93 protein-coding genes, 4 tRNA genes, 2 pseudogenes and 1 riboswitch (1 of these 100 only partly in view) are annotated in these 114,318 nt (G+C 72.9%); of the genes and pseudogenes, 69 read left to right on the top strand and 30 right to left on the bottom strand.

The window, feature by feature from the left end:
- On the top strand, positions 1–1,275 hold the 3' portion of the coding sequence (locus tag ACWCYO_RS10620; RefSeq protein WP_449783975.1) for a tetratricopeptide repeat protein. 669 nt of this gene lie to the left of the window's left edge; 1,275 of the gene's 1,944 nt are visible here — the last part of the coding sequence; the start codon falls outside the window, past its left edge; the stop codon is at positions 1,273–1,275.
- A 16-nt stretch (positions 1,276–1,291) separates the two neighbouring features.
- On the opposite strand, the gene ACWCYO_RS10615 is transcribed toward ACWCYO_RS10620, so the two are convergent.
- The gene (locus ACWCYO_RS10615) at positions 1,292–1,483 is read right to left on the bottom strand and encodes a DUF6011 domain-containing protein (RefSeq protein WP_449783974.1); all 192 of its coding nucleotides are present in this window, start codon (positions 1,481–1,483) and stop codon (positions 1,292–1,294) included.
- A 70-nt stretch (positions 1,484–1,553) separates the two neighbouring features.
- Here ACWCYO_RS10615 and ACWCYO_RS10610 point away from each other — a divergent pair, with 70 nt between their 5' ends.
- Positions 1,554–2,321: a TetR/AcrR family transcriptional regulator gene (locus ACWCYO_RS10610; protein ID WP_270144710.1), complete on the top strand. Its 768-nt coding sequence runs from the start codon at positions 1,554–1,556 to the stop codon at positions 2,319–2,321.
- On the opposite strand, the gene ACWCYO_RS10605 is transcribed toward ACWCYO_RS10610, so the two are convergent.
- Entirely contained in the window at positions 2,318–2,704 is a 387-nt protein-coding gene (locus tag ACWCYO_RS10605) for a winged helix-turn-helix transcriptional regulator (RefSeq protein ID WP_270144707.1), read from the bottom strand. The genes ACWCYO_RS10610 and ACWCYO_RS10605 overlap by 4 nt on opposite strands.
- 96 nt (positions 2,705–2,800) lie before the next feature.
- Between ACWCYO_RS10605 and ACWCYO_RS10600 the strand changes: the two genes are divergently transcribed.
- Together ACWCYO_RS10600 and rarD are read left to right on the top strand one after the other, a co-directional pair.
- The gene (locus ACWCYO_RS10600) at positions 2,801–3,667 is read left to right on the top strand and encodes an SDR family oxidoreductase (RefSeq protein WP_449783992.1); all 867 of its coding nucleotides are present in this window, start codon (positions 2,801–2,803) and stop codon (positions 3,665–3,667) included.
- A gap of 193 nt (positions 3,668–3,860) precedes the next feature.
- A complete protein-coding gene (gene rarD, locus ACWCYO_RS10595; protein WP_449783973.1) occupies positions 3,861–4,832 on the top strand; it encodes an EamA family transporter RarD in 972 nt (323 codons plus the stop codon).
- Here rarD and ACWCYO_RS10590 read toward each other — a convergent pair.
- The 3 genes from ACWCYO_RS10590 to ACWCYO_RS10580 are packed head-to-tail and all read right to left on the bottom strand — an operon-like array spanning position 4,822 to position 8,047.
- The gene (locus ACWCYO_RS10590) at positions 4,822–5,697 is read right to left on the bottom strand and encodes an ABC transporter permease (RefSeq protein ID WP_270144704.1); all 876 of its coding nucleotides are present in this window, start codon (positions 5,695–5,697) and stop codon (positions 4,822–4,824) included. The genes rarD and ACWCYO_RS10590 overlap by 11 nt on opposite strands.
- Positions 5,684–6,772, bottom strand: a complete 1,089-nt coding sequence (locus ACWCYO_RS10585; RefSeq protein ID WP_449783972.1) for an ABC transporter ATP-binding protein — start codon at positions 6,770–6,772, stop codon at positions 5,684–5,686. Before ACWCYO_RS10585 ends, ACWCYO_RS10590 begins: the two co-directional genes overlap by 14 nt.
- A 3-nt stretch (positions 6,773–6,775) precedes the next feature.
- Complete coding sequence (locus ACWCYO_RS10580) at positions 6,776–8,047, bottom strand: LolA family protein (protein ID WP_449783971.1); 1,272 nt, start codon at positions 8,045–8,047, stop codon at positions 6,776–6,778.
- A 181-nt stretch (positions 8,048–8,228) separates the two neighbouring features.
- Between ACWCYO_RS10580 and ACWCYO_RS10575 the strand changes: the two genes are divergently transcribed.
- Positions 8,229–10,832, top strand: coding sequence for a bifunctional FO biosynthesis protein CofGH (locus tag ACWCYO_RS10575; protein ID WP_449783970.1), 2,604 nt, complete (start codon positions 8,229–8,231; stop codon positions 10,830–10,832).
- A 208-nt stretch (positions 10,833–11,040) separates the two neighbouring features.
- Positions 11,041–12,156 carry an ADP-ribosylglycohydrolase family protein gene (locus ACWCYO_RS10570; RefSeq protein WP_270144696.1) on the top strand — a complete coding sequence of 372 codons (1,116 nt, stop codon included), beginning with the start codon at positions 11,041–11,043 and terminating at the stop codon, positions 12,154–12,156.
- A 181-nt stretch (positions 12,157–12,337) separates the two neighbouring features.
- Here the strand turns inward: ACWCYO_RS10570 and ACWCYO_RS10565 are convergent, their stop codons facing one another.
- The 3 genes from ACWCYO_RS10565 to ACWCYO_RS10555 all read right to left on the bottom strand — a co-directional run bounded on the left by ACWCYO_RS10565 (position 12,338) and on the right by ACWCYO_RS10555 (position 14,646).
- Complete coding sequence (locus tag ACWCYO_RS10565; RefSeq protein ID WP_270144694.1) at positions 12,338–12,547, bottom strand: DUF397 domain-containing protein; 210 nt, start codon at positions 12,545–12,547, stop codon at positions 12,338–12,340.
- Complete coding sequence (locus ACWCYO_RS10560) at positions 12,544–13,407, bottom strand: helix-turn-helix domain-containing protein (protein ID WP_270144693.1); 864 nt, start codon at positions 13,405–13,407, stop codon at positions 12,544–12,546. The genes ACWCYO_RS10565 and ACWCYO_RS10560 overlap by 4 nt, the downstream gene beginning before the upstream one ends.
- Before the next feature lie 498 nt (positions 13,408–13,905).
- Positions 13,906–14,646 (bottom strand): GOLPH3/VPS74 family protein, encoded by a 741-nt coding sequence (locus ACWCYO_RS10555; protein ID WP_449783969.1) that lies wholly within the window; start codon positions 14,644–14,646, stop codon positions 13,906–13,908.
- 514 nt (positions 14,647–15,160) lie between these two features.
- Between ACWCYO_RS10555 and ACWCYO_RS10550 the strand changes: the two genes are divergently transcribed.
- Both ACWCYO_RS10550 and ACWCYO_RS10545 read left to right on the top strand, forming a co-directional pair.
- Entirely contained in the window at positions 15,161–17,317 is a 2,157-nt protein-coding gene (locus ACWCYO_RS10550) for a D-alanyl-D-alanine carboxypeptidase (protein WP_449783968.1), read from the top strand.
- A 131-nt stretch (positions 17,318–17,448) separates the two neighbouring features.
- Positions 17,449–17,521 (top strand) — tRNA-Arg (locus tag ACWCYO_RS10545).
- A gap of 245 nt (positions 17,522–17,766) precedes the next feature.
- Here ACWCYO_RS10545 and ACWCYO_RS10540 read toward each other — a convergent pair.
- Entirely contained in the window at positions 17,767–18,636 is an 870-nt protein-coding gene (locus ACWCYO_RS10540; protein WP_449783967.1) for a phosphatase PAP2 family protein, read from the bottom strand.
- 455 nt (positions 18,637–19,091) lie between these two features.
- Here ACWCYO_RS10540 and ACWCYO_RS10535 point away from each other — a divergent pair, with 455 nt between their 5' ends.
- Both ACWCYO_RS10535 and ACWCYO_RS10530 read left to right on the top strand, forming a co-directional pair.
- Positions 19,092–20,063 (top strand): sigma-70 family RNA polymerase sigma factor, encoded by a 972-nt coding sequence (locus ACWCYO_RS10535; protein ID WP_030286482.1) that lies wholly within the window; start codon positions 19,092–19,094, stop codon positions 20,061–20,063.
- A 135-nt stretch (positions 20,064–20,198) separates the two neighbouring features.
- Positions 20,199–20,417, top strand: coding sequence for a hypothetical protein (locus ACWCYO_RS10530; protein ID WP_449783966.1), 219 nt, complete (start codon positions 20,199–20,201; stop codon positions 20,415–20,417).
- Positions 20,418–20,478: 61 nt separating this feature from the next.
- On the opposite strand, the gene mscL is transcribed toward ACWCYO_RS10530, so the two are convergent.
- The 5 genes from mscL to ACWCYO_RS10505 all read right to left on the bottom strand — a co-directional run bounded on the left by mscL (position 20,479) and on the right by ACWCYO_RS10505 (position 25,123).
- Positions 20,479–20,895: a large conductance mechanosensitive channel protein MscL gene (gene mscL, locus ACWCYO_RS10525; RefSeq protein WP_270144682.1), complete on the bottom strand. Its 417-nt coding sequence runs from the start codon at positions 20,893–20,895 to the stop codon at positions 20,479–20,481.
- Between the two features lie 30 nt (positions 20,896–20,925).
- Positions 20,926–21,198 carry a hypothetical protein gene (locus tag ACWCYO_RS10520; protein ID WP_270144680.1) on the bottom strand — a complete coding sequence of 91 codons (273 nt, stop codon included), beginning with the start codon at positions 21,196–21,198 and terminating at the stop codon, positions 20,926–20,928.
- A 305-nt stretch (positions 21,199–21,503) separates the two neighbouring features.
- Positions 21,504–21,824, bottom strand: a complete 321-nt coding sequence (locus tag ACWCYO_RS10515; RefSeq protein WP_270144678.1) for an FmdB family zinc ribbon protein — start codon at positions 21,822–21,824, stop codon at positions 21,504–21,506.
- Positions 21,825–21,949: 125 nt separating this feature from the next.
- Positions 21,950–23,347 (bottom strand): MFS transporter, encoded by a 1,398-nt coding sequence (locus ACWCYO_RS10510; protein ID WP_449783965.1) that lies wholly within the window; start codon positions 23,345–23,347, stop codon positions 21,950–21,952.
- Between the two features lie 291 nt (positions 23,348–23,638).
- Positions 23,639–25,123, bottom strand: coding sequence for a potassium/proton antiporter (locus ACWCYO_RS10505; protein ID WP_449783964.1), 1,485 nt, complete (start codon positions 25,121–25,123; stop codon positions 23,639–23,641).
- A gap of 272 nt (positions 25,124–25,395) precedes the next feature.
- On the opposite strand from ACWCYO_RS10505, the gene ACWCYO_RS10500 reads away from it, so the two are divergent.
- Entirely contained in the window at positions 25,396–28,116 is a 2,721-nt protein-coding gene (locus ACWCYO_RS10500) for a penicillin acylase family protein (RefSeq protein ID WP_270144675.1), read from the top strand.
- 61 nt (positions 28,117–28,177) lie between these two features.
- Here ACWCYO_RS10500 and ACWCYO_RS10495 read toward each other — a convergent pair whose 3' ends face one another.
- Positions 28,178–28,753, bottom strand: a complete 576-nt coding sequence (locus tag ACWCYO_RS10495; RefSeq protein WP_270144673.1) for a 5-formyltetrahydrofolate cyclo-ligase — start codon at positions 28,751–28,753, stop codon at positions 28,178–28,180.
- Positions 28,754–28,814: 61 nt separating this feature from the next.
- Between ACWCYO_RS10495 and ACWCYO_RS10490 the strand changes: the two genes are divergently transcribed.
- The 10 genes from ACWCYO_RS10490 to ACWCYO_RS10445 all read left to right on the top strand — a co-directional run bounded on the left by ACWCYO_RS10490 (position 28,815) and on the right by ACWCYO_RS10445 (position 38,480).
- Positions 28,815–29,723, top strand: coding sequence for a GGDEF domain-containing protein (locus ACWCYO_RS10490; RefSeq protein ID WP_449783963.1), 909 nt, complete (start codon positions 28,815–28,817; stop codon positions 29,721–29,723).
- A gap of 53 nt (positions 29,724–29,776) precedes the next feature.
- Entirely contained in the window at positions 29,777–30,697 is a 921-nt protein-coding gene (galU, locus tag ACWCYO_RS10485; protein ID WP_449783962.1) for a UTP--glucose-1-phosphate uridylyltransferase GalU, read from the top strand.
- A 26-nt stretch (positions 30,698–30,723) separates the two neighbouring features.
- Positions 30,724–32,085 carry a molybdotransferase-like divisome protein Glp gene (gene glp / locus ACWCYO_RS10480; RefSeq protein ID WP_270144668.1) on the top strand — a complete coding sequence of 454 codons (1,362 nt, stop codon included), beginning with the start codon at positions 30,724–30,726 and terminating at the stop codon, positions 32,083–32,085.
- A 222-nt stretch (positions 32,086–32,307) separates the two neighbouring features.
- Positions 32,308–32,748, top strand: a complete 441-nt coding sequence (gene moaC / locus ACWCYO_RS10475) for a cyclic pyranopterin monophosphate synthase MoaC (RefSeq protein ID WP_449783991.1) — start codon at positions 32,308–32,310, stop codon at positions 32,746–32,748.
- Positions 32,749–32,821: 73 nt separating this feature from the next.
- On the top strand, positions 32,822–33,325 hold the full coding sequence (locus ACWCYO_RS10470; protein ID WP_270144665.1) for a MogA/MoaB family molybdenum cofactor biosynthesis protein: 504 nt from the start codon (positions 32,822–32,824) through the stop codon (positions 33,323–33,325).
- The gene (locus ACWCYO_RS10465) at positions 33,322–33,948 is read left to right on the top strand and encodes a GNAT family N-acetyltransferase (RefSeq protein WP_270151045.1); all 627 of its coding nucleotides are present in this window, start codon (positions 33,322–33,324) and stop codon (positions 33,946–33,948) included. The genes ACWCYO_RS10470 and ACWCYO_RS10465 overlap by 4 nt, the downstream gene beginning before the upstream one ends.
- A gap of 150 nt (positions 33,949–34,098) precedes the next feature.
- Entirely contained in the window at positions 34,099–35,103 is a 1,005-nt protein-coding gene (sepX, locus tag ACWCYO_RS10460) for a divisome protein SepX/GlpR (protein WP_449783961.1), read from the top strand.
- 71 nt (positions 35,104–35,174) lie between these two features.
- Positions 35,175–35,248 (top strand) — tRNA-Ala (locus ACWCYO_RS10455).
- Positions 35,249–35,610: 362 nt separating this feature from the next.
- Positions 35,611–36,834 carry a glycosyltransferase 87 family protein gene (locus ACWCYO_RS10450; RefSeq protein ID WP_449783960.1) on the top strand — a complete coding sequence of 408 codons (1,224 nt, stop codon included), beginning with the start codon at positions 35,611–35,613 and terminating at the stop codon, positions 36,832–36,834.
- Positions 36,835–36,860: 26 nt separating this feature from the next.
- Positions 36,861–38,480, top strand: a complete 1,620-nt coding sequence (locus ACWCYO_RS10445) for a DUF2079 domain-containing protein (protein WP_449783959.1) — start codon at positions 36,861–36,863, stop codon at positions 38,478–38,480.
- Positions 38,481–38,560: 80 nt separating this feature from the next.
- Here ACWCYO_RS10445 and ACWCYO_RS10440 read toward each other — a convergent pair whose 3' ends face one another.
- Both ACWCYO_RS10440 and ACWCYO_RS10435 read right to left on the bottom strand, forming a co-directional pair.
- Positions 38,561–39,427, bottom strand: a complete 867-nt coding sequence (locus ACWCYO_RS10440) for a peptidase (protein WP_449783958.1) — start codon at positions 39,425–39,427, stop codon at positions 38,561–38,563.
- 2 nt (positions 39,428–39,429) lie between these two features.
- Positions 39,430–40,752: a VWA domain-containing protein gene (locus ACWCYO_RS10435; RefSeq protein ID WP_270144655.1), complete on the bottom strand. Its 1,323-nt coding sequence runs from the start codon at positions 40,750–40,752 to the stop codon at positions 39,430–39,432.
- A 174-nt stretch (positions 40,753–40,926) separates the two neighbouring features.
- On the opposite strand from ACWCYO_RS10435, the gene ACWCYO_RS10430 reads away from it, so the two are divergent.
- The 6 genes from ACWCYO_RS10430 to ACWCYO_RS10405 all read left to right on the top strand — a co-directional run bounded on the left by ACWCYO_RS10430 (position 40,927) and on the right by ACWCYO_RS10405 (position 48,773).
- Positions 40,927–41,775 carry an ABC transporter ATP-binding protein gene (locus tag ACWCYO_RS10430; RefSeq protein ID WP_270151043.1) on the top strand — a complete coding sequence of 283 codons (849 nt, stop codon included), beginning with the start codon at positions 40,927–40,929 and terminating at the stop codon, positions 41,773–41,775.
- Positions 41,772–42,455 carry an ABC transporter gene (locus ACWCYO_RS10425; RefSeq protein ID WP_270144654.1) on the top strand — a complete coding sequence of 228 codons (684 nt, stop codon included), beginning with the start codon at positions 41,772–41,774 and terminating at the stop codon, positions 42,453–42,455. The genes ACWCYO_RS10430 and ACWCYO_RS10425 overlap by 4 nt, the downstream gene beginning before the upstream one ends.
- Positions 42,456–42,630: 175 nt before the next feature.
- A complete protein-coding gene (locus ACWCYO_RS10420; protein WP_270144653.1) occupies positions 42,631–43,992 on the top strand; it encodes an FtsW/RodA/SpoVE family cell cycle protein in 1,362 nt (453 codons plus the stop codon).
- Positions 43,992–45,500, top strand: coding sequence for a penicillin-binding transpeptidase domain-containing protein (locus tag ACWCYO_RS10415; protein ID WP_449783957.1), 1,509 nt, complete (start codon positions 43,992–43,994; stop codon positions 45,498–45,500). Before ACWCYO_RS10420 ends, ACWCYO_RS10415 begins: the two co-directional genes overlap by 1 nt.
- Before the next feature lie 157 nt (positions 45,501–45,657).
- Positions 45,658–47,235, top strand: a complete 1,578-nt coding sequence (locus tag ACWCYO_RS10410; protein ID WP_405000658.1) for an amino acid permease — start codon at positions 45,658–45,660, stop codon at positions 47,233–47,235.
- 128 nt (positions 47,236–47,363) lie between these two features.
- Positions 47,364–48,773 (top strand): glycosyltransferase 87 family protein, encoded by a 1,410-nt coding sequence (locus ACWCYO_RS10405; protein ID WP_270144647.1) that lies wholly within the window; start codon positions 47,364–47,366, stop codon positions 48,771–48,773.
- A 78-nt stretch (positions 48,774–48,851) separates the two neighbouring features.
- Here ACWCYO_RS10405 and ACWCYO_RS10400 read toward each other — a convergent pair whose 3' ends face one another.
- Positions 48,852–50,609 (bottom strand): penicillin-binding transpeptidase domain-containing protein, encoded by a 1,758-nt coding sequence (locus tag ACWCYO_RS10400; protein ID WP_270144646.1) that lies wholly within the window; start codon positions 50,607–50,609, stop codon positions 48,852–48,854.
- Between the two features lie 208 nt (positions 50,610–50,817).
- Complete coding sequence (locus ACWCYO_RS10395; protein WP_449783956.1) at positions 50,818–52,596, bottom strand: dolichyl-phosphate-mannose--protein mannosyltransferase; 1,779 nt, start codon at positions 52,594–52,596, stop codon at positions 50,818–50,820.
- A 106-nt stretch (positions 52,597–52,702) separates the two neighbouring features.
- On the opposite strand from ACWCYO_RS10395, the gene rsmI reads away from it, so the two are divergent.
- The 8 genes from rsmI (at position 52,703) to ACWCYO_RS10355 (ending at position 61,060) form a co-directional block, all read left to right on the top strand.
- On the top strand, positions 52,703–53,572 hold the full coding sequence (gene rsmI, locus ACWCYO_RS10390; protein WP_270144642.1) for a 16S rRNA (cytidine(1402)-2'-O)-methyltransferase: 870 nt from the start codon (positions 52,703–52,705) through the stop codon (positions 53,570–53,572).
- A gap of 235 nt (positions 53,573–53,807) precedes the next feature.
- Positions 53,808–54,233: a hypothetical protein gene (locus tag ACWCYO_RS10385; RefSeq protein WP_405000657.1), complete on the top strand. Its 426-nt coding sequence runs from the start codon at positions 53,808–53,810 to the stop codon at positions 54,231–54,233.
- Between the two features lie 120 nt (positions 54,234–54,353).
- Positions 54,354–55,973: a methionine--tRNA ligase gene (metG, locus tag ACWCYO_RS10380; RefSeq protein WP_449783955.1), complete on the top strand. Its 1,620-nt coding sequence runs from the start codon at positions 54,354–54,356 to the stop codon at positions 55,971–55,973.
- Positions 55,973–56,851, top strand: coding sequence for a TatD family hydrolase (locus tag ACWCYO_RS10375; protein ID WP_449783954.1), 879 nt, complete (start codon positions 55,973–55,975; stop codon positions 56,849–56,851). Before metG ends, ACWCYO_RS10375 begins: the two co-directional genes overlap by 1 nt.
- Positions 56,852–56,855: 4 nt before the next feature.
- A complete protein-coding gene (locus ACWCYO_RS10370; protein ID WP_449783990.1) occupies positions 56,856–57,311 on the top strand; it encodes a Uma2 family endonuclease in 456 nt (151 codons plus the stop codon).
- A 28-nt stretch (positions 57,312–57,339) separates the two neighbouring features.
- On the top strand, positions 57,340–58,218 hold the full coding sequence (gene rsmA, locus ACWCYO_RS10365) for a 16S rRNA (adenine(1518)-N(6)/adenine(1519)-N(6))-dimethyltransferase RsmA (protein WP_270144636.1): 879 nt from the start codon (positions 57,340–57,342) through the stop codon (positions 58,216–58,218).
- Complete coding sequence (locus tag ACWCYO_RS10360; RefSeq protein ID WP_449783953.1) at positions 58,215–59,129, top strand: 4-(cytidine 5'-diphospho)-2-C-methyl-D-erythritol kinase; 915 nt, start codon at positions 58,215–58,217, stop codon at positions 59,127–59,129. Before rsmA ends, ACWCYO_RS10360 begins: the two co-directional genes overlap by 4 nt.
- Before the next feature lie 113 nt (positions 59,130–59,242).
- Positions 59,243–61,060 (top strand): ABC-F family ATP-binding cassette domain-containing protein, encoded by a 1,818-nt coding sequence (locus tag ACWCYO_RS10355; protein WP_270144632.1) that lies wholly within the window; start codon positions 59,243–59,245, stop codon positions 61,058–61,060.
- Between the two features lie 61 nt (positions 61,061–61,121).
- On the opposite strand, the gene ACWCYO_RS10350 is transcribed toward ACWCYO_RS10355, so the two are convergent.
- Complete coding sequence (locus ACWCYO_RS10350) at positions 61,122–63,002, bottom strand: FUSC family protein (protein ID WP_449783952.1); 1,881 nt, start codon at positions 63,000–63,002, stop codon at positions 61,122–61,124.
- 315 nt (positions 63,003–63,317) lie between these two features.
- Here ACWCYO_RS10350 and ACWCYO_RS10345 point away from each other — a divergent pair, with 315 nt between their 5' ends.
- From ACWCYO_RS10345 to ACWCYO_RS10330, 4 genes are all read left to right on the top strand, one after another.
- The gene (locus ACWCYO_RS10345; protein ID WP_270144626.1) at positions 63,318–63,887 is read left to right on the top strand and encodes a hypothetical protein; all 570 of its coding nucleotides are present in this window, start codon (positions 63,318–63,320) and stop codon (positions 63,885–63,887) included.
- A gap of 42 nt (positions 63,888–63,929) precedes the next feature.
- A complete protein-coding gene (locus ACWCYO_RS10340) occupies positions 63,930–65,570 on the top strand; it encodes a WXG100 family type VII secretion target (protein ID WP_449783951.1) in 1,641 nt (546 codons plus the stop codon).
- Between the two features lie 253 nt (positions 65,571–65,823).
- Positions 65,824–67,020 (top strand): S8 family serine peptidase, encoded by a 1,197-nt coding sequence (locus ACWCYO_RS10335; RefSeq protein ID WP_449783950.1) that lies wholly within the window; start codon positions 65,824–65,826, stop codon positions 67,018–67,020.
- A gap of 579 nt (positions 67,021–67,599) precedes the next feature.
- On the top strand, positions 67,600–68,934 hold the full coding sequence (locus tag ACWCYO_RS10330; protein ID WP_270144622.1) for an MFS transporter: 1,335 nt from the start codon (positions 67,600–67,602) through the stop codon (positions 68,932–68,934).
- 21 nt (positions 68,935–68,955) lie between these two features.
- Here the strand turns inward: ACWCYO_RS10330 and ACWCYO_RS10325 are convergent, their stop codons facing one another.
- The gene (locus ACWCYO_RS10325) at positions 68,956–69,552 is read right to left on the bottom strand and encodes a flavodoxin family protein (protein ID WP_270144621.1); all 597 of its coding nucleotides are present in this window, start codon (positions 69,550–69,552) and stop codon (positions 68,956–68,958) included.
- Positions 69,553–69,681: 129 nt separating this feature from the next.
- On the opposite strand from ACWCYO_RS10325, the gene ACWCYO_RS10320 reads away from it, so the two are divergent.
- The 7 genes from ACWCYO_RS10320 (at position 69,682) to ACWCYO_RS10290 (ending at position 74,471) form a co-directional block, all read left to right on the top strand.
- A complete protein-coding gene (locus tag ACWCYO_RS10320; RefSeq protein WP_270144620.1) occupies positions 69,682–70,104 on the top strand; it encodes a winged helix-turn-helix transcriptional regulator in 423 nt (140 codons plus the stop codon).
- 134 nt (positions 70,105–70,238) lie between these two features.
- Positions 70,239–70,314 (top strand) — tRNA-Thr (locus tag ACWCYO_RS10315).
- Between the two features lie 209 nt (positions 70,315–70,523).
- A complete protein-coding gene (locus ACWCYO_RS10310) occupies positions 70,524–71,192 on the top strand; it encodes a LuxR C-terminal-related transcriptional regulator (protein WP_449783949.1) in 669 nt (222 codons plus the stop codon).
- A gap of 234 nt (positions 71,193–71,426) precedes the next feature.
- Positions 71,427–72,389: a UDP-glucose 4-epimerase GalE gene (gene galE / locus ACWCYO_RS10305; protein WP_270144616.1), complete on the top strand. Its 963-nt coding sequence runs from the start codon at positions 71,427–71,429 to the stop codon at positions 72,387–72,389.
- Positions 72,390–72,569: 180 nt separating this feature from the next.
- A complete protein-coding gene (locus ACWCYO_RS10300) occupies positions 72,570–72,863 on the top strand; it encodes a hypothetical protein (RefSeq protein ID WP_449783948.1) in 294 nt (97 codons plus the stop codon).
- Positions 72,835–73,341 (top strand): zinc ribbon domain-containing protein, encoded by a 507-nt coding sequence (locus tag ACWCYO_RS10295; protein ID WP_449783989.1) that lies wholly within the window; start codon positions 72,835–72,837, stop codon positions 73,339–73,341. Before ACWCYO_RS10300 ends, ACWCYO_RS10295 begins: the two co-directional genes overlap by 29 nt.
- A gap of 176 nt (positions 73,342–73,517) precedes the next feature.
- Complete coding sequence (locus ACWCYO_RS10290; RefSeq protein ID WP_270144614.1) at positions 73,518–74,471, top strand: LuxR C-terminal-related transcriptional regulator; 954 nt, start codon at positions 73,518–73,520, stop codon at positions 74,469–74,471.
- 42 nt (positions 74,472–74,513) lie between these two features.
- Here the strand turns inward: ACWCYO_RS10290 and ACWCYO_RS10285 are convergent, their stop codons facing one another.
- Positions 74,514–75,011, bottom strand: a complete 498-nt coding sequence (locus ACWCYO_RS10285) for a MarR family winged helix-turn-helix transcriptional regulator (protein ID WP_270144612.1) — start codon at positions 75,009–75,011, stop codon at positions 74,514–74,516.
- 110 nt (positions 75,012–75,121) lie between these two features.
- Here ACWCYO_RS10285 and ACWCYO_RS10280 point away from each other — a divergent pair, with 110 nt between their 5' ends.
- Positions 75,122–75,913 carry a methyltransferase domain-containing protein gene (locus ACWCYO_RS10280; RefSeq protein WP_449783947.1) on the top strand — a complete coding sequence of 264 codons (792 nt, stop codon included), beginning with the start codon at positions 75,122–75,124 and terminating at the stop codon, positions 75,911–75,913.
- 43 nt (positions 75,914–75,956) lie between these two features.
- Here ACWCYO_RS10280 and ACWCYO_RS10275 read toward each other — a convergent pair whose 3' ends face one another.
- Positions 75,957–76,559: a TetR/AcrR family transcriptional regulator gene (locus ACWCYO_RS10275; RefSeq protein WP_270151038.1), complete on the bottom strand. Its 603-nt coding sequence runs from the start codon at positions 76,557–76,559 to the stop codon at positions 75,957–75,959.
- 248 nt (positions 76,560–76,807) lie between these two features.
- Positions 76,808–77,788, bottom strand: coding sequence for an acyl-CoA desaturase (locus ACWCYO_RS10270; protein ID WP_270144609.1), 981 nt, complete (start codon positions 77,786–77,788; stop codon positions 76,808–76,810).
- A gap of 884 nt (positions 77,789–78,672) precedes the next feature.
- Between ACWCYO_RS10270 and ACWCYO_RS10265 the strand changes: the two genes are divergently transcribed.
- From ACWCYO_RS10265 to ACWCYO_RS10230, 8 genes are all read left to right on the top strand, one after another.
- A tRNA-Gln gene (locus ACWCYO_RS10265) sits at positions 78,673–78,745 on the top strand.
- Positions 78,746–78,887: 142 nt separating this feature from the next.
- Positions 78,888–80,342 carry a bifunctional UDP-N-acetylglucosamine diphosphorylase/glucosamine-1-phosphate N-acetyltransferase GlmU gene (glmU, locus tag ACWCYO_RS10260; RefSeq protein WP_270144607.1) on the top strand — a complete coding sequence of 485 codons (1,455 nt, stop codon included), beginning with the start codon at positions 78,888–78,890 and terminating at the stop codon, positions 80,340–80,342.
- 200 nt (positions 80,343–80,542) lie between these two features.
- Positions 80,543–81,520 (top strand): ribose-phosphate diphosphokinase, encoded by a 978-nt coding sequence (locus tag ACWCYO_RS10255; RefSeq protein ID WP_270144605.1) that lies wholly within the window; start codon positions 80,543–80,545, stop codon positions 81,518–81,520.
- Positions 81,521–81,883: 363 nt separating this feature from the next.
- Complete coding sequence (locus ACWCYO_RS10250; protein WP_270144603.1) at positions 81,884–82,474, top strand: 50S ribosomal protein L25/general stress protein Ctc; 591 nt, start codon at positions 81,884–81,886, stop codon at positions 82,472–82,474.
- A gap of 146 nt (positions 82,475–82,620) precedes the next feature.
- Entirely contained in the window at positions 82,621–83,199 is a 579-nt protein-coding gene (pth, locus tag ACWCYO_RS10245) for an aminoacyl-tRNA hydrolase (RefSeq protein WP_270144602.1), read from the top strand.
- Between the two features lie 139 nt (positions 83,200–83,338).
- Positions 83,339–83,662 (top strand): hypothetical protein, encoded by a 324-nt coding sequence (locus tag ACWCYO_RS10240; RefSeq protein ID WP_270144601.1) that lies wholly within the window; start codon positions 83,339–83,341, stop codon positions 83,660–83,662.
- A gap of 93 nt (positions 83,663–83,755) precedes the next feature.
- Entirely contained in the window at positions 83,756–84,277 is a 522-nt protein-coding gene (locus ACWCYO_RS10235) for a SigE family RNA polymerase sigma factor (RefSeq protein ID WP_270144600.1), read from the top strand.
- Positions 84,267–85,058 (top strand): hypothetical protein, encoded by a 792-nt coding sequence (locus tag ACWCYO_RS10230; protein ID WP_449783946.1) that lies wholly within the window; start codon positions 84,267–84,269, stop codon positions 85,056–85,058. Before ACWCYO_RS10235 ends, ACWCYO_RS10230 begins: the two co-directional genes overlap by 11 nt.
- Before the next feature lie 62 nt (positions 85,059–85,120).
- Here the strand turns inward: ACWCYO_RS10230 and ppc are convergent, their stop codons facing one another.
- A complete protein-coding gene (gene ppc, locus ACWCYO_RS10225; protein WP_270144596.1) occupies positions 85,121–87,916 on the bottom strand; it encodes a phosphoenolpyruvate carboxylase in 2,796 nt (931 codons plus the stop codon).
- Between the two features lie 258 nt (positions 87,917–88,174).
- On the opposite strand from ppc, the gene ACWCYO_RS10220 reads away from it, so the two are divergent.
- Entirely contained in the window at positions 88,175–89,443 is a 1,269-nt protein-coding gene (locus tag ACWCYO_RS10220) for a sensor histidine kinase (RefSeq protein ID WP_270144595.1), read from the top strand.
- A 3-nt stretch (positions 89,444–89,446) separates the two neighbouring features.
- Here the strand turns inward: ACWCYO_RS10220 and ACWCYO_RS10215 are convergent, their stop codons facing one another.
- Both ACWCYO_RS10215 and ACWCYO_RS10210 read right to left on the bottom strand, forming a co-directional pair.
- Entirely contained in the window at positions 89,447–90,013 is a 567-nt protein-coding gene (locus tag ACWCYO_RS10215; RefSeq protein WP_270151036.1) for an SUKH-3 domain-containing protein, read from the bottom strand.
- Positions 90,014–90,090: 77 nt separating this feature from the next.
- A complete protein-coding gene (locus ACWCYO_RS10210; RefSeq protein WP_270144594.1) occupies positions 90,091–90,552 on the bottom strand; it encodes a YwqJ-related putative deaminase in 462 nt (153 codons plus the stop codon).
- Between the two features lie 197 nt (positions 90,553–90,749).
- Between ACWCYO_RS10210 and ACWCYO_RS10205 the strand changes: the two genes are divergently transcribed.
- The 6 genes from ACWCYO_RS10205 to ACWCYO_RS10180 all read left to right on the top strand — a co-directional run bounded on the left by ACWCYO_RS10205 (position 90,750) and on the right by ACWCYO_RS10180 (position 102,385).
- Positions 90,750–91,499: a DegT/DnrJ/EryC1/StrS family aminotransferase gene (locus tag ACWCYO_RS10205; protein ID WP_449783945.1), complete on the top strand. Its 750-nt coding sequence runs from the start codon at positions 90,750–90,752 to the stop codon at positions 91,497–91,499.
- A 63-nt stretch (positions 91,500–91,562) separates the two neighbouring features.
- Entirely contained in the window at positions 91,563–92,564 is a 1,002-nt protein-coding gene (locus tag ACWCYO_RS10200; RefSeq protein WP_270144590.1) for an SMI1/KNR4 family protein, read from the top strand.
- A 63-nt stretch (positions 92,565–92,627) separates the two neighbouring features.
- Positions 92,628–95,330 carry an SUKH-4 family immunity protein gene (locus ACWCYO_RS10195; RefSeq protein ID WP_449783944.1) on the top strand — a complete coding sequence of 901 codons (2,703 nt, stop codon included), beginning with the start codon at positions 92,628–92,630 and terminating at the stop codon, positions 95,328–95,330.
- A gap of 265 nt (positions 95,331–95,595) precedes the next feature.
- Positions 95,596–96,936: a hypothetical protein gene (locus ACWCYO_RS10190; RefSeq protein ID WP_270144586.1), complete on the top strand. Its 1,341-nt coding sequence runs from the start codon at positions 95,596–95,598 to the stop codon at positions 96,934–96,936.
- 696 nt (positions 96,937–97,632) lie between these two features.
- Positions 97,633–101,265, top strand: coding sequence for a transcription-repair coupling factor (mfd, locus tag ACWCYO_RS10185; protein WP_270144584.1), 3,633 nt, complete (start codon positions 97,633–97,635; stop codon positions 101,263–101,265).
- 82 nt (positions 101,266–101,347) lie between these two features.
- Positions 101,348–102,385, top strand: coding sequence for a MazG family protein (locus ACWCYO_RS10180; RefSeq protein WP_270144583.1), 1,038 nt, complete (start codon positions 101,348–101,350; stop codon positions 102,383–102,385).
- 20 nt (positions 102,386–102,405) lie between these two features.
- On the opposite strand, the gene ACWCYO_RS10175 is transcribed toward ACWCYO_RS10180, so the two are convergent.
- Positions 102,406–102,831 (bottom strand): SDR family NAD(P)-dependent oxidoreductase, encoded by a 426-nt coding sequence (locus tag ACWCYO_RS10175; RefSeq protein ID WP_270144580.1) that lies wholly within the window; start codon positions 102,829–102,831, stop codon positions 102,406–102,408.
- Positions 102,832–103,122: 291 nt separating this feature from the next.
- Between ACWCYO_RS10175 and ACWCYO_RS10170 the strand changes: the two genes are divergently transcribed.
- The 7 genes and pseudogenes from ACWCYO_RS10170 (at position 103,123) to ACWCYO_RS10140 (ending at position 111,227) form a co-directional block, all read left to right on the top strand.
- Positions 103,123–104,439 (top strand): cytochrome P450 family protein, encoded by a 1,317-nt coding sequence (locus tag ACWCYO_RS10170; protein ID WP_270144578.1) that lies wholly within the window; start codon positions 103,123–103,125, stop codon positions 104,437–104,439.
- Positions 104,440–104,649: 210 nt separating this feature from the next.
- A riboswitch (cyclic di-AMP (ydaO/yuaA leader) is annotated at positions 104,650–104,817 on the top strand.
- Positions 104,818–104,822: 5 nt separating this feature from the next.
- Complete coding sequence (locus ACWCYO_RS10165) at positions 104,823–105,587, top strand: transglycosylase family protein (RefSeq protein WP_449783943.1); 765 nt, start codon at positions 104,823–104,825, stop codon at positions 105,585–105,587.
- Positions 105,588–105,836: 249 nt separating this feature from the next.
- Positions 105,837–107,123 (top strand): phosphopyruvate hydratase, encoded by a 1,287-nt coding sequence (eno, locus tag ACWCYO_RS10160; protein ID WP_270144575.1) that lies wholly within the window; start codon positions 105,837–105,839, stop codon positions 107,121–107,123.
- A gap of 223 nt (positions 107,124–107,346) precedes the next feature.
- A complete protein-coding gene (locus tag ACWCYO_RS10155) occupies positions 107,347–107,835 on the top strand; it encodes an FtsB family cell division protein (protein WP_270144573.1) in 489 nt (162 codons plus the stop codon).
- Positions 107,807–108,328: pseudogene (locus tag ACWCYO_RS10150) on the top strand (DUF501 domain-containing protein); the annotation flags it as partial. The gene ACWCYO_RS10155 and the pseudogene ACWCYO_RS10150, both read left to right, overlap by 29 nt.
- A 167-nt stretch (positions 108,329–108,495) precedes the next feature.
- On the top strand, positions 108,496–109,431 hold the full coding sequence (locus ACWCYO_RS10145; RefSeq protein WP_449783988.1) for a Ppx/GppA phosphatase family protein: 936 nt from the start codon (positions 108,496–108,498) through the stop codon (positions 109,429–109,431).
- 428 nt (positions 109,432–109,859) lie between these two features.
- Positions 109,860–111,227, top strand: coding sequence for an NAD(P)/FAD-dependent oxidoreductase (locus ACWCYO_RS10140; protein ID WP_270144571.1), 1,368 nt, complete (start codon positions 109,860–109,862; stop codon positions 111,225–111,227).
- A gap of 369 nt (positions 111,228–111,596) precedes the next feature.
- Here ACWCYO_RS10140 and ACWCYO_RS10135 read toward each other — a convergent pair whose 3' ends face one another.
- Together ACWCYO_RS10135 and ACWCYO_RS10130 are read right to left on the bottom strand one after the other, a co-directional pair.
- Positions 111,597–114,152: an ABC transporter permease gene (locus tag ACWCYO_RS10135; RefSeq protein ID WP_270144569.1), complete on the bottom strand. Its 2,556-nt coding sequence runs from the start codon at positions 114,150–114,152 to the stop codon at positions 111,597–111,599.
- A gap of 49 nt (positions 114,153–114,201) precedes the next feature.
- Positions 114,202–114,318, bottom strand: a pseudogene (locus ACWCYO_RS10130) (ABC transporter ATP-binding protein); the annotation flags it as partial.

Raw genomic sequence — 114,318 nt, 5'->3', positions numbered from 1 at the left:
CCCGAGGCGGCGCTCGCCGTCTGGGAGGCCGAACTGGCCCGGGTCGCGCCGGGCGAGGGCGACTCCAGCAGCTACCTCGCCGTGGACGTCGCCGAGCTGTACGGCTCCCTCGGCCGCCCCGCCGAGGGCCTGCCCTGGCTGGAGCGCGTCCTCGCCACCGAGCCCGACCACCCCAAGGCCGCCCCGGCCCTGCACGGGCTGCGCCACGCCGTCGACGGCGACGCCGCCCACCTGCTCGCCCTCGCCGACCACCACCGCGAGCACCCCGACCACGAGTACGCCCAGGACCTGCTGGAGCGGCTCAGCCACCGCGAGCCCTGGCTCGGCATGGTCGTCGGCGCCACCGAGGCGACCGTCAACGTCCTGCACCAGGTGCTCGGTTCGGACGGCACCAGCCGCGACACCGAGATCGACTGCACCGCCTCCGCCGTCGAGCCGCCCAGCTCGGTCCTGGTCGTCCACCTCGCGCTGCCGCGCGCCACGGTGTCCTACCGGTCCGTCGGCGAGCCCGACCCCCGGCTGCCGCTGACCGAGCCCACCACCCGGATCTGGTCCTGGGACGGCACCGACCCGCGCCCGGCCGTCGCCGCGCCCGCGCCCTCGAGCGCCGAACTCGTCCGCGCCACCGCCGAGATCGTCTGGCCGACCATCCCGGCCGCCTACGACCACGCCGTCCGGCTCGCCGGACTGCCGCTGGACGAACTGCTCGGCGTGCTCGTCCACCCGCCGCTGCCCCGCGAGGACGACCTCGGCCGGGCCATGCTCGCCCACCAGCCCGAGCTGTGGGTGCGCGCCGTCCAGGCCTTCGCCTGCCTCGGCATCGCCCACCACCGCACCGACCAGCCGTGGGAGGGTTCCGAGCGCCGCCGGGTGCTGCGCGACCTGCTGCTCGGGCCGGAGGACTGGGTGGTCGAGGCGGCCGGCTTCGCCCTGGTCGCGATCGGCTGGACGCACCCCACCGCCCGCGCCGACGTCGCCGAACTGCTGCGGCAACGGCTGCACTACAGCGCCCGGGCGAGCCGCAGCCGGGTGGTGACGATCCTCCGCTCGTACTGCGCCCTGGTGCTCGCCGCGCCGTGGACGGAGCCGGACGACCGCGAGCTCGCCCGGCACCTGCTGGACGAGGCGGACGCCCAGGACGCCGACGACGCCGACGACGCGCAGACCCCGGAGGAGGCAGAGGAGGCAGCTGAAGGGGCCGAGCCCGACGCACCCGAGCCAGGGCCGGAACGCCCCCGCCCCGGTCTGATCCGCCGCCTCTTCGGCCGCTCATAGGCCAGAAGCCCCGGACTTACACCCCCGGCAGCGCCTCCTGGTCCACGTCGAACCGCGCGACCCGCTCCGCCGGATCGCGGCACTCCGGCCCCAGCCGCAGCATCCGCGACTCCGGGTCGTGCAGCGGCCGGTGGCAGCGCCGGCAGGTGACCCGGGGGCGGAGGGTCTGGGTGGTGTCCGTACCGGGCAGTGGCTCAGTGCTGGTCATGGGGGAGACGGTAGCGGCCCCGCGCCCGTGAAAGGATCCCGCGAAAGGGCCGCGTGAAAGGATCCTGCGCATGGCCACGGACCGCAGCAGCGCCGGAGACCCGGCGCGCACCCTCGCCCTGCTCTGGGGGCTGACCGCCGAGGAGAAGCCCGGCCGGCGCGGCCCGAAGCAGGCCCGCTCGACCGGCGAGATCGCCGCCGCCGCGATCGCCCTGGCCGACGCCGAGGGCGTGGACGCCGTCACCATGCGACGGGTCGCCCAGGAGCTCGGGCTGTCCCCGATGGCGCTCTACACCTACGTGCCCGGCAAGGCCGAGCTGCTCGACCTGATGCTGGACACCGTCTACGCCACCATGCCCCGCAGCGCCCCGGCCGAGGAGACCTGGCGGGCCCGGGTCACCGCCGTCGCCGACGACAACCGGGCGCTGTTCCGCGCCCACCCGTGGGTCGCCGCCGTGTCCACCAGCCGCCCGCCGCTCGGCCCCGGCCTGATGGCCAAGTACGAGTACGAGCTGCGCGCCCTGGAGGGCACCGGCCTGCCCGACGTCGAGCTGGACGCCGCGCTGACCCACCTGCTGGGCTTCGTCCAGACCTGTGCCCGGATGGCCGCCGACGAGCGGGCCGCCGAGCAGGACAGCGCGCTGACCGACGCCCAGTGGTGGCAGGCCAACGCGGACCTGCTGGCCCGGGTCTTCGACCCCGAGCGCTACCCGGTCGCGGCCCGGGTCGGCGCCGCCGCCGGCCAGGCGCACGGCGGCGCGTACAGCCCGGACCACGCGTACGCCTTCGGCCTGGCCCGCGTCCTGGACGGGCTCGAAGCGCTGATCGGAGAGGGCTAACGCGCGTCGTACTCCTCGCGGGCCGCGAGCACCGAGGCCACCCGCTGCTCGGACCAGTGCGCGAGCGTCGCGACCAGCTCGGCCGCCTCCCGCCCGAGCGGGGTGAGGCTGTAGTCGACCCTGGGCGGGATCACCGGGTGCGCCTCGCGCAGCACGAAGCCGTCCCGCTCCAGCGTCTGCAGGGTCTGGGCGAGCATCTTCTCGCTGACCCCCGACACCCGTCGCCGCAGCTCGCTGAACCGGTGGCCGCGCTCGCGCAGCGCACCGAGGACGAGCACGCCCCACCGGCTGGTGACGTGCTCCAGCACGCCCCGGGACGGGCACATCCGGTCGAAGACGTTCGCCGGCGGGAGCTCGCTCGTGTGCACTTCGCTTACCTCCATACCAGTACCCTACTTTGAAGTGCGTACTTCCGAAAGGTTAGTGCCATTCCTAGGGTGAGTTTCGAGGTCAGAACCATCCAGGAGCAGGAGCACCCCATGTACGTCGTCACCGGAGCCACCGGCCAGCTCGGCCGCCTCGTCGTCGAAGGCCTGCTGGCCGAGGTCCCCGCGAGTGAGGTGGCGGTCGCCGTCCGCTCCGCCGAGAAGGCGGCCGACCTGGCCGCGCGCGGGGTCGACGTCCGGGTGGTCGACTACGACCGGCCGCAGACCCTGGACGGCGCCTTCGCGGCCGGTGACCGGGTGCTGCTGATCTCGGGCAGCGAGGTCGGCCGCCGCGTCCCCCAGCACCGGGCCGTGGTCGAGGCCGCCCGGGCGGCCGGGGTCGCCCTGCTCGCCTACACCAGCATCCTGGGGGCGGCGACCTTCCGGCTGGCCGACGAGCACAGGGCGACGGAGGAGCTGATCCTCGCCTCCGGCCTCCCGTACGCCTTCCTGCGCAACGGCTGGTACACCGAGAACTACCTCGGTGACGCGGCCGGCACGGTGGCGCGCGGCGTGGTGCTCGGCAGTGCCGGGGACGGCCGGGTGGCCACCGCCCCGCGCCGGGACTACGCGGACGCGGCGGTCGCCGTCCTGCTCGACGGGAACGACGGGAACGACGGGAACGAGCAGAACCGGGCCTACGAGCTGAGTGGCGATGTCGCGTGGAGCCTGCCCGAGCTGGCCGCCGAACTGGCGAAGGCCTCCGGCGAGCCGGTCGTGCACCGCGACGTCACCCCGGCCGAGCACCTGGACGTCCTGGTCGGCGCGGGCCTGCCGCAGGGCTTCGCCGAGGCCCTGGTCGACGTGGACGCGGGCATCGCGCGCGGCGAGCTGGCCGGCACTCCGGGTGACCTGGCCCGGCTGATCGGCCGCCCGACCGTCCCGCTGGCCGAGTCGGTCCGTAGCGCGCTGGGCGCGTGAACCGGGCGCGTGGAGCAGGTGCCCAAGGCAACCGTCCCACCAGCGGAAACACCATCGGAAGCAATGCCGGAAAGACCGGACATGTCCAGCATTCAAACAATGTCATGACCAAAATCCGGAAACGGAGATGACAGCCTGCCCTCCCGCCCGCTACCGTCGCCAGGACGACACGCGCGCGGGAGGGCACTCGGCCATGCCACAGACGAACCAGCGGGACAGCGGCCGAGGCCTCTGGTACGGGATGGCGGCCTACGGGATCTGGGGGCTGTTCCCCCTGTTCTGGCCGCTGCTGGAACCCGGCGCCGCCGACGACATCCTGGCCAACCGGATGGTCTGGTCCCTGGTCGCGGTGGTGCTGATGCTGGTCGCCCAGCGGCACTGGAGCTGGATACGCCCGCTGCTGCGCCAGCCCCGCCGGCTCGCCATGCTGGCCGGCGCGGCCACGGTGATCTCGGTCAACTGGGGCGTCTACATCTGGGCCGTCAACACCGGCCACGTGGTCGAGACCAGCCTCGGCTACTTCATCAACCCGCTGGTCACCATCGCCTTCGGCGTCCTGGTGCTCAAGGAGAAGCTGCGCGGCCCGCAGTGGACGGCAGTCGGCATCGGCGCCGCCGCCGTCGCGGTGCTGACCGCCGCCTACGGGCAGCTGCCCTGGATCGCGCTCACCCTGGCGCTCTCCTTCGCCACCTACGGCCTGCTGAAGAAGCAGGTCGGGCTGAGCGGGCTGGAGAGCCTGGCCGCCGAGAGCGCCTTCATGTTCCCCTTCGCCCTCGGCTACCTGGTCTACCTGGAGGTCAGCGGACGCGGCACCTTCGGGCACACGGTGGCCGGCTCGTACGGCTGGGGGCACTCCGGGCTGCTGATGCTCAGCGGGGTGATCACCGCGATCCCGCTGCTGTTCTTCGGCGCCGCCGCCGTCCGGGTGCCGCTGACGGTGATGGGCCTGCTGCAGTACCTGGCGCCGGTGTTCCAGTTCCTGATCGGCGTCGCGGTGTTCCACGAGTCGATGCCGCCGGCGCGCTGGGCCGGCTTCGCCCTGGTGTGGGCCGCGCTCGCGGTGCTCACCTGGGACGCCCTGCGCCAGGTGCGGGCCGACCGCGCCGGGCGGGCCGCGGCCGTGCCGCAGCCCGCCCCGGCACAGCGGGAGACCGTCACGCGCTGATGTCGCGGCTGGTGAACCGGGCCCAGGCCGCCGAGCCGAACACCGCGACGTAGGCGGCCTGCAGCCCGAGGTCCTTCCACACGCCGTCCCAGTACATCGGCTCGCGCAGCAGGTCCGAGAAGCTCATCCAGTAGTGGGTGAACAGGAACGGCCGGACGGCGTCCAGCTGCGGGAAGGCGTCCAGGATCTGCACCGTGATCACCAGCCCGACGGTCGCGGCCATCGCCGCGATGCCGCTGCCGGTGAGGGTGGAGACGAACAGCCCGATCGCCACCAGCCCGGCCAGCGAGACCGCGACCACCCCGGCCACCAGCACCGCCCGCAGCAGCGCGTCGGCGAAGCCGATGGTGTCCCCGGAGATCAGCGTGACCTCACCGAGCGGGAACAGGGTGGCGCCGGTCGCGAGCGCCGTCACCGCGACCGCGGCGGTCGCGGCCAGGCAGAACACCAGCCCGGCGGTGAACTTGGCCGCCAGCAGCCTGGTCCGCCCGGCCGGGGCGACCAGCAGGTAGCGCAGCGTCCCGGTGGCCGCCTCGCCCGCCACCGAGTCCCCGGCGACCACGCCGACCGTCATCGGCAGGAAGACGGGCAGGGCCACCGCCAGCGCGGTGAACACCAGGAACAGGCCGTTCTGGGTGGTCTGCGCGATGAAGCTCGGCGCCCCGCCGCCACCGCCGCGCGGACTGTCCGTGTTGAGCTTGACGATCACCCCGATCAGGATCGGCAGCGCCGCCAGGATGCCCAGCAGCACCTTGGTGCGCATCCGGCGGAAGGTCAGGTGCAGCTCGTTGCGGAACAGCGCCAGGAAGCCGGACGCGGTCTGCGGCCGACGGCCAGTCGCGAGCACCGTCTCAGCCTGCGACATCGAAGCCCTCCCCGGTCAGCGCCACGAAGGCGTCCTCCAACGTGCCCCGCTCCAGCCCGAACCCGTGCACCCGGACCCCGGCCTCGACCAGCGCCGCGCACAGCTTGGGCAGCGCCTCGTCGCCGCTCGCGCCCAGCTCGCCGTCCACCCGGCCCTCACCGGGCACCAGCGCGCCCACCTGGTGGGCCGCCAGCACCTCGGCGGCCTGCGCCACGTCCGGGGTGCGGACCACCAGCCGGCCCTGCGCCCGGGCGGCCAGCTCGGCGACGGTGCCCTGCACCACCAGCCGGCCCCGGGACATCACCGCCGCGTGGGTGCAGACCTGCTCGATCTCGTCCAGCAGGTGCGAGGAGAGGAAGACCGTGGTGCCCTCCGCCGCGACCTCCCGGACCAGCGCCCGGATCTCCCGCATGCCCTGCGGGTCCAGCCCGTTGGTCGGCTCGTCCAGCACCAGCAGCTCGCGCGGCTGCAGCAGCGCGGACGCCAGGCCCAGGCGCTGCTTCATGCCCAGCGAGTAGGCGCGGGCCTTCTTGCCCGCGGCGGCGCTCAGGCCGACCCGCTCCAGCGCGGCCTCGACCCGCTGCCGGCGGGTGCGCGGGTCGGCGGTCGGGTCGGCGGCGTCGAAGCGGACCAGGTTGTCCCGGCCGGACAGGAAGCCGTACAGCGCCGGGCCCTCGATCAGTGCGCCCACCCGGGGCAGCACGGTGGCGACGGACTGCGGCATGGGCTCGCCGAGCACGGTGGCCGCGCCGGAGGTGGGGGCGATCAGGCCCATCAGCATCCGGATGGTGGTGGTCTTGCCCGAGCCGTTGGGGCCCAGGAAGCCGAAGACCGAGCCGCGCGGCACGGTCAGGTCCAGGCCGTCGACGGCGAGCTGACCGCCGCGGAAGCGCTTGGTCAGGCCGCGGGTCCTGATCACGTCATCGGACCCGGAGGTACCGGACGTACTGGAGGCACCGGAGGCACGGGAAGCCGGGGAGACGGAAGGAGCGGAAGGAACGGGGGCCGGGCGCGACACGGCGCCCGGGCCCCCGGCCGACTCCGTAACGTCCCCCGTTACGGGAGTCTCGGTCATCCGTCAGTTCACCCCGGCGGCGTGCTGGAGGACCGGCAGGGTCACCGCGCCGGCGAAGACCCGGCCGTCGTCGGTGAGCAGGACGTTGACGACCTTGGTGCTGATCAGGGTGCCGCCGCCGACCGGCTTGCCGAGCGACTTCACCAGCGCCTGCGGGTTCATCGGCTGGCCGTGGCGCTTGCCCTGCTTGCCGTCGCCGTGCGAGCCCTGGGCGGGCGCCTCGACGCTGCTGGGCAGCTGGGTGGAGATCACCGCCGTCCAGCCCTCGCCGATCACGTTCACCCCGTCGTGGCCCTTGCCCTGTGCGCCCCGGTCGCCCTGCGTGCCCTGCTCACCCTGCTTGCCCTGGGCGTCGTGGCCGGCAGCCGCCTCGTCCGCCTTCTTCTCCGTCACCTTGGCCCCCTTGGGCGCCGTGAAGTCGAAGGTCTTGGCGGCCGGCTTGGCGAAGGACACGTCGGTGAAGTGGACGTCCAGCACGGTGGAGCCGTCGGTGGACTTCACCACCACCGCGAGCGGCACCCCGTTGTCGGCGGCCACCGCGATCCGCACCTCGGAGACGGTCGAGCCGGACTGGGTCGGCTTGACGCTCAGCTGGTAGGCCTTCTGCCCGGCCACGTTGGCCGTCCCGGCCACGGTGACGGAGGTGGTGCCGGCGCTGCCGGTGAGGAACCGCTTGGCGGCCTCCTGCGGGGTGGTCGGCACCCCGGTCAGCGGCGCCTTGGGGGCCTTGGCGTGCTCGGCCGCCGGACGCCCGGTCATGTGCAGCGCGGTGTTGGTCGAGCTGTCCCAGGCCCAGCTCTGGTCGCCGTTGCGGACCAGGGTGTAGCCCGCCATGTTCTCCAGCAGGTCCACCCGCTGACGGTCCGGGCCGTCGACCGCGACCCGCAGCGTCTGGTCGCCGCCGAGCAGACCGAGCAGCTTGGACTGCGGGTCCGCCGAGCCCTGACCCTGCTCGCCGCCGTGCCCGGCCGCCGCCCCGAGCCCGCCGGCCGCCGCGCCGAGCAGCTGGCTGGGCACCCCGAGGTCGGTGGAGACGGAGACCGTTCCGGACAGGGTCTGGGCGTCGGACCCGAGCGCCTTGGCCACCACCTGCTCGGCCGACAGCTGCGGCAGGTCCGGCGGCGAGTCGGCGGCCAGCGCCGGCACCAGCCCGACCCCGGCGGCGATCACCGCCGCCACCGCCACCGGCACCCCGGCCCGCACCAGGGTGCGCCGTCGAGAGCGGTACGGCACCGCGCCGTCCAACTGGTCCTCCACCGCCGTCTCATTGGTCATGGCGTACTCAACTCCTCCGTGTACACGTGCGATTGGCCCTGCTCCTCCATTAGAGGCCGGTACCGCCGCCACGTCATCGCCCTGCAGGGGCACTTCGAGGTGAACCTGATGGGTACGCCGACCCTGAGACGGCCTCAGGGTCGGGTCCTCCCCGGGTACCACCCTGGCGTAGGGTCGCGCCATGGACGGAACCGTCACGGACGCAAGCAACCCCCCGACCGCGAACGCGATGCGGCGCGCTCTGCGCCGCGCCCGGGACGGCGTCGCCCTCGACCTGACCGAGGCCGCCGTGCTGCTCCAGGCCAGCGGCGAGGACCTGCGCGACCTGTGCGCCAGTGCCGCCCGGGTGCGCGACGCCGGCCTGGAGGCGGCCGGCCGCCCCGGCGTCATCACCTACTCCAAGAGCGTCTTCATCCCGCTCACCCGGCTCTGCCGCGACAAGTGCCACTACTGCACCTTCGCCACCGTCCCCGGCAAGCTGCGCCGGGCCGGGCACGGGATGTTCATGTCCCCGGACGAGGTGCTGGAGGTGGCCCGGCGCGGGGCCGAACTCGGCTGCAAGGAAGCCCTGATCACGCTCGGCGACAAGCCCGAGGACCGCTGGCCCGAGGCCCGCGAGTGGCTGGACGCACACGGCTACGACGACACCATCGCCTACGTCCGGGCGATGTCCATCCGCATCCTGGAGGAGACCGGCCTGCTCCCGCACCTCAACCCCGGGGTGCTGAGCTGGACGGACTTCCAGCGGCTCAAGCCGGTCTCCGCCTCGATGGGCATGATGCTGGAGACGACCGCCACCCGGCTGTGGAGCGAGCCCGGCGGCCCGCACCACGGCTCCCCGGACAAGGAACCGGCCGTCCGGCTGCGGGTGCTGGAGGACGCCGGCCGCAGCTCCGTCCCGTTCACCAGCGGCCTGCTGATCGGCATCGGCGAGACCCACCAGGAGCGCGCCGAGTCGCTGTTCGCGCTGCGCAGGGTCTCCCGGGCCTACCACGGCGTCCAGGAGCTGATCCTGCAGAACTTCCGCGCCAAGCCGGACACGGCGATGCGCGGCATGCCCGACGCCGAACTCGACGAGCTGGTCGCCACGGTGGCGGTCGCGCGGCACCTGCTGGGCCCCACCGCCTGCCTCCAGGCGCCGCCGAACCTGGTGGACGGCGAGTACGAGCGGCTGATCGCGGCCGGCATCGACGACTGGGGCGGCGTCTCCCCGCTCACCCCGGACCACGTCAACCCCGAGCGTCCCTGGCCGCAGATCGAGCGGCTGGCCGAACGGTCCGCCGCGGCCGGCTTCGAACTGCGCGAGCGCCTGGCCGTCTACCCCGAGTACGTGCTGCGCGGCGAACCCTGGCTGGATCCGCGGGTGCTGCCGCACGTCCGCGCCCTGGCCGACCCTGCCACCGGCCTGGCGAACCCGGACGCCACCGTCCAGGGCCACCCCTGGCAGGAGCCCGAGGACCTGCCGGAGGCGTACGGCCGGACCGACCTGCACACCGCGATCGACACCGAGGGCCGCACCGGCGACCGCCGGGCGGACTTCGAGGACGTGTACGGCGACTGGGAGGTGCTGCGCGAGCAGGTGCTGGCCAAGGGCGCGCCCGAACGCCTCGCCGGGGACCTGCGGGAGGCCCTGGCGGTGGCCGCCGACGACCCGACCAGGCTCACCGACGACCAGGCGCTGGCGCTGTTCCACGCGGACGGCCCGGCCCTGGACGCCCTGTGCCGGATCGCCGACGCCGTCCGCCGCGACGCGGTCGGCGACGACGTCACCTACTGCGTCACCCGGAACATCAACTTCACCAACGTCTGCTACACCGGCTGCCGCTTCTGCGCCTTCGCCCAGCGCCGCACCGACGCCGACGCCTACACCCTCTCCCTGGAGCAGGTCGCCGAACGGGCCGCCCAGGCCTGGGAGGTGGGCGCCACCGAGGTGTGCATGCAGGGCGGCATCCACCCGGACCTGCCCGGCACCGCCTACTTCGACATCGCCCGGGCGGTGAAGGAGCGCGTCCCCGGCATCCACGTGCACGCCTTCTCCCCGATGGAGGTGGTCAACGGCGCGACCAGGACCGGCCTTTCGATCCGCGACTGGCTGCAGCGGGCCAAGGAGTCCGGTCTGGACACCATCCCGGGCACCGCCGCCGAGATCCTCGACGACGAGGTCCGCTGGGTGCTCACCAAGGGCAAGCTGCCGGCCGCCACCTGGGTCGAGGTGGTCACCACCGCGCACGAGCTGGGCATCCGCTCCTCGTCCACGATGATGTACGGGCACGTGGACACCCCCGCGCACTGGCTCGGCCACCTGCGGCTGCTCGCGGAGATCCAGCAGCGATCCCTTGAGAACGGCACGGGTGGTTTCACCGAGTTCGTCACCCTCCCGTTCGTCCACACCAACGCCCCGGTCTACCTGGCCGGCATCGCCCGCCCCGGCCCGACCGCCCGGGACAACCGCGCGGTGGTCGCCATGGCCCGGCTGCTGCTGCACCCGCACATCCCCAACATCCAGACCAGCTGGGTCAAGCTGGGCGCGGAGGGCGCGGCCGAGATGCTCCGCTCGGGCGCCAACGACCTCGGCGGCACGCTGATGGAGGAGACCATCTCGCGGATGGCCGGCTCGGCGTACGGCAGCTACAAGTCGGTGCGCGACCTCCAGGCGATCGCCGAGGCCGCGGGCCGACCGCACCGCCAGCGCACCACCCTCTACGGCGAGGTCCCGGCCGAGCGCCGGGCGGCGGCCCTGGCCTCGGACGGGCACCTGCCCGAGCTGCTGCCCGTCCTGGACTGAGGCCGGTCGCGGGACCCCGACCGTCGTCGCCTCGACGGCGGCCGGGGCGGGGACGGCGGCCGTCGTGGCGACCCCGGCTGGGGCGGGGAACCCAAGTCCGAGGGACGCCGTCGTTTCGCTCGCGCCTTCGAATACAGTGCCAGGGCGCGCGCCACGGCCGTGCGTCGCGCGGACCGGCCCCGACCCCGACGAAAGGCGCCCCGTCGTGATGCCACTGTGGTCACGCGCCCAGCAGCAGGACTTCCGCAGCCGGGTGCGCGGCTGCCTGCTCGGCGGTGCCATCGGTGACGCGCTCGGCGCCGGCGTCGAGTTCGAGCCGCTGGAGAAGATCCGGGCCCAGCACGGCCCGCAGGGCGTCACCGGCTACGTCCCCGCGTACGGCCGCACCGGCGCCGTCACCGACGACACCCAACTCAGCCTGTTCACGGTGGACGGCCTGATCCGCGCCCACATCCGGCGCGACACCGGCAGCTGGCACCCGCCCACCGACCTGCACCTGGCCTACCTGCGCTGGGCCGCCACCCAGCGCGACTGGGGCCCGGACGAGCGCCGCCCGGACCTCGGCTGGCTCGGCCGCGAGGAGTGGCTGTACGCCCAGCGCGCCCCCGGCCAGGGCTGCCTGACCGGCCTCTCCGGGCCGGACGGCGAGCGGCTCGGCACCCTGGAACGGCCCAAGAACCCGCACTCCAAGGCCAGCGGCACGGTGGTGCGGGCGGCGCCGTTCGGGCTGCTCACCACCTGGGAGCCGGGCCTGGTCTTCCAACTCGCGGTGGAGTGCTCGGTGCTCACCCACGGCCACCCCACGGGCTACCTCGCGGCGGGCGCGCTCGCGGTGATCGTCCAGTCCGTGGCGCGCGGCGGCACCCTGGAGGAGGGCGTCCACCTGGCGCTGGCCCTGCTCTCCGAGCGGCAGGCGCACGAGGAGACCACCGCCGCGCTGCGGGCCGCGCTGGACGCGGTGCGGGCGGGCGAGCCGTCCGCCGAGCGGGTCGAGGCGCTGGGGGAGGGCTGGGTCGCCGAGGAGGCGCTGGCCATCGCGGTCTACTGCGCGCTGGTCGCCCACGACGTGCGCTCGGGGCTGCTGCTGGCCGTCAACCACTCCGGGGACAGCGACTCCACCGGCGCGATCTGCGGCAACCTGCTCGGGGTGCTGCACGGCGACACGGCGCTGCCACCGGGTCTGGTGGCCGGACTGGAGGGGCGCGGCGCGATCCTCGAACTCGCCGATGACTTCGCGCTGGAGCTGATGCACGGCACCGAACTCCACGACCGGCACACCCCGGAAGGCGCCGACTGGGCCGCCCGCTATCCGGTGGCACACTGAACCGGCTCTCCCACTACGGCAGTTGCCCGTAGCGCCGACCGCCGCTCCGGGCGACGGATGCCGCTACGGGCAACTGGGCCGAGCACGGATCCGGTTCAGGCTGCAGGCCTCAGACCTCAGGCTGTAGAGACCGCAGATCTCAGGCCTCGGACGTCAGATCTGAGGCCTCGGACCTCAGGCCTCAGACCTCGCCGAAGGCCCCCGCCGCGACGGCCGCCGCGAACGCGTTCCAGGCCTCGGTGGAGAAGCGCAGCTGCGGGCCCGCCGGGTCCTTGGAGTCCCGTACGGCGACCGCTCCCGCGGCCGGTCCGGCGATCTCCACGCAGGCTCCCTGGCCTCCACTGTGACTGCTCTTGCGCCAACGGGTTCCGTGCTCGGCGGGGGTGATCATTCGTGGTATCCCTTTTCGATGTCGGCTATCAGCGACCGGCTCTCCGCGACACCGAGTGCGGCCGCTCTCAGGTAGTCGTAGAGACCGGTATAGCGGCGCACGTCCGCCTCCTTCTCCAGGTAGAGATCGCTCGTCACACCTTCGAAGTAGACAACCGTGGAATCGGCTGACTCCGGGAACTCCAGCAGGGAGAATGTCCCGGTCATACCGGGATGGGCGCCGTGCGAGAACGGGATCACCTGGATGGTGATGTTCGGGCGCAGGCTCAGCTCCAGCATCTGCTGCAGCTGGCGGGCCATGATCTCGCGGCTGCCCACCTCGCGGCGCAGCGCCGCCTCGTCTATGACGGTCCACAGGCTGCCGAGCTGGTTCTCGCCCTGGATGCGCTCCTGGCGCTTCATCCGCACCTGCACCCGGCGCTGCACCGCGTTCGCGTCGGTGTCCGGCTGGGTGCCCTCGACCACCGCCTGCGCGTACTGCTCGGTCTGCAGCAGACCGGGGACGAACGAGGACTCGTACGCGCGGATCGAGGAGGCCTCGGCCTCCAGGCCGATGTAGACGCTGTACGGAGTCGGCATGTCGTTGAAGTCGTGCCACCAGCCGCGCTGGCGGGACTCCTTGGCCATCTCCATCAGGCTGTTGCGCATCTGCTCGTCGGCCACGTTGTAGACGTCGCAGAGGTCGCGCACGTCGCGCTGGCTGATGCTGCGGCGGCCGTTCTCCAGTCGGCTGATCTTCGACTGGGAGACCATCAGACGGCCGGCCACCTCCTCCGCCGTCATCCCGAGGCCCTCGCGGAGCTTGCGCAGCTCCGAGCCGAGCCGTCGGCGGCGCACGGTGGGATTGATGTTCGCGGACACGTCGACCTCCGGCCGAACCTCTGGTGATCGTTGGAACGGCAGCCCTCGGAACACTTCGGACATTGGGACCAACCCCCCTGACTCGGAGCAGCATGTCACCTTGGGCCAGGTCGGCGCCGGGGAATCACAGCAGCGCAGTAGAACAGATCATCGGAAAAGCGCGTCCGTGAGACAGCGGAAGCTCCCAGGTGGTAATGCGGCTCGGTGACTCTGACCGGTAGTTGCGGTGGGCCTGCGGTGGGCCTCTCGACTGGCCTCCGGGAACGGCAGAGGGACGGTCGCCGGGCGACTTGCGTCGCGGGGCGACCGCCCCTCGGTGCTGCTGGTGGTGCCGGGATGGTGCGGTGGTGCCGGGACGGTGCCGGTGGTACCAGTGGTGCGGAGTTGTGCGGCAGGTGGTTCAGCGCCGTCGAGGGGCGTGAACGGTGCGGCGCGAGCTGCCGGGCTCGGTGCCCGCGCCGCCGTCGCCGTTGCCGGGCACGCCGTCGGCGGTCCGGATCAGCGGACCGCGACCCGCGGAGCGGCGACCCGCCCGCCCGAGGTCCGCCCCGCGGCGCGGGCGCCGGAGCGACCGGTACCGGCCCCGGAACCCTGGGAAGAACGGTTCTGCTGTGCCGGCAGGCCGTTCTGCACGTCCATCACGGCGTGCGCGACCATCCCGCCCAGCGGGTCGTACCGGATCAGGTCGCGCAGCCGCGACCGTGAGGACCGGCCCTCGTTGCCCGGGTACAGGTGCTTGCCCAGCCCCACCGAGTGGGCGAGGGCCGCGAGCGCGGCCGTCCGCGGGTCCGGCGGTACGCCGGTGCGGATCGCGGTGTCCAGCCGCTGCTTGATCGCGGCGTTGGTGCAGTCGTCGGACGCCTGGTACCGGGTCGTCGGCAGCACCCCGCACACCTGCCCCGGCACGGCCGTGACCATGCCGCAGCGTTCCAGGTGCGCCAGGTACGTCTGCCGCAGCCCCAGCCGGGGCCCGCCGATCCAGTGCGCCGCGCGGACCGGACTGCCGCGTCGGCGCAGCAGCTCCAGTGCGTGGTCGAGGGTCGGGTCGCCGGTCGGCCGTGCGAGCACGACGGCGATCCGGTCGCCCTCCGGTACGATCCGTCCGGCCAGGGACAGCTCGACGAGCTGCGCCCCGGCGAGTCCGAGGTCGAGGGTCTGCGGCTGCGCCGTGGTACCCGTGGTCGGGTCCAAAGCGAGCAGCAAGAGTTCCTCAGGAACAGTTCTGCGGCTCTTGCCCATCCAAGCCTCCCCGCGTGGATGAGAGACAGGGTGACGCCTCTCACACGGGCTTGTCGAGTACGCCTCCGAATCGTGACCTTGCGGTGAAGGCGCGGAACCGGCGACCTCGGGCCCGGCGTCTGACTCTCGAACAGACCGCGGTGCGGCCGTGCGACGGCAATCAGCGCCGGTCGGGCGGGGTGTGCGCGGCGGGATCGGCCGTCGGTGGCGGAGACTGTACAGGTACACGGGGCGGGGCGTCGGCTTCCCGAAATCGGGTCTACCGGTGCCCCGCCGGGCGTTGAGGAGGCTGGGATACGTGGGCGAGTCCCCCGACAGGGTGCTGAGGGACGGCGAGCGGGAGCAGGACCGCGAACGCGAACGGACCGGTACGCCGGCTGCCGGGGCGTCAGCCGGGGCCGGTTCCGCGAATGCGTCTGCGGAGACGTCGGCCGACGCCACGGCCGAGGTACCCGCCGACGCGCCGAAGGCAGGCGCCGAGGGCGGTTCGACCGTACAGCTCCGTGTCCAGGATGTGGACAGCCGGACGACGATGCTGCGGCTGCCGGTGGACAACAAGACCACTGCGCTGCGGCTGCCCGCGGAGCTGGTGAAGCCTGCGGGCGACGACAGTTCCGAGGATGCGGCGGGGGAGAAGGGGGAAGCGTCGAAGGCTGACGGGGCGAAGGGAGCTGCCGAGCGGCCGCCCGCCGCCGACCCGCGTCTCGCCATGCGGACGACTGCGGCGGTGGCGGAGAAGGCCGGCGCCGACGCCGACACGCCCGATGCCGACACCGACGCCGACGCCGCCGGGAAGGCCGACTCGCCGGAGCAGGACGCTCCCGCCGAAGCTGACTCCCCCTCGGACGCGGACTCGGACGCGGACTCGGACGCGGACTCGGACACCGATGCCGGCACCGACTCTCCCGCAGCCACCACCGCAACCGTCGCACTGACCAAGAACGGGCAGCCAGGTCAGCAGGCGGACGAACCGGGTCAGTCGGACCGGACCGAGAAGCTGGAGAAGCTCAAGCCGCTGCGCGCCGCCGCCCCCACCGCCGGGACGGTGCCCGAGCCCCCGGAGCCCACCCCGGCGCCCGAGCCGACCCCCGTCCCGGAGCCGGGGCCCGAGCCGCACCCGGAGCCCAGGCCCCTCCCCGAACCCGAGCCGACCCCGGGCCCCGCACCGCTGCCCGGCCCCGCCCCGAAGCCGACGCCGGGCCCCGGCCCCGCCCCGACGCCGCTGCCCGAGCCGGACCCGCGGCCGGTGCCGCCCGTCCCGCCGCTGCCCCGGCCCGAGCCGTTGCCCCGGCCCGAGCCGCTGCCCTCCCGGCAACCCGCTCCCCAGCCGCAGCCGCAGCCCGCTCCGCAGCCGCAGCCCGCTCCGCAGCCTCAGCCCTCGCCCTCGCCGGAGACCACGGCCGAGGCGATGGAGGTGCTGGCCACCCTCAACGCCCGCCCGGTCTCGCCGCTGCGGCGCGCGCTCAAGCGGATCACCATCTGGACGGTGTTCCTGGCCGTGGTGCTCGGCGCGGTGGTGGTGGCCCAGCTGCTGCGCCCGCTGCCGGACCCGAAGATGCGGATGACCACCGCGGGCAGCTTCAGCTTCTCCGGCGACCAGCTCGACCTCGCCTGGCCGGCCAAGGGCCAGTCCGCCGCCGAGGTGGTCGGCGTCGGCAGCCTCGGCAGCTCGGGCCAGGAGACGCCGGCCTCGATCGCCAGCGTCACCAAGGTGATGAACGCCTACCTGATCCTGCAGAAGTACCCGCTGAAGAAGGGCGAGAGCGGCCCGACGATCAAGGTCGACAAGCAGGCCGCGCAGGAGTCCGGCAACGCCGACGAGTCCCGGGTGACGCTCGTCGAGAACCAGGAGCTCACCGAGTACCAGGCGCTGGAACTGTTGATGCTGCCGTCCGCCAACAACGTGGCCCGGCTGCTCGCCCGCTTCCACTCCGGCTCCGAGGAGGCGTTCGTCAAGCTGATGAACGACACCGCGGCCAAGCTCGGCATGACCAACACCATCTACGCCGACCCGGCGGGATTCAACGCGGACACCAAGTCCACCGCGAAGGACCAGCTGAAGCTGGCCGAGCAGGTCATGAAGGACGACATCTTCCGGCAGATCGTCTCCACCCCGGACACCACGTTCAACAACGTGAAGATCTCCAACACCAACAACCTGATCAACCCGAAGACCGGCGTCATCGGGGTCAAGACCGGCTCCAGCACCCCGGCCGGCGGCTGCCTGATGTGGGCCGCCTACAAGGACATCGGCGGCGTGAAGCGGCTGATCCTCGGCGTCACCCTGGGCCAGCAGGCCACCTCGGCCAACCCGGGCGACGGCATCCTGCCCACCGTGCTCAAGGTCAGCGGCAAGCAGATCCAGGCCGCGCAGAACGGGCTCACCGGCCAGACCGTGGTGAAGAAGGGCGAAGTCGTCGGCACCGTGGACGACGGGCTCGGCGGCAAGGCCCCGGTCGTCGCGACCAAGGACCTCGTGGTGGCCGGCTTCCCGGGCGTCACCGGCACCATCACCCTTGACCCGACCGCGATCCACCACACCGAGAAGGCGGGCAAGGAGGTCGGCAACCTGACCGTCGGCGCGGGCGACAACAGGACGACGGTCCCGGTGGCCCTCCAGTCCGACCTCAACCCGCCGTCCATCCAGTCCCGCCTGCTGCGCCTCCTCTGACCCGCTTCTCCCCGGCTCCCCCGAGGGGGAGCCGGCCCATCCGGCTCCCCCTCGGCCGTTCCCCCGGTCCGCCACCCCCGGCCGACCCCTGATCCGGTACGCTGTGAACGGCCTGGTCACCAACCGGCCGCGCCTCAGTAGCTCAGGGGATAGAGCACGGCTCTCCTAAAGCCGGTGTCGCAGGTTCGATTCCTGTCTGGGGCACAACAGAACCGCAGCTCACAGGCCCTCCTCCCACCCGGGACGGAGGGCCTGCGGCATTCCCACCCGCGTTCGCACCCTCCCGTGCCGGTGCCGGTGCCGGTGCCGGTGCCACCCGGTGGGTTGCTCGCTGTGCAACCTCGGTACGAGTCCGCTCGTACCCGGACGGGCCTCAGCGTTCCGCGCCGGCAAGGGCGTTCGGTCGTGGTCGAGGCAGCTCGGGGCAGGTCGGGACAGGGCGGGCCGCGTCAGCGGACCGGCTCGTCCGGGCGGTCGGCGGGGCCGTCCAGCCCCGGCTCGTCCCACCCGACGCCGCTGAGCCGCGCGCCGTCCAACTCGGCGCCGTCCAGCGGATCGTCCGTCCGTGGCGCTCGGACGGGCGGGACGATGACCCGCTGGACCCGGGGCCTGGTGCGCGAGTTGACCCGCCGTACGTCACGGGCCAGTGCGCCCGGCCGCCAGAGTTCGATCGCGGCGGTCACCGCGCCCAGGACGACGCCGGCGGCCAGCCAGCCCGCGACCACGTCGCTGGGCCAGTGCACGCCCAGGGCGGTCCGGGTCCAGCCGATGGTCAGCACCGTGGCGGTGGCCACCGCGCAGGCGGCGGTGCGGCCGCGGCGGTCCACCCGGTACCAGAGCAGGCCGACCAGGACGGCGCAGGTGATCGCCGAGGCCATCGCGTGCCCGGAGGGGAAGGCCGGGCCGTCGGCGTGCGAGACCGGGTCGGAGAAGGCGGGCCGCTGCCGGTCGACGGCCAGCTTGAGCGCCCATTGAGCGCCCCAGCCGACCAGGGCCTGGGCGGCCACCCAACCGGCCAGCACCCGGGCGCCGATCAGCCAGAGCCAGGCGGCCGCGATGCCGAGGAGTGCACGCATGGTGACCGGGCCGCCGATGTCGGAGAGGGTCTGCACCGCGGCGGTCCAGATCCGGTGTTCCCGCGCGTAGTCGTGGAGTTCGCTGATCCAGTCCTGGTCGAACTGGTACAGGGGGTGCCAGTGGTCCATCACCAACGCCGCCAGGAGGCCGAACAGCGCGGCGCAGCCCAGCGCGAGCGACGCGTCCCGAAGGAGGCGGCGATGACGCACGGTGACGGAAGTCGTGCTGTTGGTCAGGTGCATGCCTGGTACCTTCCCAGCGCCCCGCGTCGATCGCGAACTGGGGTGATAGCGATTTGGCATCTTTTGTGCGGAGGACCTGCGCACGCCGGGTGCGGGCGCGGCCGGAGAGGTGGGTGGAAAGGCGGACGGAAAGGCGCTCGGAAAGGGGCGGCGCGGGAACGTCCGCGATCGTCCGCCTGTTCAACGAATGGGCGACGGTCGCGTGTGCGGTCGGTGAAGAAATGCTCCACGGGCGGTCGCGGGCGAACGCATGAAGTGTCCGAGTGGTCACTGAATGTTCGGAACCGGAGTGAAAACCGGCAGGATACTGCATCGCTGGGAAGAATCTGAGCGACTTGGGAATGTTGTCCGGAATCTCTTCGTTGGATTGTTACGTGTGAGCCCTTAGGGGCCCGCACTTCTTGCCCTCTCAGGCAGGCAGGCAGACCTCGGCAACACCAGCAAAGGGAGCAAGCATGGCCACCCGTGCCGTCGTTCGCGACAGGGCCGACCGGACTCGCGCGGCCCGCCCGACCAACCTCGAGGCCGACCGTGACCTGGTCGGTATGTACCTCGACGAGATCGCCAGGACGCCCCTGCTCGATGCCGCCGAGGAGGTCGAGCTCTCGCTGCGGATCGAGGCCGGCGTGTACGCCCAGCACATGCTGGACGAGGGCGAACTCCCCGACGGCGTCACGCGCGAGGAGCTGGAGGCGATAGCCGCCGACGCCGAGCGTGCCAAGGACGTCTTCATCCGCTCGAACCTCCGCCTGGTCGTGGCGGTCGCGCGCCGCTACCCGCGCAGCGGGCTGCCGCTGCTCGACCTGATCCAGGAGGGCAACGCCGGCCTGGTGCGCGCCGTCGAGAAGTTCGACTACGCCAAGGGTTTCAAGTTCTCCACCTACGCGACCTGGTGGATCCGACAGGCGATCACCCGCTCGATCGCCGACCAGTCCCGCACCATCCGGCTGCCCGTGCACCTGGTCGAGGAACTCGGCCGGATCCGCCGGGTGCAGCGGGAGAAGTCCAAGGAGCTGGGCCGCGAGGCGGAGCCGGCCGAGATCGCGGCCGAGCTGGACACCACCGAGGCCCGGATCAAGGACGTGCTGGACTGGGCGCGGGACCCGGTCAGCCTCAACATGTCGGTCGACGACGAGGGCGAGACCCAGTTCGGTGACCTGGTCGAGGACACCGGGGCGACGTCCCCCGAGGACGCCGTGATGGTGATGCTCCGCCGGGAGGAGCTGGACGACCTGATCGGGCGGCTGGACGACCGTACGGCCTCGATCATCCGCTCCCGCTACGGCATGGAGGACGGCCGCGAGCGCACCCTCACCGAGGTGGGCAAGCAGCACGGCCTCACCCGTGAGCGGATCCGGCAGATCGAGAAGCACGCCCTGGCCGAGCTGAAGAAGATCGCCGACCACGCGGGCTTCGAGGCCGCCTGACGGCCGACGGCCGAGGTCGACCACCCGGGCCCTGGTGCGGAGCGCTCCGCACCAGGGCCCGTGGCGCGTCGCGGGCCTCTTAGGCTGGAGGAACAGGTTGGACCGTGAGCAGGGGACCGGCAGGGAGTGGACAGGGTGAGCGAGCAGCCACAGGAACAGGGACAGGGGCAGGAGGAGCAGGACCGGCAGAAGGCGGCCAGGGCCAAGGCCCGCCTGGTCTTCCGCGACCCGCTGGACCAGCAGTCCCGGGACGACACCGACGCCGGCTGGGGCGATCGCCCCGGGACTGGGGAGAGCGGTGGGCGAGGGCTGGACTGGTACCTGAGCCAGCGCCCGCCGCACCACGGGGACTAGCGAAAACGGGGCTGGGGAGCGGGGGAACGGGACTGGGAACGGGGACCGGGGAACCGGGCGACTAGCGCGCCGTGACCAGCGCGTCGCGGATCTCGGTCAGCAGTTGGACCTCCTTGGCCTCGGCCTCGGCCGCCACCTCGGTGGCGCTCTTGCGCCTGGCCGCCATCCGGTTCATCGGGACGATCAGGACGAAGTAGACGACGGCCGCGGTGATCAGGAACTGCAGGGCGGCGCTGAGCACCGACCCCCACAGGATGAGGATTCCGGACGTGACCTCACCGGTGGCGCTCACCGTGCAGGGCCCCTTGAGGCAGGAACTGTAGGACGCCAGGTCCTTGGTCCCGAAGACGCCGACGATCGGATTGATCACGCCCTTGACGAAGGCGTTGACGATGTTGGTGAAGGCAGCGCCGATCACCACGGCGACGGCGAGTTCGACGACATTTCCACGCAGCAGGAATTCCTTGAAGCCCTTCATGCCGCCTCGAACGACGAAGTCGTTCCGGGGTTACGGGTGATCGTCCGGGGGCCCGGATTGACAACCCGTACGGCCCACCGCGCCGCCCGAGGGCGGCGGCAGCCCGGCCCGCGCGGGCCCGAACGCGAGCGCCGCGGCCACCGCGAGCAGCACCAGTGCGGGCACCCCGGCCCGCCGCCGGACGGCCTGGCGCCAGCGGTGCCACCCGCCGCACCCGCGCCGGATCGGCGGGAAGCTCGGCACCTCCCGCCGCGGCGGCACGGTGGGCGCGGGCAGTGGAACGGACAGGCTCGTGGTCGTCATCGGGGCACCTCCGGATCGGGTCGATCGACATGCGGTCGGTCACCGTGCGGTCGGCCACCGCCCGGTGACCCACACGATGCCCACCCGCGCCGCCGCCGGAAAGCCGGTTCCCACAGCCTGTGGATAAACCCGCCCCTGTGGACAACTTCGTACACTCACACGAGTGAGACCGGCCTCCGCTACTGACGAAGACCGCGCCGGGGCACGTGAGCGCACGCGAAAAGGCCCGTCGCCCCCGCGCGAAGCGGGGCCGACAGGCCTTCCCGTGAAGCTTCAGGAACTCCCGGGAGCCCCCGGGACCGAGGTCAGCTCGCGGCCGGAGCCGGGCTGCTGGACGAGCTGGTCGAGCTGGAGCTGCTGGAAGCGCTCGACGAGCCGGACGACCCCGAGGTCGACGACGACGTCGAGGAGCCGGCGGACGAGCCCGCGCCCACCGAGCTGCTGGAGGACGAGCGGCTGTCGGTCCGGTAGAAGCCCGAGCCCTTGAACACGACGCCCACGGCCGAGAAGACCTTGCGGAGCCGTCCCTGGCAGTCGGGGCACGTGGTCAGCGCCTCGTCGGTGAACTTCTGCACCGCCTCCAGGCCGCTGCCGCACTCGGTGCACTGGTACTGGTACGTGGGCACTTGTCTTCCTCCTGGCACTCTCGCCTGATGAGTGCTAACGATGGTCAATGATGCGGTATTCCGTTGGATCAGTCCAGCGAATCCGGTGTGAGATGAGCCGGTACGGGCCGCGTTCGACCGCTCGCTCAGCCCTTGGCCGCGCCGACCAGCTGCGCCGAGGCGGCGCGCTCGCCGGACCCGGTGCGCTCGCCGGATCCCGCCATCACGTGACCGGTCCGGTGCGGTGCGACCAGCAGGTGCCGCATCGACACCAGCGCGACCAGCCCCAGGCCGGCGCCGACCAGCGGCACCAGGAACCCGGCGGACGGCCCGTGGCCGTCGATCAGCCGCCCGGCCACCATCGAGCCGACGGCCAGGCCCAGGCCGATGGCGCCGGTCAGCCAGGTGAAGGCCTCGGTCTTGGCGCCGTCCTCGACCAGGGTCTCGACCAGGGTGTAGCCGCTGATCAGGGTCGGGGCGATGGCCAGACCGCAGAACAGCCCGGCGATCGACAGGGTGACCAGGTTGGGCATCGCCCAGAGCGTCGAGCAGCCCACCACCAGCAGGGCGTAGCTGATGACCATCCGGTGCTGGACGGCCCGACGCCAGGCGATGACGCCGTAGAGCACGCCGGCCACCATCGAGCCGCCGGCGAAGATCCCGTACACGGTGCCGGCGGCGCCGTGCTGGCCGACCGAGTCGGCGAAGGCGTTCACCGAGACCTGCATCCCGCCGAACACGGCCCCCACCCCGAGGATCACCCCGGCCAGCAGCCGGACGCCGGGCGAGGCCAGCGCGGAGGCGCGTCGCGCGCCGGGCCGCGGGGTGTTCCGGGCGGGCGCGGTGCCGCGCCGGGCGGCGAAGACCAGGCCGCCGACGAAGGTCAGTGCGGCCTCCGTGATCAGCGCGGTGGACGGACTGACCGAGGTGGCGATCTTGGCGGCCAGGATCGGACCGATCACGAAGGTGAACTCGTCCGTCACGGACTCGAAGGCGAACGCGGTGCTCACCTTGGCCGCCGAGGAGGCGGACGCGCCGTCGGCGCCGATCGTGGCGATCCAGCGGGCCCGGACCATCGCGCCGATCTGCGGAACGCTCGCGCCGGTCGGAACGGCGGCCAGGAACAGGCTCCAGGCCGGCGCGTGGCCGAGCGCCAGGGTGATCAGCAGGGCGACCGAGGCCGCGTGCACCGCGACGGTCGGGACGAGGACGGCGGCCTGCCCGTACCGGTCGGCGAGGCGCCCGGTCTGCGGGCCGATCAGGGCCTGCGCGACGGCGGCGATCGCGGTGACGGTGCCGGCGGTGCCGTACGAGCCGTGGGTGTCCTTGACGAGCAGCAGGATGCCCATGCTGAGCATCGCGTAGGGCAGCCGCGCGATGAAGGCGGGGGCGAGGAACGTCCAGGCGCCGGGCGTGCGCAGCAGCGCGCCGTACCCGACCTTGGCGGGCGTCTCGGCGGCGGTGTCCACAGTGCTGGCCGCGGTGTCCAGAGCGGTGTCCGGAGTGGAGTCCGCGGCGATCTCGACCGTTCGGCGGGCCGTCACGGTCGGTCCTTCCTGCTGCCTGGTAGCGCGGCAGGGCATGGGGTGGCCCCGACGGCGCCGAGAGTCGTCCTCTCGCGCGTCGACCGGGGTAGATACCGGGTCGGCCGGGCCTGGTGGGCCGGGGCCGGACCGCGGCCGCCGAGCGGTCGCGCCAACTCTGCGTCAGGCAGATGCTGGGGGTGGTCTAACGGTAGTTATACGGCGTAGTCGGACCAGCATACAGTTACGCGCGTAGATTCCGCCAGGCCACCTACCTCACGGCAGCACCCGTAGCCCCGGCACTCCCCGCCGTCACCGCCCCTTCAGCCACCCCGCCAGCTTGCCGCCCTTGTCCACGGCCCGCAGCCGCCGCTCCGCCGCCTCGCTCACCTCGTCCGTGGTGACCACCAACAGCTCGTCCCCGCCGCGCAGCATCGTCGCCTTGTCCGGCACGAAGGAGTTGCCCTCCCGCACGACCAGGGTGACCGCCGCCCCCTTGGGCAGCCGCAGCTCGCTGATCTCCACGCCGGACATCCGTGAGGCCGGGGAGAGCGAGACCGACAGCAGGTGCCCGTGCAGCTTCTCCAGCGGCGCGGACTCGATGCCGAGGTCCTGGCCCATCGCGCCCTCGCCGATCTTCAGCCGCCTGGCCATCCAGGGCAGCGTCGGGCCCTGGAGCAGGGTGAAGACGACGACCAGGATGAAGACGATGTTGAACACGTCCCCGGCCCTGTGCGCCCCGGAGACCACCGGGATGGTGGCCAGCACGATCGGCACCGCCCCGCGCAGCCCGGCCCAGCTCAGCAGCGCCTGCTCGCGGCCGGGCACCCGGAACGGGGTCAGTGTGAGGATCACGGACAGCGGCCGGGCCAGGAAGACCAGCACCGCGCCGATCACCAGCGCGGGCACCACGGCGCCGCCCATGCTCTCGGGCGCGGCGAGCAGCCCGAGCAGCACGAACATGCCGATCTGCCCGATCCAGGCCAGCCCGTCGGCGAAGCCGCGCACGGCCGGTCCGTGCGGCAGCTTGGAGTTCCCGAGGATCACCGCGCTGATGTAGACGGCGAGGAAACCGGAGCCGTGCAGCAGCGAACCGCCGGCGTAGGCGAGCACGGTCAGCGCCACCACGGCGATCGGGTACAGGCCCGAGGAGGGCAGCGCGACGTGCTTGATCGCGAACGCGCCGAGCTTGCCGACGGCCAGTCCGATCGCCGCCCCGATCGCCAGCTCGGCGACGATGGTGCCGAGCAGCACGTACCAGGTGTCCGGTTCGCCGGTGGAGGCGAAGGCGACGACCAGGATGACCACGGGCGCGTCGTTGAAGCCGGACTCGGCCTCCAGCAGGCCGGTGAGCCGGTGCGGCAGCGGGACCATCCGCAGCACCGAGAAGACGGCCGCGGCGTCGGTGGAGGAGACGATCGCGCCGAGCAGCAGCGAGGTCCGCCAGTCCAGGCCGACCAGCCAGTGCGCGCCGGCCGCGGTGACGAAGACGCTGATCCCGACGCCGACGGTGGCCAGCACGGTGGCCGCCGGCAGCGCCGGTCTGACCTCGCGCCAGTTGGTCTTGAGGCCGCCCTCGGCCAGGATCACCACGAGCGCCGCGTAGCCGAGCACCTGGGTCAGCTCGGCGTTGTTGAAGGTGACGCCGATCCCGTTCTGGCCCAGTGCCACGCCGATCCCGAGGTAGATCAGCAGACTGGGCAGGCCTGATCGGGTCGAGAACCGGACGGCGACCACCGCGAAGAGCAGGATCACGGAGGCTTCGAGCAGGAGCTGGTTCAGGTGGGCGACGTTCACGCAGTGGCACCTCGGGCAGGCATGGGCGGGCGGGGTGTCAGGTGGTGCTGGGGTGTTCCGTGTGTACAGGGAGGGTGCTGTCGAGCACCGGCCCGCTAAGAAGTCGTCAATGCTCCTGTTGCGGATCGTTACTCAGTCTAACATTTTGCCATGTCTTTAGTTTGGTCCCCCGTTCACAGCGCTCCGCCGACTCGGCCTAATGTGGTTCCCTGTCACGGCCCAAGGCCCTGGACACGCCCGCCCGCCCCGAAGTCAGGACCGCAAGGACCCAGATGCCCCGCTCGAAGAAGTTCCGGCGCGCCCGTCTGATCGTGATCGTGCTGGTCGTGCTGCTGGTGGCCGGCGTCGGCTACGGCGGCTACCGCGGGGTCACCGCGGTCCGTGCGTCCTTCCCGGAGGTGGACGGGACGGTCAAGGTGGCGGGCCTGAGCGCGCCGGTCGACGTCAAGCGCGACGCCAACGGCATCCCGCAGCTGTACGCGGACACCTCCGAGGACCTGTTCCGCGCCCAGGGCTACGTCCAGGCCCAGGACCGCTTCTGGGAGATGGACGTCCGACGGCACATCACCGCGGGCCGGCTGTCCGAGATGTTCGGCGACAGCCAGGTCGACACCGACTCCTTCATCCGCACCATGGGCTGGCACCAGGTGGCGGAGCAGGAGTTCAAGACCAAGCTGTCGCCGGAGACCAAGAAGTACCTGCAGGCCTACGCGGACGGCGTGAACGCCTGGCTGGCCGAGCACCCCGGCGGGGAGAAGGCCTCGCTGGAGTACGCCGTGCTCGGCGCCGTCAACAGCGGCTACAAGCCCGAGCAGTGGACCCCGGTGGACTCGGTGGCCTGGCTCAAGGCGATGGCCTGGAACCTCTCCGGGAACCTCCAGGAGGAGATCGACCGCTCGCTGCTCGCCCAGGACTTCGGCCCGGACAAGATCGCCGAGCTGTACCCGGACTACCCGTACTCCCGCAACGGCACGATCGTGAAGACCGGCACCGTCAGCGGCGACACCTACCGCCCCGCCGACGGCTCCACCCAGCCCGGTGCGACCTCCGGCGGCAACACCGCCCAGGGCGCCGCCACCACCAAGGCGCTGGTCCAGGGCCTCACCGACCGGATCGACGGGATGCCGCAGCTGCTCGGCCGCCCCGGCCAGGGCATCGGTTCCAACTCCTGGGTGGTCGCCGGCTCGCACACCACCACCGGCAAGCCGCTGCTGGCCAACGACCCGCACCTCGGCCCCGGCCTGCCCTCGGTCTGGTACCAGATGGGCCTGCACTGCCGGACCGCCTCGCCGGCCTGCCAGTTCGACGTCTCCGGCTTCACCTTCGCCGGCATGCCCGGCGTGGTGATCGGCCACAACAAGGACATCGCCTGGGGCTTCACCAACCTCGGCGCCGACGTCTCCGACCTCTACCTGGAGAAGGTGACCGGCCCGGACACCTACCAGGTGGACGGCAAGGACGTGAAGTTCGACCTCCGCAAGGAGACCATCAAGGTCGCCGGCGGCGAGGACCGCACCATCACCGTCCGCACCACCCAGACAGGCGCCCCGCTCATCTCCGACACGAGCACCGAGCAGCAGAACGTCGGCAAGTACGCCCCCAACGGCAGCTCCGCCCCCGACCGCGGCACCGGCGGCTACGGCGTCGCCCTGCAGTGGACGGCGCTCAGCCCCGGCAGGACCATGGACGCCGTGTTCGAGCTGGACCGGGCGAAGAACTGGGACGACTTCCGGAACGCCGCCAAGGACTTCGCCGTCCCCGCGCAGAACCTGATCTACGCCGACGCCAAGAACATCGGCTACCAGGCCCCCGGCGTCATCCCGGTGCGCGGCAAGGGCGACGGCTCCATGCCCGCCCCGGGCTGGGACTCCTCCTACCAGTGGAAGCCGGACCCGGTCCCCTTCACCGCCCTGCCGTACAGCTTCAACCCGGCCGTCGGCTACATCGTCACCGCCAACCAGGCCGTGGTCGACCCGAGCTACAAGTACAACCTGACCAAGGACTGGGAGTACGGCACCCGGGCCAAGGAGATCACCGACCAGATCGAGGGCCTGCTCAAGAACAACGGCAAGATCTCGCCGGACGACATGCAGACCCTCCAGCTGGACAACACCAGCACCATGGCCAAGACGCTGGTCCCGCTGCTGCTCAAGCAGCAGATCGACGACCCGTACGTGCGCCAGGCCCAGGACCTGCTGAAGGACTGGAACTTCCACCAGGACGCCGACTCGGCCGCCGCCGCCTACTACAACGGCGTCTGGCGCAACCTGCTCATCCTCGCCTTCGGCCAGAAGTTCCCGGCCGACATCCGGGCCAAGAACAACTGCCTGCTGGTGCGCCAGCAGGACGACCCGACCAAGCCGGACAGCTCCAGCAAGATCGTCACCGAGTGCGGCACCCGCGACCCGGGCAAGGCCCAGCCGGACGGCGGCGACCGCTGGACCGAGGTGGTGCGCGCCCAGCTCGACAAGCCCGACAGCTCGTGGTGGACGTACATCGACTCCCAGCACAAGGAGCAGAAGGGCCTGGACAACCTGCTCAAGGAGGCGATGAAGAACGCCCGGCAGGACCTGACCTCGCTGCTCGGCAAGGACATCTCCACCTGGAGCTGGGGCCGCCTGCACAAGCTGGAGCTGCGCGAGCAGACCCTCGGCACCGACAACTCCTCGATCGCCTCCGGCGCCGTCCACAAGCTGCTCAACCGCGGCCCCTACCGCCTCTCCGGCAGCTCGGCGGCGGTCGACGCGGCGGGCTGGAACGCGGCGGCCGGCTACCAGGTCGACTGGATCCCGTCGATGCGGATGGTGGTCGACCTGAACGACCTGGACTCCTCGCGCTGGATCAACGTCGGCGGCGAATCCGGTCACGCGTTCCACGCCAACTACAACGACCAGACCGACCTCTGGCTCAAGGGCAAGCTGCTGACCTGGGCGTTCACCCCGGACGCGGTCGAGAAGGCCACCAAGCACAAGCTGGTGCTCAGCAACGGCTGACGCCCGTACGGCACGCGGCGCGGCCCCGTTCCCCTCCCCGGGGAGCGGGGCCGCCGCCGTCTCAGCCGAGCGCCCGCACCCCCGAGGGCGTGACCGCCAGGTCCACCGGCAGGTCGTGCGGCTCGGCCGGCACCCGCTCCAGCAGCTCGTGCTCGTACAGCAGCACCGCCAGCACCGGCCGCACCCCCGCCCGCCCCAGCCGGGCCAGCACCCGGTCGTAGCTGCCGCCGCCCCGGCCCAGCCGCAGCCCGCCCCGGTCCACCGCCAGGCCCGGCAGCAGCACCACCGAGGCCCCCGTCACGGCCTCCGGCCCCAGCCGCGGCCCGACCGGCTCCAGCAGCCCGCGCCCGGCCGGGGCCAACGCCTCCGGCCCGGCGTACTCGGCCCAGTCCAGGTCGTTGTCCGGCAGCAGGACCGGCAGCAGCACCCGCACCCCGCTCTCGCGCAGCGCGTCCAGCAGCGGCCTGGTCCCGGGCTCCGCGCCCACCGAGACGTAGGCGGCCACCGTGGCGCCGGGCGCGGCCAGCTCCCAGGCGTGTCCGGCCAGCGCGCGGGCGGCCTCAGCGCGCCCCTCGGCGGTGAGCGCGCGGCGCCGCGTCAGCAGCCGTGTCCTCAGGTCGCTCTTCTCGTTGTGCACCGGATCCTCCACGTCCGAAAACCGTGACGCGCAGAGCCTGACACGCGAAAGGGCGCCCCGATTGTCCACCCCGTTGCTGGTCCAGGCCCTGGCCGCGCTGAGCGCCCCCGCGCTGGCCGGCGCCACCGTGCTCGGACTGCGCGTGCGCCGGGAGCGGACCGAGGCCGCCGAGGACCGGGAACGGCTGAACGGGCGGATCGCCGAACTGGAGGAGCGTTGCGCCGAACTGGAGCGCACCGCCTCCTGCGACTCGCTCACCGGCGTCTGGAACTACCGCCACCTGCAGCTCACCCTGGACCGGGAGATCGAACGGGCCCGCCGCGCCGAGCACACCGGCCAGGCCGACGGCCCGCGCCCGCTGGCCGTGCTGCTGCTGGAGATCGCCGGCTTCGACGCGGTCATCGCCGAGCACGGCCGCGCCCGCGGCAACGCGATACTGCGCGACCTCGCCCAGCGGCTCGCGATGGAGATCCGCCGCGCCGACACCCTGGGCCGCTACAGCGGCGAGGAGTTCCTGGTGGTGCTGCCGGACACCGGCTCCGAGGGCGCCGTGCAGGTCGCCGAGCGGCTGGTCTGGTCGGTCCGCCGGCACCTGCTGCTCGACTGGTCCTCCGGCACCCGGGCGCCCCGCCCGGTCGGGGGCAACGGCCTGACCGCCGCCGTCGGCATCGCCGTGCTGCCCGAGGACGGCACCCACGCGGCCGTCCTGCTGCGCTCCGCGGACGCCGCGCTGGCCGCGGCGCGGGCGGCCGGCGGCGACTGCTGGCGGATCGCACCGCGCCCCGGACAGCCCTCCGGCGGGCCCCGTGAGCAGCCCCCTTCCGCCCCGCAGCGGCCGTCGACTGCCGAACGTGACCGTTCGGGAAAGGCGGGTAGTCTGTCGGCCTGTACCGGACGGGACCCCCTGGCCCAACCGGTCACTGCCCATCCGCCTGCCACTGCGGCCGTGCCCCGAGACGTGCTGTCCTAGCCGTCCGAACGCGCTCGGCCCCGGGCGAAAACGTGCCTGAGTAAGGTAAACGCATGACGACGACCACCTCCCGAATTCCGGTAACCAAGGCCGTGGTACCCGCGGCCGGACTGGGCACCCGCTTCCTCCCGGCGACCAAGGCCACCCCGAAGGAGATGCTGCCCGTCGTCGACAAGCCGGCCATCCAGTACGTCGTCGAGGAGGCCTCCGCCGCCGGCCTGTCCGACATACTGATGGTCACCGGCCGTAACAAGCGCGCGCTGGAGGACCACTTCGACCGCGCCTACGAGCTGGAGGAGCTGCTCGTCCGCAAGGGCGACGAGGACCGCCTGCGCCGGGTCCGCGAGTCCGTCGAGCTGGCCAACATGCACTACGTCCGCCAGGGCGACCCGAAGGGCCTCGGCCACGCCGTCTCCGTCGCGGAGCAGCACGTCGCCGGCCAGCCCTTCGCCGTCCTGCTCGGCGACGACCTGATCGACCCGCGCGACCCGCTGCTCGCCCGCATGATCGAGGTGCAGCAGGAGCTCGGCGGCTCGGTCGTCGCCCTCATGGAGGTCGACCCCTCCCAGATCCACCTCTACGGCTGCGCCGCCGTCAAGGCGAACAGCTTCGGCGAGGACGTCTTCCAGGTGACCGACCTGGTCGAGAAGCCCGAGCCCGGAGAGGCCCCCTCCAACTACGCCGTCATCGGCCGCTACGTCCTCGACCCGCTGGTCTTCGACGTGCTGCGGGAGACCCCGCCCGGCCGCGGCGGCGAGATCCAGCTCACCGACGCCCTGCGCGAGCTGACCACCCGCGACGCCGAGGCCGGCGGCCAGGTGCACGGCGTGCTCTTCAAGGGCCGCCGCTACGACACCGGTGACCGCGCCGACTACCTGCGCGCTATCGTCCGACTGGCCGCCGAGCGCGAGGACCTCGGCCCGGAGTTCCGCTCCTGGCTGCGCGAGTTCGTCGGTTCCGAGCTGCAGGACTGACACACCACACAGAGAGCGAGCCGCCGATGACCGGGTCCACGGAGCACAGCACCACCCCCGCAGCCTGCTGCGACGGGTCCGCGGACCGGCCACCGGCGGCTCCTCGTTTCTGGACCGTGGACGAGCACCGCGCCGACGTGCTGGCCGCCGTCGGCCCACTGCCCGTGATCGAGCTCCAACTGCTCGACGCCCAGGGCTGCCGGCTGGAGGAGGACGTGGTCGCCGACGGCGACCTGCCGCCCTTCGACAACAGCTCGATGGACGGCTACGCGGTCCGCACCGCCGACACCGAGGGCGCCACCGACACCTACCCGTCGGTGCTCACCGTCGTCGGCGACATCGCCGCCGGCGCGGGCGAGCTGCCCAAGGTCGGCCCCGGCCAGGCCGCCCGGATCATGACCGGCGCACCCCTGCCGCCCGGCGCCCAGGCCGTCGCCCCGGTCGAGTGGACCGACGGCGGTACCGGCACCGGGCTGGCCGCCGCCGCGATGACCGCGCCGGTCGCGGACGAGGAGGTCCGGGTGCTGCGCCCGGTCGCCGAGGGCGCGCACATCCGCCGCCGCGGCAGCGACGTCGCGGCCGGCACCACCGTGCTGACGGCCGGCACCCGGCTCGGCCCCACCCAGCTCGGCCTGCTCGCCGCGGTCGGCCGGGCCACCGTGAAGGTCCGCCCGCGCCCCCGGGTGGTGGTGCTCTCCACCGGTAGCGAGCTGGTCCAGCCCGGCGAACCGGTCGGGCCCGGGCAGATCGCCGACTCCAACAGCTTCACCCTCACCGCGGCCGCCCAGGAGGCCGGCGCCATCGCCTACCGGGTCGGCGCCGTCCCCGACGACGCGGACCGGCTGCGCGCCGTCCTGGAGGACCAGCTCGGCCGGGCCGACCTGATCGTCACCAGCGGCGGGGTCAGCGTCGGCGCCTACGACGTGGTCAAGGAGGTCTTCGAGTCCTTCGGGGGCGGCGCCCGCGGCGGAGCCGCTAATGTCGAGTTCCGCAAGCTGCGGATGCAGCCCGGCAAGCCGCAGGGCTTCGGCCGGATCGGCGGCGCGGCCGGGGTGCCGCTGCTCGCCCTGCCCGGCAACCCGGTGAGCGCCTACATCTCCTTCGAGCTCTTCGTCCGCCCGGTCATCCGCACCATGCTGGGTGCGGCCGACGTCCACCGCCCGGTGGTGCGCGCGCTCTGCCCGTCCGCGCTGCGCTCCCCGGCCGGCCGCCGGCAGTTCCTGCGCGGCAGCTACTCGGCGGCGGACGGCACCGTGGAGCCGGTGGGCGGCGCCGACTCGCACCTGGTCGGGGCACTGGCCCGGGCGAACTGCCTGATCACCGTCCCCGAGGACACCACCGAGCTGCCGGCCGGCAGCGAGGTCGACGTGGTGCTGCTGGAGTCCTGACCGCGGTCCCCGCCCCGAGCCGAAGGGCGCGCCGGTGCCGAGAGGGAGAAGCGAGGGAGCGCCGACCGTCGGCGCCGGGTCGGGAGCGCCCGGAGGCGAGCGGGCGAGTGAGAGAGCGGTACCGTAGCGCGGTATTCGACCTGCGCGCCCCTGGAGTTACCCGTGACGACACCGAACCCCGGCGACCGCCTCACCCACGTCGACGAACAGGGCGCCGCCCGGATGGTCGACGTGTCCGAGAAGGCCACCACCGCGCGCACCGCCGTCGCCGCCGGGCGGGTCCGGGTCTCCCCGCGGGTGGTGGAACTGCTGCGGGGGGAGGGCGTGCCCAAGGGCGACGCCCTCGCGGTGGCCCGGATCGCCGGGATCATGGGCGCCAAGCGGACCCCGGACCTGATCCCGCTCTGCCACCCGATCGCGGTCTCCGGCGTCAAGGTCGACCTCGCCGTCGCGGACGACGCGGTCGAGATCACCGCCACTGTGAAGACCACCGACCGCACCGGCGTCGAGATGGAGGCGCTGACCTCGGTGACGGTCGCCGCGCTGACCGTGATCGACATGGTCAAGGCGGTGGACAAGGGCGCCGCCATCGAGTCCGTCCGGGTGCTCAGCAAGACCGGCGGCAAGAGCGGCGACTGGTTCGCGCCGGAGGTGGCGGAGTGAGTGAGCGAAGCGAGCTCACCGTCGAAAGGTGCGGGTTGCGCGAAGCGCCTGCCGAGCGAAGCGAGGTGGGCGCATGAGGGCGCTCGCCGTGACGGTCTCCAACCGGGCCTCGGCCGGGGTGTACGAGGACAAGGGCGGCCCGCTGCTGGTGGCCGGTCTGACCGCGATGGGCTTCACCGTCGACGGCCCCCGGGTCGTCCCGGACGGCGAGCCGGTCGAGGCGGCGCTGCGCGAGGCCGTCGCCGCCGGGTACGACGTGGTGCTGACCACCGGCGGCACCGGCATCTCGCCGATGGACCTCACCCCCGAGATGACCGCCCGGGTCATCGACCGGCAGGTCCCCGGCATCGCCGAGGCCGTCCGCGCGTACGGCCGTGACAAGGTGCCGACCGCGGCGCTCTCCCGCGGGCTCGCCGGGCTCGCCGGACGTACCCTGATCGTCAACCTGCCGGGTTCGACCGGCGGCGTCAGGGACGGTCTGGCCGTCCTGGAGCCGCTGCTCGCCCACGCCGTCGACCAGCTCGGCGGCGGGGACCACCCCCGGCCCGACGCACCAGCTTCCGGGAGAGCGCACTGAACGCCGGCTGGCCGGTAGAGCTCCAGGAGGGGGAGGTCGTGCTGCGCCCGATCCGGGCCCGCGACCAGCGCGAGTGGCAGGAGGTGAGCCGCCGCAACCGGGACTGGCTGCGCCGCTGGGAGGCCACCGTGCCGCCCGGCCCGGCGGGCCAGGCCGCCGGGCCCCGCCCGACCTACCGGCAGATGGTCCGCTTCCTGCGCGGCGAGGCCTCGGCCGGCCGGATGCTGCCCTTCGTGGTGCTCTACAAGGGCCAGCTGGTCGGCCAGTTGACCGTCGGTGGGATCACCTGGGGCTCGATGTGCTCGGCCAACGTCGGTTACTGGATCGACGAGGCGGTGGCCGGCCGGGGCATCATGCCGACGGCCGTGGCGCTTTCGGTGAACTACTGCTTCCACACCCTCGGTCTGCACCGGATCGAGGTCTGCATCCGTCCGGAGAACGGCCCCAGTCGACGGGTGGTGGAAAAGCTCGGCTTCCGCTCGGAGGGAATCCGCCCGCGCTATCTCCACATCGACGGGGACTGGCGGGACCACCTGGTCTACGCGCTGACCGCCGAGGAGGTCCCGGAGGGGATGCTGGAGCGCTGGCGGGCGCTCAGTTCCGGGCGAGAACTCGATAATTGAATATATGTTCGAATGAAATATCGATATCGCATCGGCGCGGTGGCGGACCGTCACAAATGCCGGCAAAATAGTCGGAGAACCAGCTTGATCACACGACACGCCGCGCCAAATTGCTGCCAGGCCTTCCCCGGCGCCCGTACGGTGTGAATCGTGAGCAGTAGCGGCCTTATCTACGCCGTCATCGTAGGGGCCTGGGCCGCCTATCTGGTGCCGATGTGGCTCCGCAGGCAGGACGAACTCAACGAGGCGCGCCCGACGGAACGCTTCAGCACCGCCATCCGCCTGCTGGCCGGGCGTTCGGCGCTGGAGCGGCGGGCGGCCCGGGCCCTGGGCGACGAACCGCGTGACGGCGAGCAGAGCAACGACGGTCCTCCCGAACGGGACGAGGCCGCCTCCGGCGACCCCGTCGCGCGGGAGCCCGAACCCCCGGTGGAGCGTCCGGCCGAACGGCCCGCCCCCGTGCGGGCGGGCGGAGCCGAGCGCCGGGCGCGGCTGCTGGCCCGCCGGCGCCGGATGGTCACCGCCCTCTTCCTCGCCTTCGCCCTCGGCGCGGTGGTCGCCGCGGTGGCCGGCCTGGCCTTCCTCTGGGTCCCGGCGGTCCCGGCGGTCCTCCTCACCCTCTACATCGGCCACCTGCGCAGGCTGGAGCGCCAGCGGTACGAGGTGAAGCTGGACCGGGCCCGGGCCGCCCAGGCGGCCGAGCGGCTGCGCCAGCGCGAGCGGCAGCGCACCGAGGCCCCGGCGGACGACCGGCCCACGGTCGAGGCGCCCGTCGCGGAGGAGCCGGACCAGGCCGCCCCCGCCGAGCACCGCTCCGGCCGCCGTCCGCACCTGCGGCTGGCCGCCGACGCGGGGGAGGCCACCGTCTCCGTGCCCTCCGCCTCGGCGGTGGCCGAGGCGACCGAGCACGAGGAGTGGGTCGACGGCATGCGCGAGCGCGGCGCGGCCGGCCCGGACTCCTGGGAGCCGGTGCCCGTCCCGCTGCCGACCTACGTCACCGCGCCGGTCGCCCCCCGGGTCTCCCGCGGCCTCGACCTGTCGGCCCCCGGCACCTGGACCGCCGGCCGCCCCGCCGAGTCCCGCAGCACCCCGCTGTTCGACCAGTACGCGGAGGCCCCGGTTCCGGAGTCCCGCCCGCGCGCGGCCAACGAATGACCGCCGTGACCACCCCCGACCCGGGGGTGGTCACGGACCCCCTCCGAAAGGTGCTAGAGTTTCTTCTCGTTGGGGCTGTGGCGCAGTCCGGTAGCGCACCTCGTTCGCATCGAGGGGGTCAGGGGTTCGAATCCCCTCAGCTCCACCCAACGGGCCGGTTCCGACCGGTTCAGCAAATCCCGCCGGGAGTCAACTCCCGGCGGGATTTCGCGTTTTGTGGCTCCCTGCGGGGGCGGGCAGTCGACTCGTGACGGAGCTCACGCACCTTTGACCAGGGGGAATCTGACGGACTTTGGGACTCGGGGCGTCTCAGAGGGGTCGGTTATGGTGGGTGGGCCCAGACGGTGACGAGGGAAACGATCTGGTCTATCTCAACGGGGTGCCATCGCGGTGCGCGAGTTCGGTCTGAAACGGTGGACGCGGCAGGCGGACCCGGAGGGCCCCGGCGGCGGCCCGGCAAACGGAAGACCGAATTCCTGGACCATCGCGGCGGCTTGCGTCGCCGTGGTGTCCTTGGCGGCGTTCGTCGTCCAGCGGCACCTGCACGGGGCGAACATGGTCGACATGCTCGTCTACCGGGCCGAGGGGCAGGCCGTCGTCAACGGGGACGACCTGTACGCGATGCGGCTGCCCGGCTGGGACCTGCCGGCCACCTACCCGCCGTTCGCCGCGATGCTGTTCGTGCCGAGCACCTGGTTCGACGTGAGCCCGCTGCGCGTCCTGGTGATGCTCGGCAACTACGCGCTGCTCGGCCTGGCCGTGCACCTGTCGCTCAAGCTGGCCGGCTGGCCGGCCCGGCGGTACCGCCCGGCCGCCACGATCCTCGCCACCGGCCTCGGTGTCTGGCTGGAGCCGGTGTACACCACCTTCCAGTACGGCCAGGTCAACCTCGCCATCCTCTGCCTGGTGCTGTGGGACCTGACCCGCTCGGACCGCGGCCGGTTCAAGGGCGTCGGCATCGGCCTGGCCACCGCGATCAAGATCACCCCGGGCCTGTTCACCGTCTACCTGTTCCTGACCGGCCGGATCCGGGCCGCCCTGGTCTCCATCGGCACCTTCCTGGCGGCCGGCCTGATCGGCTGGGTCGCGCTGCCGGACGGCTCGTACGGCTTCTGGACCAAGTACCTGTGGGACCCGAGCCGGGTCGGCGTGACCGTGCTGGTGGACAACCAGTCGCTGCGCGGGGCGGTCTGCCGGCTGCTCGACGTCAACGACCCCGGCGCGGTCGGGCTGATCGCCTCCGCGCTGGTCGCCACGCTCGGGCTCGGGGTGGCCGTGCTCGCCGGGCGCTCCGCCCGCGTGCTGCGCCGGGCCGACGCCTGGGGCGCCGTCTGCACCGCCCTCACCGCGCTGCTGGTCTCCCCGATCAGCTGGACCCACCACTGGGTCTGGTGCATCCCGCTGATCGCGCTGCTGGCCGCGGAGGCCCGGAGCACCGGCCGCCGGGTGCTGCTGGGCGTGACGCTGGTGGTGTTCCTCTCCCACGTGATGTGGACCGTGCCGCACCGCTGGGGCCGTGGGGTCGCCTGGTACTGGCAGCTGCCCGGCTCGATCTACCCGCCGCTGGGCATCGCCGTGCTGGTCGTCATCGGCCTGCGGCTGTACCGCGCCCGCCGGCAGGCGGTCGACGCCTCGGCCGGGGCCTGGGCACTGCTCGGCGCCAGGCTCGACCACGATGCCGACCGTGACCGCGATGCCGACCGAGATCACGCCCTGACCAATCGGGCCTGACGGACCAGAGACGGACCGGAGCCGACGTGACCACCCAGACCGCGACCCCGTCGTCGCCCCCGGCCGCCGTGCCCGCCGCCCGCAGGGCCGCGGCCGTCCTGGGCACGCCCGCCCGACGCACCGTGCTGCTCGGCGTGCTGTGCTTCGTGGTGATGTGCGCCATCGGCCTGCAGGGCTGGGCCTCCGTCTCGCTCGGCGGCTTCGACCTCGGCATCTTCGACCAGGGCGTGCGCGGGTACGCCCACTTCGGACTGCCGGTCTCGACGCTGAAGTACTACCACCACGAGTTCCCGCCCGGGTTCTCGCTGCTGGGTGACCACTTCTCCCCGGTGCTGGCGCTGCTCGCGCCGCTGTACTGGATCTGGGACGACCCGCGCTCGCTGATCATCGGGCAGGCGCTGCTGTTCGCGCTCGGGGTGCCGCTGATCCGCCGGATCGCCGCGCACTCCTTCGCCGCCGCCGAGCCGCGCACCGCCCGCCGGGCCGCCGACCTGGCCGGACTGGTCTACGCGCTCGGCTGGCCGCTGCTGGTCGCGTCCCGGGTCGGCTTCCACGAGGTCGCCTTCGCCGTCCCGCTGACCCTGCTGATGCTGGAGCGCGGCCAGGCCCGCCGCTACGGCACGGTGGTGCTCGCCGCGGTGCTGCTGTGCTGCACCAAGGAGGACCTGGGGCTGCTGGTCGGCGCGTACGGGCTGGTGCTGCTGCTGCGCACCCGCCGCACCGGGGACCGCGCCGGGCGGTTCACCGGGGTCGGGCTGCTGCTCGGCGGACCGATCGCCTCGGCGGTGGCGATCAAGTGGCTGATCCCGGCGATGGGCGGCGAGCCGGGCTACTACTGGAACTACAAGGCGCTCGGCGACGATGGCGGCGAGGCGCTGCGGAACCTGCTGCACGACCCGTTCCTGCTGGTGCAGACCGCCTTCGACCAGCCGCTGAAGCCGCTGCTGCTGCTCTGGCTGTTCGGCACGCTGTTCCTGCTGCCGCTGCGCTCGGCCACCGTGCTGTGCATGGTGCCGCTGCTGGCCGAGCGGATCCTCTCCAGCAACCCCAACCACTGGTCGATCGCCCGGCACTACGACTCGATGCTCTGGCCGGTCCTGCTGGCCGCCACGGTCGAGGTGCTGGGGCGGATGAGCGGCGTCGAACGGCCCGAGCGGACCCGTCGGCGGGCCCGGCTGCTGGGCCTGGGCACGGTCGGGGTGGCGCTGGTCGCGGCGGTGCCGATCGGGCTGCTGCAGCTGGCGGTGCCGTCCTCCTGGGAGCCCCGGGCGAGCGAGGCGGCGCTGGTCCGGGCGGCCGCGCTGATCCCGGACGGCGCCTCGGTGGAGGCGGACAACCAGATCGCGCCGCGGCTGACCGCCCGGACCGACGTGGTGCTGGTGGACGGGACGCCGCGCGGGCGCGAGTACGTGCTGACCCGGTCCGACAAGCGGTCCTTCCCGTTCAAGACGGACAAGGAGCAGGCCGACCGGATCCGGCTGCTGCTGGCGCACGGCTACCGGCAGCTCTGGGCCGAGGACGGCGTGGTGCTGCTGCACCGGGAGAGCACCGAGCCGGTGCCCGGCGAGCACGTGCCGGGGCCGGGCAGCAAGCCGGTCCAGGACGAGGTGCCGTCCGACGTGGGGCACAACCTGTTCAAGGGCTGACCCGGGGGCGAGGACCCGGGGCGGAGACGCCGGAGGGCCGGCCCGAAGGTGTCCGGCCGGCCCTCGCTCGTGCGGGGTTACTACGGGCGCTCGGCGTAGGAGCCGTGCTGGTGCGAGCCCTGGGGCGGGACGGCGCCGTAGTGGCCGGGGCGGCGCCCGCGCGGGTGCCGGGTCAGGTGGTAGCCGAGGACGCCGGCCAGGGCGGCCAGGAAGCCGCCGCCGATGGTCCAGTACCAGCGGCTGTTCCAGCCGGAGAACCAGCCGGTGTACCAGTGCTCCTTCTCCGCGACCGGGGCCGCGGCCTTGGCGGTGCCGGCACCTCCGCCGACCGGCGGGACCAGCGGGGCCTTGAGCGTGCCGCCCTCGGGCTGGGCGTTGTCGGCGTTGCCCTTGGCGGCGACGTGCAGCTGGGCGGTGGCGGCCAGGCCGAGGTCGGGCTGCGGGGCGTCGGTGACCGACAGCCGGACGTAGTAGGTGCCGGGCAGCGGGTCGCCGGACCACGGCTCGGCCCAGGTGCGGACCTCGCGCAGGGTGCAGTTCAGCGCCAGGATGGTGGCGCTCTGGTCGCCGGTGGCGTTCTGGGTGCCGGCGGTGCAGGCCTGGCGGCGGCGCAGCCCGTCGAAGACCTCGACGGTCCAGGTCTGCGGGCCGTGCCGGTCCGTCGAGGGGGCCAGGTTGACGGTCAGGTTGACCGTCGGGGTCTGGCCCTCGGAGGCGCCGAACGCCCAGTACAGGTAGTCACCGGTGGAGACGGAGACGTTGGCGTCCTGCCCGGGGGAGAGGTTGACCGCGGTCAGGAAGGAGGTGCCGGCCTTGGTGGCCGGGGCCGGAGTGCCGCTCGCGGTGGCCGAGGGGGACGGCGAGGCGGCGGAGGCGGCCGGGGCGCCCAGCGCGAGGGCGGGCAGCAGGGCGAGGGCGGCGAGGGCGCCGCGGATCGTCGTACGCATGGTCAGTTCTCCCGCCAGACGGCGATCCGCCAGCGTGCGATCCAGCCGGCGACCAGGCCGAAGACCAGGCCGGACAGGGTGAGGGTGAGCAGCAGGATCCAGCCGCGGCCGAGGCCCATCGCGGCGCCCTCGGGGGCGGGCGAGGCGGAGGCCAGGTCGACGGTCAGCTCCAGCGGCATGCCGGGGTCGGTGTGGACGCCGGGCTGCGGGGCCAGCGAGTTGCTGACGACCAGGCAGACGGTGGTGTCCGGCTTGTCCTTGGCCGAGCCGGTCGGGCTCGCGGTGACGTAGCCCTTGGAGTCGTCGGTGGACCAGCGCAGGCCGGTGGAGATCACGTCGGTGCGGGTGCTGCCGGCGTCGGTGCCGCGGACGAGCTCCTGGCCGGTGGCGCTGGTGGCCTGGAGCAGCACGCCGTAGTCCCGGGCCATCGCGCGGTCGAGGCCCACGCTGACCGAGGCGCGCAGCTCCTGACCGGACTTGACCGGGACCTTGTAGACGCGGTGCTCGGAGAACTTCTCCCGGTCGCTGTAGACGCCGGGGGTGAGCACCGGGGCGCTCTCGCACTTGTCGGTGCCGGTGGTCTTGACCGGGTTGATGGTGTAGGTGTCGTTGCTCTGGTCGACCAGCTGCTTCACCTTGTCGGTGAGCTGCTGGGGGGTGCGGACGTCGGTGAAGCTGCCGCCGGTGGCGTTGGCGATGCAGATCAGCTGCTGGGTGGTCTTGTCGTCGTGGGCCAGGCCGAGGGTGTCGACCACCAGGTGGATGCCCTGGGCGGCGAGTTCGCGGGCCACGTCGCACGGGTCGGGCGGGGCGCAGTCGTCCTCGCCGTCGGTGATCAGGACGATCCGGCGGGTCGCTTCGCCCTTGCCGAGGTCCTGGGCCGCGCCGCGCAGGGCCAGGCCGATCGGGGTCCAGCCGGTGGGGCGCAGGGTGGCGACCGCGGTCTTGGCCTCGACCTTGTTGGTCTTGCCGACCGGGAAGAGCTGCTTGGTGTCCTGGCAGCCGACGGTCTTGTCGTTGCCGGGGTAGGTGGCGCCGAGGGTACGGATGCCGAACTCGGTCTCCGTGGGCAGGGCGTCGATCACCTCGTTCAGCGAGTTCTGGGCCACCGAGATGCGGCTCTTGCCCTGGATGTCGGCGATGTTCATGGAGCCGCTGACGTCCAGGATCAGGTCGACCCTGGGGTTCTCCTTGGGCGCGGGGGAGGCGCCGGCTGAGGGTTCGTCGGCGTGGGCGGGCAGGCCGAGGAGCAGCGAGGCGCCCGTTATCGCCAGGGCGGCCAGCAGGCTGCCGAGCCTGGTCTTCGGTCGTCGTCCGGTATTCACCCGGCGATCCTAGGGATCATCAGTTCGTCAAGGCCAAACGGGACCGTACGGTGGACCCGCCTGCCCCGGCGTGAACTCCGGCGCGCGGGAGGACGATTGCCGACCGCCGTGTTCACGCCGGTCTTACCGGCGGTGGATAGCCTTCGTACGGTTCGGAGGGAGACGGACGTGCGGATGGAGCTGACCGCGGTCGGCAAGCGGTACGGGCGCGGCGGCCGGTGGATCCTGCGGGACGTCCAGCTGGCCGCAGGACCGGGGGAGTTGGTGCGGATCGCCGGGGCGAACGGGAGCGGCAAGTCGACCCTGCTGCGGCTGGTGGCCGGGATCGAGCGGCCGAGCACCGGCCGGGTGGTGCGGCCCGGGGCGGCGGCGTACGTGCCGGAGCGCTTCCCGCCGGCGCTGCCGTTCGACGCGGCCTCGTACCTGCTGCGGGTGGGTCGGGTGCACGGGCTGTCGGAGGCGGTGGCCCGGCGGCGCTCCGGGGAGTGGCTGGACCGGTTCGGCATCGCGGACCGGGCGGGCACCCCGCTGAGCCGGCTGTCCAAGGGCACCTGCCAGAAGGTCGCGGTGGCGCAGGCGCTGATCGCCGAGGCCCGGGTGCTGCTGCTGGACGAGGCCTGGACCGGGCTGGATCCCGGGGCCAGGGCGGTGCTGGACGAGGCGGCGGCCGAGCGGGCGGCGGCGGGCGGCACGGTGCTGTTCGTGGACCACGACCCGGCCCGGCTGGCGGGGCGGACCAGCGCCGCCTACCTGGTCGGCGCGGACGGCGGGCTGCGTCCGGCGCAGGAGCCGCCGGAGGCCGTGGACCCGGGCGGGCCGGTGATGGAGATCGAGGTGGACGTCCCGGACGGCGCCCCGCTGCCGGAGCGGCTGCCCGGCGCGCCGGAGGCGACCGCGCTGGGCGGGACGGCGGTGCGGCTGGCGGTGCCGGCCGCGCACTCGGACGCGCTGCTGCGGAGCCTGCTGCTCGGCCGCCCGGCCGTACGGGTGCTGGCGGTGCGTCGACGGGAGGAGGAGCGATGAGGCAGGTCGGGGCGCTGACCCGGTACCACCTGGAGCTGCTGGTGCGCTCGCACGGCTGGCTGCCGCCGTTCCTGGCGTTCGCGCTGCTGCTGGTGATCGGGGTGACGGCGGGGGACCCGCTGCTGGGCGGGCTCGGCTACGGCGCGGGGCTGCTGGTGCCGGTGAGCGCCTGGTACGTGCGCGGCGCGCTGACTGCCGAGCCGCCGGCCTCGCGGGCCTGCCTGGTCGCGGTGGCGGGCCCGGCACGGGTGCACCTGGGCGCGCTGCTGGCGGCGCTGACGGTGGGCCTGCTGCTGGCGGTGGGCGAGGTGGCGGTGCTGTGGTGGATCAGCGGGGCGGTGGCCAACCCGGGGGCGCAGCGGGATCCGGGGGTCGGCCCGGCGGTGCTGGCCGGGCTGACGACCTCGGTGGTGTGCGTGCTGCTGGGGGTGCTGGCCGGGGCGCTGGGCAACCGTCCGGTGCTGGTCCGCGGGCCGTACGGCATCCTGGCGACGCTGGGCCTGGCCGCGGCGGCGCTGGTGGTGCCCGTCTCGCCGGCCAACGCGGCGCTGGGCGGGGTGGTGACGGCGGCCCGGACCGGGCAGCTCGCCGTGCCCTGGGGCGAACTGCTGCTCGCCGTCGCCCTGTTCGTCGTGGGCGGGGCCGGGGTGGCGGCGCTGGCCGGGCGGCGGCCGGAGTGAGGGGCGTCGGGTCGTAGGCGGACGGGCCGCGAGCGCGGTGGCGCATTTGCGGACACACCGCAGCGAAGAGCCGATACAGCCGGATAACGCTCGTTAGGGTGACGAACCCGGGCATTGGCGCCCGGCCCGGCTAACCCCGCCTCCCCCAGGACGGTCCGTGGCGACACCCTCCGCCGTGACGAGATCCGCCGCCCGGCCGAACCGGCCGGTGTCGAGCGGGCGCACCACCGAGCTGGTGCTGGTGCTGGCCGCCGTCCTGACGGCCGTGTTCGGCTACGTCGAGGTGGGCGTCGACCTCGACGGCGAGGTGCCGGCCGAGGCCGCCCAGTACGGGGTCGCGCTCGGCGTGCTCGCGCTGGCGGCGCACGGCGTGGTCCGCTGGCGGGCCCGGTACGCGGACCCGCTGCTGCTGCCGATCGCGGTGCTGCTCAACGGGATCGGGCTGGTGGTGATCCACCGCCTCGACCGGGCCACCCCGGGCCGCGAGGCCGCCGCCGCCCAGCTGCTCTGGTCGAGTCTGGGCGTGGCGCTGTTCATCGCCGTGGTGCTGCTGGTGGGCGACCACCGGCGGCTGCGGCGCTACGCCTACCTCGGGGCGCTGGTGGCGCTGGTCCTGCTGGTGGTGCCGGTCCTCTTCCCGCCGGTGTACGGCTCCCGGATCTGGATCGTGGTCGGACCGCTGTCCTTCCAGCCCGGGGAGTTCGCCAAGCTCCTGCTGGCGGTCTTCTTCGCCGCCTACCTGGCGGTGCACCGGGACGCGCTGGCGCTCACCGGCCGCCGGGTCTGGCGCTGGCAGCTGCCGCGCGGGCGGGTGCTCGGACCGGTGCTGTTGATCTGGGCGGCCTTCGTCGGGGTGCTGGTGCTGGAGACCGACCTCGGGACGGCCCTGCTGTACTTCGGCCTGTTCGTGGTGATGCTCTACGTGGCCACCGCGCGCACCGGCTGGATCGCGATCGGGCTGGGCCTGGCGGCGGTCGGCGCGGTGACGGTGGGCTGGCTCTCGCCGCACGTGCACAGCCGGGTGGTGGACTGGCTGGACCCGCTGGGCTCGATCGCGGCGGGCAGGGGCGCCAACCAGATCGCCCAGTCGCTGTTCGCCTTCGCCTGGGGCGGGGAGCTGGGCACCGGACTCGGCAACGGGCACTCGGTGCTGATCGGCTTCGCCGCCAAGTCGGACTTCATCCTCGCCACCCTCGGCGAGGAACTCGGGCTGACCGGGCTGATCGCGGTGTTCCTGCTGTACGCGCTGCTGGTCTCGCGCGGCTTCCGGACCGGGATCGCGCTGCGCGACCCGTTCGGGCGGCTGCTGGCGATCGGGCTGGCGGCGATCGTCGGCCTGCAGGTGTTCGTGGTGGCGGGCGGGGTGCTCGCGCTGATCCCGCTGACCGGGATGACCATGCCGTTCATCGCCCAGGGGGGCTCCTCGGTGGTGACCAACTGGATCATCGTGGCGCTGCTGGTGCGGATGAGCGACGACGCCCGGCGGCCCGCGCCCGCGCCCGCTCCCCCGGTCGCGCCCGCGCCGGAGGTGCCGTGATGGCGGGCAGCCGGCCGCAGGGCAACGGCCCGCAGGGGCTGCCCGGGATCTCGGTCACCGGGCGCCGGGCGGCCACCTTCTGCCTGCTGCTGGTCGGGGCGCTGTGCGTGCAGGCCACCCGGGTGCAGGTCTTCGAGGCCGGGGACCTCGACCACAACAGCGCCAACCAGCGGCTCGTCGTCGAGCGGTACGCCCGGCCGCGCGGCGACATCCTGGTCGGCGCCCGGCCGGTCACCGGCTCCCGCCCCACCGGCGGCCGGTACGCCTACAAGCGCAGCTACACCGACGGCCCGACGTACGCCGCCGTCACCGGCTTCGCCTCCCAGACGTACGGCAACAGCCAGCTGGAGGGCACCGAGGACGACCTGCTGACCGGTACCGACGGCCGGCTGTCCGGCTGGTCCCTCTGGGACGCGGTCTCCCGCCGGCACGATCCCGGCGGGGACGTGTACACCACGATCGACCCGGCGGCCCAGCAGGCCGCGATGCGCGGGCTCGGCGACCAGAAGGGCGCGGTGGCCGCGATCGAGCCGGCCACCGGACGCATCCTGGCGCTGGCCAGCACCCCCTCGTACGACCCGGGCGACTTCGCCGGCTCCTCGGGCGCCGACCAGATGGCCTGGAACCGGCTGCGGACCGACAGCGACCAGCCGATGCTCAACCGGGCGCTGCGCCAGACCTATCCGCCGGGCTCGACCTTCAAGGTGGTCACCGCCGCCGCGGCGCTGGCCGCCGGGGTGGTCACCGACCCGGCCGCGCCGACCGGGGCGCCCTTCCCGTACGTGCTGCCCGGGACGACCACGCCGCTGGTCAACGACAGCGCGGACTGCGACCGGCCGGGGCTGTCGCTGGACGCCGCGATGACCGCCAGCTGCAACAGCGTGCTGGGCTACCTCGGGGTGCGGACCGGACTGTCGAAGGTGGTGGCGACGGCCGAGGGCTTCGGCTTCAACGACGCCAAGCTGGACGTGCCGGTGCGCCCGGCCCGGTCCAACGTGGACACCTCGATGGACCCGTCCCAGCTGGCGCTCTCCTCGATCGGGCAGTTCGACACCGCGGCCACCCCGCTGGTGATGGCGATGGTCGCGGCCGGGGTCGCCAACGACGGGACGGTGATGCGTCCACAGCTTGTGGACAAGCTGACCAGGAGCGACGGCGCCGAGGTGGAGCTGATGAAGCCGGCCGTCTACCGGCGGGCGCTGACCCCGGCGGTGGCCGGGCAGGTGCGGAAGCTGATGACCGACGTGGTGGAGAACGGCACCGGCGGCAACGCCCGGATCGCCGGGGCGGTGGTCGGCGGCAAGACCGGCACCGCCCAGCACGGCGTGGACAACAGCGGGACGCCGTACGCCTGGTTCATCTCCTGGGCCAAGCCGGCCGGCTCGGACGCGGTGCCGCCGGTCGCGGTGGCCGTGGTGGTTGCGGACAGTGACGCGACGGACGTCACCGGTGGCGCCCTGGCCGCCCCGATCGCCCGCTCGGTGATGCAGGCGGTGTTGGGCCGCTGAGGCCAATGAGGTGCGTTGACCTGGACGTTTAGCGCAACGACCGGAGATGCAACGGGTGCGAAGTGTCCGGTTTGTTATGTCTGCTGCGCCGTTTCGTACAATGCGCTGATCGGTATTGTTTGTTTGCGACACTGGTGTCTTCGCGGGGTACTGTCCCATGTTTGTTCGGTTGGTCCCCGATGACACCCCCAGTGCCTCGGGTGACCGGCCGCTAGGACACCCTCCCCCGCCTAGAAGGACCGTGGTTTTGGCCAGCAACACCCTCGGTGCGCGTCTGCTGCGACGCAAGCCCGTCTCGACCCTGATCGCGGAGAGTGAGGGCCACGGCCTTCCGGCCGGCGCACCCGAGGAGGGCGGACGCTCCGGCATCCACCTGCGTCGTTCGATCGGCCTCTGGCAGCTGTCCGCGATCGGCATCGGCGCCACCATCGGCACCGGCATCTTCTTCGTGCTCAGGGATGCCGTCCCGGCGGCCGGACCGGCCGTCATCCTGTCCTTCGTGATCGCCGCGGTCACCGCCGGACTCACCGCGCTCTGCTACGCCGAGATGGCCTCCGCGATCCCGGTCTCCGGCTCCTCGTACTCCTACGCCTACGCCACCCTCGGCGAGGGCGTCGCGTTCGGGGTCGGCATCTGCCTGCTGATGGAGTACGGCGTCTCCGCCTCGGCGATCGCGGTCAGCTGGGCCGAGTACCTGAACAAGTTCCTCGACCTGGCCTTCGGGTTCAAGATCCCCGAGCAGCTCTCCGGCGCCCCCGGCGACGGGCACTGGTTCAACCTGCCGGCGCTGCTGCTGGTCGCGATGGTCTGCTTCCTGCTGGTCCGCGGCGTCAGCGAGTCGGCGAAGGTCAACGCGGCCATGGTCGGGATCAAGATCCTCATCCTGGTGCTGTTCGTCGGCGTCGCGCTGACCGGCTTCCACTCCGGCAACCTGACCCCGTTCATGCCGCTCGGCATCGGCGGCGTGCAGACGGCCGCGTCCAGCATCTTCTTCTCCTTCATCGGCCTGGACGCCGTGTCCACCGCCGGTGAGGAGGTCAAGAACCCGCGCCGCACCCTGCCGCTGGCGATCATCATCTCGCTGGTCGTGGTGACCCTGATCTACATCCTGGTCGCGCTGGCCGGCATCGGCGCCCAGCCGTGGACGAAGTTCGACGGCCAGGAGGCCGGGCTCGCCCAGATCATGCAGGACATCACCGGCCAGGGCTGGCCCGCGATGATCTTCGCGGTCGGCGCCATCATCTCGATCTTCAGCGTCACCCTCGTGGTGATCTACGGCCAGACCCGCATCCTGTACTCGATGGGCCGCGACGGCATGCTGCCCAAGCGCTTCGCCCAGCTCTCCCCGCGCACCGGCACCCCGGTCTGGAACACCCTGGCGGTCGGTGTCGGCGTGGGCGCGCTGGCCGCGTTCATCCCGCTGGACGTCCTGGCCGACATCACCAGCCTCGGCACCCTGATCGCCTTCTCGGTGGTCTCGATCGGCGTGATCGTCCTGCGCCGCACCCAGCCCGACCTGCCGCGCGGCTTCAAGGTCCCCGGCTACCCGGTCGTCCCGCTGCTCAGCGTCGCCTTCTGCGTCTACCTGATCACCGGGCTGCACGCCGACACCTTCCGGGCCGGGGCGATCGCGCTCGTCGTCGCCGTGGCCGTCTACTTCGGCTACAGCATCAAGCACTCCCGGCTGGAGCGGGCCGCGCAGCAGGCCCTCCCGGTCGAGACCGAGGTCGGCTGACCGGGCCGTTACCCAATCGTGAAGGGCCGCCGCCAGGTACGACACCGGGCGGCCCTACGCGCGTAAACCCCCACCAACCGCCCGACGCGGTGGCGACAGGGCCCGGCCCGCACCCATAACCTTCCTCCATGGTGAGCACCCGCACGCCCGGCTACTCCCGCCCGCGCGGCCGCTTCACCGGCCGCGCCAGAACGCCGGCCCAGACCATCAGCGCCGAACCGCCGTCCAGACCGGGACGGCCACCGAGGGGCTCCTCGACCCGGCCGTTCCCCCGACAGCGTGTCGAGAGCACCTTTCCACCCACGCTCGATCGGTGGAATCCCACCCGGCTCGCCTCGCTGCGCTGGGTCCAGCTGCTCGGCTGCCTGATCGCGGCCGGCTGGGCCGCCGCCTTCCCGCTCGTCTCCGACCTGGCCAACCAGCGACTGTGGGGCCTCGTCGCGGCTCCCGCCTACGCGGTGGCGGGGTTGCTCTGCCTCACCCTGCCGCGCCGCTTCGCCGCCGAGGCCGCCGCCGTGGTCGCCCTGCTCGGAGCCGTGCTGGCACCGCTCGGACTGCTCGCCGTGACCGGCCGCCACCAGTCCGAGGTCATGGTCGTCGAACGCTCGGCCCACCTGCTGCTCACCACCGGTGACGTCTACCTCGCGCACCCGGTGGTGGTCACCGACTACAACCCGTACCTGCCGGCGATGTCCCTGTTCGGGCTGCCGCGCCAGCTGCTCGGCAACTCCACGGCCTTCGCCCGGGTCGCCGGGGACGCCCGGATCTGGTTCGCGCTCACCTTCGTCGTCTGCCTGCTGGCCGCCTGGCGGCTGCTGCGGCCCACCCGCGACCGGGCGCCGCTGCTGCCGCTGGCCGTCCTCACCGCCTCGCCGCTGATAGCGCTCGCCCTCGCGGTCGGCGGGGTGGACCTGCCGCTGATCGGGGTCTGCTGCCTGGCCATGGCGCTCGCCGAGCGGGACCGCACGGTCAGCGCCGGGCTGGTGCTCGCCCTCGCCTGCACCCTCAAGTGGACCGCCTGGCCCGCCCTGCCGGTGGCCGTCCTGCTGCTGTGGCGGCTGTACGGCCGCCGACCCGCCGCCCGCACCGCGCTGATCGGGATCGGGGTGAGCACCGTGGTGCTGCTGCCGTCCGTGCTGACCCAGCCGCAGGCGCTGCGCGACCAGGTGGTGCGCTTCCCGCTCGGGATGACCGCGATCCGCACCCCGGCCGGCAGCCCGCTGCCCGGCAAGGTGCTGGCCGGCTTCGGGCCCACCGGGCACTCCGTCTCGCTGGCACTGATGACCATGGCCCTGATCGGGGTGGCGATCTGGCTGCTGGCCCGGCCGCCGGTCTCCGCGATCGCCGCCGCCGACCTGCTGGCCGCCGGGCTGGCGATCGCCTTCACGCTCGCCCCGGCCGGGCGGTTCGGGTACCTGGCGCTGCCGGCCGTGCTGGTGATCTGGCCCCGGCTGGCGGCCCGGCGCTGGAGCAGCCGCCGCCCGGTGCCGCCGAGCCCGGCGCCGGACGCACCGGCGCCGGCCGTGCCGCGGGGCTGAGTCCGGTTCGTCGAAGGGCCTGCCGAACGCGCCGGAGCCCGCCCTGTCGTCCCGGCAGGGCGGGCTCCGTAGGTTCGGTCAGTGGCCGGCCTTGAGCAGCGAGGCGACGGCCGGGCCGGCCGCGTCCACGCCGTGGCCGCCGCCCTGGACCTCGGCGGCGACCGCGAGGTTGCCGCGGAAGGCGGTGAACCAGCTGTTGGTGGTGGACGCGCCCTGGACCTCGGCGGAGCCGGTCTTGGCGCCCGCGTTGTCGGTGATCCCGGCCATCACCTGGCTGGCCGTGCCGCCGACGGCGGTGGCGTTCATCATCGCGCGCAGCTTGGCGGCGACGTCCGGCGAGATCTGGCGGGCCGCCTGCTGCTGCGGCAGGCCGGCCACCAGGATCGGCTGCTTGAACGAGCCGCTCTGGACGGTCGCCGTGATCGAGGCCATCGCCAGCGGGTTCATCTGGACCTTGCCCTGGCCGATGTAGTTCATGGCCTGCTCGTCCTTGCTGCCCGGGTTCGCCGGGATCCTGCCGTCCGCGTTCGGCAGGCCGGTCTTCCACTCCAGGCCGATGCCGTACACGTCCTTGGCGGTGCCGGCGAGCGTCTCCGGCTTGAGGCTGGTCAGGCCCTGGTTGATGAAGGCCGTGTTGCAGGACGCCATGAAGTCCTGCTGGAGCGTGTTGTTCGGGAAGGCGCCCGGGAAGTCGTTCGGGATCGCCACCGGGTTGCTGCTCTTCTCCGGGCAGGCCACCGTGCTGTCCGGGTTGAGCCCGGCCTCCAGCAGGGCGGTCGAGGTGACGATCTTCATCGTCGAGCCGGGCGCGAGCAGGCCGGCGAAGGCCCGGTTCTGGCCGGTGGCCGGGGCGTTGGCGAAGGCCAGCACCTGGCCGGTGCTCGGCTCGATCGCGACGATGGAGCCGGACTTGCCGCCCAGGTCGGTCATCGCCTTCTCGGCGGCGGCCTGCAGGGTGTTGTCGATGGTCACCTTGAACGGCTTGCCGGGCTTCGGCTCGACGATGGTGAACAGCTTGTCCGGAGCGGTCTTGCCGGAGGGGTCGGTGATCACCACCGCGCTGCCCGCGTCCTGGTCCTTGTTCGGGTCCGGCGGCAGCAGCTTGCGGGCGTTGTCCTGCAGGGTGGCCATCAGCGCGGGGGTGAGCGAGGCGCCCTGCAGCGGCTTGCCGTTGCGGTCGACCACGGTGGACGGCGGGGCGAAGACCTGCTGGGTGGCGATCGTCTCGGCGCCGGACAGGTGCGGGTGGATCACCGAGGGCGTCCAGTGCACGGCCGGGGTGTTGTCGCTCATCTTCACGACGCTCAGGAAGCCGTTGTAGTCCCAGACCCGGCTGGTGCCCTCGAACTCGGCGCGGGCCTTGAAGCCCATCAGCACGCCGGTCGGCCCGGCGGTGGCGGACGGCGAGTCGCTCGCGCCGGGGGTGCCGGTCGCGGACGGAGTCGCCGAGGCGGCGCCGGTGGGCTTGGCCGGGGCGGGCGTGCCGGTGGCCGAGGCGAAGGCCTGCGGGGTGGCCGGGCCGGCCGGGGTGAGGGTCAGCGCGCTCGGCTTCACCTGGGTCTTGAAGGCGGTCAGCGCGGTGGTGGCGGTCGCCGGGTCGTCCGTCAGCGAGGCCGCCTTCGCGATGTCGCCGGAGGCCCAGGCGGCCAGGAAGTCCTTCGCACCGTTCGCCGCCTGGTCGGCCGAGGGCGGTTCGGCGACCACCGTGCGGGGCTTCTTGTCGCCGGACGACCCGGAGTCCGAGCCGCCCATCAGGCTGTACGCCCCGTAGCCGCCGCCCGCGAGGACGACGATGGACACGCCGGTGATGATGCCGATCTTCGCGCCACTGCGCATGGTGCAAATCCCCCAGGGGTATCGCGGCCGGGCGCAACCGGCCGGGGGCCGGAAACGCGGTACCCACCCACCCTAGGCAGGGCGGATGAGGACGCCGACGAAACGCCGGGGACTTGTGACGGATCTGGTACGTGTCGTGGACCGGGTGCGGACGATCAGGGGGAACGGTGTGGAGGCGAGCGGGCGAGTCACCGCCCCCGCGCCGGGCTCAGATCCAGGTGTTGAACCACATCCGGCTGCGCCAGTCCTCCAGCGGGATGGTCTGACCGGTGAACAGCGGGAAGAAGTACAGGAAGTTCCACATGATCAGCAGCACCAGCAGGCCGGCCGTCGCCGAGCCGATGATCCGGCGGTCCCGGGAGGCGTTGGCCGGCCCGATCAGCGCACCGATCAGCATCGTCACGGCGAGCACCAGGTACGGGACGAAGACCACCGCGTAGAACAGGAAGATCGTCCGCTGCTGGTACAGGAACCACGGCAGGTAGCCGGCGGCCAGGCCGCACAGCAGCGCGCCGGCCCGCCAGTCCCGGCGGAACGCCCAGCGCCACAGGCAGTAGACCAGCGCCAGCACGGCCGTCCACCACAACAGCGGGGTGCCGATGCCCAGCACCTCGCGGGCGCAGTCGGCGGCGGTGCAGCCGTCCTGGCCGAACTTGGGGGACTCGTAGTAGAAGGACACCGGGCGGCCCAGCACCAGCCAGGACCACGGGTTGGACTGGTAGGTGTGCGGGTCGCTCAGGTGGGTGTGGAACTCGTAGACGGTGGAGTGGTAGTGCCACAGGGCGCGCAGGCCCTCCGGTATCCACGGGTAGTCGGTGGAGCGACCGACCGCCCAGTCCCGGCCCCAGCCGCCCTGGCCGGGCGCGTTGCTGCTGGCGAACCAGCCCCACCAGGAAGTCAGGTAGACGGCCACCGAGACCACGACGATCGACACGAAGGCGGGCACCACGTCCCGGGCCAGCGCCGCCAGGTACGGGCGCGGGGCGCCGGCCAGCCGGCGGGCGCCGACGTCCCACAGCACGGTCAGCACGCCGAAGGCCGCCGCGACGTACAACCCGCTCCACTTGGTGGCGCAGGTCAGGCCGACGCACACGCCGGCCGCGATCCGGTACGGGCGCCAGCCCAGGTTGAGCCGCTGGGCCGACGCCGGGTCCGCCACCCCGCCCAGGCGCGCCGCCAGCCGGGCCCGGGTGCGGTCCCGGTCCAGCAGCAGGAAGCCGAAGGCGGCGAGCATCCAGAACATCACGATGAGGTCGAGCAGGGCGGACCGGCTGAGTACCAGGTGCAGGCCGTCCACCGAGAGCAGCAGGCCGGCCACGCAGCCCAGCAGGGTGGAGCGGAACATCCGGCGGGCGATCCGGGCCAGCATCAGCACCGACAGGGTGCCGAGCAGCGCCACCGCGAACCGCCAGCCGAAGGGGTTCATGCCGAACAGCTGCTCGCCCGCGCCGATGATCCACTTGCCGACCGGCGGGTGCACCACGTACGAGGCCATCGGCCGGTACGGGACGGCCGCGCCGGGCGTCATGATCGTGGTGTTGGCGTCCTCCGGCCAGTTGATCTCGTAGCCGCCCTGCCAGAGCGCGTAGGCGTCCTTGGCGTAGTACGTCTCGTCGAAGATGATCGCGTGCGGCCGGCCGAGGTCGGTGAACCGCAGCAGCCCGGCGAACACCGCCACCGCGATCGGGCCCAGCCAGCCGGACCAGCGGCACAGGAAGTACCAGAGGCCCTGCGGCAGCGAGATCCCCAGCCGCAGTAGCAGCCGGGACTGCGGCACGTCGGGCCTGGTCACCCCGGGGCCGTCCGGCATCGGCGGGACCAGCCGCTCGGTGAGCGTGCCGGTGGGCAGAGCGCGGTAGCCGTACCCGGCCAGGCGCTCCCGCCAGCCCACGGGGGACTCCGGTGAGCGGGGGGACGGCAGGCCGGCACCGCCCTGCGCGGAGTCGTCCGTACCAGTGGGCGTCTGCGCCGCCGTGTCGCCGTTCATCCGCCACATCGTAGGGGCGCTCCTCGTACGTGTGAGCGGTCCCTCGGAAGCTGCCCGAATCGTCACCAAAAGCCCCGGCGACCCCGTGGGTGAAAGGATGGGGCCCGTGACAGGAGTACTCGTTCTCGCAGGCACCCCCATCGGCGACGTCTCGGACGCCCCGCCCCGGCTGCTCACCGAGCTGGCCACGGCGGACGTCATCGCGGCCGAGGACACCCGGCGGCTGCGCCGGCTCACCCAGGCGCTCGGGGTGACCCCGGCCGGGCGGGTCGTCTCCTACTTCGAGGGCAACGAGGTCGGCCGCACCCCCGAGCTGGTCGAGGCGCTGCTCGGCGGTGCCCGGGTGCTGCTGGTCACGGACGCCGGGATGCCGTCGGTGTCCGACCCCGGCTACCGGCTGGTGGCGGCGGCCGTGGCGGCGGACGTCAAGGTCACCGCGGTGCCCGGGCCGTCCGCGGTGCTCACCGCGCTGGCGCTGTCCGGCCTGCCGGTCGACCGCTTCACCTTCGAGGGCTTCCTGCCGCGCAAGACCGGTGACCGGGCCCGGCAGCTGGCCTCGATCGCGGCCGAGCCGCGCACCATGGTCTTCTTCGAGGCGCCGCACCGGATCGCCGAGGCGCTCGCGGCGATGGCCGAGGCCTTCGGGCCGGAGCGGCCGGCCGCGGTGTGCCGGGAGCTGACCAAGACCTACGAGGAGGTCAAGCGCGGGCCGATCGGCGAGCTGGCGGCCTGGGCGGCGGAGGGCGTCAAGGGCGAGATCACCGTCGTGGTCGCGGGCGCGCCGCCGGCCGCGCCCCGGGAGCTGACCCCGGCCGAGCTGGCCCGGCTGGTGGCCGTCCGGGAGGAGGCCGGGGAGCGGCGCAAGGAGGCCATCGCGGCGGTCGCGGTCGAACTGTCCGTGCCCAAACGGGAGGTCTTCGACGCCGTCGTGGCGGCCAAGAGGGAGGCTTCGGAAGGGGCTCCGGAAAAGGGGTGAATTCCGGGGGTTGCGGGGTAGGCGGGGAGTCGTACCTTGGAGGGAAGGCCCCGGTAAACACCCGCTGAGCTGAAGTTTCGGTCGCGGCCGGCGGGCATCGGGAGGCCCTTCGTATAGGACTTCCCAACCCGCATCCAAGTCTTCACAAGAAGGGCGTCGGCCGGTGCGCTCCGGGCATTTCCTGGAATGGAAAGACCCAGCCGGGCGAGTGCTCGACGGGCAGTGGGAGAAGGCTATGAGTGAGATGATCGGTAGCCCCCGCAGTGGCAGCGCGCTGAGCGCCCCCGGCCTGTCGGGGCGGGCGCACATTCCCGTCGAGACCGTACGGGAGGCCTACTCCTTCGCCTGCCTGCGCTGCGGGTACGGCTGGGAGCAGGCGTACGACATCGAGCACCACGTCGCCAAGGACGGCCACATCGTGTTCGAGTACCACGCCAACGGTGTCCGGGTGCCGTCACCTCTGCTCAAGCCGACCTGCCCCGGATGCGGTGGACACACCGTCCGGATCATGCGCGAGGGCCGGGTGGCCGTCGCCGACCAGCCCTGGCAGCACGCTCCCGGCTACCCGGCGCACGCCGAGCCGGCCGGGGCGCCCCCGGTGTCCGGGCCCGAGAAGCCGCGCGGACGCTGGGCCCGGTTCTGGTCGCGGCTGCTGGGCTGACCGCCGGCCCGGGGAGCGCCCCCGGGGCCGCCCGCCGCGAGCAGTGCGGCGGGCGGCCCCGTCGCACCCCGCGGTAATGCGGTCGAGGGGTGTGTTCGCGCCCGACTAAGCTTTCCGACCATGGCGGCCACTGCAGACCACAGCACCACCGGGGCGAGCGCCCCGGCGTACTACGTTTCCACTCCGATCTACTACGTCAACGACCGTCCCCACCTGGGCCACGCGTACACCACCGTGGCGGGCGACGTCCTCACCCGCTGGCACCGCCAGCGCGGCGAGAAGGTGTGGTACCTGACCGGCACCGACGAGCACGGTCAGAAGATCATGCGGACCGCCGAGGCCAACGGCGTCAGCCCGCAGGAGTGGTGCGACAAGCTGGTCGAGGAGGCCTGGAAGCCGCTCTGGCGGCACCTGGAGATCGCCAACGACGACTTCATCCGCACCACCGAGGAGCGGCACACCGCCCGGGTGCAGGAGTTCGTCCAGGACCTGTACGACAAGGGCGAGATCTACAAGGGCGGCTACTCCGGCCCGTACTGCGTCGGCTGCGAGGAGTTCAAGCTCCCCGCCGAGCTGCTGGACGGCGCCACCGAGGACGAGAAGCTCTGCGCCGTGCACAAGCGGCCGGTCGAGTGGCTGGAGGAGGAGAACTACTTCTTCCGGCTCTCCGCCTACGCCGAGCGGCTGCTGGAGTTCTACGCCGCCAACCCCGACTTCATCCAGCCGGCCTCGGCCCGCAACGAGGTGCTGCGCTTCGTCGAGCAGGACCTCAAGGACCTCTCGATCTCCCGCTCCACCTTCAACTGGGGCGTCCCGCTGCCCTGGGACGAGAAGCACGTCCTCTACGTCTGGGTGGACGCGCTGCAGAACTACATCACCGCGGCCGGCTACGGCAGCGACCCGGAGCGCTTCGCCGAGCTGTGGCCGGCCTCCGTCCACCTGGTCGGCAAGGACATCCTGCGCTTCCACGCGGTGATCTGGCCGGCCATGCTGATGGCCGCGGGCCTGCCGCTGCCCAAGCGGGTCGTCGCCAACGGCTGGCTGATGGTCGGCGGCGAGAAGATGTCCAAGTCCAACCTGACCGGCATCGCGCCCACCGACCTCACCTCGCACTTCGGCGTGGACGCGTACCGCTACTACTTCCTGCGGGCGATCCCGTTCGGCACGGACGGCTCGTTCTCCTGGGAGGACTTCACCGCCCGGTACACCTCCGAGCTCGCCAACGACTTCGGCAACCTGGCCTCCCGGGTCGCCGCGATGGTCGGCAAGTACTTCGGCGGGGCACTGCCGGTCTCGGCCGCGCACGGTGACGCCGAGCAGGCCGTCGCGGACGGGCTGCGCACGGCCGTCGAGCTCGCCGACCGGAGGATCGGGGAGGAGCTGGACTTCGCCGGCGGCCTCGCGGCGATCTTCGAGTTCGTCAAGCAGGTCAACGGCTACCTCACCGAGCAGGAGCCGTGGAAGGTCGCCAAGGACGAGTCGGCCGAGGGGCAGGCCCGCCTGGCCACCATCCTCTACACCGCCGCCGAGGCGCTGCGCGGCACCGCCGTGCTGCTCAACCCGGTGATGCCGTCCACCGCCGAGAAGCTGTGGGCCTCGCTGGGCGCCGCCGAGGGCCTCGGCGCGCTCGCCGCGCAGCCCGTCGCCACCGCCGGTGACTGGGGCCGGCTGCCCGCCGGTGCCACCGTCACCAAGGGCGAGATCCTGTTCCCGCGCCTGGAAGAGAAGCCGGCCTCCTGATGCCCGCCAAGGACGACGACCGGTCGACCCCGCCGCCGCTGCCGGAACCCCTGGCCGTGGCGGTGGCCGACTCGCACACCCACCTCGACATGCAGGCCGGCACCCCGGCCGAGGGGCTCGCCCGGGCCGCCTCGGTCGGGGTCACCACGGTGGTCCAGGTGGGCTGCGACGTGCCCGGCTCGCGCTGGGCCGCCGAACTGGCGGCGCAGTACGAGCAGGTGCACGCGGCCGTCGCCCTGCACCCCAACGAGGCGCCGCGGATCTTCCTCGGCGACCCGGACGGGTGGTCCGGGCAGCAGCGTCCCGCGGGTGGTCAGGCGGCGCTGGACGCGGCGCTCGCCGAGATCGACGCGCTGGCCGCCCTGCCCCAGGTGCTCGCCGTCGGCGAGACCGGCCTGGACTACTTCCGCACCGGGCCGGAGGGCGTGGAGATCCAGAAGGAGTCGTTCCGCCGCCACATCGAGATGGCCAAGCGGCACGGCAAGGCGCTGGTCATCCACGACCGCGACGCCCACGAGGACGTCATCGCCGTCCTGCTGGCGGAGGGCGCCCCGGAGCGCACGGTCTTCCACTGCTACTCCGGCGACGCCGAGATGGCCAAGGTCTGCGCCGAGCAGGGCTGGTACCTCTCCTTCGCCGGCCCGGTCACCTTCAAGGCCAACCAGCCGCTGCGCGACGCCCTGCTCGCCACCCCGCTGGACCGGATCCTGGTCGAGACCGACGCCCCGTTCCTCACCCCGCACCCCTACCGGGGGCGGCCCAACGCGCCGTACCTGATCCCGGTCACGGTCCGCTCGATGGCGGCGACGCTGGGGCTGCACGAGGACGAGCTGTCCACGGCCATCGCCGAGAACACGGCCCGGGCCTTCGGGTACTGAGCAGATCGAACGGATTCCTGATTCCGAGGAAACGGTTCGGCACTTGTACTCGGCTCTCCGCGCCGCGCGGGTCTCGCCGTACGCGGCCAATGTCGAGCGCTGTGTGCTGCTGGACAAGGACAACACGACCAAGCCCGATGTTGTCGTGTTCGACAAGACCGGTCTTGACGCCTTCGAGCTGGAGTGCGTTCCGCCTGAGGCGGTGGCTCTCGCCGTCGAGGTCGTGTCGCACGGCACACGGGCCGCTGACCGCTTCCGCAAGCCCGGCCAGTACGCCGAGAAGGGCATCCCCTGCTACTGGCGGGTCGAGCGCGGCCTGGACGACCTCCCGGTCGTCCACGAGTTCCACCGGGACGAGGAGAAGGGCGTCTACCTGCCCGTCGCCCAGCACGAAGGCGTGCTCCGGACCTCGGTGCCGTACCCCGTGGAGATCGACCTCGCCCAGGTCGTCGAACTGTGAGCCCCTCCCGCGCCCGTATCCTTGGCGCGTGAGCACCACCGACCCCACCCCTGACAGCCACCTGCTGGGCGCCGCCGACATCCGGGAGCTGGCGGCCGCGTTCGGCGTGAAGCCGACCAAGCAGCGCGGGCAGAACTTCGTCATCGACGGCAACACCGTGCGGCGGATCGTCCGGGCCGCCGAGGTGACGGAGCAGGACGCGGTGGTGGAGGTCGGGCCGGGGCTCGGCTCGCTGACGCTGGCGCTGCTGGAGGTGGCGCGGCACGTCACGGCGGTCGAGATCGACCCGGTGCTCGCCCAGCACCTGCCGGACACCGTCGCGGCCCGGATGCCCGGCAAGGCGGACTCCTTCGACCTGGTGTTCAGCGACGCCATGGAGGTCACCGAGCTGCCCGGCCCGGCGCCCACCGCGCTGGTCGCCAACCTGCCGTACAACGTGGCCGTGCCCGTGCTGCTGCACATGCTGGCGACCTTCCCCAGCATCGAGCGGACCCTGGTGATGGTGCAGAGCGAGGTCGCCGACCGGCTCGCCGCCAAGCCCGGCAACAAGGTGTACGGCGTCCCGTCGGTCAAGGCCAACTGGTACGCCGACGTGAAGCGGGCCGGCGCCATCGGGCGCAACGTGTTCTGGCCCGCCCCCAACGTGGACTCCGGCCTGGTCTCGCTGATCCGCCGCGAGCCGCCGAAGACCACGGCCAGCCGCGAAGAGGTGTTCGCGGTGGTCGACGCCGCGTTCGCCCAGCGCCGCAAGACCCTGCGCGCCGCGCTGGCCGGCTGGGCCGGCTCCGCGGCCGGGGCCGAGCAGGCCCTCGCGGCCGCCGGCATCGACCACAAGCTGCGCGGCGAGATGCTGACGGTGGAACAGTTCGCCGCGATCGCCGAGCACAAGCCCAAGGACGCCGTGTGATCACCGTACGAGTGCCGGCCAAGGTCAACGTCCAGCTCGGGGTCGGCGGACTGCGCGCCGACGGGTTCCACGACCTGGCCAACGTCTTCTTCGCGGTCGCGCTGGGTGACGAGGTCACGGCGAGCGCGGGCGAGGGCGTGACGCTGTCCTGCTCCGGGCCCGACGCCGACGCCGTCCCGCTCGACGACAGCAACCTCGCCGCCCGCGCCGCCCGGCTGCTCGCCGCCCACCACGGGATCGCCGACCCGGGCGTGCACCTGCACATCGCCAAGGCCATCCCGGTGGCCGGCGGCATGGCCGGCGGCAGCGCCGACGGCGCCGCCGCGCTGGTCGCCTGCGACGCGCTGTGGAAGCTCGACACGCCCTTCGAGACGCTGCTGGAGCTGGCCGCCGAACTGGGCTCCGACGTGCCGTTCGCCCTGCTCGGCGGCGTCGCGCTGGGCCGCGGCCGGGGCGAGATCCTGGAACCGCTCACCGTCTCCGGCACCTTCCACTGGGTCTTCGCGGTCGCCGACGGCGGCCTGTCCACCCCCGCCGTGTTCCGCGAGTGCGACCGGCTCCGGGAGGACGCCGGCACCGGCTCCAGCGACGTTCAGGTGCCCACGCCCGACGCCGACCCGGCCCTGCTCGCCGCGCTCGCCGAGGGCGACGCCGTCGCCCTGGCCGCCGCGCTCGCCAACGACCTCCAGCCCGCCGCGCTCTCGCTGCGCCCCTCGCTGGCCGCCACCCTGCGGGCCGGCACCGAGGCCGGCGCGCTCGGCGCCCTGGTCTCCGGCTCCGGACCGACCTGCGCCTTCCTGGCCAAGGACGCCGAGGCGGCCGCCGCCGTCGCCGAGGCCCTGCTGGCCTCCGGCACCTGCCGGGCCGCGCACGCGACGTACGGGCCGGTGCCGGGGGCTTCGGTGATCTGAGGTCCGGCGTCCGGGCCACGGCTGGCCCATTAGGCTGGGGTGATCGGGGTGTCCCCGAGAGAGGGGCGGGCTGGGCCCGCCCCGCGACCGCCGAACCCAGGAGCGCAGCACACGTGGCCGTCAACCTCGCCACCATCGAGTCCGTCACGAAGGTCTACGGCACCCGCACCCTGCTGGACGCGGTGAGCCTGGGCGTGAGCGAGGGCGACCGGATCGGCGTCGTCGGCCGCAACGGCGACGGCAAGACCACCCTGATCCGGATGCTCGCCAAGCTGGAGGAGCCCGACGGCGGCCGGATCACCTGGAGCGGCGGCCTCGAACCGGCCGTCCTCACCCAGCACGACTCGCTCGACCCCAAGGCGACCATCCGGCACGAGGTCATCGCCGACCGCGCCGACCACGAGTGGCTCGGCGACGCCCGGATCCGCGACATCATCGAAGGCCTCTTCGGCGGCCTCGACCTGCCCGGCTTCGCCGACGGCCTGGACACCGTCATCGGCCCGCTCTCCGGTGGCGAGCGCCGCCGGATCGCCCTCGCCAAGCTGCTGCTCGGCTCCCCGGAGCTGATCATCCTCGACGAGCCCACCAACCACCTCGACGTCGAGGGCATCAACTGGCTCGCCCAGCACCTGCAGAAGCGCCGCTCCGCGCTGGTCTGCGTCACCCACGACCGCTGGTTCCTCGACCAGGTCTGCACCCGGATGTGGGACGTCCAGCACGGCTCGGTGCACGAGTACGAGGGCGGCTACTCCGACTACGTCTTCGCCCGCGCCGAGCGCTCCCGGATCGAGGCCGTCGAGGAGCAGAAGCGCCAGAACCTGGCCCGCAAGGAACTCGCCTGGCTGCGCCGCGGCGCCCCCGCCCGCACCTCCAAGCCGCGCTACCGGATCGAGGCGGCCAACGCCCTGATCGCGGACGTGCCGGAGCCCCGGGACAAGAGCGAGCTGATGAAGTTCGCCAACGCCCGGCTCGGCAGGACCGTCTTCGACCTGGAGAACGTCACCGTCAAGGCCGGCCCCAAGCTGCTGCTGGAGAACCTCACCTGGCAGCTCGGCCCCGGCGACCGGATCGGCCTGCTCGGCGTCAACGGCGCCGGCAAGACCTCGCTGCTGCGCGCCATGCGGGACGCGTACGCCTCCGAGGGCGACGTCCAGCCGGCCTCCGGCGTGATCAAGGTCGGCAAGACCGTGCGGCTGGCCTACCTGTCGCAGGAGGTCGCCGAACTGGACCCGGAGACCCGGGTGCTGCAGGCCGTCGAGCAGGTGCGCTCGCGGGTCGACCTCGGCAAGGGCCGGGAGATGAGCGCCGGGCAGCTGTGCGAGCAGTTCGGCTTCGGCAAGGACAAGCAGTGGACGCCGGTCGGCGACCTCTCCGGCGGCGAGCGGCGCCGGCTCCAGCTGCTGCGGCTGCTGATGGACGAGCCCAACGTGCTCTTCCTGGACGAGCCGACCAACGACCTGGACATCGAGACCCTCAACCAGCTGGAGGACCTGCTCGACGGCTGGCCCGGCTCGATGGTCGTCATCAGCCACGACCGGTTCTTCATCGAGCGGACCACGGACGTCGTCCACGCGCTGCTCGGCGACAAGAAGATGCGGATGCTGCCGGGCGGCGTGGACGAGTACCTGGAGCGGCGGGCGCGGATGGCCGCCGCGGCTGCTCCGGCCGTCACCGCTGCTGCTCCCGCCGTCGAGGCCGCCGCTGCTTCCGGGCTGTCCGGCGGGGACCTGCGGGCGGCGAAGAAGGAGATGCAGAAGCTCGAGCGGCAGATCGCCAAGCTGGACGAGAAGGAGTCCAAGCTGCACGCCCAACTCGCCGAGCACGCCGCCGACTTCTCCAAGGTCGCCGAACTGGACGGGCAGCTGCGCGCCGTTCGGGACGAGAAGGAGGAGCTGGAGATGAGCTGGCTGGAGCTGGCCGAGCAGGTCTGAGCTACGGCTCCTTCGGCTGAACTGCGGCTCCTTTGGCTGAACTACGGCTCCTGCGTCTGAACTACGGCCTCCTGAGCAGCACTTCGAGTTCGTCCGCCGCACGGCCCAGCGCACTGAGCGCCGGGTCGTGCGGCGTGCTCGGGCGGGCCGCCGTGCTGGTCGGGGGGCGGTGCTCCCGGGCCGCGGCGGTCAGTTCGTCCAGCGCCCGGCGGACCCGCTCGGTCTCGGCCGGATCCGGCACCCGGCCGCCGTACCGGATCTGCGCGGCGAACGCCGCCACCGCACCACCGAGCCGCTCCAGCGCGGCCGTCGCCGGCAGCCACTGCTCGGCCAGCCGGCCGGTCGGCGGCGGCTCGGCCAGCCCCTGCCGCACCTCGTGCCGGACGTCCGCCAGCGACCGGTAGGCCGTACGGCGCAGCCACACCTCGCCCGTCCTCCGGTGGTCGGTCACCGCGTCCAGGTAGGCGCGCAGCGCGGTCGTCGCGGCCACCAGCCGGGGCTCGATCCGGTGGCGCGGGCGCTCCGGCCACAACAGGTAGCCGAAGAGCAGCACGATCGCGCTCGCCAGTACGGTGTCCAGCACCCGGGGCCAGAACTCGGCCGCGCTGCTCTGCCCGCCCAGCTGGAGCAGGAGCAGCGCCATCGGCGTCATCACCAGGGTGTTCAGCCCGTAGTGCGCCGCCGTGGCGTACGGCAGCAGGGCGACGCAGCCGGCCGCCACCGCGGTCAGTGCCCACTGCTCGGTGGTCAGCGACACCAGCACCGCCGTCACCGCCACGCCCAGCACCGTGCCGACCGCGCGGCTCACCGCGCGCAGGAACACCGAACCGAGATCCGGCTTCAGCACGAAGGCGATCGTCATCGGCACCCAATAGCTTTTGCTCAGCGGGAAGTTGGCGGTCACCACCGAACCCGCCGCGATGCACAGCGCGACCCGCAGGCCGTACCGCGCCGACGGTCCGGACAGCAGCCCGCCCCTCAGCCGCCACGGATCCGGCGGGGGCGCGGGAGCCGTGCCGATCCGCGCGGGGCGCCCCGCCACGGCCTCGGCCGCGGCCCGCAGCGCCACGTCCAGCGCCTGGCGGGCCGGGGTGTCCGGCCGCCAGTCCGGCACCACCACCTCCTCGTCGTCGTCCTGCCGCACCGCCTCAGCCAGCCGCCCCGGCACCGCGGCCACCTCCGGCGGGACGGGCCGCCGGGCCCACAGCAGGCCGGTCGCCGCCTCGGTCGCGGCCAGGGCCGCCTCGAACATCGGGCGCAGGCCCGGGGGTTCCGCCCTCCGGTGGTTCGGGAACAGGTCCTGCAACTGGTTCAGCCGGGCCGTCAACACCCGGCGGGAATCCGCCCCCCGCGCGGTGCCCAGATCGGCGAGCGTACGGCCCAGCGCCTCGTACACGGTGGCCAGCGCCCGGCGGCGCGGATCGCCGTGCGCGGTGGCCGGCAGACCCAACAGCACCACGAACGCGGCACCCACCAGCATCATCGGCGCCGCCGCCCACCACGGCCGCGGCAACGGCATCCCACTGCCCAACGCGGCCGACACCAACAGCAGCATCCCCGCCGCCGACCCGCGCGGACCGGTCGCACTCAGCACACCGGACCCGAAGGCCGTCAGCGTCAGCCCCGCACCGAGCACGGCCGCACCCACGTGCGCGTGCTGCAACGCCGTACCGACCAGCATCCCCAGCGCCGACGCCACCACAGCCGACCCGATCCGGGCCACTCGCAACACGGCCGGTTCCACCCGGTCGTTCATCGTCGCGTGCATCGCCCCCAGCCCGGCGAACACCCCCAGATCCAACCGGTGCGCCCACAGCCCCACCACCAACGGCACCACCATCCCGACCGCGGCCCGCACCATCAACACCACCGGCACCGGCGGCCGCTCCGGCCGCACGGCACGGGCCCACCAGGGGGTCGGGATCTGCTCGTGTGCAGGCATGCCGTCACGTCCGTTCTGCGGCCTCGGGTCGCTGCTGTGCGACATTGCGCGGCAGATGGGGCGTACCGGGTCAGTCTACCCAGCGGGCCGGGCCAGGGCTGTACGTGTCAAGTTCGTACCGATCGAGCCCGGGCAGGCCAAGGTCCCTGCCGGTCCGACAGGGGCGGTGGCTACGATGACGGAGGCGGGGACCGCCCCCAGGGCGGGTGGTTCTCACCGACCAGGACGGTAAGACCCAGAAGTTGACGGTGTGTTGCGGCGGGAAGGGCCCGGGAGTCGCCGGGCGCCGGCCGTACGGGGGAGAGGTGGATTGCTGTGGGAGAGCCGACGACTACATCAGGCGCGGGGGCGACGCCGGCGGGGCCGACGGATCCGGCGGCGACGGTCGGGTCGACGCCCTATTCGCTCAGCACCCCGTGGGGTGGTTACGGGCCGCTGGTGAGCATGGGGCAGACGTACGGCGACGCCAACGCCCTGGTCACCGCCTTCGGCGGGCAGAACGTCCAGATCGAGATTCAGACACTCACTGCGTTCGCCACGAAGGTGGAGGCCTTGCTCGCCGCCATGGAGGGCTCGGAGGCTGCGCCGTACAAGCTCGAAGCGCAGAAGCTGACTCGGGAGAATTTCGTCAGCGGGAAGAACCCCGGGGCTTTCCCGGAGGCAGTGGACCTGAATTCCGCCTACAGCAAGGTTCACAGCCAGCTCGTCAAGCTCCACAAGGACTTCACGGCGCAGATCCAGGCGATGCAGAAAGCCGTGGTCCAGTCGGCGGGCTCCTACGGGACCAGTGACGAGAACGCGGCGGCCGCCCAGAACGCAGTGGCGAGCAGCGCAGGCGTCACGGGGCCGAGCGGATCGGCGCGGCGGGACAACGCGAACCTCTGACGGCGGCGCGGGAAAGGCTCACGGGGAGACGGGGAACAGGTCATGGCAGACGAATACAACGACATGCAGCACGCCGAGCTCAGGGCGCTGGTTGACGGCACCGCGCCTGACATGCTCTTGAAACGAGCCGGCAAGCTCCAGGACGCCGGTCGGGTTCTTACGGAACTCAGCACGGCTCTCCAGGCCCACCTCGGCACGGTCAACTGGGAGGGGCAGGCCGCTGAGAACTTCAAGACCTGGGTCGGGAACCTGTACAAGTCCGCGGCGATCATCGGTCAACACTCCACGACCGCCGGCGGGGCGATGACCCAGGCAGGTGAAGCGCTCAGTACGGCCAAGGTCGCGATGCCCCAGCTTCCCCAGTACGCGATGGACAAGGTCGCCGCTTACGAGAAGCAGACGGTTCCCCCGGATGTGGAATCGAAGATCTCAACAATGGGCCAGACGCCCGACGAGTACATGAAGGCGAAGCTCGGGGACGCTTGGGTTACCAAGAACGAGTACGACGGGTACAAGGCGACGATCCAGAAGGAGCAGCAGGAAGCCGCCAAGCAGGTGGGGAACCTGGCTCAGGCGTACAGCGCGGCGACGACGACGCTGAACGGGATTCCCACGGACGTGACGCTGCCGGGGACGCCTGGGGAGGAGAGCAACCAATATGAGTCCTCTGCGGCATCCAATGGCAGCACGGGCAGCTACGGCGGCACCAGCCGGAGCGCTCGTGTAAGTGGCGGCAGCATCGGCGGAGGCTACAGTTCGTCCGGCGGCACCTACGGCGGCGGCTCCGTGCCATCACGCGACCCGGGAACGCACTGGCAGGACCCGTCCATCCCGACCCACACCGGACCGGTTCCTCCGCACGGCGGCGGCCAGCTGCCCCCGCCGCCGCAGGACCCGGGCTCCACGATCCCGCCGTCCCACCCGTCGGACCCGGTGACCCGCCCGGGTACCGGCCTCGACAGCCTCCCGACCCTGCCGGACCAGACCGCCCCGGTCGGACCCGGTAGCGGTCCCGTGCTGCCGAGTGGCCCGGGCGGAACTCCTGGGTACCCCGGTGGTACCGATGGCCCTGGCGGTCTGCCCGGCCTGCCGGGCAGCGGGCCGATGGGCGGTTTCCCAAGCGGGACCGGCGGTGGCTCCGTCCCGACCAAGGGCATCGGCAGCGTCCCCGGCAAGGCCGGCGGCTCGGTGCCCCTCCGTACCGGTCCCTTCGGCGGCGGATCAGTCCCCGGCAAGACCGGCACCCCGGGCCTGCCCAGCGGAACGGTCTTCGGCCGCGAGGGCGCGGCGGGCGGCGGCCGGGTCGGAGGATCGCCCATGGGGGGCGGAATGGGCATGCACCCCGGGATGGGCGGCGGCCACGGTGTCGGCGGCGGCGGTGTCGGCGGCTCGCGCGGCCGAGGCCTGACCTCGACCCCCGGCGGAACGGTTGGCGGCCGCAAGGGCCCAGCTGCTGGCGGCGAGTTCACCCCAGGCGGTACGGGTCTGCGCAACCGTGCGGCCGCAGCGGGAGCCGCCGAGGGAGGTGCCCGGTCCGGGCAGAACGGCGTGATGGCTCCGGGCGCGGGCGGCGCCGGCGGCAAGAAGGACCGGGACCGCCGCAACCGCGCGGACTACCTCCATGAGGACGAGGAGACCTGGACCAGCGGTACGCCGCACAGCAACCCGGACGTGATTGAGTAGGACGGTAATGTCTGCCCGGTCACTGGGCTCACCCAGTGACCGGGCAGACCTGTTCGGGCCGTGCTTCCGGGTCGGCAGAAGGATTTGACGAGGAGTTGTGATGGGGCGGACGAGCGCACGGGGGCGCTGGAGGGCGGCTGCCGCAGTATTTCTGGCGGCGGGAGCCCTCGTCGGACCGGTTGCAGCACCGGCCGTCGCGGACGATACAGTTCGTGCACGGCAATGGCATCTGGATGCTATGCATGCTCCTGAGATGTGGAAGATTTCTACCGGGCAGGGGATCACTGTCGCGGTAATCGACGGGGGCTTCAGGCTGGACCACCCGGATCTGGTGGGACAGTTCCTGCCGGGTAAGGATTTCAGCGGAAGCCCTGGCGGCGTGGGGTCGTACGGCGACGGACACGGCACGGGGATTTCCAGCCTGATCGCTGGTACCGGGAAGGGTGTGGGGGGGACGGGCGCTGTCGGATTGGCACCCGGTGTCAAGATCTTGCCGCTTAAGATCAATAATGGATCTGTCGGATCCCTCGTTTCGGGGGATTTTCTGGATCAGGTCGGCCAGGCCGTTGACTATGCTGTGAGCCAGGGCGCGAAAGTGGTCAATATCTCGCAGGGCGTGACGGCGGTGACCACTTCTCCGGGGGACGTTGCCAAGCTGGATGGGATCCTCGCTGCTGCGCGTTCCAAGGGCGTACTGGTTGTGGCCAGTGTTGGAAATGAGGCGCAATCGGGGAATTTGCTGTCGTATCCAGGGGGTCTGCCCAACGTAGTGGGCGTCGGGGCCATCGGGCGTAATGAGGTCGTTACCGCTGAATCGGAAACGGGTCCTCATGTTGCCCTGGTTGCCCCGGGTGATGAAATCCTTGCAGCTTGCACCTCATCGACTGAGTACTGCAAGAGTCACGGGACATCGGATGCAGCCGCTCTGGTTTCTGCCTCTGCGGCACTGGTCTGGTCGGTCCATAAGGACTGGACGGCAAATCAAATTCTGCGGGTACTCATCAACACCGCAGGTAGGCCGAATGGCGGGACCAGCCGTACGGACAGCGCAGGCTGGGGCGCGGTTCGGCCGCGGATTGCGCTGACGGATCCGGGTGATCCCGGTCCGGCGGATGTGTCGCCGCTCCCGGCTGATGCGGCTACGCCTTCGGCTGTTCCGTCGCCGTCCGCGAGTGCGTCCGTTCCTGCATCGTCGGCGCCTAGCCCAGCTGGAGCGGCGTCCGGCGCGCCGACCGCGCAGCCGAAGGCTGATGCGTCGTCCGGGTCGGGTGGCAGCGCCATGCCGATCGTGGGGGGAGTGGTGGCTGGGCTGGTGGTGGTGGCCGGGGTGGTATTCGCGGTGTTGAGGCGGCGGAAGGCTGCTGCGCAGCCCTCGGCGGCTGCGCCGCTGGTGGCTCCGCCGGTGTACCAGCCGCCGGTGCCGCCGGAGGACAACCCGTACGCGAAGTAGTTCAGGTGTTGTTGGGCCGCTGGATGTGGGCTCGGCGGCTTGTGACTGTTGGGGTCGCGGGCGTGTGCGTGGTGGGGCGCGCGGCTGCGCCGGCGCTTGCTGGCGATTCGATCCGTCAGCACCAGTGGCACCTGGAAGCCGTGCACGCCCCGGCGATGTAGAAGACGTCCAAGGGGCCCGAGGATCGCCTTGACGGATCCCGGTGATCCAGGTCCGGCGGATGTGTCGCCGCTCCCGGCGGACGTGGCCGTACCGGTCCCGTCGTCCACGCTCCTGGCCTCGACGCCGGCCACGCCGCCTGCCGGTCCGTCGCCGACGGTCCTGCCGCCGCCGCCCACCACTGCGGCCACGGCGGATGTCGGGAGCGGGAAAAGCGGTCTCAGCTGGCCCGTGGCCATTGCGGTGATCGTGGCAGTCGTCCTGGTCGCGGGTGTGGCAGTGACGCTGCTGGTGCGGCGACTTGTCGTGGTCTTGCGGGGCGCGCGGGAGCGGTGAGGGCGGCGCGCGGGTTGGGAGGTGCGCCGAGGTCACTCGGGTGGGGGCTGGTGGGGGAGCCCGGGTGGTGGTGAGGGTGGTGGTATGGATGCGGAGGGTGCTTGGCGGGTTGGGCAGTTGCGGCGGGCGGCGGCTGCCGCGCTGATCGGGACGGCGATCGAGTTCTACGACTTCTTCCTGTACGGGACGGCGGCCGCGTTGGTGTTCGGGCCGGTGTTCTTTCCGGAACTGGGCGCGGTGGGGGCGCTGTTGGCGGCGTTCTCGGTGTACGCGGTGGCGTTCCTGGCCCGGCCGTTGGGGGCGGTGGTGTTCGGGCACTTCGGGGACCGGGTGGGCCGGAAGGCGACGCTGGTGGTGTCGTTGCTGTTGATGGGGCTGGCGACGGCGGCGGTGGGGTTGTTGCCGGGGTTCGCGGTGTGGGGGTGGTGGTCGCCGGTGCTGCTGGTGGTGTTGCGGGTGTGCCAGGGCGTCGGGTTGGGCGGGGAGTGGGGCGGGGCGGCGCTGTTGATCGCGGAGAACGCGCCGGCCGAGCGGCGCGGACGGTACGGGGGATTCCTGCAGTTGGGGCCGTCGGGTGGGTTCGTGCTGGCGAACGGCGGGTTCCTGGCGCTGCAACTGGGCCTGGACGAGCGGTCGTTCCGGGAGTGGGGCTGGCGGGTGCCGTTCCTGGCCTCGCTGGCGCTGGTGGCGGTGGGGCTGTTCGTGCGGTTGCGCCTGGCGGAGTCGCCGCTGTTCCGGGCGGACGAGCGGCGGGACCGTCTGCCGGTGGTGGAGGTGCTGCGGGAGCACTGGCGGCCGGTGTTGGCGGGCGGCGGGGCGATCACGATCGGGTACGCGCTGTTCTACCTGACCACCACGTACGCGTTGGCGTACACGACGTCCGGCCTCGGGGTGGCGAGCACGCTGGTGCTGGCGATGCTGCTGGTCGGGGCGGTGGGCGGCGCCGTGACGGTGTGGTGGAGCGCCGCGTGCAGTGACCGGTGGGGCCGGCGGCGGACGTTGCGGTGGGCGACGGGCCTGGCGGCGGGGTGGTCGCTGGTGCTGTTCCCGCTGGTGGAGACGGTGCGTCGGCCGCTGATGTTCCTCGGGCTGGCCGGGGCGATGGTGGTACTGGGGTGTCTGCTGGGCCCGTTGGCGGCGTTCCTGCCCGAGCTGTTCCCGACCCGGGTGCGCTACACCGGTGCCGCGTTGACGTACAACCTGGGCGGTGTGATCGGCGGGGCGACGACGCCGCTGGTGGCGACCAGGCTGACCGCGGCGTACGGGACGGCGCAGCCGGTCGGCTGGTACCTGGCGGCCCTGGGGGTGCTGGCCCTGGGCTGTCTGTGGTTGCTGCCGGACACCACCGGTGCGGAGTTGGCGGCGGTGGACGGCGGACGCCGCCGGGCGCCCGTGCTGGGGGCGGACCCGGCGGCGTAGCCGTACCCGGGGGCGGGAGTGTCAGCCGGCCAGGGCGGCGCGGCCGGCCAGCACGATCGCGGTGTGCCGGGCGACGCGCTCGCCCAGGTGCTCGGCGGTCGCGATGTCGGCCTTGTGGACGGCCTCGGCGCCCGCGTCGGACGGGGAGGAGGCGGCGGCGCCGCTGAAGAAGCCGAGGCGGTTGAGGTCGTCCTCGCTGGCGGTGGTGGCGTTCCAGCCCGGCTTGAGGCCGAGGTTGACCCAGTTCATGCCGTGCTGGGCGGCGAGGGTCTGGAAGAAGCCGAGGGTGCTGGCCTTGTCGCCGCTCTTGGAGGCGGAGTTGGTGAAGCCGGCCGCGACCTTGTCCTTCCAGGCGTCGGTGAACCAGCGCTTGCTGGTGGCCTCGGCGAAGACGTGGAAGGCGCCGGAGGCGGTGCCCATGTAGGTGGGGGAGCCGAAGACGATCGCGTCGGCGGCGTCCAGCTGGGCCCACTGCTCCTCGGTGATGGTGTCGACGGCGATCGAGACGACCTCGGCACCTGCGGCGGCGGCGCCGCGGGCGACGGCCTCGGCTATCACGGCGGTGTGGCCGTAGCCGGAGTGGTAGGCGAGCGCGACGGTCGGGCGGATGGCGGTCATACGGGCACTCCTGTGCGGCTGGAGGTACGGGCGTGAACGGTCTCCAATATAGACCAGGTCTCCACTGGAGACCAAGAGTCGATCGGAGACCAGGTGTGGATCGGAGACCGTCGGACTACCCTGGGCGGCATGACGACGGAGGAAACGGCCCGGGCCGGTACCGAGTGGCACGGGGAGGAGGCGTACGACGTCTTCGCCCGGCTCTGCCCCAGCCGCGAGCTGTTCGCCGAGCTCGCCGACAAGTGGTCGATGCTGATCCTGATGAGCCTCGACGCCTGCGGACCCCAGCGCTTCTCCGAGCTCCAGCGCGGGGTCGGCGGGGTCAGCCGCAAGATGCTCACCCAGTCACTGCGCAACCTGGAGCGCAGCGGCCTGGTGCTCCGCACGGTCTTCCCGGAGACGCCCCCGCGGGTGGTCTACGACCTGCGGCCGCTCGGCCGGGAACTGGCCGAGCTGCTCTCCCCGCTCGGACACTGGACGGAGCGGCGTGCCCAGCGGATGCTCGCGGCTCGCGAGGAGTTCGACGCGGCGCACGCCGAGGGGGACCTGTAGCCGGCGGGGCGGGGCGGGTGAGCGGTCGCGGGGCCGGGTCGGGGGCCGGGTCGGGGTCGATTTCCCTTTCGGGCCGACGGCCGTGTAATGTCTTCCTTGTTCGACCGGCCCGGAAGAAACAAAAAGTCCGGCAAGCCCCTATAGCTCAGTCGGTAGAGCGTCTCCATGGTAAGGAGAAGGTCTGCGGTTCGATTCCGCATGGGGGCTCCACTGAAAGACCCTCGCCTCTCGGCGGGGGTCTTTCGCGTTCCCCGCGCCGAGTGCGGCCCGCGCCCGCCCAGGACTCACCCCGCGTCCGGCGACACGCGGTGGCCCGGCGGGCCTAGCGGGTCGGGTACGGAATGCGTTGTGATGGTGCGTCATCGGCCGCCCGCCCGAGGGGGTGCGGGCGCGAGCCGGACCCCGACCGGGAGGGCGTCATGGGTGTTCGACTCGTGGTGGTCGACGACCACCGGCTGCTGGCCGAGGCGCTGGCGACCGCGCTCCAACTGCGCGGCCACCGGGTGCTCGCGGTCGGTTCCCCGTCCAGTGTCGCCGCCGACCTGGTGGTCGGCCGGCGGCCCGAGGTGTGCCTGCTGGGGGTGTCCGCGCCGGGGGAGCCGGGTGCTTTCGACGGGCTGCGCCGGATCCGCCGGGAGCGCCCCGAGGTGGCGGTGATCGTCCTCGGGCCGGTCGGTGAACTCCACGGCGTGGCCTGCGCGTTCGCGGCCGGAGCAGCGGGGTACGTGCCGTGCGACGAGCGGATCGAAGTGGTCGAGCGGGCGATCGGACGGGCCCGGGCGGGCGAGGCCGCGGTGGCGGTGGACCTGCTGCGCGGAGCCTTCGACCAACTGCTGCGCCCGGTGGCCGAGCCGGACGACGAGGCGGTCCGGCTACTGCGGCTGCTGACCCGACGTGAGGTGCAGGTGCTGGCCCGGATCGCGGACGGCGAGGACACCGCGGCGATCGCCGCCGGGATGCGGATCGCCGCGAGCACCGCCCGTACCCACGTGCAGCGCGTGCTGATGAAGCTCGGCGCGCGCACCCGGCTGGAGGCGGCCGCGGTGGCTGCGCGCACCGGGCTGCTGGAGCGGATGTCCGACGGCTGAGGAAGTCGGCTGAGGAAGTCGGCTGGGAAGGACGGCCGGGGAGGACGGCCGAGGAAGACGGCCGAGGAAGACGGCCGAGAAGGAGGCCGGCTGAGGACTGGGTGAGAATGCGCGGCGGCGAGCGCCCGGGTGGTCCGGAGCACCCCGCCGGGCAGGGACAATTGACCCCAGTCGTTCGCATTCCTTCGATGGCGCCGCCGACCGGGCGGCCCATCGCCCGCTGGAGGTCTCATCATGAGTAAGTACCTGGTCACGGGTGGCGCCGGCTACGTCGGCAGCGTGGTGGCCGCCCACCTGCTGGAGGCGGGGCACCAGGTGACCGTCCTGGACGACCTCTCCACCGGCTTCCGCGAGAGCGTCCCGGCGGGTGCCGAGTTCGTCGAGGGCCGGATCCAGGAGGCCGGCCAGGTGCTGGACGGCTCCTTCGACGGCGTGCTGCACTTCGCCGCCTCCTCGCAGGTCGGCGAGTCGGTCGTGGACCCGGAGAAGTACTGGCGCAACAACGTGGCCGGTTCGCTGGAGCTGATCACCGCGATGCGCACGGCGGGCGTGCGCAAGCTGGTGTTCTCCTCCACCGCCGCCGTGTACGGCGAGCCGGAGGTCGTGCCGATCGCCGAGACCGCCCGGACCTCGCCGACCAACACCTACGGCGCCAGCAAGCTCGCCATGGACCACATGATCACCAGCGAGGCCGTCGCGCACGGCCTGGCCGCCGTCTCGCTGCGCTACTTCAACGTGGCCGGTGCGTACGGCTCCTACGGCGAGCGCCACGACCCCGAGTCGCACCTGATCCCGCTGGTCTTCCAGGCCGCGCTCGGTCAGCGCCCGCACATCGCGGTGTACGGCGACGACTACCCGACCCCGGACGGCACCTGCATCCGGGACTACATCCACGTCGCCGACCTGGCCGACGCCCACCTGCTGGCGCTGGACGCCGCCAAGCCGGGCGAGCACCTGATCTGCAACCTCGGCAACGGCAGCGGCTTCTCGGTGCGCGAGGTGATCGAGTCGGTCAAGCGCGTCACCGGCCGGGAGATCCCGGTGCAGGTGGTCGGTCGCCGGGCCGGCGACCCCGCCGTGCTGGTGGCCTCCGCCGAGCGCGCCCACGAGGCGCTGGGCTGGACGCCGCGCCGCCCGAACCTGGACGACATCGTCGCCGACGCCTGGAAGTTCGCCCTGGAGCGGAACGCCGAGTAGGCACGAATCGGCAGGCAACCACCAACGGCCCGCACGGGCCGGTCAGTTGGACGGCTCCCGAGGGCGCTGAGGGCGCTCCCGGGAGCCGTCCAACCGGACGAGGCCCGGCCGCTCACGTTACTCCTGACGAAACCTAACCCGATTTGGCCTGTAGCCCTACGTGAACTAATCTCACGCTCCGTGAAGATCGTTGTGCGGGTGAAGCTGGAGCCACCGGCCTGCCAGGCCGACGCGCTGGCCGCCACTCTGCGTGGGTGCAACCGGGCGGCGAATCACGTCTCCCGCGTGGCGTTCGAGTCGGGTGAGAAGCGGCGCAGCGGTCTCCAGCCGTTGGTGTACCGGCAGGTCAAGGACGAGTTCGACCTGTCCGCGCAGCCTACGGTGCGGGTGGTGAAGAAGGTCTGCGACGCCTACGCGACGTTGAAGGCGAACATCAGGGCCGGGAATCTCCAAATCCCTTGTCACGACCGCTGAACGCACCTCGCGCGGGATCGCCCTGGAAGACCTGACGGGCATCCGCGAGAGGGTCAAGGCCAAGCACGACCGGCGGTACCGCCTCCACTCCTGGGCGTTCGCCCAGCTCGGGGCGTTCGTTGCCTACAAGGCCGAACGCGCGGGCGTTCCCGTGGTCCACGTGGACCCGAGGATCACCTCCCGCCAGTGCTCCTCCTGCCGGCACACCCACCGGACCAACCGAGTGGACCAGGCCACGTTCTCGTGCCGTGCCTGCGGCACCACGATGCACGCGGATGATGGGGGCACCTCCCGGCCGAAGGCTGGGGGAGGCTCCCGCAACATCCGCCACGCGCGGGCGATGCGTGGCAGCGGGGCAAAGTCAACTGCCCCACCAGCGCTCCGTAGAGCGCTGGTCAGACGCGGTGACCGCTGGCGGGGCGACTCGTCAGGCACACGGTCAACCGCAAGCCCGGGAACTTCAGTACCGGGTAGTTGACCGAACCGCCACGGGCGCGTTTCCCGGCCCGTACGCTGAATGCGGTACCGGTGGGGGCCGGCGCCCTTTCGGCCTCACCGGCCACCGGTGGGCGGGCGGAGCGGACGGTCCGGAACGCGGACGCCGGACCGGACCCCGCTCCCGGGCTCGGGTGCTCTGAGCAGGGGGTAGTGACGATGGGGCGGATCCGGGTCCTGGTGGTCGACGACCACCGTATCTTCGCCGAGGCGCTGGCCGCGGCCCTCGCCGCCGAGCCCGACGTGGAGGTGGGCGCGGCCGGCAGTGCGGCCGCCGCCGAGCGGGCGCTGGAGCGTGCCGCCGCCGAGGGACGGGCCTACGACGTGGCGCTGATCGACGCCGATCTGGGGGCCGGAGCCGGGGCCGCCGGGGCGGCCGACCGGGCCGGATCCGGCGGCGAACCGGCCGAGGAGGCCCGGCGCCGCCCGCCCCCGACGGTACCGCCGGGGGCCGTCCCGCCGGGGGCCGTCCCGCCGCCGCGCCGGTCGACCGCCGTGCCCCCGGCCCCGGCGGCCGTCCTCCGGCCGGCGGACCAGGCGCGGTCCGACCAGCTCCGCGCCGAGCAGGCCCGCGCCGACCAGCTGAGGCCCGCCGCCCCGCCGCCGGACGGCATCGGCCTGATCGGCCGGCTCCGCCGGGCCCACCCGGGGCTGCGCGCGGTGGTGCTGGCCACCGCCGACGACCCGCGCCGCGCCGCCCGGGCGCTGCACGCGGGCGCCACCGGCTGGGTGGCGAAGGAGAGTTCGCTGGCCCGGCTGCTCGCGGTCGTCCGGGGCGTGCTGCGGGACGAGACCCACCTGCCACCCGCGCTGCTCACCGGGGTGATCCGCGAGCTCACCACCGCCCGGCGGGACCGCACCGAGAGCGAGCGGCTGGTGGACACCCTGACGCCGCGGGAGAAGCAGATCCTGCGCTGCATGGTCGCGGGGCTTGGCCGGCAGGCGGTCGCGGAGCGGCTGTACCTGTCGCCGCACACCGTCCGCACCCACATGCAGAACGTGCTGGGGAAGCTGGGGGTGCACTCCACGCTGGCCGCCGTCGCGGTGGCCCGTCGGGCCGGGGTCGGTCCCGCGGAGCCGGCCGCGCCGCCGTCGATCGCCTCCGCCCCGTAGCCGGAATCCGAACGAGCTCGGGCAGCCGGAATCCGAACGGACTCAGCCCGGGATGTTGTCGAACGGTGCGACGAGCAGCCGCAGCAGGGCGGCGAGTTCGCCCTGCTGGTCGGAGCTGAGCTGGGCCAGCAGTTCGCGTTCGTGGGTCAGCAGGCCGGCCAGCGCCTGGTCGGCGCGGTCGCGGCCGTCGTCGGTGAGCCGGACGAGCACGCCGCGGCGGTCGTCCGGGTCGGGCAGGCGCTTGACCAGGCCCTTGCCGGTGAGGCGGTCGATCCGGTTGGTCATGGTGCCGGAGGTGACCAGGGTCTGGGTGAGCAGCTGGCCGGGGGAGAGCTGGTACGGGGAGCCGGCCCGCCGCAGGGCGGTCAGGACGTCGAACTCCCAGGGCTCCAGGCCGTGCTCGGCGAAGGCCGTGCGGCGGGCGCGGTCGAGGTGGCGGGCGAGCCGGCTGACCCGGCTGAGCACCTCCAGCGGCTCCACGTCGAGGTCGGGGCGCTCCCGGCGCCACGCTGCGACCAGCCTGTCGACCTCGTCCTCCATGACGATCAGTGTATCGGTGGATGTGTCGATGTGAAGTCTCTTGACATCGAGAAATATGCCAGCGAGGCTACCGGAGATATCTTGATATCGAGATACCTGCGAGGTGAACGATGACCAGCCCCGTCTGGGACCCGGCGCAGTACCTGCGCTTCGCCGACGAACGCACCCGCCCGCTGCGCGACCTGCTCGCCCGCGTCCCCGCCCTGCCGAACGAGCCCGCCGCGACGATCCTCGACATCGGCTGCGGGCCCGGCAACTCCACCGCCGTCCTGCGCGAACGCTGGCCGCAGGCCCGGATCACCGGAGTCGACAACTCCGCCCCGATGCTGGAGACCGCCCGCACCCGGGGCGAGCCCACCGCCGACTACCTGCTCGCCGACGCCCGCGACTACGACCCGGCCCCGGCCGGACCCGACCTGATCGCCTCGAACGCGACCCTCCAGTGGGTGGACGGGCACCTCGCGGTGCTGGCGCGCTGGGCGGACGCCCTCGAACCCGGCGGGGTCGTGGCCTTCCAGGTGCCCGGCAACTTCGAGGCCCCCAGCCACACCCTGCTCGCCGAACTGCGCCGCAGCCCCCGCTGGCGTGACGCCCTCGGCACCGACGCCGTCCGCAACGGCGTCCACCGGCCGGAGCGGTACCTGGACGCCCTCGCCGGGGCCGGCTGCGCCGTCGACGTCTGGGAGACCACCTACAGCACCCTGCTGCCCGGGCCGGACCCGGTGCTGGAGTGGGTCAAGGGCACCGCGCTGCGCCCGGTCCTCGGCCGGCTCACCGACCCGGCCGACCGGGCCGCCTTCCTCGCGGAGTACGGACGGCTGCTGCGCGAGGCCTACCCGACCGGGCCGTACGGGACGGTCTTCCCGTTCCGGCGGATCTTCGCGGTCGGGGTCAAGCGGTAGGCCGAGGTCGCGTAGTAAGGGGGAGCGGCCACCGGAGCCGGGGTCAGGCCCTGCGGTCGCCGACCAGCTTCGGGTGCCGCTCCAGGCCCTCCAGCCCGTGCCAGGCCAGGTTCACCAGGTGCGCCGCGACCGTCGCCTTGTCCGGCTTGCGGACCTCCAGCCACCACTGGCCGGTCAGCGCGACCATCCCGACCAGCATCTGCGAGTACATCGGGGCCAGCCGGGCGTCGAAGCCCCGGGACTTGAACTCCAGGCCCAGGATGTCCTCCACCTGGGTCGCGATGTCGCTGATCAGCGAGGCGAAGGTGCCGGTCGACTGGGCCACCGGCGAGTCCCGGACCAGGATCCGGAAGCCGTCCGTCGAGGTGTCGATGTAGTCCATCAGCGCGAACGCCGCCTGCTCCAGCAGCTCCCGGGAGTGCCCGCCGGTGAGCGCCCCGGTCACCATGTCGAGCAGCAGCTGCATCTCGCGGTCCACCACCACCGCGTAGAGCCCCTCCTTGCCCCCGAAGTGCTCGTAGACCACCGGCTTGGAGACGCCGGCGCGCTCGGCGATCTCCTCCACCGAGGTGCCGTCGTAGCCGCGCTCCGCGAAGACCGTCCGGCCGATCTCCAGCAGCTGCTCCCGGCGCTGCTTGCCGGTCATCCGGACCCGGCCGCCCCGGCGGCGCGGGGCGGGCGCGGCCGCGGTGCCCTCCGCGGCGCGGTCCGCGCCCCGTTCACCGTCGTCCTTGGAGGCACCGGCGGTGGAGGCACCGGTGGTGGAGCCCGCAGCGGCGGCCCGCGGACGGGCCGGCGCCGTTCCGGGCGCCGCGTCCGTCCGCGTGCTGTGGTGACCGCCTGTGCTGTCTGCGCTGCTCCCGTTCACCCCTACATCATGCTGGAAGCGCCGCCTCATGCTGCGCGGCGGGCGGCGATCCGCTGCGCGTCCGGCCAGCGGACCTCCCGGACCCAGCCGGCCAGCTCGAACCAGCGGATCAGCCGGGCCGAGGAGTCGATCTGCCCGCGCAGCACCCCGTGCCGGGCCGAGGTGGGGTCGGCGTGGTGCAGGTTGTGCCAGGACTCCCCGCAGGAGAGCACCGCGAGCCACCAGACGTTGCCGGAGCGGTCCCGGGAGCGGAACGGGCGCCGGCCGACCGCGTGGCAGATCGAGTTGATCGACCAGGTGACGTGGTGCAGCAGGGCCACCCGGACCAGCGAGCCCCAGAAGAAGGCGGACAGCGCGCCCTCCCACTCCAGGCTGACCAGGCCGCCGACCAGCGCGGGCAGCAGCAGCGAGATGGTGGTCCAGAGCCAGAACAGCCGGGAGATCCGCCGCATGGCCGGGTCGCGGACCAGGTCCGGCGCGTACTTGAGCTGCGGGGTCTGCTCCTCGTCGAACATCCAGCCCATGTGCGCCCACCACAGGCCCTTGATCAGCGCCGGGACGCTCTCGCCGTAGCGCCAAGGCGAGTGCGGGTCGCCGTCCTTGTCGCTGAACCGGTGGTGCTTGCGGTGGTCGGCCACCCAGCGCACCAGCGGGCCCTCGACCGCCAGGCTGCCGACGATCGCCAGGACCAGCCGCATCGGGCGGGAGGCCTTGAAGGCGCCGTGGGTGAAGTAGCGGTGGTAGCCGACGGTGATGCCGTGACAGGTGAGGAAGTACATGGCGACGGTGACCGCGAGGTCCGTCCAGCCGAGCCCCCACCCCCAGGCCACCGGTACGGCGGCGACCAGGGCGGCGAACGGCACGAGGATGAACAGGGCGAGCGCGATCCGCTCGGCGAGACCCTGCTTCTCCCCGCCGCGGGTCGCGGACAGCCGGGTGGCGGCGTCGGCGGAGGGATCCGGGAGCGCGGCGGCCCCCGCGCGCTCCTCGCCGGCCTGGATGGTCATGGAGCATCCCTTCGCGACGTCCCGGGAACGGGACAGGCGGAGCCTACGTTTGCGTAACCTACGGCATCGTAGGTTGCGCTCCGTGTCCAGCGGAACAGACCGCAGCGCGGCACCCGAGTGAATTCACCCGACTGGATGGATGAACTCTGAATCCGCCCCGAGATGGGACGAGTCGCTCGCACACTCATCGCGTGCGAGCCAAGACTGAGCAGCGCGAAGCCGCCCGCCGCCTCCGGCGAGAGGGGCGCACCTACGACGAGATCCAGGTCGAGATCGGCGTGTAGAAGAGCTCGATATCCCTGTGGTGCCGGGACCTGCCGAGGCCGATCACGCCACGGCAGCAGTCGCGAAGGCGGCCGAAACCCGCTGGGGGCCGGTCCGCAGGCAGCGGGACGAGGAGCGCCGGGCGACCAAGGCGGCGGCCCGTGCCGAGATCGGCGACCTCAGTGATCGGGAGCTCTTCCGGTCGGGGTCGCGCTCTACTGGGCGGAAGGGTGCAAGGACAAGCCGTACGACCGGCGCGAGAAGGCCACCTTCATCAACAGTGACCCGCAGGTGGTCCAGGTCTACCTCGCCTGGCTGAAGCTACTGGGTCGGGCAGGACCGTTGGCGCCTGCGGGTGTCGATCCATGAGTCGGCGGATGTGTGCGAGGCGGAACGGTACTGGGTCCTGATCGCGGGGGTTCCGGTGGACTTCCTGCGGCGCGCGACACTCAAGCGGCACAATCCGAGGACGACGCGGAAGAACATCGGGATCGGCTACCACGGCTGCCTCACGATCAGCGTCTTGAGGAGTGCGGACCTGTATCGCCGAATCGAGGGTTGGTGGACGGGCATAGCTGATACCCAGGGCGGGGCTGACTCGGGTAGGGTCTGACCAGCTATCCGCCGTGGGGTAATTGGCAGCCCGCAGGCCTTTGGAGCCTTGCAGTGATGGTTCGAGTCCATCCGGCGGAGCCGTGTACGTGTCCGGTGGCCAGATCTGGCCAGCGGGCGGTTTTTCTTCCGCAGCTATCCTCATAAGCGCCAGGGCATGCGTGCGGGCCTCTGCCCGGGCCTGCTCTGCCCTCTCTGTGAACCTACTGAGGAGCCTCCCCGCATGGGTGCCAATTCGCTTGCCGCCGTTGTCGTGCTCGCCGCCGGTGGCGGGACCCGGATGAAGTCGAACAAGCTGCCCAAGGTGCTGCACGAGGTGTGCGGGCGCTCACTGGTGGGTCACGCGGTGTCGGCGGCCGGGGAACTGACGCCCGGGCAGCTGGTCGTGGTCGTCGGACACCAGCGCGAGCAGGTCGAGGAGCACCTGGCGGCGCACTACCCGGGCGTGCGCCCGGTGGTGCAGGAGGAGCAGAACGGCACCGGCCACGCGGTGCGCACCGCGCTGGAGGCGCTGGCCGCCGACGGCGTGACGCTGGACGGCACCGTGATCGTCACCGCCGGGGACTCCCCGCTGCTGACCGGGGACACCCTGCGCCGGCTGGCGAAGTCGCACGAGGCGCAGCAGAACGGCGTCACCGTGCTGACCGCCGTCGTCCCGGAGCCCTTCGGCTACGGCCGGATCCTGCGCGACGAGGACGGCACGGTCGCCGCGATCGTCGAGGAGCGGGACGCCACCGACACCCAGCGCGCGATCGCCGAGATCAACTCGGGCGTCTTCGCCTTCGACGCCAAGCTGCTCACCGAGGCGCTGGCCGAGCTCACCACGGACAACTCGCAGGGCGAGGAGTACCTGACCGACACCCTGGAGATCCTGCGCAAGGCCGGGCACCGGGTCGGCGCCGTGGTCGCCGAGGACCACCGGGACATCCTGGGCATCAACGACCGGGTCCAGCTGGCGCAGGCCCGCCGGCTGCTGAACGACCGCCTGCTGGAGCGGGCGATGCGGGCCGGCGTCACCGTGGTGGACCCGGCGACCGCCTGGTTCGACGTCCAGGTGACGTACGAGCCGGACGCGGTCGTGCTGCCGAACACCCAGCTGCAGGGCGCCACCCACCTGGGCGAGGGCTGCGAGGTGGGCCCGAACTCGACCCTGACCGACACCCTGGTCGGCGCCGGCGCCCGTGTGAGCAACACCACGGCCGTCAGCGCCGAGATCGGTGAGCTGGCCGCCGCCGGCCCGTACGCCTACCTGCGGCCGGGCGCGAAGCTGGCCCGCAAGGCGAAGGTCGGCACCTACGTCGAGATCAAGAACTCCGAGCTGGGCGAGGGCGCCAAGGTGCCGCACCTCTCCTACATCGGCGACGCCACGATCGGCGAGGGCACCAACGTCGGCGCGGCCTCGGTCACCGTGAACTACGACGGGGTCAACAAGCACCGCACGGTCATCGGCGCGCACTGCCGTACCGGTTCGGACAACATGTTCATCGCCCCGGTCACCGTCGGTGACGGCGCTTACACCGGCGCGGGCTCGGTGATCACCACCGACGTTCCGCCCGGCGCACTCGGCGTGAACCGCGCGCAGCAGCGCAACATCGAGGGCTGGGTGGCGCGCAAGCGCCCGGGGACGACGTCCGCGCAGGCGGCGAAGGCCGCGACGGACGGCGCCGCGGAGGCCTGACGGCCAGGGCGGGGGCCGGTCGGGCGGTCCCGGGGCGGACGGTTTCCGTGCGGGCGCGTAACCTTGGGGACATACGTGCGCCACTGGGGCTACCGCCCGTGTCCAGGCGTACCGACAATTCCCTGATCCCCGTGGGTGCCGGCTGCGCCTGCCCTCCTCGGGAGAGGGGTTCAGCGTCCGCAACGCGAGGAGACGGTGCAGTGAGCGGGATCACGACGTCGGGTGAGAAGAAGCTGAAGCTCTTTTCCGGCCGTGCCCACCCCGAACTGGCGAAGGAGGTTGCCGAGGCGCTGGGGACCGAGCTGGTCCCGACCAAGGCCCTGGACTTCGCCAACGGCGAGATCTACGTCCGCTTCCTGGAGTCGGCGCGCGGCGCGGACTGCTTCGTGATGCAGAGCCACACGGCTCCCATCAACCAGTGGATCATGGAACAGCTGATCATGATCGATGCTCTGAAGCGGGCCTCCGCCCGGAGCATCACCGCGATCCTGCCGTTCTACGGCTACGCCCGCCAGGACAAGAAGCACCTGGGCCGCGAGCCGATCTCGGCCCGCCTGGTCGCCGACCTGCTCCGCCAGGCCGGTGCCGACCGGCTGATGGCCGTGGACCTGCACACCGCGCAGATCCAGGGCTTCTTCGACGGCCCGGTGGACCACCTGTTCGCGCTGCCGCTGCTGGCCGACTACATCGGCGAGAAGGTGGACCGCTCGAAGCTGACCGTCGTCTCGCCGGACGCCGGCCGGGTCAAGGTCGCCGACCAGTGGTGCGACCGGCTGGACGCCCCGCTGGCGATCATCCACAAGCGCCGCGACATGACCCAGGCCAACACCATCCTGTCGGCCGAGGTCGTCGGTGACGTCCAGGACCGGGTCTGCGTCCTGGTCGACGACATGATCGACACCGCCGGCACGATCTGCGCCGCGGCCGACGCGCTGTTCGAGAACGGCGCGGCGGACGTCCTGGTCGCCGCCACCCACGGCGTGCTCTCCGGCCCGGCCGCGGACCGGCTGAAGAACTCGCGGGTGAGCGAGTTCGTGTTCACCAACACGCTGCCCACCCCGGCGCAGCTCCAGCTCGACAAGATCACCACGCTGTCCATCGCCCCGTCGATCGCGGCCGCGATCCGCGAGGTGTTCGAGGAGGGCTCGGTCACCAGCCTCTTCGAGGGCGTGCACTGATCCTCGAGGGCGTGCACTGATCCTCGAGGGCGTGCGCTGATCCTCGAGGGCGTGCACTGACGAAGCCCCGCGCAGGCGGCCCCGGACCACCGACGGTCCGGGGCCGCCTCCGGTTTCCCGGGAGGGGGGCCGATTTCGCGGGAGCGGGTCGGTGCGGTTAGACTCGTGAAACTGCTCGGCGAGGGATGCCGTGTGCCTGCTCGACGGGCACCGACACCGTGATCGACGCGCTGCCGGTAGCGGATTCCGTCCGCCGGCAGAGGCCGTTGCCGCCGAGTGACCCCCGAACGTACTGAGGGTGTGGTCCCGGCGGTTTTTCGCGTTGCCTGCACCCCCGCGCCAGTCTTCCCGAGGAGTGCAGTCGTGTCCGAGATCCGCCTTGCCGCCGAGACCCGTACCGAGTTCGGCAAGGGTGCCGCCCGTCGCGCCCGCCGCGCCGGCTTCGTCCCCGGTGTCGTCTACGGCCACGGCCACGCCCCGGTTCACCTGAACCTGCCCGGCCACGACCTGATGATGGCCCTCAAGACCCCGAACGCCCTGCTGGTCGTTCCGATCGACGGCAAGGACGAGTACGTCCTGCCGAAGGCCGTCCAGCGCGAGGCCATCAAGCGCACCATCGAGCACGTCGACCTGCTGCTGGTCAAGCGTGGCGAGAAGGTCACCGTCGAGGTTCCGGTCCACACCGAGGGCGAGCTGGCCGCCGGTGGCAACCTGCTGGAGCACGTCCTGCAGGCCCTGCCGGTCGAGGCCGAGGCCACCCACCTGCCCGAGGCCGTCACCGTCTCCATCGAGGGCCTGGAGGCCGGCGCCTCCGTCCACGCCAAGGACATCGTCCTGCCGGCCAACGTCTCGCTGGCCGTCGACGCCGACGCCGTCGTGCTGCAGGTCATCGCCGCCCAGGCCGCCCCGGTCGAGGAGGAGGCCGAGGAGGCCGCCGAGGGCGCCGAGGCCTGAGCCCCGTAGCGCAGCACTGCTGTTGACCGCTGCCCCGGTCGCTCCCCTGGAGCGGCCGGGGCAGCGGTGCGTCCGGGATGATGACGTCGAGCGCGGAGTCGAGCGCGAAGGAGAGAGGCCATGAGCGAGCGGAGCGAGCGAATCGCATGAGTGAGGAGTACGACGGGCCCTGGCTGGTGGTCGGGCTGGGCAACCCCGGGGAGCAGTACGCCAGGAACCGGCACAACATCGGCTTCATGGTGGTGGACCTGCTGGCGCAGCGGATGGGCGCCAAGTTCAAGGCGCACAAGAGCCGGGCGCAGGTGGCCGAGGGGCGGCTGGCGGGCAAGCGGGTGGTGCTGGCCAAGCCGATGTCCTTCATGAACCTCTCCGGCGGGCCGGTGACGGCGCTGCGGGACTTCTACAAGGTGCCGGCCTCGGCGCTGATCGCCGTCCACGACGAGCTGGACATCGACTACGCGGCGCTGCGGCTGAAGCTGGGCGGCGGGGACAACGGCCACAACGGGCTGAAGTCGATCACCAAGTCGCTCGGCCCGGACTACCACCGGGTGCGCTGCGGGATCGGCCGTCCGCCCGGCCGGATGGAGGTCGCGGACTTCGTGCTGAAGGACTTCTCCTCGGCCGAGCGCAAGGAACTGGAGTGGTTCGTGGACCGCTCGGCGGACGCGGTGGAGGCGCTGCTGTCCGAGGGGCTGGAGCGGGCCCAGGGCACCTACAACTCCTGAGGGTCCGTCATGTGCACCGTGTGCCGGGTACGCAACGGTCGTACAACGCTTGGCCGCCCAAACCTGAATCCGTGTGAGAAGCCTGTGCGGGATCGGATACCGTCGCCCTGGTACGCGAACGGGTCCTGGGGAGTTCTCGATGCGGAGATTGCGTCCGGTCCGCCGACTTCGGCGGCTCCGGGTCGTCCGGCTGAAGCAGCTCGGACGACGGGTCGGCGCCGCCGGTGCGCTGGGGGCGGCCGGGGTGCTGCTGTCCAGCGGTGCGGTGGCGCACGCCGATCCGGTGGCCGAGCCGGATCCGGTGGTCTCGCCGGAGCCCGCGGCGGCGCAGTTCGGTCCGGTGCTGGGCGATTCGGTCGGCCCGGACGCCGGGCTGCTGGCGGTCGGCGGCGGCCTGGTGGTCGCGGCCGGCGGCGCGGCGCTGTGGCTGAAGCGCCGGCGCGCGGGCGAGCCCGCGGAGTAGGAACGTGACGTGCGGGGCCGGTGTCCACGGGAGTGGGCACCGGCCCTTCGCCGTCTTGTCATCCGTTTCCGGCGAGTGGCGCGTCATGAGGGTATGAAGCGCGAATCGATGCGCCCGGGGGGTTCCGGATCCGACCCGTTCGACGAGTTCGTCGCGGCGCGGTACCAGGCCCTCCTGCGGGGGGCGTACCTGATCACCGGGGATGTTCACGACGCCCGGGACCTGTTGCACGAGGCTCTGGCACGGGTGTACCCGAAGCGGTCGGCGATCCGGGAGCCCGGGGCGGCCGAGGGGTACGTCCGCAGGGCGATGGTCCGCACCCACGTCTCGCGGTGGCGCCGGACCAGACGCGAGGTGCTGACGGCCGCCCTGCCGGACCGGCCGGCGGTCCAGGAGGCGGAGCGGGATGGGCAGTTGGCGGCGGCGCTGGCCGGGCTGCCGCGGCGGCAGCGGGCGGCGGTGGTGCTGCGCTACTACCTGGACCTGTCCGTCGCCCAGGTGGCGGTGGAGCTGGGGTGCTCGGTGACCACGGCGAAGACCCACCTGGCGCGGGGGATCAAGGCGCTTCGACAGGAACTGCAACCGGCGAGGGAGTTGGTGGGGCGTGAGCGCTGAGGACGAGTTCGAGGAGGAGCTGTCCGTCCGGCTCGGGGTGCGTGCGGCGGGGATCGGCGGCAGCCCGCCGCTGGCCGAGCTGCGCGAGGCGGGGCGCCGGCGGGCCCGGCGGCAGCGGGTGCTGCGGGCTGTCACGGCGGTGGCGGTGCTGGCCGTCGGCGCGGGGGTGCTGACGCAGCTGGGCGGCGGGGGGAGCGCGAGTACGGCCGCCGGGCCGGCAGGGACCCGGGTCGTGACGCCGACCGTGACCCCGATCGTGAAGCCGACGGTGACCCCGACCAGGACGTCGCGGGGAGCCGAGACCGACGAGCGGGTGAAGTTCGTCCGGAACTGCCAGAGCGGGCCGTCCTCGGCACCGGCGTCGGACCAACCGGGGAGGGCGGACCTGGTGGCGGCGGGCCAGGCGGTCGAGCGGATGGCGCGGCAGGAGTACGGGGACCACTACTTCGCGACCTGCCTGGACCCGGCCGCGGCCACGCTGGTCGTGATGCGCAGCCCGGGTCCGACGGGCCTGGACGCCGCCGCGTCGCGGGCCGTGGCGCAGTGGCCCGCGGTGAAGCTGCGGTTCGTCGCCGCGCCCTCGTACCCCGAGCAGCTGAGGCTCGCCAAGGAGATCCGCGCGGAGGCCGGGGACTGGGCGGCGACGAAGGGCGTGCTCATCGCGTGGGTGGAGATCGCCCTGGACGGCAAGGGGGTGATCGTCCACACCCCGCAGCCGGAGACCGCCGGGGCGGCGGAGATCGTCCGGCAGTACGGGAACCTGGTCTCGGTCAGCCTCTGACGGAACGGCGTGGGGCCGGTGCTCGTGGAGAGCACCGGCCCCGACGCGCAACCACCCGGCGGTCAGCCGGTGTTGCGCAGGCCGGCGGCGATGCCGTTGACGGTGAGCAGCAGCGCGCGGGCGCGCAGCGGGTCCTCGTGGCGGCCGGCCGCGACCTCCTCGCGCTGGCGGCGCAGCAGCGCGACCTGGAGGTAGGAGATCGGGTCGAGGTAGGCGTCGCGGACGGTGAAGGTCTGCTTCAGCACCGGGTTGTGCTCCAGCAGTTCGCTCTCGCCGGTGAGCCGCAGCACCTCGCGCAGGGTGAGCTCGTGCTCGGCGACGATCTGGTCGAAGATGTGGTGCAGCTCGGCGGGCACCAGCTGCTCGACGTAGTGGCGGGCGATCCGCAGGTCGGTCTTGGCCAGCGTCATGGCGACGTTGGACAGGAAGTTGCGGAAGAAGTGCCACTGGCCGTACATCTCGTCCAGCACGTCGCCGAGGCCGTCCGCGCGGGCGGCGGCGAGGCCGGAGCCGACGCCGTACCAGCCGGGGACGATCTGGCGGGACTGGGTCCAGCCGAAGACCCACGGGATGGCCCGCAGGCCGTCCAGCCCGGCGCCGGAGTCGGGGCGGCGGGACGGGCGGGAGCCCAGGTGCAGCGAGGCGAGCTGGTCGACCGGGGTGGCGGCGAAGAAGTACTTCGGCAGGTCGTCCTGGTCGACCAGGGCGCGGTAGGAGGTGTGGGCGGCCTCGGAGACCCGGTCCATCGCGGCGTCCCAGCGGGCCAGTTCCTCGGGGGCCTGGCGCGGGGAGGTGTGCAGCGCGGAGGCGGCGAGGGTGGCGGAGAGGGTCAGCTCCAGGTTCTCCCGGGCGAGGGAGGGGAGCAGGTACTTGTCGGAGATGACCTCGCCCTGCTCGGTGACCTTGATCTCGCCCTCCAGGGTGCCCCAGGGCTGGGCCAGGATGGCCTCGTGCGAGGGGCCGCCGCCGCGGCCGACGGTGCCGCCGCGGCCGTGGAACAGGCGCAGCCGGATGCCGTAGCGGTGGGCGACGTCGCGCAGCCGGCGCTGGGCGCGGTGGATCTCCCACTGGGAGGTGGTGATGCCGCCGAACTTGGAGGAGTCGGAGTAGCCGAGCATGACCTCCTGGACGTCGCCGCGCAGCGAGACGAGCAGCCGGTAGGAGGGGTCGGAGAGCATCTCGTCCAGGATGCGGTCGGCCTGCTGGAGCTCCTCGGTGGTCTCCAGCAGCGGCACGATGCCGATCTTGGCGATCCCGGAGTGCAGGTCGATCAGGCCGGCCTCGCGGGCCAGCACGGTGGCGGCGAAGACGTCGTCGGCGCCCTGGCACATCGAGATGATGTAGCTCTCGACGATCTCGTCGCCGAAGCGCTCGAAGCCCTCGCGGATGGTGTTGAAGACGCCGAGGGTCTTGGTGCCGGCCTCGTCCAGCGGGGCGGGGGTGGGGGCGAGCGGGCGGCGCGAGCGCAGTTCCTTGGCGAGCAGCTTCTGCCGGTACTCGCGGGGCATGTCGGCGTAGCGCCAGGCCTCCTCGCCGAGCCGGTCGAAGAGCTGGCCGAGGGCGTGGTGGTGGGCCTCGGCGTGCTCGCGCACGTCCATGGTGGCGAGCTGGAGGCCGAAGGCCTCGATGGTGCGGATGGCGCGGGCGAGGCGGCCGTCGGCGATCAGCTCGCCGCGGTGGGCGCGCAGCGAGTCCTGGATCAGCCGCAGGTCGGTGATCAGCTCGCGGGTGCCGACGTAGTCGCGGCCGTCGACGTGCGGGGTGCCGCCGGCCAGGCGCTCGCGGGTGTTCTCCAGCTTGAGCCGGATGCAGGTGGCCTTGAGGCGGTAGGGCTCCTCGGCGTTCATCCGCTTGTAGCGGGGGCTGAGTTCGGGGAGCCGGTGCAGGTCGGTGTTGAGCGAGGCGAGCAGTTCGACCGAGGCGCCGGCCAGCCGCTCGGAGGTGGAGAGGGTGTTGCGCAGGTCGTCGATCGCGGCGAGGGCGTCCTTGATGCCGTACTCGTGCTGGAGGTTGAGGACGTCCCAGGTGACCTGCGGGGTGACGTTGGGGTTGCCGTCGCGGTCGCCGCCGATCCAGGTGCCGAAGGTGAGCGGGCGCACGCCGTCGGGCAGGGCGAGGCCGACCCGGGCGAGCTCCTCGTGCAGCTCCTCCAGGACCTCGGGGACGGCCTCGCGGTAGAGCTCGTCCAGGTAGTAGACGGCGTTGCGGGCCTCGTCGGTGGGTTCGGGGCGGGCGATGCGCAGTTCGTCGGTCTGCCAGAGCAGGTCGATGACCTCGGCGAGGCGGCGGTCGGCCGAGCGCTTGGCGCTGCTGGTGCGGGCCGGGTCGGCGGCGGCCAGGCCGGAGGTGAGCTCCTCGCGGTGGATGCGGTCGAGGAGTTCGCCGATCCGGCGCAGCTTGTTGAGCACGCTGCGGCGGGCGGCCTCGGTGGGGTGGGCGGTGAAGACCGGGCGGACCGCGAGGTGGGCCAGGGTGTCCTCGAGGTGCTTGGGGTCGGCGTCGGCGAGCTGGTCGGCGGTCTGGGCGAGCAGCGAGCCCTCGCGGGCGCGGCGGGTGGCGAACTCCCGGCCGCGGTGCACCTGCTCGGTGACGTTGGCGAGGTGGAAGTAGGTGGAGAAGGCGCGGACCAGCTTGGCGGCGGTGTCCAGGTCGATGTCGGAGAGGAGTTCGGCGGTGGCCTCGCCGTCGGTGCGGCTGAGCAGGCGGACCTGTTCGACCAGGCCCAGCAGCTGGGGGCCCTCCTGGCGGACCAGCGTCTCGCCGAGCAGGTCGCCGAGGCGGCGGATGTCCGCGCGCAGGGCGGCATTGTCGGCGATGGCGGTGGGGCTGTCCGCCGGGGTGGGGACCGGAGCGGTCACGGCTGGCTCCCTGTGGTGGTGGGGTTCGGCAACGGCTCATCGTCACAGGTCCACGCGCAGTGTGGCGGGTGTGACGCGTGCGGACCGCGCTGTCCGACGCGACCAGCATAGGTGTCGGGGCGGTCGCTGTCCGAGAGGTGGCCGGATGGCGGACAAGCTGCCGAAAACCACGTGTGGTCTGGACCACTTGAGGGGTGTGGAAGCGTACCGGGCAATCCCGGTGGGGAAGGGAAGGGGTTGCCGCTTAACCTGTCAGGCATGAGCAAGTCGCCTGGGGAGCGCGTGCCGGTCCGGTCGTTCTGGTGGTGGAAGCGGCGGCGCAGCGCCCTCCTCGACATCGGGCTGGCGCTGCTCGCCGCGGTCGAGTGTTCGGCCAGCACGATCGCCTTCCTCTCCGCCCGGATCCACGTGACCGCCGCGGGCGCGGTCGGGATCGCGCTGCTCGGCACGCTGGCCGGCGGTTCGCTGGTGGTGCGCCGGCGCTGGCCGGCCGTACCGGTGCTGGCGACGCTGCTGGTGACGCCCGGGATGCTGGGCGTGGTGCTGCTGGTGGTGTCGCTGTACACGCTGGCGGGGACCTGGGAGTGGCCCTCCCGGCGGCGCCGGGTGGTGGCGCTGGCCGGGCTGGCCTTCGCCGAGGCGGCGACCGTGATCGCGGTGACGCTGATCGTGCCGGGGGACTCGCCGGTGGAGCAGCCGCCGCTGTGGATCCAGGTCCTGTTCTCGTTGCTGGTGGCCGTCGGACTGACCGTCGCCCCGGTGGTGACCGGCCTGTACGTGGGGGCGCGGCGACGGCTGATCGAGTCGCTCAAGGACCGCGCGCACGGCCTGGAGACCGAACTGGACCTGCTGGCCGAGCAGGCGCAGGAGCGCGCCCGCCGGGCCCGGCTGGAGGAGCGCACCCGGATCGCCCGGGAGATGCACGACGTGGTGGCGCACCGGGTCTCGCTGATGGTGGTGCACGCCGGGGCGCTGGAGCGAATAGCCGTCAAGGATCCGGAGAAGGCCGCGCAGAGCGCCAAGCTGATGGGCGAGGTGGGCCGGCAGGCGCTCAACGAGCTGCGCGAGATCCTCGGCGTGCTGCGGATGGACGACGAGCGGCAGCCGGAGCCGGACTCGCTGGCCGGACTGCCGCGGCTGGTGGACCAGTCCCGGGCGGCCGGGATGGCGGTGACGCTGACGGTCAGCGGCAGCCGGCAGGAGTTCACCGGCGAGGCCGAGCAGACCGCCTACCGCGTCGTCCAGGAGGGGCTGACGAACGCCCACAAGCACGCGGGCGGCGCCCAGGTGTCGGTGCTGCTCGCGTACGCGCCGAACGGGGTGCGGGTGAGCGTGGTGAACGCCTGCCCGGGCGGGGAGCGCGGTGCGGCGCAGCTGCCCAGCGGCGGCAACGGGCTGGTCGGGATGCGGGAGCGGGTGATCGCGCTGGGCGGCAGCTTCTCGGCCGGGCCGGAGGCGGACGGCGGGTTCCGGGTGGAGGCGGTGCTGCCGTCACGGCTGGCCGTCCGGGGAGACCGACTCGGGTAGCCGTCAGCCGTACTCCTCGGCGGTGCGCAGCCGTTCCGGGGTGGTGCCCAGGACCAGGGCGCTGATCGCCTGGTCGATGCCGTGGCCGAGGAACCACTCGCCGGTGTGGTCCAGGCTGTAGACCCGGCCCTCCTCGTCGATCGCCAGCAGCGCCTGCCCGTACGCCTCCTCGCCGAGCGGGGCGAGCCGGGTGCCCAGGGCCCGGCCGAGGTCGAACAGGGTGCGCGGCTGGTGCAGTCCGCACATCGGGTCGAGCAGGAAGGGGGTGCGGGCCAGCTGGCGGCCCGGCCCGGACAGGTCGAAGGCGAGGCCGCCGAACTCGGCCCAGGCCTCCACGGCCGCCGGGAACACCGTGTGCGGGACGCCGCCGGGACCGCCGTGCCCGACCAGGGTGTCGGCCCACTCCTCGGCCTGCCGGATCTCCCAGCGGCCGGGGTGCCAGCCGGACGCCTTGAGCTCGGCGGCGACGTCGGCGGGGAAGCGCGGGCGGGTCCGCCCGGCGCCGGACGGCCGCGGGGCGGGCGGGGCGAGCGTGTCCGGGGCGGGCGGGGGCGGGCTGGGCGGATTCAGGGCGTGCTCCGGGGGCTCGGGGACGGGGGACGTGCGTGGGGCTGGCGGCGGGCGCGGGTGTCCGGTGGGCGGACGGCTCAGCGCGTCGGCGGCCCGACGGCGACGCTCAGCACGGTGAAGTGCTCCAGCATCGGGACGCAGGAGCGGCACGGCGGGGCGTGGGTGCCGTGCGCCGGGTCGCCCTCCTCGCGGATCCGCAGGGTCGTCATCCGGGCGCCCTTGAGCGCCTTGCGAGCCTCGTGCAGGCTCATCGGCTTGCGGGCGGCGCGCTTGGAGCGCTTCCCGTCGACCGTGGTCAGGTACTGGGAGAGCAGGACGGCCTCCGGGCAGCGGCCGGTGAACCGCTCGCGGGCCTCGAGCGGCAGGGTGTCCAGGAAGTCGCCGACCAGCGGGTGCAGGACCGGGCGCCGGTCGTCCTTGCCGCCCGCCAGGGTGTGCACCTCGCCGCCCTTGAGCGACAGCGCGGCGGCGACGGCGGGGAGCAGGCTGTCGCGGTGGTGGCGCAGCACGGGTGGGCCCGCCGGCTCACCGGTGGTCATGCGGCGTCCTCCTCCTCGTTCCTGGCGGTCCGGTTCCTGTTGGTCCCGGTGGGGTCCGGGGCAAGCCTGTCATTCGACGCCGACAACCGCACAACCGGGGTGCGGGCCGGGCGAACGCCCGTGCGGTTCCCGGCGGGTCGTGCCCGGGCCCCACCCGCATCCTGGTCGCACCCCGGCCGGATCCGCACACGGCTGTCATGACGTGTCCACCGATCCACCGAAACCGCCCCCGGGCCCGGGGCCGGCCGCGCCTGCGTCGCGTACCTGACGGTCCGACTCGGCAACGGCGCGCTGGCGCACTGCCACGTCAACCGGCCCTCCCCGGCCAAGGTCCGCACCACGCTGGTCGACCCGGAGCACCTCCTGATCGAACCGGAGCGGGCCGCCGCCGCGCTGCCCGGCGCGGGGCGCTGCTGCCCGTCCACCTGTTCGGCCAGTTCGCGTCGATGGAGGCGCTACTGGAACTGGCCGACGGCCGCCCGGTGGTGGAGGACGCCGCGCAGTCCCAGGGCGCCCGGCGGCACGGGCGCGGCGCGTACGGGCGGATCGCGGCGACCGGCTTCCACCCGGGCGAGAACCTCGGCGGCCACGGCGACGCCGGGGCGGTGCTCACCGACGAGGACGAACTCGCCGGGGCGGTACGGCTGATCGGCGACCACGGCGCGCGCGACGAGTCCCGGCAGGAGCGGTTCGGCCTCAACTCCCGGATGGACGCCCCGCAGGCCGTCGTGCTGCGCGCCGCCGGCGGGCACTGCCCCGCCCCGGTGCACCTGCAGCCGGCGTTCCGCCCGCCCGGCTACGGCCAGGGCTCCTACCCGGTCGCCGAGCGGGCCGCCCGCGAACTGCTGTCCCCGCCGCTGCACCCGCACCTCACTCAGGCGCAGCGGCCGCGGGTCGTGGAGGTGTTGGAAACGGCCCTGGGTGCGGGGGATCGGCCGGGCGGGTGAACCAATAGGCTGGTGCCCAGCAAGCGCACCGAAGAATTTGCAGCAGCCAGTGGGGGCTCCCAGATGACGACAGGTCGGCCCGGCGTCGCCGCCGCACCGAACGCGGCGTACGCAGGTCAGGTGGTGCAGTTCCCGGACCCGGTCCGTGCGGAGCGGCACCCGGCCGGGGTCCGGGTGGACGAGTCCGGCTACCCGGACTTCGGCCCGTACGCCGCCGCGGCGGCCGAGGTCGCCGACCCGCCGGAGGGCTTCGGCGTGGACGAACTGCGGCTGACCGACTACGTCTCGGCCAACGCCGCGCTGTTCACCCAGGGCCACCCGCTCTGGGCCGACCTGGAGACCGCGGTGGCCACCCCGCCCGGCTGGACCTGGCACCACGCGGTCGGCCGGGCGGCCCCCGGCTGGCGCCGGATGGAGCTCGTCCCGGTCGAGGTCAAGGCCCTGCTGCGGCACCACGGCGGACTGGCCACCTCGCCCGCCGACCACTCCCGCCGCGGCACCCGCCCGCTGCAGGAGCGCCGGCCCGTCCACTTCTCGCTGGCCAAGGACGGCGGGGACCCGATCGGCGTCCCCGAGGACCTGGTCCAGCGCGCCGAGGAGCGCCTCGGCTACCGGCTGCCCGGCGCCTACCGCACCTTCCTCAAGCTGGGCGGCGGCCGCGGCCCGGTCGGGGTCGCGCTGGACACCGAGCTGGGCATGCTGCTCGACCAGCCGTTCCTGACCCTCACCGAGGAGTACGGCACCGAGGACGTCGTGTACGCCAACAAGTGCCTGCGCGACCACCTCACCAAGGACTACCTGGGCATCGCCTACGCGCAGGGCGGCATCGTCGCGCTCAAGGTGCGCGGCGACCGGATCGGCTCGGTCTGGTTCCACCTGTACGACGACGCCCGCGACACCGGCGCGCCGGAGGCCCCGGAGGAGCGCTGCGCCCGGCTGCTGCTGCCCTGCGGGGACGACTTCGACGCCTTCCTGCTCCGATTGGCCGGCAGCCCGCCGGAGCTGGAGACGGTCGCGGAGCTGATGGTGGACGGCGGGTTCGCCCGGGCCGTCCCGGTGGGCTGACGTGACGGCGGGAACGGCGTTGAGGGAACGAGTGGGGACGACGGGGACAGGGGTGAACCGGGCGTGGTGACGTACGCGCAGGCGCAGGAGCTCGCCGAGGAGTGGATCAACGGCGGCGTGCCGCACGCGCAGCAGCGCGAGGTGCGGGTCCGGGAGTTCGACCTGGGCTTCGTCTGCTGGGCGGTGTCGCCCGCGGACGCGGCGGCCGGTCCCGCCGCGGGTGCCGACGGCGGGTCGGCCGCGGGGTCGGGTTCGGGCGAGGCGCGGCTGGTGATCGCCCGGGACTCCGGCGCCAGCACGCTGTGGCCCGCGCTGCCCGTCAACGAGGTGGTCCGGCAGTACGAGGAGGTGTACGGGCGGCCGGTCGCGGCCAACCCGGCCGGGGCGGCCAAGCCCGCACCGGGGCCGGTGGAGGCCACCTCCTTCCTGCTCAGCCCGCCGCAGTGGCTGCAGGAGGCGGGGGCGGCGGCGATCGCGGCGGAGGCGGAGAAGCTGGGCGGCGCGGCCGCTGCTCCGGCCGCCGCGCCCGCTCCGGCCCCTGCGCCTGCTGTGCCCGCTCCGGCTGCTCCGGCGGCCGCCGACGTGCCGCCCGCGCCGGTGCCGCCCGCGCCTGCGCCGGTGCCGCCCGCGCCCGTGCCTGCGCCGGTGCCGCCCGCGCCCGTGCCTGCGCCGGTGCCGCCCGCGCCCGCCGTGCTGACCGAGCCACCGGTCTCCGACCGGCCCGCCGGGGACGCGCCGACCATGCTGGCGCCGCCGCCCGGCGAGGAGCCGTTCGTCGCCCCGCAGCCGCCGCCCGCCGCGCCGGTGCCGCCGCCGGCCGCTCCGCCGGCCGCCCCGACGCCGCAGGCCCCGGTCGGTGCCGAGGCGGCGACCGTCCTGATGCCCGAGGGCCTGCGCACCTCCGGTTCGGACCTGCCCGACGCGCCCGCCCCCGCCGGGGCCGAGGCCGCGACCATGCTGATGCCCCCGGGCAGCGGCGGCTACGGCATGCCCCCGGTCCCGCCGGTCGGCGCCCAGCCTCCGACCGCCCAGCCCCCGGCCGCCCCGCCGGCCCCGGCACCCGCCGCGGCCGCCGAACCGGCGCCGACGCTGCTCGCGCCGCCGGACGCCATGCCCGGCCTGATGGGCCTGCCCGGTGCCCCGGCGACCCCGCCCGGCGCCCCGGTGGAGCAGGCGCCCACGATGCTGGCCTCGCCCGGCGGACTGGCCGGTCTGCCCGGCGCGCCCGGCCCGGCCGCCCCGCCCGCCGCCGCGGCCCAGGGTGGCCTCGGCCGCACCCCGGGCTCGGCCCCGCCGCCGCCCCCGCCGGGTGCGCTGCGCGGTGGTCCGTCCGGCTCGTCCGGTTCCTCCGGCGCGGGCGGGCTGGGCCGCAACGCCGGTTCCGCCCCGCCGCCGCCCCCGCCCGCCGAGCTGCGGCACACCCCGGGCTCCGGCACGCCCGTCCCCGGCCCCGGCGGCCGTTCGGCCGGTTCGACCCCGCCGCCCCCGCCCCCGGCGGGTCTGCGCTCCGGTGACGCCCCCGCCGCGCAGGGCGCGCCCGCCCCGGCCGCCGCCGGGGTGGCGTACGAGGCGACCCAGCTGGCGAGCGCGATCGACCCGGCACTGCTCGGCGGCCCGGCCGACCCGGGCACCCCGCCGTCCGGCGGCCCCGCCGTCCCGCCGCCGCCCGGCGGTCCGGCCGCTCCCGCCGCGCCCGCGGCCGGGTACGGCTACCCGAACGCGGGCGCCGCGCCCGGGGTCGTCCCGCCGACCCCGGTCACCGGCCCGCCGCCGGGCGCGCCGGTGCCGCCCGGGGTGCCCGCGGTCGGCCCGGGCTACTTCGCCGCGCTCAGCTACCGGGGCCCGGACGGCTCGGAGCAGAAGCTGCTGCACCGCAGCGAGCCCGGCACCCCGCACCCGGAGTGGAAGATCCTGCAGGACCTGCGCCGGCTGAACGTGCCCCCGGAGCAGGTGCTGGAGCTCTACACCGAGCTGGAGTCGTGCGACCTGCCCGGCGGCTACTGCAACCGCATGATCGCGGCCTCCTGGCCGAACGTGCGGCTGACCCACACCGCTCCGTACGGCCGCGACCACGCCTCCCGGCAGGCCGGGATGGCCGAGCTGCTGGACCACCTGGACGAGCTGCACCAGCTGGCCTCCGGCGCCCAGCGGGTCCGCCCGTTCCGGGCCCCGCTGCCCGCGCCCGGGTCGGTCCAGCCGCTGCCCCCGCTGGCGCCCCAGCAGCTCGCCCAGGAGCTCGGGACGGCCTTCGGGCAGAACCTGTTCCGCTACGAGCAGCGCGCGGTGTCCCGCCAGGGCGTGCCCGAGCCGGTGTCGCAGACCCTGATGTGGGCCGGGCTGCCGCGCGACTTCGGGCCGTTCTTCTGGGCCCAGGCGCAGGAGGGCCGTCCGATCCCGACGCTCGCCGAGCTGGCCGCCGAGCGCGGTCTGCCCGTGGCCGCGGACTTCGGCGGCTACCTGGTGCTCGGCAACGACTACGGCCGTCAGCTGTGCGTCCAGTACGGCACCGCGCACGTGGTCGCCGTGGACGTCGACGGAACCGGCCAGCCGCCGCGCTTCGTCAACAGCGGTGTACCGGAGTTCGTCCGCGCGCTGGCCCTGCTGGGCCGGATGTGGCGGCTGCGGTACGGGCTGACGCCGGAGCAGGCCGGTCGCTGGACGACCGACTTCCAGGCGGAGCTCGCCGCGATCGACCCGGCGGCCCTGCAGACCACGGACACCTGGTGGGCCGTGCTGCTGGAGCAGTTCTGGGACGGTCTGCTGTAGCGGACCGTCGCGATCCTCGCAGGTGGGGAGGGGTCGTTCCGGTGTCCGGAACGACCCCTTCGGCATGCCCGGGCAGCTGTGCCTCGTTGGGGTTTCGTCCGGATCTGCGCAAAATAGCTCAAGAGGATGGGTCTATTCGCCAGGTCCTCGACGTATTCCGGTCCGCACGACGGTCGAATCCGGCCCCGGTTTCCCAACCGGTTCCGGATCCGGCCGTTCCGTCCGATCATGGGCTCCGCAGCCCGCGAAACGAGGGGAAGAGCCCATGAGCGACGCCGTCCCCCAGTACGGCTTCACCCAGGCCCGGCGCGGCTACGCGCCCGAGCAGGTCGACCGGGCGCTGGTCGCCCTGACCGCCCAGCGCGACGAGGCATGGGAACGGCTGAGCGTTCTGGGTGCCGGGATCCGGCAGATGGAGACCCGGCTGGCCGACATCCGCCGCGCCGCCGACGAGGCCCCGGAGCCGGACTACCAGGTGCTCAGCGAGCAGGCAGCCGGACTCGCCGAGATGGCCCGGAACGAGGCCCGCGCCGTCAGGGAGAAGGCCGAGCGCTTCGCCGAGGACCTGCGGGACGAGGTGTACGAGGCCGGGCAGGCGCTCGAGAAGGCGGCCAAGGAGTACGCCGCCACCATCCGCGCCGAGGCCGATGCGGCCGCCCGCCGCACCGACGAGCGCACCCGCGCCGAGGCCGAGGGCATCCGCTCCGACGCCGACCGGGAGAGCCGCGCCGCCCGCGACGGCGCCACCGCCTACGCCGCCAAGGTCCGGGTGGCCGCCGCCGAGGCCGGCGAGCACGCCGAGGCCGAACTGGCCGCCAAGCGGCGCCAGGCCGACGAGACCTTCGCCGCGGCCCAGGCCAAGGCCGACGCCGAGGAGGCCGAGGTCTCCGCGACCGCCGAGCGCCGGGTCAAGGAGGCCGAGCAGCACCGGGAGACCGTGCTGAACCAGATCAAGCAGCTGGAGACGGACGCCCAGGCCAAGGCCGACCAGCTGATCGAGCGGGCCCGCCGGGAGGCCGAGAAGATCAACGCGGAGAGCGAGCGCGAGCAGCGCGCCTTCGACGCCCGGCTGGAGACCGTGCAGCAGCACCTGGACCACATCAAGGCCACCCTGGCCTCGCTCACCGGCGCGGCGGTCGGGCAGATCGAGCCCGAGGCGCTCGCCGCCGCCGCCGGGGCCGCGGCCGCTCCGGCGGACGCGGTGGCCGATGCGGCCCCGGCGGACTCGGAGGCGGACACCGGGGAGATCCCGGTGGCGGACCTGCGCAAGGCCGTGGCCGATGCCGCCGCCGGGGCACCCGCGCAGGCTGCGGCACCGGAGAGGGCGACGGCGGTGCTGCGCCAGCCGGTGATCGGCGGTTCCTCGGCCCTCTCCCGGGTCGCCGAGGCCAGGGACGCCGCGGAGGCCGAGGCCGCCGAGCCGGTGCTGACCGGCCCGGTCGCCCCGGCCGTGGTGCCGCCGAAGCCGGCCGCGCCGCCCCAGCAGGTGGCCGAGCGGGACGGCGCGGAGGGCGCCGAGGAGACCCGGATCATCCCGAAGATCATCATCGTGGACGACGGGGCCGACTACGCGGCCCCCAACACCGTCTCCTACCGCCGCCGCTAGGGTCGGCCGGCCGCACCCGCGATCAGTCCGGTGAGCTTCACGTCCTGGGCCCTCAACGCCGACCGGGGCCACCAGGTGATGATGTACGACATCAACCTGCCCCGCTGGTAGTCCCCGGCGAGGAGGTGCCCACCGGACGGGTGCGGACGTCCGGGGCGGGCGCGCGGAGCGGGCGGACGGAGCGGTGAGGCCGAGACCCGTGGCGCCCTCCAGGAAAGGGCGCCACGGTTCCCGGCGCTTGGGCGGGCGCCCCCACCCAGGGTCGCCCGGCCGCGCACCTCCGATCCCCATCGGGGGTGCGACAGTGCCGCCACAGCCATCCCCCACGGTTGGGTGCGGCGGGCACGTTCACCATGGTGCGCGATCTCCATGGACGGCCAGTGACAGGAATATGTCCAGTTCGTGGCGGATGCCGACGGCTGCCGCCCGGCCGGTTCGTCCACCGCCAGGCCGGTGTTCCGTCCAGTGGTTCGCCCGCGGTCGTGTCCCCGGCGGTGCGGCGGGTGCGGTTCGTCCCCGCCCGCTGCGGTGCCGGACGCCGCGGCCGCGCCCGGGTCCTACGCCGCGTGCCCGTCCGTGCCGCGGCGTAGGCTGGAGACCCCCGGCCGCTCGGCGTGCCGGGCCGTTCGCGTTGCCCCGGCGGGCCTCTCGCCGCCCGGAGGCAGCACCAGCCACGGGACGAAGAAGAGACCCCAGATGAGCCTGACCGGACTGCTCGATGTCGTCGCGCGGGACGCGGCGCTCGCCGAGGCGATCGAGGCGGCCACCGCCACCGGAGCCGCGGCCGGCGGACGCCGCCACCTGGACCTGGTCGGACCGCCCGCCGCCCGGCCGTTCGCGATCGCCGCGCTGGCCCGCGCGCTGGCCGGGCAGGCCGCCGGTGACCGCGGCCGACCGGTGCTCGCCGTCACCGCCACCGGCCGGGAGGCCGAGGACCTGGCCGCCTCGCTGCGCTCGCTGCTGCCCGCCGACGCGGTCGCCGAGTACCCGGCCTGGGAGACCCTGCCGCACGAGCGGCTGTCGCCCCGCTCGGACACCGTCGGCCGCCGGCTGGCCGTGCTGCGCCGGATCGTGCACCCGCGGGCGGACGACCCGGCGGCCGGACCGGTGCAGGTGATCGTCGCCCCGGTCCGCTCGGTGCTCCAGCCGCAGGTCAAGGGGCTGGCCGAGCTGGAGCCGGTGGCCGTCCAGCGCGGGGAGTCGCACGACCTGGAGGAGGTGGCCCGCCGGCTCGCCGCAGCCGCCTACGCACGGGTCGAACTGGTCGAGAAGCGCGGCGAGTTCGCCGTCCGCGGCGGCATCCTGGACGTCTTCCCGCCGACCGAGGAGCACCCGCTGCGGGTGGAGTTCTGGGGCGACGACGTCGAGGAGATCCGGTACTTCAAGGTCGCCGACCAGCGTTCGCTGGAGATCGCCGAGCACGGGCTGTGGGCGCCGCCCTGCCGCGAGCTGCTGCTGACCGACCAGGTGCGCGCCCGGGCCGCCGAACTGTCCGCCGAGCAGCCCGGATTGGCCGAGATCCTGGACAAGATCGCCGAGGGCATCGCGGTCGAGGGCATGGAGTCGCTGGCGCCGGTGCTGGTGGACGACATGGAGCTGCTGGTCGACGTGCTGCCGCTCGGCTCGGTCGCGGTGGTCTGCGACCCGGAGCGGGTGCGGACCCGGGCCGCCGACCTGGTGGCCACCAGCCAGGAGTTCCTGCAGGCCTCCTGGGTCGCCGCGGCGGCCGGCGGCGACCGGCCGATCGATCTGGAGACCATCGACGTCTCCGCCGCCTCGCTGCGCTCGCTCGCCGAGGTGCGCGAGCACGCCGCCGAGATCGGGCTGCCCTGGTGGTCGGTCAGCCCGTTCGCGACCAGCGAGTCGACGGTCGACGGGATCCTGGAGTTCGACGCCAACACGCTGACCCTCGGTATGCACGCCGTCGAGGCCTACCGGGGTGACACCGCCCGGGCGATCGCCGACGCCAAGGAGCGGCTGGCCGCCGACTGGCGGGTGGTCATGGTGACGGAGGGCCACGGGCCCGCCTCCCGGCTGGCCGAGGTGCTGGGCAACGAGGGCATCCCGGCCCGGCTGGTCGCCGACCTCGCCGAGGCGCCCACCCGGGACGTCGTGTACGTCTCCTGCGGCTCGATCGAGCACGGCTTCGTGGACGAGAACCTCAAGCTGACGGTCATCACCGAGACCGACCTGTCCGGCCAGAAGTCCTCCACCAAGGACATGCGCCGGATGCCCTCCCGGCGCCGCAACGCGATCGACCCGCTCGCCCTGGTGGCCGGCGACTACGTGGTGCACGAGGCGCACGGGGTCGGCCGGTACGTCGAGATGGTGCAGCGCACCGTCCAGGGCGCCACCCGCGAGTACCTGGTGCTGGAGTACGCCCCCGCCAAGCGCGGCCACCCCGGCGACCGGCTGTTCGTGCCGACCGACCAGCTCGACCAGGTCACCAAGTACGTCGGCGGCGAGGCCCCGACGCTGCACCGGCTCGGCGGCGCGGACTGGGCGAAGACCAAGCAGCGCGCCAAGAAGGCCGTCAAGGAGATCGCCGCCGACCTGATCAGGCTCTACTCGGCGCGGATGGCCGCGCCCGGCCACACCTTCGGGCCGGACACCCCGTGGCAGCGCGAGCTGGAGGACGCCTTCCCGTACGCGGAGACGCCGGACCAGCTGACCACCATCGCCGAGGTCAAGTCCGACATGGAGAAGTCCGTCCCGATGGACCGGCTGATCTGCGGCGACGTCGGCTACGGCAAGACCGAGATCGCCGTGCGCGCTGCGTTCAAGGCGGTGCAGGACGGCAAGCAGGTGGCGGTGCTGGTGCCGACCACGCTGCTGGTGCAGCAGCACTTCTCCACCTTCGCCGAGCGCTACGCCAACTTCCCGGTCACCGTGAAGGCGCTGTCCCGCTTCCAGACCGACAGCGAGGCCAAGGCCGTCCTGGAGGGGCTGTTCGAGGGCTCGGTGGACGTCGTGATCGGCACCCACCGGCTGTTCTCCTCCGAGACCAGGTTCAAGGACCTCGGCCTGGTCATCGTCGACGAGGAGCAGCGCTTCGGCGTCGAGCACAAGGAGCAGCTGAAGAAGCTGCGCGCCAACGTGGACGTGCTCACCATGTCCGCGACCCCGATCCCGCGCACCCTGGAGATGGCGGTCACCGGCATCCGCGAGATGTCCACCATCACCACCCCGCCGGAGGAGCGGCACCCGGTGCTGACCTTCGTCGGCCCGTACGACGAGAAGCAGATCTCGGCCGCGATCCGGCGTGAACTCCTGCGCGAGGGCCAGGTGTTCTACATCCACAACCGGGTGGAGTCGATCGACAAGGCGGCCGCCCGGCTGAAGGACCTGGTGCCCGAGGCGCGGATCGCCACCGCGCACGGGCAGATGGGGGAGACCCAGCTGGAGAAGGTCGTCGTGGACTTCTGGGAGAAGGAGTTCGACGTCCTGGTGTCGACCACGATCGTGGAGTCCGGCATCGACATCTCCAACGCCAACACCCTGATCGTCGAGCGCGGCGACACCTTCGGCCTCTCCCAGCTGCACCAGCTGCGCGGCCGGGTCGGCCGCGGCCGCGAGCGCGGCTACGCGTACATGCTGTACCCGCCGGAGAAGCCGCTCACCGAGACCGCGCACGAGCGCCTGGCCACCATCGCCCAGCACACCGAGATGGGCGCCGGCATGTACGTCGCGATGAAGGACCTGGAGATCCGCGGCGCCGGCAACCTGCTCGGCGGCGAGCAGTCCGGGCACATCGCGGGGGTCGGCTTCGACCTCTACATGCGGATGGTCGGCGAGGCGGTGGCCGAGTTCCGCGAGTCGCTGGCCAACGGCGGCGCGGAGCCGGAGGAGGAGCCGCTGGAAGTGAAGATCGAGCTGCCGGTCGACGCCCACGTGCCGCACGACTACGCGCCCGGCGAGCGGCTGCGGCTGCAGGCCTACCGCTCGATCGCGGCGGTCAACTCGGAGGCGGACATCCAGCAGGTCCGGGACGAACTCGTGGACCGCTACGGGAAGCTGCCCGAGCCGGTGGAGAACCTGCTGCTGGTCGCCGCACTGCGGCTGTACGCCCGGCGGTGCGGGATCTCGGACATCACCCTGCAGGGCGCGAACGTCCGCTTCGGCCCGGTGGAGCTGCGCGAGTCCCAGCAGCTGCGGCTGAACCGGCTCTACCCGCGTAGCCAGGTCAAGGCGGCGGCCCGGCAGTTGCTGGTGCCGCGGCCGAGCACCGGGCGGATCGGCGGCAAGCCGCTGGTCGGGCGGGAGCTGCTGGGCTGGTGCACCGAGTTCCTGTCGGCGATGTTCGACGACCTGGCGGGGGCGAAGAAGTAGCGCCTGCCGGTCGGCGGTTCACGGCGGTCCCGGGCCCGGTCCGGGGCCGCCGTCGTCGGTCCGGGGCGGGTAGGTTCGAGGGGTGACGACGAATGCTGTGCCGACGAACGCTCCGGGCGCGAAGTTGATCCTGCTGACCACCACCCACCGGGTGGCCCCCGGGTTGCTGGCGTGGCCGGCCTGGGAGGCGTTGCGCTCCGCGGGGCGGGTGCTGGTGGCCGACGAGGGGCATCCGCAGGTGGCGGCGGTGCGGCAGGCCGGGGTGGCGGTCGAGGTGGTGCCGGCCGGGTCGGCGCCGGCCCTGGCGCGGCTGCTGACCGGGCAGCCGGCCGACGCCGGACCGACGGTGTGGCTGGGCGGCCCGGACGGGGATCCGGGGCTGACGGACGCGCTGGCCCGCCTCGCGGTGGAGCACGCCGGCGAGGTGCCGGAGATCGAGGTGCTGCCGGGCTCGTACGACCTGCCGGGGGCGCGGTTGCTGGACCTCGCCTCGGTGATGGACCGGCTGCGCTCGCCCGGCGGCTGCCCGTGGGATGCCGAGCAGACCCACGAGAGCCTGGTGAAGTACCTGGTCGAGGAGGCCTACGAGCTGGTCGAGGCGATCGAGGAGGGGGACCGGGACACCCTGCGCGAGGAGCTGGGGGACGTGCTGCTGCAGGTGTTCTTCCACTCCCGGATCGCCGAGGAGCACCCCACCGAGCCGTTCACCATCGACGACGTGGCCGGGGACATCGTGGAGAAGCTGGTGTACCGGCACCCGCACGTGTTCGGGGACGTCGAGGCCGAGGGCGCCGCCGAGGTGGAGGCGAACTGGGAGCAGCTGAAGGCGGCCGAGAAGGCGGACCGGGAGTCCGTCCTGGACGGCGTGCCGGCCGGGCTGCCCGCGCTGGCGTACGCGGCGAAGCTGGTGTCCCGGGTGCGCCGGGCGGGCTTCACCGGGGTGCCGGACGAGCCGTACGAGCTGCCCGCCGAGCTGACCGCGGAGTCGGCGGGCCGGCTGCTGCTCGCGGTGGCGCAGCGGGCGCACGACGCCGGGGTGGACGTGGACGCGGCGCTGCGCTCGGCCGCGCGCGGCTACCGGGACGCGGTGCGCGCGGCCGAGGGGCTCGAGCCGGAGTAGCGGCGCGGGCCGGTGACGGCTCAGGCCGCCGTGGCGGTGCTCCCGGCGGGGCGCCGCTGCGGCGGGACGAGTTCGCCGATCGCCTCACCGATCAGCGCGACCAGTTCGGCGAGGCGCTCCAGGTCGAGGTGGTCGGGCAGGTCGGCGAGGGAGACGATCCGCTCGCCCTTCGGGCCGGCCACGCAGAACAGGTCGATCGGTCCGAGGTGCTTCTCGGCGGTGTCGACCAGGGCGGCGACGTCGCTGGGCCGGCGGATGTCGCCGGAGACGCCCACCACGGGGCAGCCCGGCCGGTCGAGTTCGGCGGCGAGGTCCTCGGCGATCCCGACGTGCTGGTCGGCGATCAGCATCCCGGCGGCGCCGGCCGCGGTGAACCGGCGCGCGAGGTCGGCTCCCGACCCGCCGTCGAGTACCGCGATGACGACGACTGCCCCGCTGACCCTCATTGGTCCGCTCCTCCCTGTGGGCGACACCGCACCGGCGCCCACGCACACTGCGGAGGATCGTAGGCACGTCCTGACCCTCCGCAACAGGGATTACCCCGCAGGTGACCAGACTCACGCCCGCCACCCGGCCAAGAGCTGTCCAAGGACCGTCCACGGACCGTCCACCGGGCGTCCACGCAGTGTTGGCGCGCCGCCCGCGCACCGCTCGTGCGCCGCTCACGAACGGTTCGCGAACCGGCGGCGTCCGGGCGGTCGTCCGGGCGCCGCCGGTCCAGCGGTTACGGTCGACCCATGCCTGCTCAGCCCGACGGCGCCCAGCCCGCCGCCCAGCCCGCCCCGCCGCTCTTCACCTGGGAGTTCGCGGCCGACCCGTACCCCGCCTACGCCTGGCTGCGCGAGCACGCCCCGGTGCACCGCACCAAGCTGCCGAGCGGGGTGGAGGCCTGGCTGGTGACCAGGTACGCGGACGCCCGGCAGGCGCTCGCGGACAGCCGGCTGTCGAAGAACCCGGCGCACCACAGCGAACAGGCGCACCGCACCGGCCGGGTGGGCATCCCGGGGGAGCGGCAGGCGGACCTGATGACCCACCTGCTGAACATCGACCCGCCGGACCACACCCGGCTGCGCCGCCTGGTGTCGAAGGCGTTCACCCCGCGCCGGGTGGCCGAGTTCGAGCCGCGGGTACAGCAGCTGACCGACCGGCTGATCGACGGCTTCGCTCAGCGCGGCTCGGCGGACCTGATCCACGAGTTCGCCTTCCCGCTCCCCATCTACGCGATCTGCGACATGCTGGGCGTGCCGGCCGAGGACCAGGACGACTTCCGCGACTGGGCCGGAATGATGCTGCGACACACGAAGCCGGGTCACGGCGGCAGCCAACGCGGCGGCGTGGGGCGGGCGGTGAAGCGGATGCGGGCGTACCTGCTGGAGCTGATCCACCGCAAGCGGGCCGACCTCGGCGACGACCTGATCTCCGGTCTGATCCGGGCCAGCGACCACGGCGAGCACCTGACCGAGAACGAGGCCGCCGCGATGGCCTTCATCCTGCTCTTCGCCGGCTTCGAGACGACGGTCAACCTGATCGGCAACGGGACGTACGCGCTGCTGCGCAACCCGGGGCAGCGGGCGCTGCTGCAGGAGTCGGTGGCCCGCGGCGAGACGGCGCTGCTGGAGACCGGGATCGAGGAACTCCTGCGCTACGACGGGCCGGTGGAGCTGGCGACCTGGCGGTTCGCGACCGCGCCGCTGACCATCGGCGGGGTGGACATCCCGGTCGGCGACCCGGTGCTGGTGGTGCTGGCGGCGGCGGACCGCGACCCGGCCCGGTTCGCCGACGAGAACACCCTCGACCTGGCCCGGAGCGACAACCCCCACCTGGGTTTCGGACACGGCATCCACTACTGCATCGGTGCCCCGCTGGCCCGGCTCGAGGGGCGGTCCGCGCTGGCCACGCTGCTGTCCCGGCTGCCCGATCTGCGACTGGCCGAAACCCCGGAGAATCTGCGCTGGCGCGGCGGTCTGATCATGCGTGGATTGCGCGAACTTCCGGTCGAATTCAGTCCGGAGATCCGCTCTCCGCACGCCCTTCCTGAGCCGCCGACACACTGACGTGGCGTCGCGATTGCGCGGTTGGCAGCAGTATGAAGGGCCATCAAACCGGACAAAGCTCCGCCGTTGGTAGGCGATCGATCACGGGCCGTAATTTTTGTGTGATGTCGGCGATATGAGCTTGTGATTGGTCTGAGGATCTGTCTAGTCTCCCTGGAGTTCGCAGCTGCGGACCTCGTGCGCGGAACGCCGAATCCTGCCCGCCGCGCCACGGGAAACCGACCAGACCCTGGGCAGGGGCGGGGGAACCAGGTTTGTTGCCGTTCCTCCACGGCTTGGGGTGAAGCCGCCCGAGCGGAATCGATTCCGCCGACGGCGGCCGGGCCACCTCCCGGTCCGAACCCGACAGCTCACCTCGCAGGCGTGCGGAGAGGGACCTCTTCATGCTGTTCGTTGGAACTGGCCGTCATCGTCGTCGCACCCAGGCCGAGAAGGCCATCGCCGTCGCCGGTGTGGCCGGCGTCGGACTCGCGCTGCCGCTCCTCACCGCCACCGGCGCCTCCGCCGCCCCGGCCTCCGCCTGGGACTCCGTCGCCCAGTGCGAGAGCGGCGGCGACTGGGGCATCAACACCGGCAACGGCTTCTACGGCGGCCTGCAGTTCACCTCCAGCACCTGGAAGGCGTACGGCGGCACCGCCTACGCCGCGCAGGCCAACCAGGCCAGCAAGGGGCAGCAGATCGCCGTCGCCGAGAAGGTGCTCGCCTCGCAGGGCCCGGGCGCCTGGCCGGTCTGCTCGCTGAAGGCCGGCCTGAGCAAGGGCGGCGCCCCGGCGGCCGTGGACACCTCCTCGGACACCAAGGCCCAGAAGCAGCAGGCGGCGCCCAAGGAGCAGGCTCCCAAGGCCGCCGCGAAGCCGGTCCAGCAGTACAAGCCGAAGCACGCCGCCCCGAAGCAGGCCGAGCAGCCCGCCGAACAGCCGACGGCCAAGCAGTACGCCCCGAAGCACGCCGCCCCGCGCGCCGCCCAGCCGGCCCCGTCCGCCGCGACCGGCCACGACTACACCGTCCGCGCCGGTGACACCCTGTCGGGCATCGCCGCCGCCCAGGGCGTGCAGGGCGGCTGGCAGGCGCTGTACGACGGCAACCGCGGCACGGTCGGCGGCGACCCGAACCTGATCGTGCCCGGCCAGGTCCTGCACCTCGGCTGACATCTGACGCCCGACGAGGGGGCCGACCGACCGGTCGGCCCCCTTCGTCCGCATTCGCCCGCCCCGGGGGGACAAGCTGGGACAAGCAGGTGAACTACCGGTGGGTAGCGGGGCCACACGCTGAGACGGAACCGAGGTGGACGTGGTCCCGGGAGCCCGGGCGGTTAGGCTCTGGTCGTAACGACTCCGCAATCCTCCGGCCGACAGCACCACCGTCAGCCGGACCCTGCTTCCGCAAGGAGATGCCTCGTGCCGTCCATCGATGTCGTCGTAGCCCGTGAGATCCTCGACTCCCGCGGCAACCCCACGGTCGAGGTCGAGGTCGGCCTCGACGACGGCAGCACGGGTCGTGCCGCTGTTCCGTCGGGTGCCTCGACCGGCGCCTTCGAGGCGCTGGAGCTGCGCGACGGTGACAAGAACCGCTACTTCGGCAAGGGCGTGGAGAAGGCCGTCCTGGCCGTCATCGAGCAGATCGGCCCGGAGCTGGTCGGCTACGACGCCACCGAGCAGCGCCTGATCGACCAGGCCATGCTCGACCTGGACGCCACCCCGGACAAGTCCTCGCTCGGCGCCAACGCCATCCTGGGCGTCTCGCTGGCCGTCGCGCACGCCGCCTCGGAGGCCAGCGACCTGCCGCTGTTCCGCTACCTGGGCGGCCCGAACGCGCACGTCCTGCCGGTCCCGATGATGAACATCCTCAACGGCGGCTCGCACGCGGACTCCAACGTCGACATCCAGGAGTTCATGATCGCCCCGATCGGCGCGGAGTCCTTCTCCGAGGCCGTCCGCTGGGGCGTCGAGGTCTACCACACCCTCAAGGGCGTGCTGAAGGAGCGCGGCCTGTCCACCGGCCTCGGCGACGAGGGCGGCTTCGCGCCGAACCTGGACAGCAACCGCGAGGCCCTGGACCTGATCACCGAGGCCATCCAGAAGGCCGGCTACGTGCCCGGCCGCGACGTCGCGCTGGCCCTGGACGTCGCCGCCTCCGAGTTCTACAAGGACGGCGCCTACCAGTTCGAGGGCAAGGCCCTCTCGTCCGCCGAGCTCATCGAGTACTACTCCGAGCTGGTCGAGGCCTACCCGCTGGTCTCCATCGAGGACCCGCTGGACGAGTCGGACTGGGACGGCTGGAAGGCCATGACCGTCAAGCTGGGCGACAAGGTCCAGCTGGTCGGCGACGACCTGTTCGTCACCAACCCGGCCCGCCTGGCCAAGGGCATCGAGACCGGCACCGCCAACGCCCTGCTGGTGAAGGTGAACCAGATCGGCTCGCTGACCGAGACCCTGGACGCCGTCGAGCTGGCCCAGCGCAACGGCTACCGCTGCATGATGTCGCACCGCTCCGGCGAGACCGAGGACGTCACCATCGCCGACCTGGCCGTCGCCACCAACTGCGGCCAGATCAAGACCGGTGCCCCGGCCCGCTCCGAGCGCGTCGCCAAGTACAACCAGCTGCTGCGCATCGAGGAGATCCTCGACGACGCCGCCGAGTACGCCGGCCGCGGCGCGTTCCCGCGCTTCCGCTCTGCGGAGTAATGAGCTCAGTCGCTCTGCGGACCAGTAAGCACAGTCGCTCTGCGGAGCAATGAGCACAGCAAGTACGAGGGCTGAGAACACGCAGGCCGAAAACCAGGGGGCCGAGGGCCCCCGGTAGCGCAAGCCTGACCGGTGCCCCGCCGCACACCCCGTAGGGTGGACGGCGGGGCACCGTCGCGACCAGGAGGGGATACGGGAGATGGCTGGCTGGAGGATCCCGGGCTTGGCGGCCCGGCCTCGGTTCACGAGCCGGGCGACCGTCCTCGTCCTGGTGCTCTGCTCGCTGGTGGCGATCCTGGCCTACCCGACGCGGCAGTTCATCTCCCAGCGCGCCGAGATCTCCGCCCAGCGGGCGAAGGCCGACCACGCGCGCCAGCAGGTCGATCAGCTGCGCCGGGACAAGGCCCGCTGGCAGGATCCGGAGTACGTCAAGGCGCAGGCCCGCGCCCGGCTGCACTACGCGGTGCCGGGGGAGACCCCGTACATCGCGGTGGACCCGTCCGGCGCGGTCGCCCAGCCGTCCGCCTCCGCCACCACGGCCACCCCCTCCGCCGACGCGGCGGCGGGCCCGGCGAAGGCCGCCAAGCCCTGGTACGCCAGCATCTGGGACTCGGTGGACGCCGCCGACACCGACACCGCCGCGCTGGCCCCCGCGACCCCCCGTCCGCTCCCACCGTCCCCCGTTGGAGACCCCACCCCCCATGACCACTGAGAACCACCCCGCCGTCTCCGACGCCGACGTCGCGGCCATCGCCGCCCAGCTCGGCCGGGTGCCGCGCGGCCTGCGCGGTGTGGCGCACCGCTGCCCCTGCGGCAACCCCGACGTCGTGGAGACGGCCCCCCGCCTGCCGGACGGCACGCCGTTCCCGACGCTGTACTACCTGACCTGCCCCAAGGCCGCCTCGCTGATCGGCACCCTGGAGGCGGAGGGCGTGATGAAGGACCAGACCGCCCGGCTCGCCGAGGACCCGGAGCTGGCCGCCGCCTACCAGAGGGCGCACGAGGACTACATCGCCCGGCGCGACGCGATCGAGGTGCTGGAGGGCTTCCCGAGCGCCGGCGGCATGCCGGACCGGGTGAAGTGCCTGCACGTGCTGGTCGGCCACTCGCTGGCGGCCGGCGAGGGCGTCAACCCGCTCGGCGACGAGGCGATCGGCATGCTGGAGGACTGGTGGGCCAAGGGCCCGTGCGTCTCCCCGGCCGAGGTCCAAGCCGCCGGTGAGCGGGTCGCCCGCAACCGCGCCAAGGAGCAGGACCACGAGGCCGTGATCGCGGCCAAGCAGCAGAAGACCGCGGAGCGCGCCGCCAAGAAGCGCGCCGCCGAGGCCACGACCTCGGAAGCCGGCACGGCGGAGCAGGAGTCCGAGTGAGCATGACCCGGGTGGCCGCGATCGACTGCGGCACCAACTCGATCCGGCTGCTGGTCGCCGACCTCGACCCGGACACGGGCGAGATCACCGACCTCGACCGCCGGATGATCATCAACCGGCTGGGCCAGGGCGTGGACCGGACCGGCCGGCTGCACCCGGACGCGCTGGCCCGCACCTTCGCGGCCTGCCGGGAGTACCGGGAGATCATCACCGGCTTCGGCGTCGGCCCGGAGCGCACCCGCTTCGTCGCCACCAGCGCCTCCCGGGACGCCGAGAACAGCGACGAGTACGTCAAGGGCGTGCGCGACATCCTGGGCGTCGAGCCGGAGGTGGTGAGCGGCAAGGAGGAGGCGCACCTGTCCTTCGTGGGCGCCACCAAGGAGCTGACCGGTGGCCAGTTCCCCGCTCCCTACCTGGTCTTCGACCTCGGCGGCGGCTCCACCGAGTTCGTGCTCGGGGGGGCGGACGTGCAGGCCGCGCGCTCGGTGGACATCGGCTGCGTGCGGCTGACCGAGCGGCACTTCGCCGGCGCCGAGCTGCCCTCCGAGGAGCAGATCGAGCAGGCCCGGGCGCACGTGCGGGCCGAGCTGGACAAGGCCGAGGAGGTCGTCCCGCTGACCGGCGCGGCCACCCTGGTGGGCCTGGCGGGGACGGTCACCACGGTGTCCGCGATCGCCCAGGACCTGCCCGAGTACGACTCGGCGCGGATCCACCACTCCCGGCTCAGCCGCGAGCGGGTCGCGGAGATCGCCCGCGAGCTGCTGGCCGCCACCCACGCCGAGCGGGCGGCCATCCCGTCGATGCACCCGGGCCGGGTGGACGTGATCGCGGCCGGCGCGCTGGAGCTGCTGGAGATCATGGACCGCACCGGCGCCGCCGAGCTGGTCGTGAGCGAGCACGACATCCTGGACGGCATCGCCTGGAGTACGGCCTCCTGACCGCCCGCAGTGCTTACTCCACCGGCCCCGTCGCCCCGTTTCCGGGCGTCGGGGCCGCGGCGCGCCCGGGGGCGGGCGGGAAAGTTCGTGAATTTCTTCACATGGCGATCGGGTCATTCGCCCCACCCCGCCGCCCGCTACGTCCGAATTGTGGGACCGAAGGCCTACCCTCGGTGAGGTCCGCTGGATCGCAGGTCAGGACCGGTTGGGGTTTGAAAATCGAAATCACGAGCGGGAACCCGGGCCCTGTGCGGATCGTTGCTGCTCAGCCGGGTAGTGCTCCGGCGCGCGTTCACGACGGGCCTCCGGGGGTCGTGAGCCGGTGCGCCGGTGCCGTTTTTGCGGGCGCGTAGTGTAGCACGGGGTGTCCATGAGCTTGTGACCGGGCTCACGAAGGCTGCTCCGGACGGTGCTGGATACTTTCGGATATGAGCACCACGGAGCGTCCTCGCATCCTCATTGTCGGCGGTGGTTACGTCGGCCTGTATGCCGCGATGCGCATCCTCAAGAAGATGCGCTACGGCGAAGCGACCGTCACGGTCGTGGACCCGCGGTCGTACATGACGTACCTGCCCTTCCTCCCCGAGGCGGCCGGCGGCAACGTCGCGCCTCGCAACCTCGTCGCGCCGCTGCGCAAGACCCTCAAGCAGGCGGAGGTGCTGACCGGGTCCGTCACCGGCATCGACCACGCCCGCAAGGTCGCCACCATCCAGCCGGCGGCCGGCGACAGCTACGAGCTGCCCTTCGAGTACCTGGTCGTCGCGACCGGTTCGGTCTCCCGCACCTTCCCGATCCCGGGTCTGGCGGAGAACGGCATCGGCATGAAGACGGTCGAGGAGGCCATCGGCCTCCGCAACCACGTCATGGCCCAGCTCGACAAGGCCGAGTCCACCACCGACCCGGAGGTCCGCCGCAAGGCCCTGACCTTCGTCGTCATCGGCGGTGGCTTCGCCGGCATCGAGACGGTCGCCGAGATCGAGGACATGGCGCGCGACGCGTCGAAGCTGTACAAGACGGTCAGCCGCGACGACATGCGCTTCGTCGTCGTCGAGGCCGCCAACCGCATCCTCCCCGAGATGGGCCCGGACCTCGGTCTGTGGACCAAGGAGAAGCTCGAGGAGCGCAACATCGAGGTCTACATCGAGACCTCGATGGACTCCTGCGTCGACGGCCACGTCATGCTGAAGAACGGCATGGAGATGGACGCCGCCACCATCGTGTGGACGGCCGGCGTGAAGCCGAACCCGGTGCTGGCCAACTTCGGCCTGCCGCTGGGCCCGCGCGGCCACGTCGACACCGCGCCGACCCTGCAGGTCCAGGGCTTCGACTACGTCTGGTCCGCCGGCGACAACGCCCAGGTCCCGGACCTCGCCGCCGGCGAGGGCGCCTGGTGCCCGCCGAACGCCCAGCACGCCTGCCGCCAGGCCGTCGTCCTCGGTGACAACGTGATCTCCGGCATGCGGGGCTTCCCGCAGAAGGAGTACAAGCACAAGAACCTGGGTGCGGTCGCCGGTCTCGGCCTGCACAAGGGCGTGGCGATCCTCTTCGGCAAGTACAAGCTGAAGGGCCGTCCGGCCTGGTGGTTCCACCGCCTGTACCACGGCGCGATGGTTCCGACCTTCAACCGCAAGGTCCGCGTCTTCACCGACTGGACCCTCGCGATGTTCCTGAAGCGCGAGGCGGTGGGCCTCTCCCAGATGGAGAACCCGCAGCTTCCGATCCAGGAGGTCACGCCGCCCACCAAGCCCGTCGAGGCCGCCGAGCCGGCCGCCGACAAGGAGCTCGCCAGCAAGTAAGCGACTGGACCCCGGTGTGGGAGCGCCGGGGTATGAGTCGGAGGCCCTCCGCCCGGCAGTGTCGCCGGACCACGACCTCCGTGGTGCTCAGCCGGCCGTGCGACCGGGCGGAGTACAGCAGTAGAGAGCCCCTGCCGAACCCTCGGCAGGGGCTCTCTGTTATTCGCCCACTCGCCTCCGGGCCGCTTCGGGCCCGGTGCCGACGGTCGGCGCTCCCTCGCTCTCCCCCAGCCTTCGGCCGGGGGTACCCCCACCGTCGCTCCCTCGCTTCTCCCTTGCGGCACCGGCGCGGCCCTTCGGCTCGGGGCGGCAGTTCGCCCGCTCACCTCCGGGCGGAGGCGAGCGGGCGAACTGCGGACGGACCGGGCGTCAGTCGGTCTTGATGCTCGCCAGGATGTCCAGCTTGGCCGCCCGGCGGGCCGGCCAGATCGCGGCCACCAGGCCGACCAGCCCGGCCAGACCCAGGAACACCGCCAGCTGGCCGTACGGCACGACCGTGGTCAGCCCGGCCAGGCTGGACTTCAGCGTCCCGTTGATCGCCCAGGCGATGAAGCAGCCGAGCAGCAGGCCGATCCCGGCGCCGAAGAGCGAGATCACCACCGACTCCAGCCGGACCATCCGCTTGATGCCGCGGCGGTCCAGGCCGATCGCCCGCAGCATCCCGATCTCGCGCTTGCGCTCGAAGACCGACATGGCCAGCGTGTTGATCACGCCCAGGACGGCGATCAGGACCGCCATGCCCAGCAGGCCGTACATCAGGTTCAGCGCGAAGGTGATGACCTGGCTGAAGTCGTCCCGGACGTCCTGCTTGGACTTGACCTCGATCACCGGGTTGGCGCCGGTGGCGTCCTTGAGCGACTGCTTGAGGGCGGCGGTGGCGCCGTCCTTGCCCTTGACCAGGACGTCGGCGACGTACGGCTTCGGATCGTGCTTGGCGATCTCGCTGTTGGCCAGCAGGACCGGGCCGAGCATGCCGCCCTTCTCGTACACGCCGCCGACGGTGAGCGGGCCGGTGGACCCGTCCGGGTAGGTCGCGGTCATCGTCGAGCCGGTGGTGACGTTGAACTTCGTCGCGACGTCCTGGTCCACCAGCAGCTGGCCCTTGCCGAGCGCGTCGGTGGAACCGCTGGTCAGCCTGATCTCGGCGAGCTGCTCGAGGACGGCCGCGTCCAGACCGGTGATCGCCTTGGAGGTGCCGTCGAGCTTCCAGTACGCGGCGGTCATCGGCGAGGAGGCCACCACCCCGGGGGCCTTGGCGATCTGGGCGGGCACCTGCCCGGAGAGGTTCATGCCGTTGGCGGTCGAGACGATGTAGTCGGCCTTCATCGACCTGGTGACGGCCCGGTCGATGGTGTCGCCGATCGAGGTGCCGAGCACGGTGAGACCGGTGACCAGGGTCAGCCCGATGGTGAGCGCTGCGGCGGTGGCCGCGGTACGGCGCGGGTTGCGCACCGCGTTCTGCTGGGCGAGCTTGCCCGGGGTGCCGCCCAGCGCCCGCAGCAGCGGGCCGACCAGGGCGACCACCGGGCGGGAGAGCAGCGGCAGCAGCACGAACACGCCGATCAGGGCCAGGAAGGCACCCGCGCCGACCGGCAGCCGGCCGCTGTCGTCGCCGGTGGAGGCACCGTAGCCGATCAGCGCCAGGCCGCCGCCGGCCAGCACCGCGCCGATGGTGTTGCGGACCACCAGGCTCTTCTGGCTGGTCGGCTGGTCACCGCTGCTCATCGCCGCCACCGGCGCGATCCGGGCGGCGCGCACGGCCGGCAGCAGGGCGGACAGGACCGTCACCAGGACGCCGACCAGGAGGGTCACCACGACGGTGAGCGGCTTGATCACCAGCGAGCCGTTCGGCATGTTCTCGTTCAGCGAGCCGATCAGGGACTGCATCCCGGCGCCGATCCCGACGCCGGCCAGCAGACCGGCGGCCGCGGAGACGGTGCCGATCAGCAGCGCCTCGATCAGCACCGAGCGGGTCACCTGCTTGCGGCTGGCGCCGATCGCCCGCAGCAGCGCGAGCTCCTTGGTGCGCTGGGCGACCAGCATGGTGAAGGTGTTGGCGATGATGAAGATGCCGACGAAGAGCGAGATGAAGGCGAAGACCAGCAGCATGGTGCGCATGCTGTCGGTGGCCTGGGCGATCTGCGCCTGCTCGTCCGCCTGCAGCTTGGCGCCGGTCTCGACGTCGAACTGGCGACCGCTCACCTTGGTCTCGACCTGGGCGAGCAGCGCGTCCTGGGAGGTCCCGGGCTTGGCGGTGAGCACGATGCTGCTGTAGCGGCCCGGCTCCAGCAGCGTCTGCTGGGCGGTGGCCTTGTCGAACAGGGTGAGCGTGCCACCGGTGTTCACCACCGGGTCGTCGGTGGTGAAGACGCCGGTGAGCTGGGCCTCGATCACCGGCCCGTTGGCGGCCACCCGCACGGTGTCGCCGACCTTGTAGCCCGCCTTTTCGGCGGTCTTGCGGTCGAGGGCGATCTCCTTGGCGCTCGACGGGCCCCGGCCCTCGGCCATCGGGTAGCGCGGGTCCCGGCCGTCCTGGCCCGGCGCGAAGTTGGCGCCCCTGGCGGCCCAGACCTGGCCGATCAGGTTGCCCTGCTTGTCGGCGACCCCGGTGAAGCCGCCGGCCACGCCGCGGGCACCGGCCGCGCCCGGCAGCGCGGCCAGCTGCTGGACGGTTTCGTCGGTGAGCGTTGCGGAGCCGCCCTCGCTCTTCTCCTTGGCGGAGGCGCGGGAGCCGGCCGAGCGGTCGACGACCTGGACGGCGACGTCCGAGTAGCTCTTGGAGTTGCTGTCCCGCAGGGCCTTGCCGAAGGTGTCGGAGAAGACCATGGTGCCGGCGACGAACGCCGTGCCGAGCATGACGGCCAGCGCCGTCATCAGCAGTCGGCCCTTGTGGGCCAGCACATTGCGCAGTGCGGTGCGATACATGAGGTGTCCTGGGGAGGTTCGAAGGCGTCGGGAAGACGGGCCCTGAGTGTCAGCTGGTGCGGCCCTTGGCCTCGAAGCGGCGCATGCGGTCCAGGACGGTGTCGGCGGTGGGGGCGTGGAGTTCGTCGACGATCCGGCCGTCGGCGAGGAAGACGACGCGGTCGGC

Source organism: Kitasatospora sp. NPDC001683, from assembly GCF_053596495.1.
This window is presented reverse-complemented; position numbering and strand designations above follow the sequence as displayed.

Bases quoted from the DNA above. Each gene is read 5' to 3' on its own strand.
- ACWCYO_RS10615 (WP_449783974.1), bottom strand. From the start codon at position 1,483: ATGACCAGCACTGAGCCACTGCCCGGTACGGACACCACCCAGACCCTC.
- ACWCYO_RS10610 (WP_270144710.1), top strand. From the start codon at position 1,554: ATGGCCACGGACCGCAGCAGCGCCGGAGACCCGGCGCGCACCCTCGCC.
- ACWCYO_RS10605 (WP_270144707.1), bottom strand. From the start codon at position 2,704: ATGGAGGTAAGCGAAGTGCACACGAGCGAGCTCCCGCCGGCGAACGTC.
- ACWCYO_RS10600 (WP_449783992.1), top strand. From the start codon at position 2,801: ATGTACGTCGTCACCGGAGCCACCGGCCAGCTCGGCCGCCTCGTCGTC.
- rarD (WP_449783973.1), top strand. From the start codon at position 3,861: ATGCCACAGACGAACCAGCGGGACAGCGGCCGAGGCCTCTGGTACGGG.
- ACWCYO_RS10590 (WP_270144704.1), bottom strand. From the start codon at position 5,697: ATGTCGCAGGCTGAGACGGTGCTCGCGACTGGCCGTCGGCCGCAGACC.
- ACWCYO_RS10585 (WP_449783972.1), bottom strand. From the start codon at position 6,772: ATGACCGAGACTCCCGTAACGGGGGACGTTACGGAGTCGGCCGGGGGC.
- ACWCYO_RS10580 (WP_449783971.1), bottom strand. From the start codon at position 8,047: ATGACCAATGAGACGGCGGTGGAGGACCAGTTGGACGGCGCGGTGCCG.
- ACWCYO_RS10575 (WP_449783970.1), top strand. From the start codon at position 8,229: ATGGACGGAACCGTCACGGACGCAAGCAACCCCCCGACCGCGAACGCG.
- ACWCYO_RS10570 (WP_270144696.1), top strand. From the start codon at position 11,041: ATGCCACTGTGGTCACGCGCCCAGCAGCAGGACTTCCGCAGCCGGGTG.
- ACWCYO_RS10565 (WP_270144694.1), bottom strand. From the start codon at position 12,547: ATGATCACCCCCGCCGAGCACGGAACCCGTTGGCGCAAGAGCAGTCAC.
- ACWCYO_RS10555 (WP_449783969.1), bottom strand. From the start codon at position 14,646: ATGGGCAAGAGCCGCAGAACTGTTCCTGAGGAACTCTTGCTGCTCGCT.
- ACWCYO_RS10540 (WP_449783967.1), bottom strand. From the start codon at position 18,636: ATGCACCTGACCAACAGCACGACTTCCGTCACCGTGCGTCATCGCCGC.
- ACWCYO_RS10535 (WP_030286482.1), top strand. From the start codon at position 19,092: ATGGCCACCCGTGCCGTCGTTCGCGACAGGGCCGACCGGACTCGCGCG.
- mscL (WP_270144682.1), bottom strand. From the start codon at position 20,895: ATGAAGGGCTTCAAGGAATTCCTGCTGCGTGGAAATGTCGTCGAACTC.
- ACWCYO_RS10520 (WP_270144680.1), bottom strand. From the start codon at position 21,198: ATGACGACCACGAGCCTGTCCGTTCCACTGCCCGCGCCCACCGTGCCG.
- ACWCYO_RS10500 (WP_270144675.1), top strand. From the start codon at position 25,396: ATGCCCCGCTCGAAGAAGTTCCGGCGCGCCCGTCTGATCGTGATCGTG.
- galU (WP_449783962.1), top strand. From the start codon at position 29,777: ATGACGACGACCACCTCCCGAATTCCGGTAACCAAGGCCGTGGTACCC.
- glp (WP_270144668.1), top strand. From the start codon at position 30,724: ATGACCGGGTCCACGGAGCACAGCACCACCCCCGCAGCCTGCTGCGAC.
- moaC (WP_449783991.1), top strand. From the start codon at position 32,308: ATGGTCGACGTGTCCGAGAAGGCCACCACCGCGCGCACCGCCGTCGCC.
- ACWCYO_RS10470 (WP_270144665.1), top strand. From the start codon at position 32,822: ATGAGGGCGCTCGCCGTGACGGTCTCCAACCGGGCCTCGGCCGGGGTG.
- ACWCYO_RS10440 (WP_449783958.1), bottom strand. From the start codon at position 39,427: ATGCGTACGACGATCCGCGGCGCCCTCGCCGCCCTCGCCCTGCTGCCC.
- ACWCYO_RS10430 (WP_270151043.1), top strand. From the start codon at position 40,927: ATGGAGCTGACCGCGGTCGGCAAGCGGTACGGGCGCGGCGGCCGGTGG.
- ACWCYO_RS10425 (WP_270144654.1), top strand. From the start codon at position 41,772: ATGAGGCAGGTCGGGGCGCTGACCCGGTACCACCTGGAGCTGCTGGTG.
- ACWCYO_RS10415 (WP_449783957.1), top strand. From the start codon at position 43,992: ATGGCGGGCAGCCGGCCGCAGGGCAACGGCCCGCAGGGGCTGCCCGGG.
- ACWCYO_RS10410 (WP_405000658.1), top strand. From the start codon at position 45,658: ATGTTTGTTCGGTTGGTCCCCGATGACACCCCCAGTGCCTCGGGTGAC.
- ACWCYO_RS10405 (WP_270144647.1), top strand. From the start codon at position 47,364: ATGGTGAGCACCCGCACGCCCGGCTACTCCCGCCCGCGCGGCCGCTTC.
- ACWCYO_RS10400 (WP_270144646.1), bottom strand. From the start codon at position 50,609: ATGCGCAGTGGCGCGAAGATCGGCATCATCACCGGCGTGTCCATCGTC.
- ACWCYO_RS10395 (WP_449783956.1), bottom strand. From the start codon at position 52,596: ATGAACGGCGACACGGCGGCGCAGACGCCCACTGGTACGGACGACTCC.
- ACWCYO_RS10385 (WP_405000657.1), top strand. From the start codon at position 53,808: ATGAGTGAGATGATCGGTAGCCCCCGCAGTGGCAGCGCGCTGAGCGCC.
- metG (WP_449783955.1), top strand. From the start codon at position 54,354: ATGGCGGCCACTGCAGACCACAGCACCACCGGGGCGAGCGCCCCGGCG.
- ACWCYO_RS10375 (WP_449783954.1), top strand. From the start codon at position 55,973: ATGCCCGCCAAGGACGACGACCGGTCGACCCCGCCGCCGCTGCCGGAA.
- ACWCYO_RS10350 (WP_449783952.1), bottom strand. From the start codon at position 63,002: ATGCCTGCACACGAGCAGATCCCGACCCCCTGGTGGGCCCGTGCCGTG.
- ACWCYO_RS10340 (WP_449783951.1), top strand. From the start codon at position 63,930: ATGGCAGACGAATACAACGACATGCAGCACGCCGAGCTCAGGGCGCTG.
- ACWCYO_RS10335 (WP_449783950.1), top strand. From the start codon at position 65,824: ATGTGGAAGATTTCTACCGGGCAGGGGATCACTGTCGCGGTAATCGAC.
- ACWCYO_RS10330 (WP_270144622.1), top strand. From the start codon at position 67,600: ATGGATGCGGAGGGTGCTTGGCGGGTTGGGCAGTTGCGGCGGGCGGCG.
- ACWCYO_RS10325 (WP_270144621.1), bottom strand. From the start codon at position 69,552: ATGACCGCCATCCGCCCGACCGTCGCGCTCGCCTACCACTCCGGCTAC.
- ACWCYO_RS10320 (WP_270144620.1), top strand. From the start codon at position 69,682: ATGACGACGGAGGAAACGGCCCGGGCCGGTACCGAGTGGCACGGGGAG.
- ACWCYO_RS10310 (WP_449783949.1), top strand. From the start codon at position 70,524: ATGGGTGTTCGACTCGTGGTGGTCGACGACCACCGGCTGCTGGCCGAG.
- galE (WP_270144616.1), top strand. From the start codon at position 71,427: ATGAGTAAGTACCTGGTCACGGGTGGCGCCGGCTACGTCGGCAGCGTG.
- ACWCYO_RS10290 (WP_270144614.1), top strand. From the start codon at position 73,518: ATGGGGCGGATCCGGGTCCTGGTGGTCGACGACCACCGTATCTTCGCC.
- ACWCYO_RS10285 (WP_270144612.1), bottom strand. From the start codon at position 75,011: ATGGAGGACGAGGTCGACAGGCTGGTCGCAGCGTGGCGCCGGGAGCGC.
- ACWCYO_RS10280 (WP_449783947.1), top strand. From the start codon at position 75,122: ATGACCAGCCCCGTCTGGGACCCGGCGCAGTACCTGCGCTTCGCCGAC.
- ACWCYO_RS10275 (WP_270151038.1), bottom strand. From the start codon at position 76,559: ATGACCGGCAAGCAGCGCCGGGAGCAGCTGCTGGAGATCGGCCGGACG.
- ACWCYO_RS10270 (WP_270144609.1), bottom strand. From the start codon at position 77,788: ATGACCATCCAGGCCGGCGAGGAGCGCGCGGGGGCCGCCGCGCTCCCG.
- glmU (WP_270144607.1), top strand. From the start codon at position 78,888: ATGGGTGCCAATTCGCTTGCCGCCGTTGTCGTGCTCGCCGCCGGTGGC.
- pth (WP_270144602.1), top strand. From the start codon at position 82,621: ATGAGTGAGGAGTACGACGGGCCCTGGCTGGTGGTCGGGCTGGGCAAC.
- ACWCYO_RS10240 (WP_270144601.1), top strand. From the start codon at position 83,339: ATGCGGAGATTGCGTCCGGTCCGCCGACTTCGGCGGCTCCGGGTCGTC.
- ACWCYO_RS10235 (WP_270144600.1), top strand. From the start codon at position 83,756: ATGAAGCGCGAATCGATGCGCCCGGGGGGTTCCGGATCCGACCCGTTC.
- ACWCYO_RS10220 (WP_270144595.1), top strand. From the start codon at position 88,175: ATGAGCAAGTCGCCTGGGGAGCGCGTGCCGGTCCGGTCGTTCTGGTGG.
- ACWCYO_RS10210 (WP_270144594.1), bottom strand. From the start codon at position 90,552: ATGACCACCGGTGAGCCGGCGGGCCCACCCGTGCTGCGCCACCACCGC.
- ACWCYO_RS10205 (WP_449783945.1), top strand. From the start codon at position 90,750: ATGACGTGTCCACCGATCCACCGAAACCGCCCCCGGGCCCGGGGCCGG.
- ACWCYO_RS10200 (WP_270144590.1), top strand. From the start codon at position 91,563: ATGACGACAGGTCGGCCCGGCGTCGCCGCCGCACCGAACGCGGCGTAC.
- ACWCYO_RS10190 (WP_270144586.1), top strand. From the start codon at position 95,596: ATGAGCGACGCCGTCCCCCAGTACGGCTTCACCCAGGCCCGGCGCGGC.
- mfd (WP_270144584.1), top strand. From the start codon at position 97,633: ATGAGCCTGACCGGACTGCTCGATGTCGTCGCGCGGGACGCGGCGCTC.
- ACWCYO_RS10175 (WP_270144580.1), bottom strand. From the start codon at position 102,831: ATGAGGGTCAGCGGGGCAGTCGTCGTCATCGCGGTACTCGACGGCGGG.
- ACWCYO_RS10170 (WP_270144578.1), top strand. From the start codon at position 103,123: ATGCCTGCTCAGCCCGACGGCGCCCAGCCCGCCGCCCAGCCCGCCCCG.
- ACWCYO_RS10165 (WP_449783943.1), top strand. From the start codon at position 104,823: ATGCTGTTCGTTGGAACTGGCCGTCATCGTCGTCGCACCCAGGCCGAG.
- ACWCYO_RS10145 (WP_449783988.1), top strand. From the start codon at position 108,496: ATGACCCGGGTGGCCGCGATCGACTGCGGCACCAACTCGATCCGGCTG.
- ACWCYO_RS10140 (WP_270144571.1), top strand. From the start codon at position 109,860: ATGAGCACCACGGAGCGTCCTCGCATCCTCATTGTCGGCGGTGGTTAC.
- ACWCYO_RS10135 (WP_270144569.1), bottom strand. From the start codon at position 114,152: ATGTATCGCACCGCACTGCGCAATGTGCTGGCCCACAAGGGCCGACTG.